The sequence below is a fragment of the Aquibacillus sediminis genome (genome assembly GCF_005870085.1).
In the GTDB taxonomy this organism is placed as follows: Bacteria; Bacillota; Bacilli; order Bacillales; family Amphibacillaceae; genus Aquibacillus_E; species Aquibacillus_E sediminis.
Genome location: NZ_SZNM01000001.1, coordinates 1 through 115,343, shown reverse-complemented (window position 1 = coordinate 115,343; position 115,343 = coordinate 1). Strand labels below are relative to the sequence as shown.

104 protein-coding genes and 1 other annotated feature (1 of these 105 running past the window's edge) are annotated in these 115,343 nt (G+C 36.5%); of the genes, 86 read left to right on the top strand and 18 right to left on the bottom strand.

Annotation, left to right across the window (positions count from 1 at the left end):
- The 38 genes from FCI53_RS00520 to FCI53_RS00335 form a co-directional block, all read left to right on the top strand.
- A protein-coding gene (locus FCI53_RS00520) for a polysaccharide deacetylase family protein (protein WP_138414749.1) crosses the window boundary here: on the top strand, positions 1-565 show its 3' portion. Its footprint begins 383 nt before the window's first position; only the last 565 of its 948 coding nucleotides appear in the window; its start codon lies beyond the left edge, outside the window; the stop codon is at positions 563-565.
- Between the two features lie 34 nt (positions 566-599).
- The gene (locus tag FCI53_RS00515; RefSeq protein WP_138414747.1) at positions 600-1,814 is read left to right on the top strand and encodes a M16 family metallopeptidase; all 1,215 of its coding nucleotides are present in this window, start codon (positions 600-602) and stop codon (positions 1,812-1,814) included.
- Between the two features lie 116 nt (positions 1,815-1,930).
- Positions 1,931-2,161, top strand: coding sequence for a YlmC/YmxH family sporulation protein (locus tag FCI53_RS00510; protein ID WP_138414745.1), 231 nt, complete (start codon positions 1,931-1,933; stop codon positions 2,159-2,161).
- A 477-nt stretch (positions 2,162-2,638) separates the two neighbouring features.
- Positions 2,639-3,535: a dipicolinic acid synthetase subunit A gene (gene dpaA / locus FCI53_RS00505; protein ID WP_138414743.1), complete on the top strand. Its 897-nt coding sequence runs from the start codon at positions 2,639-2,641 to the stop codon at positions 3,533-3,535.
- 1 nt (position 3,536) lies between these two features.
- Positions 3,537-4,124: a dipicolinate synthase subunit B gene (locus tag FCI53_RS00500; protein WP_138414741.1), complete on the top strand. Its 588-nt coding sequence runs from the start codon at positions 3,537-3,539 to the stop codon at positions 4,122-4,124.
- A 108-nt stretch (positions 4,125-4,232) separates the two neighbouring features.
- The gene (asd, locus tag FCI53_RS00495; protein ID WP_425457151.1) at positions 4,233-5,282 is read left to right on the top strand and encodes an aspartate-semialdehyde dehydrogenase; all 1,050 of its coding nucleotides are present in this window, start codon (positions 4,233-4,235) and stop codon (positions 5,280-5,282) included.
- An 18-nt stretch (positions 5,283-5,300) separates the two neighbouring features.
- A complete protein-coding gene (gene dapG, locus FCI53_RS00490) occupies positions 5,301-6,581 on the top strand; it encodes an aspartate kinase (RefSeq protein ID WP_138414737.1) in 1,281 nt (426 codons plus the stop codon).
- 54 nt (positions 6,582-6,635) lie between these two features.
- On the top strand, positions 6,636-7,505 hold the full coding sequence (dapA, locus tag FCI53_RS00485; RefSeq protein WP_138414735.1) for a 4-hydroxy-tetrahydrodipicolinate synthase: 870 nt from the start codon (positions 6,636-6,638) through the stop codon (positions 7,503-7,505).
- A gap of 109 nt (positions 7,506-7,614) precedes the next feature.
- Entirely contained in the window at positions 7,615-8,349 is a 735-nt protein-coding gene (locus tag FCI53_RS00480) for a ClpP family protease (protein WP_138414733.1), read from the top strand.
- Positions 8,346-8,552 carry a YlzJ-like family protein gene (locus FCI53_RS00475; protein ID WP_138414731.1) on the top strand — a complete coding sequence of 69 codons (207 nt, stop codon included), beginning with the start codon at positions 8,346-8,348 and terminating at the stop codon, positions 8,550-8,552. Before FCI53_RS00480 ends, FCI53_RS00475 begins: the two co-directional genes overlap by 4 nt.
- Before the next feature lie 158 nt (positions 8,553-8,710).
- Positions 8,711-11,032 (top strand): FtsK/SpoIIIE family DNA translocase, encoded by a 2,322-nt coding sequence (locus FCI53_RS00470; RefSeq protein WP_138414729.1) that lies wholly within the window; start codon positions 8,711-8,713, stop codon positions 11,030-11,032.
- A 146-nt stretch (positions 11,033-11,178) separates the two neighbouring features.
- A complete protein-coding gene (yfmF, locus tag FCI53_RS00465) occupies positions 11,179-12,468 on the top strand; it encodes an EF-P 5-aminopentanol modification-associated protein YfmF (protein ID WP_138414727.1) in 1,290 nt (429 codons plus the stop codon).
- Positions 12,461-13,750, top strand: a complete 1,290-nt coding sequence (gene yfmH / locus FCI53_RS00460; protein WP_138414725.1) for an EF-P 5-aminopentanol modification-associated protein YfmH — start codon at positions 12,461-12,463, stop codon at positions 13,748-13,750. Before yfmF ends, yfmH begins: the two co-directional genes overlap by 8 nt.
- A 4-nt stretch (positions 13,751-13,754) precedes the next feature.
- On the top strand, positions 13,755-14,471 hold the full coding sequence (ymfI, locus tag FCI53_RS00455; RefSeq protein WP_138414723.1) for an elongation factor P 5-aminopentanone reductase: 717 nt from the start codon (positions 13,755-13,757) through the stop codon (positions 14,469-14,471).
- 85 nt (positions 14,472-14,556) lie between these two features.
- Positions 14,557-14,817 carry a DUF3243 domain-containing protein gene (locus FCI53_RS00450; protein WP_138414721.1) on the top strand — a complete coding sequence of 87 codons (261 nt, stop codon included), beginning with the start codon at positions 14,557-14,559 and terminating at the stop codon, positions 14,815-14,817.
- A 326-nt stretch (positions 14,818-15,143) separates the two neighbouring features.
- Complete coding sequence (locus FCI53_RS00445) at positions 15,144-15,935, top strand: YmfK family protein (protein ID WP_138414719.1); 792 nt, start codon at positions 15,144-15,146, stop codon at positions 15,933-15,935.
- Positions 15,936-15,953: 18 nt separating this feature from the next.
- On the top strand, positions 15,954-16,916 hold the full coding sequence (locus FCI53_RS00440; RefSeq protein ID WP_171038020.1) for a RodZ domain-containing protein: 963 nt from the start codon (positions 15,954-15,956) through the stop codon (positions 16,914-16,916).
- A gap of 175 nt (positions 16,917-17,091) precedes the next feature.
- Positions 17,092-17,670 carry a CDP-diacylglycerol--glycerol-3-phosphate 3-phosphatidyltransferase gene (pgsA, locus tag FCI53_RS00435; RefSeq protein WP_138414715.1) on the top strand — a complete coding sequence of 193 codons (579 nt, stop codon included), beginning with the start codon at positions 17,092-17,094 and terminating at the stop codon, positions 17,668-17,670.
- Positions 17,670-18,932, top strand: coding sequence for a competence/damage-inducible protein A (locus FCI53_RS00430; protein ID WP_138414713.1), 1,263 nt, complete (start codon positions 17,670-17,672; stop codon positions 18,930-18,932). The genes pgsA and FCI53_RS00430 overlap by 1 nt, the downstream gene beginning before the upstream one ends.
- Before the next feature lie 296 nt (positions 18,933-19,228).
- Positions 19,229-20,275 carry a recombinase RecA gene (recA, locus tag FCI53_RS00425; protein WP_138414711.1) on the top strand — a complete coding sequence of 349 codons (1,047 nt, stop codon included), beginning with the start codon at positions 19,229-19,231 and terminating at the stop codon, positions 20,273-20,275.
- Between the two features lie 291 nt (positions 20,276-20,566).
- Positions 20,567-22,129: a ribonuclease Y gene (gene rny / locus FCI53_RS00420; RefSeq protein ID WP_138414709.1), complete on the top strand. Its 1,563-nt coding sequence runs from the start codon at positions 20,567-20,569 to the stop codon at positions 22,127-22,129.
- A 785-nt stretch (positions 22,130-22,914) separates the two neighbouring features.
- Positions 22,915-23,712 carry a TIGR00282 family metallophosphoesterase gene (locus tag FCI53_RS00415; RefSeq protein WP_138414707.1) on the top strand — a complete coding sequence of 266 codons (798 nt, stop codon included), beginning with the start codon at positions 22,915-22,917 and terminating at the stop codon, positions 23,710-23,712.
- A 107-nt stretch (positions 23,713-23,819) separates the two neighbouring features.
- On the top strand, positions 23,820-24,080 hold the full coding sequence (locus tag FCI53_RS00410) for a stage V sporulation protein S (RefSeq protein WP_138414705.1): 261 nt from the start codon (positions 23,820-23,822) through the stop codon (positions 24,078-24,080).
- 38 nt (positions 24,081-24,118) lie between these two features.
- Positions 24,119-25,093 carry a dipeptidase gene (locus tag FCI53_RS00405; protein ID WP_342774151.1) on the top strand — a complete coding sequence of 325 codons (975 nt, stop codon included), beginning with the start codon at positions 24,119-24,121 and terminating at the stop codon, positions 25,091-25,093.
- Between the two features lie 192 nt (positions 25,094-25,285).
- The gene (miaB, locus tag FCI53_RS00400) at positions 25,286-26,863 is read left to right on the top strand and encodes a tRNA (N6-isopentenyl adenosine(37)-C2)-methylthiotransferase MiaB (protein WP_138414703.1); all 1,578 of its coding nucleotides are present in this window, start codon (positions 25,286-25,288) and stop codon (positions 26,861-26,863) included.
- A gap of 1 nt (position 26,864) precedes the next feature.
- Positions 26,865-27,290, top strand: a complete 426-nt coding sequence (locus FCI53_RS00395) for a YlbF/YmcA family competence regulator (RefSeq protein WP_138414701.1) — start codon at positions 26,865-26,867, stop codon at positions 27,288-27,290.
- Positions 27,291-27,522: 232 nt separating this feature from the next.
- The gene (gene cotE, locus FCI53_RS00390) at positions 27,523-28,086 is read left to right on the top strand and encodes an outer spore coat protein CotE (protein ID WP_138414699.1); all 564 of its coding nucleotides are present in this window, start codon (positions 27,523-27,525) and stop codon (positions 28,084-28,086) included.
- Positions 28,087-28,517: 431 nt separating this feature from the next.
- Positions 28,518-31,136: a DNA mismatch repair protein MutS gene (mutS, locus tag FCI53_RS00385; RefSeq protein WP_138414697.1), complete on the top strand. Its 2,619-nt coding sequence runs from the start codon at positions 28,518-28,520 to the stop codon at positions 31,134-31,136.
- A gap of 12 nt (positions 31,137-31,148) precedes the next feature.
- Entirely contained in the window at positions 31,149-33,011 is a 1,863-nt protein-coding gene (gene mutL, locus FCI53_RS00380) for a DNA mismatch repair endonuclease MutL (protein ID WP_138414695.1), read from the top strand.
- Between the two features lie 876 nt (positions 33,012-33,887).
- Complete coding sequence (locus tag FCI53_RS00375) at positions 33,888-34,340, top strand: Dps family protein (RefSeq protein ID WP_138414693.1); 453 nt, start codon at positions 33,888-33,890, stop codon at positions 34,338-34,340.
- Positions 34,341-34,549: 209 nt separating this feature from the next.
- Complete coding sequence (gene miaA / locus FCI53_RS00370) at positions 34,550-35,476, top strand: tRNA (adenosine(37)-N6)-dimethylallyltransferase MiaA (protein ID WP_138414691.1); 927 nt, start codon at positions 34,550-34,552, stop codon at positions 35,474-35,476.
- Positions 35,477-35,523: 47 nt separating this feature from the next.
- The gene (gene hfq / locus FCI53_RS00365; protein ID WP_138414689.1) at positions 35,524-35,748 is read left to right on the top strand and encodes an RNA chaperone Hfq; all 225 of its coding nucleotides are present in this window, start codon (positions 35,524-35,526) and stop codon (positions 35,746-35,748) included.
- A gap of 705 nt (positions 35,749-36,453) precedes the next feature.
- Positions 36,454-37,371, top strand: a complete 918-nt coding sequence (spoVK, locus tag FCI53_RS00360; RefSeq protein WP_246049975.1) for a stage V sporulation protein K — start codon at positions 36,454-36,456, stop codon at positions 37,369-37,371.
- 304 nt (positions 37,372-37,675) lie between these two features.
- Positions 37,676-38,911, top strand: a complete 1,236-nt coding sequence (gene hflX, locus FCI53_RS00355) for a GTPase HflX (protein ID WP_138414686.1) — start codon at positions 37,676-37,678, stop codon at positions 38,909-38,911.
- Positions 38,912-38,919: 8 nt separating this feature from the next.
- On the top strand, positions 38,920-40,167 hold the full coding sequence (locus FCI53_RS00350) for a methionine gamma-lyase family protein (RefSeq protein ID WP_138414683.1): 1,248 nt from the start codon (positions 38,920-38,922) through the stop codon (positions 40,165-40,167).
- A 160-nt stretch (positions 40,168-40,327) separates the two neighbouring features.
- Positions 40,328-40,723 (top strand): MerR family transcriptional regulator, encoded by a 396-nt coding sequence (locus tag FCI53_RS00345; RefSeq protein WP_138414681.1) that lies wholly within the window; start codon positions 40,328-40,330, stop codon positions 40,721-40,723.
- Between the two features lie 24 nt (positions 40,724-40,747).
- The gene (gene glnA, locus FCI53_RS00340; protein ID WP_138414679.1) at positions 40,748-42,085 is read left to right on the top strand and encodes a type I glutamate--ammonia ligase; all 1,338 of its coding nucleotides are present in this window, start codon (positions 40,748-40,750) and stop codon (positions 42,083-42,085) included.
- A 184-nt stretch (positions 42,086-42,269) separates the two neighbouring features.
- On the top strand, positions 42,270-42,962 hold the full coding sequence (locus FCI53_RS00335; protein ID WP_138414677.1) for an abortive infection system antitoxin AbiGi family protein: 693 nt from the start codon (positions 42,270-42,272) through the stop codon (positions 42,960-42,962).
- 31 nt (positions 42,963-42,993) lie between these two features.
- Here the strand turns inward: FCI53_RS00335 and lexA are convergent, their stop codons facing one another.
- Positions 42,994-43,617, bottom strand: coding sequence for a transcriptional repressor LexA (gene lexA / locus FCI53_RS00330; protein ID WP_138415238.1), 624 nt, complete (start codon positions 43,615-43,617; stop codon positions 42,994-42,996).
- Positions 43,618-43,910: 293 nt separating this feature from the next.
- Between lexA and FCI53_RS00325 the strand changes: the two genes are divergently transcribed.
- The 6 genes from FCI53_RS00325 (at position 43,911) to FCI53_RS00300 (ending at position 48,943) form a co-directional block, all read left to right on the top strand.
- A complete protein-coding gene (locus FCI53_RS00325; RefSeq protein WP_138414675.1) occupies positions 43,911-44,558 on the top strand; it encodes a YneB family resolvase-like protein in 648 nt (215 codons plus the stop codon).
- A gap of 259 nt (positions 44,559-44,817) precedes the next feature.
- Positions 44,818-45,051 (top strand): DUF896 domain-containing protein, encoded by a 234-nt coding sequence (locus tag FCI53_RS00320; protein WP_138414673.1) that lies wholly within the window; start codon positions 44,818-44,820, stop codon positions 45,049-45,051.
- Between the two features lie 157 nt (positions 45,052-45,208).
- On the top strand, positions 45,209-47,212 hold the full coding sequence (gene tkt / locus FCI53_RS00315) for a transketolase (RefSeq protein WP_138414671.1): 2,004 nt from the start codon (positions 45,209-45,211) through the stop codon (positions 47,210-47,212).
- Between the two features lie 207 nt (positions 47,213-47,419).
- On the top strand, positions 47,420-47,851 hold the full coding sequence (sirA, locus tag FCI53_RS00310) for a sporulation inhibitor of replication protein SirA (RefSeq protein ID WP_138414669.1): 432 nt from the start codon (positions 47,420-47,422) through the stop codon (positions 47,849-47,851).
- A 70-nt stretch (positions 47,852-47,921) separates the two neighbouring features.
- Complete coding sequence (locus FCI53_RS00305; protein ID WP_138414667.1) at positions 47,922-48,143, top strand: YneF family protein; 222 nt, start codon at positions 47,922-47,924, stop codon at positions 48,141-48,143.
- A 308-nt stretch (positions 48,144-48,451) separates the two neighbouring features.
- Entirely contained in the window at positions 48,452-48,943 is a 492-nt protein-coding gene (locus FCI53_RS00300) for a CcdC family protein (protein WP_138414665.1), read from the top strand.
- Positions 48,944-49,026: 83 nt separating this feature from the next.
- On the opposite strand, the gene FCI53_RS00295 is transcribed toward FCI53_RS00300, so the two are convergent.
- The gene (locus tag FCI53_RS00295) at positions 49,027-49,494 is read right to left on the bottom strand and encodes a DUF2621 family protein (protein WP_138414663.1); all 468 of its coding nucleotides are present in this window, start codon (positions 49,492-49,494) and stop codon (positions 49,027-49,029) included.
- A gap of 293 nt (positions 49,495-49,787) precedes the next feature.
- Positions 49,788-49,901, bottom strand: a complete 114-nt coding sequence (locus FCI53_RS00290) for a small acid-soluble spore protein P (protein ID WP_138414661.1) — start codon at positions 49,899-49,901, stop codon at positions 49,788-49,790.
- Positions 49,902-50,003: 102 nt separating this feature from the next.
- On the opposite strand from FCI53_RS00290, the gene FCI53_RS00285 reads away from it, so the two are divergent.
- The 10 genes from FCI53_RS00285 (at position 50,004) to FCI53_RS00240 (ending at position 60,428) form a co-directional block, all read left to right on the top strand.
- Positions 50,004-50,198 (top strand): hypothetical protein, encoded by a 195-nt coding sequence (locus tag FCI53_RS00285; protein WP_138414660.1) that lies wholly within the window; start codon positions 50,004-50,006, stop codon positions 50,196-50,198.
- 216 nt (positions 50,199-50,414) lie between these two features.
- Positions 50,415-53,132, top strand: a complete 2,718-nt coding sequence (gene acnA / locus FCI53_RS00280; protein ID WP_138414658.1) for an aconitate hydratase AcnA — start codon at positions 50,415-50,417, stop codon at positions 53,130-53,132.
- A gap of 147 nt (positions 53,133-53,279) precedes the next feature.
- Complete coding sequence (locus FCI53_RS21985; protein ID WP_342774154.1) at positions 53,280-53,426, top strand: FbpB family small basic protein; 147 nt, start codon at positions 53,280-53,282, stop codon at positions 53,424-53,426.
- Positions 53,427-53,634: 208 nt separating this feature from the next.
- Positions 53,635-53,778, top strand: a complete 144-nt coding sequence (locus tag FCI53_RS00270) for an acid-soluble spore protein N (protein WP_138414656.1) — start codon at positions 53,635-53,637, stop codon at positions 53,776-53,778.
- Positions 53,779-53,791: 13 nt separating this feature from the next.
- Complete coding sequence (gene tlp, locus FCI53_RS00265) at positions 53,792-54,028, top strand: small acid-soluble spore protein Tlp (protein ID WP_138414654.1); 237 nt, start codon at positions 53,792-53,794, stop codon at positions 54,026-54,028.
- Positions 54,029-54,355: 327 nt separating this feature from the next.
- Entirely contained in the window at positions 54,356-56,650 is a 2,295-nt protein-coding gene (locus FCI53_RS00260) for an AAA family ATPase (protein WP_138414652.1), read from the top strand.
- A 1-nt stretch (position 56,651) separates the two neighbouring features.
- A complete protein-coding gene (locus FCI53_RS00255) occupies positions 56,652-57,071 on the top strand; it encodes an acyl-CoA thioesterase (RefSeq protein WP_138414651.1) in 420 nt (139 codons plus the stop codon).
- A 2-nt stretch (positions 57,072-57,073) separates the two neighbouring features.
- Positions 57,074-57,379, top strand: a complete 306-nt coding sequence (locus tag FCI53_RS00250; RefSeq protein ID WP_138414649.1) for a hypothetical protein — start codon at positions 57,074-57,076, stop codon at positions 57,377-57,379.
- 399 nt (positions 57,380-57,778) lie between these two features.
- On the top strand, positions 57,779-58,900 hold the full coding sequence (locus FCI53_RS00245) for a 5-methyltetrahydropteroyltriglutamate--homocysteine S-methyltransferase (RefSeq protein ID WP_138414647.1): 1,122 nt from the start codon (positions 57,779-57,781) through the stop codon (positions 58,898-58,900).
- Between the two features lie 61 nt (positions 58,901-58,961).
- Positions 58,962-60,428: an MFS transporter gene (locus FCI53_RS00240; RefSeq protein WP_246049973.1), complete on the top strand. Its 1,467-nt coding sequence runs from the start codon at positions 58,962-58,964 to the stop codon at positions 60,426-60,428.
- Positions 60,429-60,589: 161 nt separating this feature from the next.
- Here FCI53_RS00240 and yidD read toward each other — a convergent pair whose 3' ends face one another.
- The 3 genes from yidD to plsY all read right to left on the bottom strand — a co-directional run bounded on the left by yidD (position 60,590) and on the right by plsY (position 62,476).
- Positions 60,590-60,829 (bottom strand): membrane protein insertion efficiency factor YidD, encoded by a 240-nt coding sequence (yidD, locus tag FCI53_RS00235; RefSeq protein ID WP_138414645.1) that lies wholly within the window; start codon positions 60,827-60,829, stop codon positions 60,590-60,592.
- Between the two features lie 11 nt (positions 60,830-60,840).
- On the bottom strand, positions 60,841-61,770 hold the full coding sequence (gene folE2, locus FCI53_RS00230) for a GTP cyclohydrolase FolE2 (RefSeq protein WP_138414643.1): 930 nt from the start codon (positions 61,768-61,770) through the stop codon (positions 60,841-60,843).
- A gap of 121 nt (positions 61,771-61,891) precedes the next feature.
- Positions 61,892-62,476 carry a glycerol-3-phosphate 1-O-acyltransferase PlsY gene (plsY, locus tag FCI53_RS00225; protein WP_138414641.1) on the bottom strand — a complete coding sequence of 195 codons (585 nt, stop codon included), beginning with the start codon at positions 62,474-62,476 and terminating at the stop codon, positions 61,892-61,894.
- A 152-nt stretch (positions 62,477-62,628) separates the two neighbouring features.
- Here plsY and FCI53_RS00220 point away from each other — a divergent pair, with 152 nt between their 5' ends.
- The 5 genes from FCI53_RS00220 to FCI53_RS00200 all read left to right on the top strand — a co-directional run bounded on the left by FCI53_RS00220 (position 62,629) and on the right by FCI53_RS00200 (position 72,230).
- Complete coding sequence (locus FCI53_RS00220) at positions 62,629-63,048, top strand: CoA-binding protein (RefSeq protein ID WP_138414639.1); 420 nt, start codon at positions 62,629-62,631, stop codon at positions 63,046-63,048.
- A 267-nt stretch (positions 63,049-63,315) separates the two neighbouring features.
- Positions 63,316-65,274 (top strand): DNA topoisomerase IV subunit B, encoded by a 1,959-nt coding sequence (gene parE, locus FCI53_RS00215; RefSeq protein WP_138414637.1) that lies wholly within the window; start codon positions 63,316-63,318, stop codon positions 65,272-65,274.
- A 63-nt stretch (positions 65,275-65,337) separates the two neighbouring features.
- Complete coding sequence (gene parC, locus FCI53_RS00210) at positions 65,338-67,791, top strand: DNA topoisomerase IV subunit A (RefSeq protein WP_138414635.1); 2,454 nt, start codon at positions 65,338-65,340, stop codon at positions 67,789-67,791.
- A 181-nt stretch (positions 67,792-67,972) separates the two neighbouring features.
- Positions 67,973-68,434, top strand: coding sequence for a flavin reductase family protein (locus tag FCI53_RS00205; RefSeq protein WP_138414633.1), 462 nt, complete (start codon positions 67,973-67,975; stop codon positions 68,432-68,434).
- A 184-nt stretch (positions 68,435-68,618) separates the two neighbouring features.
- A complete protein-coding gene (locus FCI53_RS00200; protein ID WP_138414631.1) occupies positions 68,619-72,230 on the top strand; it encodes a dynamin family protein in 3,612 nt (1,203 codons plus the stop codon).
- A 121-nt stretch (positions 72,231-72,351) separates the two neighbouring features.
- On the opposite strand, the gene hisJ is transcribed toward FCI53_RS00200, so the two are convergent.
- The gene (hisJ, locus tag FCI53_RS00195; protein WP_138415232.1) at positions 72,352-73,191 is read right to left on the bottom strand and encodes a histidinol-phosphatase HisJ; all 840 of its coding nucleotides are present in this window, start codon (positions 73,189-73,191) and stop codon (positions 72,352-72,354) included.
- Positions 73,192-73,354: 163 nt separating this feature from the next.
- On the opposite strand from hisJ, the gene FCI53_RS00190 reads away from it, so the two are divergent.
- From FCI53_RS00190 to FCI53_RS00150, 9 genes are all read left to right on the top strand, one after another.
- Complete coding sequence (locus FCI53_RS00190; RefSeq protein ID WP_138414629.1) at positions 73,355-74,476, top strand: ATP phosphoribosyltransferase regulatory subunit; 1,122 nt, start codon at positions 73,355-73,357, stop codon at positions 74,474-74,476.
- Positions 74,473-75,093 carry an ATP phosphoribosyltransferase gene (gene hisG, locus FCI53_RS00185; RefSeq protein WP_138414627.1) on the top strand — a complete coding sequence of 207 codons (621 nt, stop codon included), beginning with the start codon at positions 74,473-74,475 and terminating at the stop codon, positions 75,091-75,093. The genes FCI53_RS00190 and hisG overlap by 4 nt, the downstream gene beginning before the upstream one ends.
- A complete protein-coding gene (gene hisD / locus FCI53_RS00180) occupies positions 75,090-76,370 on the top strand; it encodes a histidinol dehydrogenase (protein WP_138414625.1) in 1,281 nt (426 codons plus the stop codon). The genes hisG and hisD overlap by 4 nt, the downstream gene beginning before the upstream one ends.
- Positions 76,371-76,388: 18 nt before the next feature.
- Complete coding sequence (gene hisB, locus FCI53_RS00175) at positions 76,389-76,976, top strand: imidazoleglycerol-phosphate dehydratase HisB (protein WP_138414623.1); 588 nt, start codon at positions 76,389-76,391, stop codon at positions 76,974-76,976.
- Positions 76,973-77,569, top strand: coding sequence for an imidazole glycerol phosphate synthase subunit HisH (hisH, locus tag FCI53_RS00170; protein ID WP_138414621.1), 597 nt, complete (start codon positions 76,973-76,975; stop codon positions 77,567-77,569). Before hisB ends, hisH begins: the two co-directional genes overlap by 4 nt.
- A 32-nt stretch (positions 77,570-77,601) precedes the next feature.
- Entirely contained in the window at positions 77,602-78,306 is a 705-nt protein-coding gene (gene hisA / locus FCI53_RS00165) for a 1-(5-phosphoribosyl)-5-[(5-phosphoribosylamino)methylideneamino]imidazole-4-carboxamide isomerase (protein ID WP_138414619.1), read from the top strand.
- Positions 78,303-79,070, top strand: coding sequence for an imidazole glycerol phosphate synthase subunit HisF (gene hisF / locus FCI53_RS00160; protein WP_138414617.1), 768 nt, complete (start codon positions 78,303-78,305; stop codon positions 79,068-79,070). The genes hisA and hisF overlap by 4 nt, the downstream gene beginning before the upstream one ends.
- A complete protein-coding gene (gene hisIE / locus FCI53_RS00155) occupies positions 79,054-79,722 on the top strand; it encodes a bifunctional phosphoribosyl-AMP cyclohydrolase/phosphoribosyl-ATP diphosphatase HisIE (RefSeq protein ID WP_138415230.1) in 669 nt (222 codons plus the stop codon). Before hisF ends, hisIE begins: the two co-directional genes overlap by 17 nt.
- 657 nt (positions 79,723-80,379) lie before the next feature.
- Positions 80,380-81,384 carry an LLM class flavin-dependent oxidoreductase gene (locus FCI53_RS00150; protein ID WP_138414615.1) on the top strand — a complete coding sequence of 335 codons (1,005 nt, stop codon included), beginning with the start codon at positions 80,380-80,382 and terminating at the stop codon, positions 81,382-81,384.
- A 48-nt stretch (positions 81,385-81,432) separates the two neighbouring features.
- Here the strand turns inward: FCI53_RS00150 and msrA are convergent, their stop codons facing one another.
- Positions 81,433-81,957 carry a peptide-methionine (S)-S-oxide reductase MsrA gene (gene msrA, locus FCI53_RS00145; protein WP_138414613.1) on the bottom strand — a complete coding sequence of 175 codons (525 nt, stop codon included), beginning with the start codon at positions 81,955-81,957 and terminating at the stop codon, positions 81,433-81,435.
- Between the two features lie 145 nt (positions 81,958-82,102).
- On the opposite strand from msrA, the gene FCI53_RS00140 reads away from it, so the two are divergent.
- The 3 genes from FCI53_RS00140 (at position 82,103) to sspL (ending at position 84,702) form a co-directional block, all read left to right on the top strand.
- A complete protein-coding gene (locus FCI53_RS00140) occupies positions 82,103-83,509 on the top strand; it encodes a PAS domain S-box protein (RefSeq protein ID WP_138414611.1) in 1,407 nt (468 codons plus the stop codon).
- A gap of 73 nt (positions 83,510-83,582) precedes the next feature.
- Positions 83,583-84,461 carry a 5'-3' exonuclease gene (locus FCI53_RS00135; protein WP_138414609.1) on the top strand — a complete coding sequence of 293 codons (879 nt, stop codon included), beginning with the start codon at positions 83,583-83,585 and terminating at the stop codon, positions 84,459-84,461.
- A gap of 100 nt (positions 84,462-84,561) precedes the next feature.
- Positions 84,562-84,702 (top strand): small, acid-soluble spore protein L, encoded by a 141-nt coding sequence (gene sspL / locus FCI53_RS00130; RefSeq protein ID WP_138414607.1) that lies wholly within the window; start codon positions 84,562-84,564, stop codon positions 84,700-84,702.
- 103 nt (positions 84,703-84,805) lie between these two features.
- Here the strand turns inward: sspL and gltC are convergent, their stop codons facing one another.
- A complete protein-coding gene (gene gltC / locus FCI53_RS00125) occupies positions 84,806-85,708 on the bottom strand; it encodes a glutamate biosynthesis transcriptional regulator GltC (protein WP_138414605.1) in 903 nt (300 codons plus the stop codon).
- A gap of 144 nt (positions 85,709-85,852) precedes the next feature.
- On the opposite strand from gltC, the gene gltB reads away from it, so the two are divergent.
- From gltB to FCI53_RS00075, 10 genes are all read left to right on the top strand, one after another.
- Entirely contained in the window at positions 85,853-90,406 is a 4,554-nt protein-coding gene (gene gltB / locus FCI53_RS00120) for a glutamate synthase large subunit (protein WP_138414603.1), read from the top strand.
- 15 nt (positions 90,407-90,421) lie between these two features.
- Positions 90,422-91,918 (top strand): glutamate synthase small subunit, encoded by a 1,497-nt coding sequence (gene gltD / locus FCI53_RS00115; protein ID WP_138414601.1) that lies wholly within the window; start codon positions 90,422-90,424, stop codon positions 91,916-91,918.
- Between the two features lie 487 nt (positions 91,919-92,405).
- Entirely contained in the window at positions 92,406-93,476 is a 1,071-nt protein-coding gene (locus tag FCI53_RS00110; RefSeq protein ID WP_138414600.1) for a branched-chain amino acid aminotransferase, read from the top strand.
- Positions 93,477-94,078: 602 nt separating this feature from the next.
- Entirely contained in the window at positions 94,079-95,071 is a 993-nt protein-coding gene (locus FCI53_RS00105) for an LLM class flavin-dependent oxidoreductase (RefSeq protein WP_138414598.1), read from the top strand.
- Between the two features lie 175 nt (positions 95,072-95,246).
- Entirely contained in the window at positions 95,247-96,443 is a 1,197-nt protein-coding gene (locus tag FCI53_RS00100) for an MFS transporter (protein WP_246049982.1), read from the top strand.
- Between the two features lie 21 nt (positions 96,444-96,464).
- Positions 96,465-96,743, top strand: a complete 279-nt coding sequence (locus FCI53_RS00095) for a hypothetical protein (protein WP_138414594.1) — start codon at positions 96,465-96,467, stop codon at positions 96,741-96,743.
- Between the two features lie 58 nt (positions 96,744-96,801).
- Positions 96,802-98,766: a tripartite tricarboxylate transporter permease gene (locus tag FCI53_RS00090; protein WP_138414592.1), complete on the top strand. Its 1,965-nt coding sequence runs from the start codon at positions 96,802-96,804 to the stop codon at positions 98,764-98,766.
- A 731-nt stretch (positions 98,767-99,497) separates the two neighbouring features.
- Complete coding sequence (locus tag FCI53_RS00085; protein WP_138414590.1) at positions 99,498-100,148, top strand: LITAF-like zinc ribbon domain-containing protein; 651 nt, start codon at positions 99,498-99,500, stop codon at positions 100,146-100,148.
- Positions 100,149-100,336: 188 nt separating this feature from the next.
- Positions 100,337-100,531 (top strand): DUF6366 family protein, encoded by a 195-nt coding sequence (locus tag FCI53_RS00080; RefSeq protein ID WP_138414588.1) that lies wholly within the window; start codon positions 100,337-100,339, stop codon positions 100,529-100,531.
- 95 nt (positions 100,532-100,626) lie between these two features.
- Positions 100,627-100,806 carry a hypothetical protein gene (locus FCI53_RS00075; RefSeq protein WP_138414586.1) on the top strand — a complete coding sequence of 60 codons (180 nt, stop codon included), beginning with the start codon at positions 100,627-100,629 and terminating at the stop codon, positions 100,804-100,806.
- 111 nt (positions 100,807-100,917) lie between these two features.
- On the opposite strand, the gene FCI53_RS00070 is transcribed toward FCI53_RS00075, so the two are convergent.
- Together FCI53_RS00070 and FCI53_RS00065 are read right to left on the bottom strand one after the other, a co-directional pair.
- Positions 100,918-101,889 carry a tripartite tricarboxylate transporter substrate binding protein gene (locus FCI53_RS00070; RefSeq protein ID WP_138414584.1) on the bottom strand — a complete coding sequence of 324 codons (972 nt, stop codon included), beginning with the start codon at positions 101,887-101,889 and terminating at the stop codon, positions 100,918-100,920.
- A 111-nt stretch (positions 101,890-102,000) separates the two neighbouring features.
- Positions 102,001-102,615, bottom strand: a complete 615-nt coding sequence (locus tag FCI53_RS00065) for a YitT family protein (protein ID WP_138414582.1) — start codon at positions 102,613-102,615, stop codon at positions 102,001-102,003.
- A 215-nt stretch (positions 102,616-102,830) separates the two neighbouring features.
- Positions 102,831-103,052, top strand: a binding site (T-box leader).
- Positions 103,053-103,123: 71 nt separating this feature from the next.
- Between FCI53_RS00065 and proB the strand changes: the two genes are divergently transcribed.
- From proB to FCI53_RS22115, 4 genes are all read left to right on the top strand, one after another.
- The gene (proB, locus tag FCI53_RS00060) at positions 103,124-104,251 is read left to right on the top strand and encodes a glutamate 5-kinase (protein ID WP_138414580.1); all 1,128 of its coding nucleotides are present in this window, start codon (positions 103,124-103,126) and stop codon (positions 104,249-104,251) included.
- Positions 104,248-105,501: a glutamate-5-semialdehyde dehydrogenase gene (locus FCI53_RS00055; protein ID WP_138414578.1), complete on the top strand. Its 1,254-nt coding sequence runs from the start codon at positions 104,248-104,250 to the stop codon at positions 105,499-105,501. Before proB ends, FCI53_RS00055 begins: the two co-directional genes overlap by 4 nt.
- Before the next feature lie 190 nt (positions 105,502-105,691).
- Positions 105,692-106,951, top strand: coding sequence for a threonine ammonia-lyase IlvA (ilvA, locus tag FCI53_RS00050; RefSeq protein ID WP_138414576.1), 1,260 nt, complete (start codon positions 105,692-105,694; stop codon positions 106,949-106,951).
- Positions 106,952-107,147: 196 nt separating this feature from the next.
- Positions 107,148-107,351 (top strand): hypothetical protein, encoded by a 204-nt coding sequence (locus tag FCI53_RS22115; protein ID WP_342774149.1) that lies wholly within the window; start codon positions 107,148-107,150, stop codon positions 107,349-107,351.
- A gap of 508 nt (positions 107,352-107,859) precedes the next feature.
- Here the strand turns inward: FCI53_RS22115 and FCI53_RS00040 are convergent.
- The 7 genes from FCI53_RS00040 to FCI53_RS00010 all read right to left on the bottom strand — a co-directional run bounded on the left by FCI53_RS00040 (position 107,860) and on the right by FCI53_RS00010 (position 113,662).
- Positions 107,860-108,225 carry a cupredoxin domain-containing protein gene (locus FCI53_RS00040; protein ID WP_138414575.1) on the bottom strand — a complete coding sequence of 122 codons (366 nt, stop codon included), beginning with the start codon at positions 108,223-108,225 and terminating at the stop codon, positions 107,860-107,862.
- A 121-nt stretch (positions 108,226-108,346) separates the two neighbouring features.
- Entirely contained in the window at positions 108,347-108,904 is a 558-nt protein-coding gene (locus FCI53_RS00035) for a hypothetical protein (RefSeq protein WP_138414573.1), read from the bottom strand.
- On the bottom strand, positions 108,901-109,539 hold the full coding sequence (locus tag FCI53_RS00030; RefSeq protein WP_138414571.1) for an SCO family protein: 639 nt from the start codon (positions 109,537-109,539) through the stop codon (positions 108,901-108,903). Before FCI53_RS00030 ends, FCI53_RS00035 begins: the two co-directional genes overlap by 4 nt.
- Positions 109,540-109,634: 95 nt before the next feature.
- The gene (locus FCI53_RS00025; RefSeq protein WP_138414569.1) at positions 109,635-111,314 is read right to left on the bottom strand and encodes a cbb3-type cytochrome c oxidase subunit I; all 1,680 of its coding nucleotides are present in this window, start codon (positions 111,312-111,314) and stop codon (positions 109,635-109,637) included.
- A 15-nt stretch (positions 111,315-111,329) separates the two neighbouring features.
- Positions 111,330-111,791 carry a cytochrome c oxidase subunit II gene (locus FCI53_RS00020; protein WP_138414568.1) on the bottom strand — a complete coding sequence of 154 codons (462 nt, stop codon included), beginning with the start codon at positions 111,789-111,791 and terminating at the stop codon, positions 111,330-111,332.
- Positions 111,792-111,803: 12 nt separating this feature from the next.
- Positions 111,804-111,929: a cytochrome c oxidase subunit 2A gene (locus tag FCI53_RS00015; RefSeq protein ID WP_138414566.1), complete on the bottom strand. Its 126-nt coding sequence runs from the start codon at positions 111,927-111,929 to the stop codon at positions 111,804-111,806.
- Positions 111,930-112,735: 806 nt separating this feature from the next.
- A complete protein-coding gene (locus FCI53_RS00010) occupies positions 112,736-113,662 on the bottom strand; it encodes a 3'-5' exonuclease (RefSeq protein WP_138414564.1) in 927 nt (308 codons plus the stop codon).
- 466 nt (positions 113,663-114,128) lie between these two features.
- Here FCI53_RS00010 and uvsE point away from each other — a divergent pair, with 466 nt between their 5' ends.
- A complete protein-coding gene (gene uvsE / locus FCI53_RS00005) occupies positions 114,129-115,097 on the top strand; it encodes a UV DNA damage repair endonuclease UvsE (protein WP_138414562.1) in 969 nt (322 codons plus the stop codon).
- Positions 115,098-115,343: the final 246 nt, after the last annotated feature.

Genomic DNA, 115,343 nt, shown 5'->3' with positions numbered 1-115,343 from the left:
ACAAATGGTAGCTTTTCTAATTAATGTTGCATGGGGAACAGATAACATTCCAAGTATGTTAAATACCTTAAAAAAGCATGATGTAAAAGCTAATTTCTTTATCGAAGGAAAATGGGCAAGTAATAACACAAAATTAGTGAAAATGATTCAAGAAGAAGGGCATACAATTGGAAATCATGCCTATAATCATCCAGACATGAAACGTTTGTCAACTGCTCAAAATACAGAACAGATCGAAAGAACCAATGATATATTAGAAGCGATTACAGATGAACAGCCTAAATGGTTTGCACCACCGAGTGGAAGTTTTAATCAACAAGTAGTTGAAACGGCTTCTCAACTTGAAATGGAAACAATTTTATGGTCTGTTGATACGATAGATTGGCAAAAACCTTCCACTTCTGTTATGGTTAACCGAGTTATGGATAATCTACATCCAGGTGCGATGATCCTCATGCATCCAACAAATGTGGTCGAACAAGGGCTTGAGGAATTAATTTTAAACATCCAACAAAAAGGGTATAAAATTGTATCATTAGAAAAACTATTAAGTGAGAAAAGATAAACTGAATGATTGACGTTAATTAGGAGGAAGTGCTTTGTTAAAAAAACATACATGTCAAAATGGCCTACGTATTGTACTTGAAGACATTCCAGCGGTTAGATCAGTAACGATGGGTATTTGGATTCGTACAGGTTCTCGTAATGAAGATAGTAAAAACAATGGAATATCACACTTTTTGGAACATATGTTTTTTAAGGGGACAGAAAAGCGAACAGCACGAGATATTGCAGAAGCATTTGATGCAATTGGTGGTCAAGTAAATGCCTTTACTTCAAAAGAGTATACTTGTTTCTATGCAAAAGTGTTGGATACACATAAGGAATATGCATTAGAGATTCTTGCAGATATGTTTTTTCATTCAGCGTTTGATAAACAAGAGATGGAAAGAGAAAAGAATGTTGTACTAGAAGAAATAAAAATGTCTGAGGATACACCAGATGACATTGTGCATGATTTATTGTCAGAGGCTACTTATGGAAACCATCCATTAGCATTTCCGATACTTGGAACAGAGGAGATATTACGGTCGTTCACACCAGATGATTTACGAAACTATATGAACAAAAATTATACACCTAATAATATCGTAATATCAGTAGCTGGTAATGTGGAGGACACTTTTATTAGCGAAATAGAACAATATTTTGGAGAATTTGAAACAAATCAAGAAGGGTATCGTTATGAAAAACCAACGTTTGTAGCAGATCATATTCAACGTAAGAAAGAAACAGAACAGGCTCATCTTTGTATTGGATATAATGGGCTTTCCATCGATGATCAGGATGTTTATAGTTTAGTTGTGATGAACAATATTCTCGGTGGTAGTATGAGTTCACGATTATTTCAAGAAGTTCGCGAACAGCGTGGATTAGCGTATTCTGTGTTTTCTTATCATAGCTCATTTTTAGATAATGGACTGTTAACAATTTATGCTGGTACAGGCAAAAGCCAGTTGCCATTGTTAAAAGAAACGATTGAGCAAACCGTTGATGATCTAATGAAAAACGGTTTAACTGATAAGGAATTGACAAATAGTAAAGAACAATTAAAGGGTAGTTTAATGCTAAGTCTCGAGAGCACCAATAGTAGAATGAGCAGAAATGGTAAAAATGAACTGTTATTACAACGACATCGCACTTTGGATGAGATGATAGAAGCAATAGATGCTGTAAGTCACAGTTCCACATATAAAGTAATTCAACAAATGTTTAATGGCTCTTATTCCAGTGCATTAATATCACCGAAATAGGGCAACCGATGAGTTTTACTCATAGGTTGTTTTATGAGTGCATAATATACTAGTAGAATCTGATTGCGTTTTTGGCGGGTAGATAATGATAAATATTTCCTAATGGAGGGGTTGGATTGCGATATAAAGATCTTAGTGGAAAAGAAATTGTTAATGTCAAAAGCGGGACACGATTAGGTGTATTAGGGCAAACGGATCTTGAACTAAACGAAAAAACTGGACAAATTGAATCGTTTATTGTCCCAAATTATAGTTGGTTTGGAATGAAACGTGAAGGGGATAGCACCAGAATTAATTGGAAGGATATAAAAACAATTGGTGATGATATGATAATCATCGAATCATAGCTGGAATTGCCTTTATGATCTACTACAAGGTTGTACACAGTAGCTATATGATGTGCAATAACCTGTATTAGTTTTATGCTTTTAACAGTCCAGGGCACGTTTAGCACGTATTCGTGTACTGATTTCACACTTCAGAGTAAATCCAGGGCACATTTAGCTCATAAATATGTGCTGATTACCACTTCACAGCAGATCTAGAGGCTGATGATAACTTCGTCTATATGAAACGGAGTATTCTGCTGAAGCAATGAATCTGGTTTCAATTAGAGTTAGAAAGCAAAGTGTGTTCTTTTGCACTAACTTTTTCGTAGGATTTTGAAAAGGGTGTTTTGTAACTATGCCCTTTTAAAAAACAAGAAATATAACTCTAAAAAAATCTGCCATTCGTGGCAGATTTTTTTCATGCAAATAATCACTAACTAGTGAATGTATCATAAAATAACAAAGAAAAGTGATTACACCAGGTGAGGTGAAAAAATGGTACGAACGAAAAATATAGCTGTATTAGGCGGTGATGCTAGGTATTTAGAGATGATCAAAAATTTATCTAGATCATCCGATTTAACTATTCAGTTAGTAGGATTTAATCAATTAAATCAAGGATTTACGGACGTTAAACAAGTGGAATTAGAAGATTTACAAGTTACCGACCTTGATGCAGTCATCTTGCCTATTCCAGGTATTAATAAAGATGGGTATATTGAAACAGTCTTTTCTGATAAAAATATAAAATTAACTGTTGATTGGTTTAAAAAATTACCAAGTCATTGTCTTGTATTTAGCGGGATCGCAACCGAGTATTTAACAAACTGTGTGAAAGAAGCAAATCTTCAATTAGTGCCCCTTATGAACCGAAATGATGTGGCAATCTATAATTCGATTCCAACTGTTGAAGGGACAATAATGATTGCAATTCAAAATACAGACTTTACTATCCACTCATCTAAAGTTATTGTTCTCGGGTTAGGAAGAGTTGGATTAAGTGTCGCAAGTAAATTCTCTGGACTAGGGGCAGAGGTCATTGTTGGAGCAAGAAAAAAAGAGGATATCGCGAGAGCAAATGAAATGGGATTAAAGGCATTTCACATTAGTGAGTTAACTGCATATACTCCAAACTGTGACATCTTAATCAATACTGTTCCATCATTAGTAGTCGATGATGAGGCGATTAAACCGATGCAATCACACACATTAATTATTGATTTAGCTTCCAAACCTGGTGGTGTTGATTTTGACTATGCAAAGAAAAGAGGGATAAACGCATTACATTCTCTCGGTTTACCAGGGATGGTAGCACCAAAAACTGCTGGCGAAATTCTAGGCATTGTTATTGAACAAATTTTAAGAGAAGCGTTTCAGGGGAGGAAAAAATAACATGTCTTTAAAAGGTAAAAAAATCGGATTTGGAATAACAGGGTCACACTGCACCTATGATGATGTTTTTCCGCAAATTGAAAAGTTGATTGAATTGGGAGCAGAAGTCGTTCCTGTTGTTTCTTATACCGTACAAACAACAGATACCAAATTTGGTAAAGCAAAAGATCACCTGCAAAAAATAAAGGATATAACTGGTAGAGAGCCAATCACTACCATCGTTGATGCAGAACCTCTTGGTCCAATAGAGCCACTAGATTGTATGGTGCTTGCACCACTTACAGGTAATTCGATGAGTCGGTTGGCGAATGCGATTTCTGATAGCCCGGTGTTAATGGCAACGAAGGCAACGATGCGTAATGGTAATCCGATTGTGTTAGCTATTTCGACGAATGACGCATTAGGATTAAATGGCACGAACTTAATGCGGTTAATGTCAACCAAGCTCATGTACTTTGTGCCATATGGCCAGGACGATCCAATAAAAAAACCAAATTCTCTCGTATCAGATATGACGCTAATCCCAAAAACAATTGAACATGCATTAGAGTTTAAACAACTACAACCAGTCTTAATTGAACGAAACTAACATGTTAGATCCTTTCAATATCTTACTAGTATGTTAAAATATAGATTGATAATCTTTTTAAGCTAGTATAGGATGTTAACTAGTAAGAAAATTTTGAGAGGAGAAATAATGATGGCAAATCAACAAGGGTATAATGTAGCAGTAGTCGGTGCAACAGGTGCAGTAGGTCAAAAAATGTTAGAAACTTTAGAAAATAAGAATTTTCCAATCAAGCAATTAAGCTTACTTTCCTCAAGTCGTTCTGCAGGTACAAAACTAAATTTCAAAGGGGAAACATATACCGTACAAGAAGCAACGCCTGAAAGTTTTGAAGGTATCCAAGTTGCATTGTTTTCCGCAGGAGGATCTGTCTCTAAAAAACTAGCAGATGAGGCAGTGAAACGTGGAGCAGTTGTGGTTGATAATACGAGCGCTTTTCGTATGGATGAAAATGTCCCACTAGTCGTTCCTGAGGTAAACGAAGAAGATATAAAAGAACATAATGGGATAATCGCAAATCCAAACTGCTCCACAATTCAAATGGTTGCAGCTCTTAAGCCAATTCAAGAACAATATGGACTTTCTAAGGTGATTGTGTCCACTTATCAAGCTGTATCTGGAGCAGGGAATGCTGCAACAGAGGAATTAAGAAGCCAAACACAGGATTTCTTAGATGGGGAAGAATTAAAACCTGAATTATTGCCTGTTGCAGGTGATAAAAATCATTATCCAATTGCTTTTAACGCATTGCCTCAAATCGATGTATTCCAAGATAATGGCTATACGTTTGAGGAAATGAAAATGATAAATGAAACGAAGAAAATCATGCATGCTCCTACACTACCAGTAGCAGCAACTTGTGTACGATTACCTTTCTTCACATCTCATGCGGAAAGTGTGTATGTGGAAATTGATAAGGACGACGTACAAGTGGCAGACATTCAACAAGCATTAAGCAATGCAGATGGTATCGTATTAGAGGATGACCCATCTACACAAACCTATCCAACACCATTAAGCGCTGCTGGAAAAAGTGATGTATTTGTTGGTAGAGTAAGAAAGGATCTTGATAATCCAAAAGGTTTCCACTTATGGGTTGTTTCTGATAACCTTCTAAAAGGAGCAGCATGGAATTCTGTTCAAATTGCAGAGGCACTTGTTAAAAATAAATTGATCTAACTTCGAGGTGTCAACAACATGAAGATTTTAGTTCAGAAATTTGGTGGAACATCTGTAAAAGATAAAAGCTCAAGACAACACGCGATAAACCATATAAGTCAGGCAATTAGTGAGGGCTATAAAGTGGTGGTTGTTGTATCAGCCATGGGAAGGTACCCTGCCCCTTATGCAACAGACTCCCTACTAGAGTTGATTGAGTATCCTGAAGGTAAGGTTAGTCCAAGGGAACAAGATTTACTACTATCATGTGGAGAAACCATTTCATCCGTTGTTCTCTCCCATGAATTAAATAGGGATGGGATTTCTGCTTTAGGATTAACAGGGGCACAAGCTGGCCTGATCACGAATGAAGACTTTACTGAAGCTAAAATCAAAACTATCAAAGTAGATCGTATCTATCAAGAATTAGAACAACACGATGTTGTCGTTGTTGCTGGATTTCAAGGGAAGACAACTAGTGGCGAGATCACAACAATCGGTCGAGGAGGCAGTGACACATCAGCAGCTGCACTTGGTGTGGCATTATCTGCTGATTTCATCGATGTGTTTACGGATGTTGATGGTATAATGACCGCAGATCCACGTCTAGTTCAGTCTGCGCAAGCCTTAAAAACCGTTACCTATGCAGAAATGTGTCATCTTGCTTACCAAGGTGCAAAGGTGATCCATCCAAGAGCAGTTGAGATTGCACAAGGTGCAAAGGTTCCTATACGCGTTCGCTCAACAGAAACTAAAGATGAAGGAACGCTTGTAACGGATCAAGCATCATCCGAACTGAAAGGACCACTTCAACCAATGTCGGACCGTCTTGTGACGGGAATTGCGCATATGTCTGGTATCACACAAATCAAGGTAAATGATAATCAAAAAGCATATCAGCTACATTCAAAAGTATTTAAAGCAATGGCCGAAGCAGGTATTTCTATCGACTTTATTAACATTTCTCCAACTGGGGTTATCTATACGATTCCTGAAACATTTACTAACCAAGCAGTAGCGTTACTCCAAGCACTTGGATTACAACCAGAATTAACAAAACAATGTGCAAAAGTTTCCGTTATTGGTGCAGGTATGACAGGAATACCAGGTGTAACTGCTAAAATAGTGCAAACACTAACAGATGCTGGTATTCAAATTTTACAGTCAGCTGACAGTCATACAACCATTTGGGTGCTTATTCATGAACAAGATGTTGAAAAAGCTGTAAATGATCTTCATCGAGCCTTTCAATTAGGTGGAATGGCAAATCATCTAAGTTTGAAGGAGGATGATGAGCCGTTCAATCATCTTAACGTGTAACCTATTGTTTGTATGTGATGTTTAAAGTTGCAGATGAAAGGAGACTACTTCATCATGAATTTTGGGAAAGTACTAACAGCTATGGTAACCCCATTTGATCAAGACCAACATATCGATTTTAATAGAACAACTGAGTTGGTCAACTATTTAATCGATCATGGATCTGATGGTTTGGTCATATCTGGTACAACTGGGGAATCTCCTACACTTTCGCTTAAAGAAAGATTGCAGTTGTTTGAGCATGTTGTTAAAGTCGTAGATAAACGGGTACCTGTTATTGCTGGTACTGGAGATAACAACACAAAAGATTCGATTGCTTTTACAAAAGAGGCGGAAAAAACAGGGGTAGATGCATCCTTATTAGTAAATCCGTATTATAATAAACCTAGTCAGCAAGGGTTGCTTGAACATTTTACAGCGATCGCTAATGAAACTAAACTTCCAATTATGTTATATAACATACCAAGTCGAACCGCCGTACAAATGTCAGTAGATACCGTTGTACAGTTATCACAAGTTTCGAACATTGTTTCTATTAAAGAATCTAGTGGTGACCTAGATGCTGTATCGGAAATCATTGAACGAACAGATGAAGGATTTACGGTTTATAGTGGGGACGATAGTTTGACACTACCGATTCTGTCTGTCGGTGGCGATGGCGTTGTTTCAGTTGCTGCCCATGTAATTGGTGACGAAATGAAGCAAATGATTGAAGCCTTTGAAGTAGGGGATGTAAAAACAGCAGCAAAAATACATCGAGAACTTTTACCTATTATGAATGCAATGTTTTTGTCACCCTCACCTACTCCTGTTAAGGAAGCATTACAATTGAAAGGGATTAATGTTGGTGATGTTCGATTGCCACTTGTTCCCCTTTCATTTGAACAACGAAAGACTTTAGAGCAAATATTGGAAAATCGATAAAACGATGGCCATTAGGTCATCGTTTTTTTTTACATACTTTACTATCACCTGTATGTATCTTTATTCTTTGTTCATACTAGTAATATGGATAAGAAAGGAGTTTTGAACGATGTCAGATAAACAGTTACCAAATAAAGATGATCAAAATCAGGATCAATCAGGATCATCATCAATAGTACAAAAAATTCAACAATTAGGGCAGTCATCTGTACCAACAGCACCTGATTCAAATATTCATGTGTTATCGGTTATTGGTCAAATTGAAGGGCATGTCCAATTACCCCCTCAAAATAAGACAACGAAATACGAACATTTGATACCTCAAATCATTGCAATTGAACAAAATCCAAAAATTGAAGGCGTTATAGTTTTACTTAATACAGTAGGTGGCGATGTGGAAGCAGGGTTAGCTTTATCAGAAATGTTAGCATCGCTATCCAAACCAACTGTTTCAATCGTTTTAGGGGGAGGCCATTCGATAGGTGTGCCGATCGCTACATCAGCTAATTATTCGTTTATTGCTCCCACTGCAACAATGACCATTCACCCAGTACGATTAACAGGCTTAGTGATTGGTGTACCACAAACATTTGAATATATTGATAAAATGCAGGAAAGAGTTATTCAATTCGTTACCGAGCATTCCGATATTAAAGAAGAAAAATTTAAGGAGTTAATGTTTGATAAAGGAAACTTAACACGTGATATTGGGACGAATGTAATCGGTACGGATGCTGTTGAATATGGATTGATTGATGCAATAGGTGGGGTAAAGGAAGCAATGGAAAAATTAAATGATCTAATCAAAGAAAATAAAGACGGTGAGGAGACGATGCTTCAATGATCCTTTATACACCTCTTAGTGAACAAGATATTTTCCCAACCGAACAAACAAGCTATGATAGTTGTCAAACCATTCAAGTGAACGGGCGAATGGTTCAAGCTGAACGGTTGGATGATGGCAGTTACCGGGTTGTACAATTACTCTCGACAGATCCACAGGATTATTTAAATTCGGCTTTTACACCTGGTGAGATCATTAAATGATATTAGGCACACGGTAATCATTTGCCAATTCTTGTTAACTCTGTGATATACTAAAGAAAATGGGTATGATTACGTTAATGATAAACCCTTGTCAACATATGACGAGGGTTTATCTAATCAAGTTAACCTTCTTCTGATCTTTCACAGAGGTGATACAAATGGCAAAAAAACGAAAAAGGAAAAAGAAACAACAACAACTAAAATCACAGGTGAGATATGAGCTGCTCGGTTTATTATTTATCTTTCTTGCTGTATTTGGAAGCGGGGCAAGTGCAATAAGTGAAGGAGCGATACCAAGTATACTAGAAAATCTGTTTCGGCTATTATTTGGTATATGGTATTTTGTCGCTTCTATTTTTTTATTTGTGTTAGGAATTTATTTAATGATAAAAAGGCAAGTTCCTCTATTATTTAATAAACGTTTAATAGGTGTTTATATCATTTTTGTTGGAATATTGCTTTACACACATATACAAACATTTGAAGGAATTCTACTAAATTCGCTAAATCCATCGATTATTAAAACGACTTGGAGTCATTTAATGGCCTTTTATGATGGTGATGTTTCCTCTGTCACTATTGGTGGCGGTATGTCGGGAGCAATTTTGTTTGCATTTAGTTACTATTTATTTTCATCTGCGGGAGCGAAATTTGTTTCATTATTTACCGTTATCATTGGTCTAATATTTGTTACGGAGTTGTCCATTGGGGATTTAATAGAAAAAGTAGCCAAAAACATTAAAACAACATTAAAAGATCAGAAAGAACGCTGGAAGCAACATCGAGACATGAAAAAACAACAAAAACAAGAGGAAGCAAATACACCAATCATTCACACATCAGAAAAAGAAACAAGTAATATAGAACAAGTGATAGAAGAACCTGAAATTAATGATTTTCCTGATATTGCTTATTCAGTTGATAATACCGAGCCAAACAATGAAACACCTCCAACAACACAAGAAAGTACGAATAACAAAACAGAGGATGAAGGAGAGCAACACGAAGAAACAGAACTCTCCGAATCATTACCGATGACAGAAACAGAAAATGTCGATTATCAACTACCTTCTATGGATTTGTTAATCGAACCACAACAAAATGCGCAACATCAAGAAAAGGGTCAGATTCAGGCTATCGTACGGAAGCTTGAACGAACCTTTCATAGCTTTGGCGTGAAAGCTAGGGTTACCAAGGTACATGTAGGACCAGCTGTTACGAAATATGAAGTATATCCTGATGTTGGGGTGAAAGTTAGTAAAATTGTTAATTTACATGATGATTTAGCATTAGCATTAGCTGCCAAGGATATTCGGATCGAAGCACCGATCCCTGGCAAATCTGCGGTAGGTATAGAAGTGCCAAATCAAGAGATTGCAACGGTTTCCTTAAGGGAAGTGTTAGATACGAAACAAGCACAAAAAGGTTCAAAACTATCCTTTGTTTTGGGAAGGGATATTTCTGGTGAAGCAGTAATGGCAGAGTTGAACAAAATGCCACACTTATTAGTTGCAGGGGCAACTGGTAGTGGTAAAAGTGTTTGTGTCAATGGAATTATTACAAGTATTTTGATGCGTGCCAAACCACATGAGGTAAAAATGATGATGATTGACCCAAAAAAGGTAGAACTGAATATCTATAATGGCATTCCACATCTGTTAGCCCCTGTGGTAACAGATCCTAAGAAAGCTTCTAGAGCTCTGAAGAAAGTGGTATCAGAAATGGAACGTCGCTATGATTTATTTTCAGATACTGGGACAAGGAATATTGAGGGATACAATGAACATGTTAAACGGGTGAATGCTACAGAAGGAGAAAATCACGCATTATTACCATATGTCGTCGTGCTTGTTGATGAATTAGCAGATCTTATGATGGTTGCTTCTAACGAAGTGGAAGATGCGATTACCCGGTTAGCACAAATGGCAAGAGCGGCAGGTATACATTTAATTATTGCAACCCAACGTCCTTCAGTAGATGTTATTACTGGTGTCATCAAAGCTAATATTCCTTCTCGTATAGCATTTAGTGTTTCATCTGCTACAGACTCAAGAACGATTTTAGATTCTGGTGGTGCGGAGAAACTTTTAGGTCGAGGAGATATGTTATTTATTCCAGTAGGATCCTCTAAGCCAACGAGAATTCAAGGGGCATTTTTATCGGATGATGAGGTTGAACGTATTGTTGATCATTGTGTGGAACAACAAAAAGCACAATATCAAGATGAAATGATACCAGAAGAAGAAACAGAGGTTAAGAGTGAAGTCGATGACGATCTATTTGATGATGCAGTACAAATGATTATTGAAATGCAAAGTGCAAGTGTTTCCATGTTACAAAGAAGATTCCGAATTGGATACACACGCGCAGCTAGATTAATTGACGCCATGGAAGAACGTGGGATTGTAGGCCCATATGAAGGTAGTAAGCCAAGAACTGTATTAGTCTCGGAAACTACCACCGAAGAAAAAACTTCATAAGGAAATTTAATTAAACCTGGTAATTGTTACCAGGTTTAATTTTGCGTTATACTATGCATTAAGTCCTTTCATGTAAATGAGGTGGATAGTACAAGGTTAACTTAGAAATGCTAATGTTACATAAAACAAATATAGGGAGGATGTCCATGCAATCAATTAATGAGGACACTATGTCTGCAGGCGGATATAATTTACATGTTATTCCAAGTAAAAAATATAAAACAATTAATATTGTGGCTAAATTTAAAGCGCCATTACAGCGGGAAACGATCACCCAACGCGCCTTAATACCATATGTATTACAAAAAGGCACAAGGAAATATCCAAGTGAAAGAGAACTTAGGACAGCTTTAGACGATTTATATGGTGCCGTACTTAATATCAATAGTTCAAAAAAGGGTGACAACCATATCATAACTGTACGTATGGAAGTCGCTAATGAAAATTATTTGTCATCCAAACAACCAGTAATCGCGGAGGCTTTTGCCTTACTGAATGAACTATTATTCCATCCGAAATCAGATAATAATGCATTTGATCAAAAGATAGTAGGTCGAGAAAAACAAACATTAAAACAAAAAATGGATTCGATTATTGATGATAAGATGAGTTATGCGAATATGCGATTAATCGATGAAATGTGTAGTGATGAACCATATCGTCTTCATGTTCATGGCTATCCAGAAGATTTAGATAAGATCGACGAACAAAATTTGTTTACTTATTATCAACGCTTATTAGTCGAAGATCAATTAGATATCTATGTGCTTGGTGACGTTGACTCATCAGATATTCAACAACAAGTAACCAAAAATTTATCAAGAGAACATACACCAGTTTCGGTCGATACGACAGAACAACCAGTTAAAAATATAAATGAAGTAAACCAAGTTACGGATGAACAAAATGTCCAACAAGCTAAATTACACCTTGGATTTAGAACGAATATTCGTTTTAGTGATCCAGATTATTTTGCCTTGCAAGTATTTAACGGGATCTTTGGTGGCTTCCCTAGTTCAAAATTATTTATGAATGTGCGCGAGAAACATAGCCTTGCTTATTATGCGGCATCTCGATTTGAAAGTCATAAGGGGTTACTGTTTGTCTTTAGTGGTATTGCTCCAAGTGATTATAAGCAAGCAAAAGACATTATCTTAGAACAAATGGAAGCAATGAAAAAAGGTGACTTTACCGACGAACAAATAGATGAAACGAAAAATATGGTTGTCAACCAATTACAAGAAACAACCGATCATCCACAAGGGTTAATTGAGGTGTTATACCACCAAATTTTAACCGATCATCCATTACCACCAGACGACTTAATGGAAGGTGTTAAAAAAGTAACCAAGAAGGATGTTCTAAAAGTTGCCAATAAAATTGCATTAGATACGATTTACTTTTTAACGGAAAAAGGAGGAAGTAGTGATGAATAAAAAAGTATATGAACAATTGAAAGAAACCCTTTATTCCGAAACACTTGATAATGGGCTACGTGTATTTCTACTTCCAAAACCTGAAATGGCAAAAACATTTGGAATTTTTTCTACTGATTATGGTTCGATTGATAACCATTTTGTACCGATTGGGGAGAATGATTTTACTCAAGTTCCAGATGGAATTGCCCACTTTTTAGAGCATAAGTTATTTGAAAAAGAAGATCGTGATGTGTTTCAAGACTTTACCAAACGTGGTGCTTCTGCAAATGCCTTTACATCATTCACGAAAACAGCTTATTTATTTTCGTCCACGAGTGAAATAAAAGAAAATGTCAAAACATTGTTAGATTTTGTCCAAGATCCATATTTTTCGGAACAATCAGTTGAGAAAGAAAAAGGAATTATTGGGCAAGAAATTCGCATGTATGATGATCAACCTGACTGGAGATCTTTCTTTGGTACAATTGGTAGTTTGTATCAAAACCATCCAGTTCAAATTGATATTGCAGGAACAGTTGAATCAATTGATAAAATCACCAAAGATGACTTGTACACATGCTATAACACGTTTTATCACCCATCTAATATGACGTTGTTTGTGGCTGGGAATTTTGATGTAGAGGAAATGATGGCACTGGTTAAAGAGAATCAAGCAGGTAAACAGTTTCCAGAAATGTCTACGATCGAGCGTTCTTTTCCTGAAGAACCGAATCATGTAGCTAAAAAGAAACATGTAATTGAAATGCCTGTGTCTATTTCTAAATGTATGGTTGGATTAAAAGAGTCAATGGACCACCGCGATAAGGAAGAGTTTTTACGAAAGGATTTGTTATCTGATATGATATTAGATCATTTCTTTTCAAAAAGTGGTGAATTTTATCAAAAATTATATGAACAAGATTTAATCGATACTAGTTTCCAATCAGAGACACATTTGGAGAAAAATTTTGGTTTTTCCATATTAGGTGGTAATACATCAGAACCAGACCGTTTAGCTGATGAAATAACAGCGATGTTATTGAAACTAAAAGATAATCCGCTTAGTGAACAGGATTTTGAAAGGATGAAACGAAAAAAAATTGGAGAGTTTCTGCGTGCATTAAATTCTTTAGAGTTTATTTCCAATCAATTTATTCATTACAATTTACTTGGAATAGACCTTTTTGACATACTACCTACGATTGAAGCACTAACAACCGAACAAGCAAACCAGTTTATTGAAAATTGGATTGATGAAGACAGAATTGCTGTTTGTCAAGTGCTTCCATCTAATGAGTGAATCGATGCGAACAAGTTGTTTAATTATTGGAGCAAGCGGTGAAATAGGTCAAGCGATTGCTCATCGACTAGTTACAGAAGGTTATGATGTATTACTTCATTATCATCGTAATGAAGCGGAAATAAAGAAGCTTGTCTCCCAATTACCAGAAGAGTCTCTATTAGGTGTTGTGAAAGGTGATCTAAGTACTAATGAGGGTATTCACACATTCATTAATCAATTTAATTTTCCAATAGAAAATATTGTTTTTACGAGCGGACAAAGTGATTATGGTTTGTTTCAGGATACTAGTGAAACCTTGATGGATGAGATGATTGCTTTACATGTGAAGGCACCATGGATGATTACCAAACATGTTATTCCAGATATGGTTCGTAATCAAAGTGGGAATATCATCTTAGTTACATCGATTTGGGGAGAAGTTGGGGCAAGTTGTGAAGTGGTCTATTCGTCTGTAAAAGGCGCACAAAACACATTTGTTAAAGCTTTGGCAAAAGAATTAGCAGGTAGTGGTATTTCTGTTAATGCAGTTAGTCCCGGCTTCATTGATACAAAGATGAATCATAATTTGTCAGAGATAGAAAAGAATGACATCATCTCACAAATACCGATTAACAGAGCAGGAAAACCTAATGAAGTAGCGCATGTTGTGGCCTTTCTTTTAGATGAACGATCCAAATATATTCAAGGTGAAATAGTCAATGTAACTGGCTCTTGGTAGTGAGAAACATTCATTTTCCTCCATGTATAAACTTTTAGTTTATTTCAAATGCTACAACTGTAAGTTAAATGAAGGAGGAATAGATATGTCAGTTCTTGATAATTTTGAATCATGGAAAGACTTTCTTGGGGATCGCTTACATCAAGCTCAAGGCCAAGGAATGAGTCAACAAGCTATCTCTGAATTGGCTTATGAAATCGGTGGTTACCTTTCTAATCAAGTAGAAGCTAAAAACGATCAAGAGGCTGTATTACGTGAGATGTGGAATGCTGCCAGTGAACAAGAACAACATGCTATAGCAAATATTATGGTAAAACTTGTTCAAAACGAAGGTATAGGTCGCTAAACCACAGCCGTTCAAAGCCCCAAACCCTTGCTTTTTTATTATCAAAAGCAAGGGTTTGTTTATGTAACATATTAATGAGATCCACCAATGCACCGGAAAGCGTAGTTTATTTCGATAGCGATGTCCTCCTCTCAACCTAAAACAATGATGAGTTTAATTCGAATCATATAATATGCATTAAAGAAATGAAAAAGGTTGCAAAAAGCAAACAAAAATGTAAATTTATGGTTAGAATGGAAATATTGTCCTTTTCTATTCGAACAAAATCATTTATGATGAAACTAGGAGATTTGTTAAACCGATGTCTTTTTTTGGGGGAGATTGTGATGCAAAAGACAGAATGGTATCTTGAATATGAAATCCAATATAACCGACCAGGTTTACTAGGGGATATATCCTCATTACTTGGAATGTTATCGATAAATATCATCACAATAAACGGTGTCGAACATTCGCGCCGCGGCATGCTTTTGTTATCAAGAACGGAAGAGCAGATTACACGTTTGAAATCAATTTTAAATACAATGGATACAATAAAAATTACAAAAATGAGAAAACCTAAATTACGGGATCGGTTAGCCGTCCGTCATGGTAGGTATATACATAGTGATGTAGATGATAAAAAAACGTTTCGCTTCGTCCGACAAGAATTAGGCCTATTAGTTGATTTTATGGCCGAATTATTTAAGACAGATGGGCACAAACTAATTGGTATTAGAGGGATGCCACGTGTGGGAAAAACGGAATCAATTGTTGCAGCTAGTGTTTGTGCAAATAAACGATGGTTATTCGTTTCTAGTACATTGTTGAAACAGACAGTAAGAAATCAACTTATCCAAGATGAGTATAATGAAGACAATCTATACATTATTGATGGGATTGTCTCAACAAGACGAGCAAGTGAAAAACATTGGGAACTAGTTCGAGAAATAATGCGTTTACCCGCGACTAAAGTTGTGGAACATCCAGATATATTCGTACAACAAACGGAATATACCATGGATGACTTTGATTATATTATTGAACTTCGTCGTGAAGAGGATGAAGAAATTAAATATGATCCAATTGAAAAACCAAATTTGTCGCAGGATAACGGTTTTTCCATGTTTGATTTTTAAAAATGGATGGTGTTGAAGATGGAAATCGGAGCAAAACTTAAAGAAGCTAGAGAAGCCAAAAATTTAACTTTAGAAGATATACAAAAGATAACTAAAATTCAGACTAGGTATTTACAAGCAATTGAAAAAGGTAAAATGGATATCATGCCGGGGAATTTCTATGTTCGTGCTTTTATAAAAGAATATGCCCTGGCTGTTGACTTGGATCCTGATGAATTATTTGAAGAGCATAAGGATGAACTTCCAGCCATTCAAGACGAAAGTGCGATAAGTTATTCAAGAGTACAACGCAGTCGAAAAGAATCGGCAACAACACGAAGTCCAGCAATCTTATCCTTTTTACCAACTGTCATTGTTATTCTACTGATTATAGGCATTTTATTTATGGTTTGGTATTTTAAACAGGATACGAATATCTTTAATGATGATGGTCAAACACAATCAATTGAAGAAGAAACTGAGAATGGAACTGATCAAGTAAAATTACCTGATGAGGAAGATGCTGAAGGAAATAATAACGAAGATGAAAATGATCCTGCTCTTGAAGAAGAAGAAAATATAACTTCGGATCAAGATCAAGATGAGGATAACTCTGAAGCACCAAATGAGCAAATTGACTCTGATCAAGTAGAATCAGATGATCCAGCTGAACCTGGATTAGAACTTGTAGAGTACGAAAACGAGGAATCCACTTATGAATTTTATAATACAGACGAAGAACTTACACTTGAGTTAACTACTACTGGTGAAAATTGGTTAGAAATTGAAAATGGAAAAGGTAAAAGTTTTTACTACAATTTGTTAACAGGGGATAACTCACCAGAAGAAATTGATATGACAGGAGAAGATCAAATTTATCTTAAATTCGGAAATCCTTCTTCGATTACAATTAAGATTAATGATCAACCATTAGAACTCTCAGATGAAATAACACCTACTGAAGTTCAAAATGTTTGGATAAATATAAAAACTGATGCATAATAACATCAGAGTCATAAAAGGCCCTTTTCATCGTTGGATGGGAAGGGTTTATCTTTTTAGCACGTTGCTTCTGTTTTCGCATGAAGGCTTGCCTGTCGAGAAGTTTTCTTTACTATTTAGATTGAATTTTGTATTATTTTGATGTTGAAAATCATAACATCTAGGGAGGAACAGTATGAATATTCCAAATCGAATTACTATATCACGCATTTTATTAATTCCAATTTTCATTGTATTATTAAGTATTCCATTTGATTGGGGAGTATGGGAGATTGGACACCAACAGCTACCGGTGTCACATTTTGTGGCGGCATTATTGTTTATTATCGCTTCTGCAACAGATTGGGTGGATGGTTATTATGCTAGAAAATATAACCTTGTCACAAACTTAGGGAAGTTTCTCGATCCCATGGCAGATAAACTCCTTGTTTCAGCTGCATTTATTTTATTGGTTGAAATGGACTTAGCACCAGCATGGGTAGTTATTGTTATTATAAGTCGAGAGTTTGCTGTTACAGGACTGCGGCTTGTGGCTGCTGGTGAGGGGATAGTTCTTGCTGCTGGCCAGTTGGGGAAATTAAAAACCGTATTCCAAATTGTTGCGATTGCTGCATTGTTATTACATAACTTCCCGTTTTCTTATTTTGATTTTCCGTTTGCAACGATCATGCTATATCTAGCATTAACTTTTACTGTCATTTCTGGATATGAGTATTTTGTGAAAAATTGGCATGTAATGAGGGATTCCAAATAATGAGTAAATATAAAGCCGAGATTATTGCTGTTGGTACAGAATTATTACTTGGTCAAATAGCAAATACGAATGCACAGTGGTTATCCAAGCGTCTAGCAGACTATGGTATGAATACTTATTATCATGTTGTTGTTGGAGATAATCTTGAACGAGTTACAGCCACACTTGAACAAGCCGGAAAACGGTCAGATATTGTATTTATTACTGGTGGATTAGGACCTACAGATGATGATTTAACCCGTGAAGCGTTTCAACGATTATCACAACAACAATTAGTAGAACATCAAGGATCATTGGATAAAATTACAGAATACTTTACAAAGAATAACCGTCATATGACACCTAATAATCGAAAACAATCCCTTGTGTTTCAAGATGCCCATGTTCTAGCAAATGATGTGGGTATGGCACCGGGAATGATTGTGGAATATAATCAAGTGCTTTGGGTGTTTATGCCAGGTGTTCCAAGAGAGATGAAAGCTATCACTGACCATCAAGTACTACCCTATCTAGATAAAAAATTACAATTAAATGCAGTTATCCAATCGCGAATGTTACGTTTTATTGGAATTGGAGAATCACAATTGGAGCACCACTTAAAACCACTTATTGATGCACAACACAACCCAACGATTGCACCATTAGCATCAGAAGGTGAAGTTGCCATTCGATTAACTGCAAAAGCCAATACAAAAACTGAAGCACTACAATTGTTGGATCAAGCAGAATCAAAAGTGCAAAATCATGTAGGAGATTATTTTTATGGATATGATGAAGAAGTAATTCAAGAAAAGGTCGTACAAATGCTTGAACATAATTCCATGACAATTGCGGCAGCAGAAAGTCTAACTGGAGGAAAATTCACGGATACACTTGTTTCTGTTAGTGGAGCTTCTAATGTATGTAAAGGTGGAATTGTTAGTTATACTACGGACGTCAAACAGAATATTCTAAATATCCCCAAAGAAATTATTATACAAGATGGAACGATCAGTGAAGCTTGTGCAACACTTATGGCACAAAATGTTCAAAAAACGTTAAATACTGATATTGGTATAAGCTTTACAGGTGTTGCTGGTCCAAGTGAAGTGGAACAACAACCTGTAGGTACTGTATTTATTGGACTTTATCATCAATCAGGAAAACTCATAGTTAAAAAGTTTAACTTCCAAGGTGATCGCGAAGCAATTCGCAATCGAGCAGTCAAAAAAGGCTTAGAATTAATCTACCAATTTTGTCAAATGGATAATAAATGGGTCTAACAGTTTAAATAAAAGTTATAAAATGATTATTTACGAAGTACGATTGTATACTAAATCGTAATGATAAATGATTGTATTGATGAACACTTCAAACGTACTAGTGAAAAAATATGAAAAAGAAGTTTCGGTGCGCAAAATGTCATAAAAATGATTTTTTTAAATCATTTTTATGTTGAAATGTAATTTTCTGAAGCGAATATCATTCCAAATAAAGGGAACGGATATTCGCTTTTTAGCTTGTTAAATCTCAAAAAACAAGTTATGATAGTAGTAGTTTAATATAGGGAGGTAATTGAGTGAGCGATCGAAAACAAGCTTTAGATATGGCGTTAAAACAAATAGAAAAACAATTTGGTAAAGGTTCGATTATGAAATTAGGGGAACAAGCAGAGCAAAAAATTGCGACAGTTCCTAGCGGTTCATTAGCATTGGATGTAGCATTAGGTGTAGGTGGTTATCCAAGAGGACGTGTGGTAGAGATATACGGACCAGAATCTTCTGGTAAAACGACTGTTTCATTACATGCAATTGCAGAAGCACAAAAGCAGGGCGGACAAGCAGCTTTTATTGATGCAGAGCATGCACTTGATCCTGTTTACGCACGTAAATTGGGAGTGAATGTAGATGAACTATTACTTTCACAACCTGATACAGGGGAACAGGCATTAGAGATCGCAGAGGCATTAGTACGCAGTGGGGCTGTCGATATGATCGTAGTCGATTCTGTAGCAGCACTTGTACCAAAAGCAGAAATTGAAGGTGAAATGGGAGATGCCCATGTTGGTTTACAAGCGCGTCTTATGTCACAAGCATTAAGAAAATTATCAGGTGCGATTAACAAGTCAAAGACAACAGCTATTTTTATTAACCAAATTCGTGAAAAAGTTGGAGTTATGTTTGGTAACCCAGAAACAACTCCTGGTGGTAGAGCGCTTAAGTTCTACTCATCTGTAAGATTGGAAGTGCGTCGTGCAGAAACATTGAAACAAGGCAATGAAATGGTCGGTAACAAAACAAGAATTAAAATAGTTAAAAATAAAGTTGCCCCTCCATTTAAACAAGCAGAAGTTGATATTATGTATGGGGAAGGGATATCTAAACAAGGTGAATTGATTGATATCGGCTCCGATTTAGATATTGTTCAAAAAAGTGGTGCTTGGTATTCTTATAATAGTGAACGACTTGGTCAAGGCCGTGAAAATGCGAAACAATTTTTACTAGAAAATGAAGATATGGCTGAAGAAATTCACACCGCAATAAGACAACATTATGATTTGGATCAAACAGAAGCCCAACAATCTGATGAAGAAAAAAAAGATAATCAAGAAGCACTAGATGTATAAGTTGATAAAATCCTTGCTAACGATGTTGGCAAGGATTTTTGTGTATGTAACAATTATTTTCGACAAAACCAACTGGATTATTACTCTGTTACAGTATTTTTCGAAGGGATTTTTAAAAAAACTACATAATTTTGACGTTTCCTTGACATTAGCTATGCACAAGATTAAAATTAATGTTGTATAATTTTATATTCTTTATTATACAATTTTATCTATTTAAAATTATTTTATGAAACTGTACATGCCGACTTTATATGATTGTACAAGTTTATAGCAAGAGGAGGTGAAACCATGAATCTAGTTACAGTAATCATCTCCAGTTTGCTTACCCTAATCGTCGGTATTGTTGTTGGTTATCTGATTCGTAAATCTATTGCTGAAGCAAAAATCTCTAGCGCAGAGCAATTAGCTCAGCAAATAGTGGAAGAAGGTCATCGTAATGCAGATGCTGCCAAGAAAGAAGCACTTCTTGAAGCTAAGGATGAGAACCACAAACTTCGTCAACAGGTAGATGAAGAACTTCGTGAGAGACGAGTAGAAATCCAAAAACAAGAAACCCGCTTGATGCAGAAAGAAGAAAATTTAGACAGAAAAGATGAAACACTGGACAAGCGTGAGCTCATGTTAGATAAGAAAGACAGTTCGCTAACAGAAAAACAACAACAAATTGAAGAAATGGAAAGCAAAGTGGAAGCGATGTTAGACGAGCAGCAAGCTGAGCTACAACGTATTTCTGGATACACTACTGACCAAGCTAGACAAATTATTTTAGAACGTGTAGAAAAAGAGGTAAGCCATGAATCTGCTATTATGATTAAGGATGCGGAAAATCGTGCGAAAGAAGAAGCAGATAAAAAGGCTAAAAACATTCTTTCTCTTGCCCTTCAACGTTGTGCAGCAGATCATGTTGCTGAAACAACTGTGTCTGTAGTAAATCTTCCTAATGACGAAATGAAAGGTAGAATCATTGGTCGTGAGGGTAGAAATATCCGTACCCTTGAGACGTTAACAGGAATAGATTTAATTATCGATGACACACCTGAAGCTGTTATTTTGTCAGGATTTGATCCGATAAGAAGAGAAACAGCGCGTATTGCTTTGGAAAAATTAGTTCAAGACGGACGTATTCATCCAGCACGTATCGAAGAAATGGTTGACAAATCAAGACGCGAAGTTGATGAATATATTCGTGAAGTTGGGGAACAAACAACGTTTGAAGTTGGTGTGCATGGTCTACATCCAGATCTAGTCAAAATACTAGGTCGATTAAAATATCGTACAAGTTATGGTCAAAATGTGTTAAAGCATTCCATGGAAGTTGCGTATTTATCAGGCTTACTTGCTGCAGAGTTAGGTGAGGATCAGAACCTTGCCAAGAGAGCTGGCTTGCTTCACGATATCGGAAAAGCAATTGACCATGAGGTAGAAGGTAGCCATGTTGAAATCGGTAAAGAGTTGGCAACCAAGTATAAAGAAAATGCGATTGTCATCAATGCTATTGCTTCTCATCATGGGGACGAAGAGGCTACCTCTGTTATAGCAGTACTTGTCGCAGCGGCTGATGCTCTATCGGCAGCAAGACCAGGTGCTAGAAGTGAAACATTAGAAAACTATATTAAACGCCTTGAGAAACTAGAGGAAATCTCTGAATCCTATGATGGGGTTGAGAAATCGTTTGCGATCCAAGCTGGTCGCGAGGTAAGAATTATGGTCAAACCAGACGAAATTGATGATCTCTCATCTGCTAAAATTGCTAGGGATATACGAAAACGAATTGAAGATGAGTTAGACTATCCTGGTCATATTAAAGTAACGGTTATTCGTGAAACAAGATCAGTTGAATATGCGAAATAAAGCGGCGTAAACGCCGCTTTATTTTTGTTTGAGTCTGCTTTCTTATAACTTGTAGATCATGCATATAAGCTATATTATACGACATAACTGCTCAAGATTTCCGGCCGTTCTTAATAAGGTGAGCGAAGAGTGGCGCTGCGGAAATACACTACGCTTTCCTGTGGGGGGGCTGGTGAGCCTCCTCGTTCGTACCTCACTGCGGGGTCTCACCGATGCCACTAGTCCCACGGGAGTCTCCGTGTATTTCCTCCGCTTTTTCTAGTACTATGAAGTTTAATAGTGCTTTTATAAAACCATATAATAATATACTTTTTCTATGTTATTGGCATGTTGTTACATAACCTTGCAGTAAATTCGCTATTTTAAATTTATAGAGTATTACAACTATCACTAATCAGAAAATTATATCAGTGAAGGCAGAATACGGAGACTCCTCGAAAATATAAACCGATTTTCTTCGTGCGATGTTTCGCTGTCGAAGCGTTCCTTGTCCTATGGGAACAGCACGAGCCGAAGATCCACTTGGTAAAGGGCTTTTCTTTACCCAGTTAGCTGAGGCTGTGCCCATGGAAAGCGTAGTATTCTGCCGGAACGATATATTCGCACTTATTACAATCAGAATGTAAGAAAGTAAGAGGTTAGTTATGTCGTATAATATAGCGTATGTGTAATAAACAATAATTTTACATAAAGAGCCTGGTCTTATCAGGCTTTGGCGTATTTTGACTTTTTATAGTAAATATGTAAAACTGAACGTAATTTGAATAGTAGAGAGGATAAACGAGATGAAAATATTATTTATAGGCGATGTTGTTGGTTCTCCAGGAAGAAGTATGGTTCAAAATTATTTGAAAAAATTGAAACAAAAATACCAACCACATGTAACCATTATAAATGGAGAAAATGCAGCATCGGGTAAAGGGATAAATGAAAAAATTTATAAAAATTTTTTGGAATGGGGTGCACAAGCAGTAACATTAGGGAATCATGCTTGGGATAAAAAAGAAATATTTGAATTTATTGATGATGCAAATTCTATGATTCGGCCAGCTAACTTTCCTGAAGGGACACCTGGTAGAGGATTGATGTTTGTGAAATCTAATGGAATCGAACTCGCAGTTATCAATATGCAAGGCCGAACTTTTATGCCTGCGTTAGATGATCCATTCAGAAAAATGGATGAATTGTTAGAACAAGCGAAAAAAAGAACCAACTTAATATTTGTAGATTTTCATGCAGAAACAACTAGTGAAAAGCAAGCAATGGGATGGTATCTTGATGGAAGAGTTAGTGCGGTTGTTGGAACACATACCCATACACAAACAGCAGATGAACGTATTTTGCCACAAGGAACAGCATACATTACAGATGTTGGAATGACAGGGCCATATGATGGTATTTTAGGAGTGGATCGAGAGGCGGTTATTAAACGATTTTTAACTAATTTACCTGTGCGATTTGAAGTAACTAAAAATGGAAGAACACAACTTAATGGCGTTGTTGTTGACCTTGATCATAAAACAGGTATTGCAAAAAAAGTCGAACGAATTTTAATTAACGATGATCACCCGTTTTTCGGCTGATTATTTGAATTTTTAGAAAAATTACTTCATAATAAAAGGGAATAACTATCATCTCCAAGAATATAGTTAAAGTGGAACTACTTTAGTAAACTAAGGAGGTACTAGGAATGGACATATTAAAAGTTTCAGCTAACTCAAATCCTAATTCAGTAGCAGGGGCACTTGCGAATGTATTAAGAGAACGTGGCTCAGCAGAAATTCAGGCTATTGGTGCTGGTGCATTAAACCAGGGCGTAAAAGCAGTAGCCATTGCCAGAGGATTTGTCGCACCAAGTGGAGTTGATTTAGTTTGCATCCCAGCTTTCACAGATATTATGATTGATAATGAAGAACGAACAGCTATTAAACTAATTGTCGAACCAAGGTAAACGACTGCCTCCTGTTTGCATTTGCAAGCAGGTTTTTTTTGCTGATTAATAGATTACTAGTAAACGGAAGTAAGGTGACGAACATGATTATTGATGCACACTGCGATGCACTATTAAAAATGTGGGCAAATGATGCTTCTTTTGAATCAAGTCCAGAGTTACAAGTGAATTACAAAAAATGGAAGTCTAGTTCTGTTAAAGTACAATGTTTTGCAATCTTTGTCCCAGATGATGTACCAGAGGAAAGCCAATTTCGTGCAGCACTCGAGATGGTTGACTTATTTTTTGAACAAATCATTAAACCGTATGATGATATTAAATTTATCTCATCCAAACAGGATTTATTAGAGTTAGATGAACATGAAAAGGGGGCAATTCTAACATTAGAAGGATGCCATCCAATTGGACATGACCTCACCAAACTTAAAACATTAATTCGACTAGGAGTTAGGGCCGTCGGACTTACATGGAATCAAGCAAATGCAGTTTGTGATGGTATTGGTGAGAAAAGGGGTGCTGGATTAAGTGCTTTCGGTGAAGAAGTCATCCATTTATTAAATGACGAACAGATTTGGACAGATGTTTCCCATTTATCTTATCAAGGATTCTTTGATGTCATGAAACTAGCAAAATACCCAATTGCCTCCCATTCAAATGCAGTAGCAATTGCGCCCCATCATCGAAATTTAGATGACAAACAAATTGAAGCAATGATTCAAAAAGATGGTTGGATCGGAGTTACGTTTGTTCCATACTTTTTAACGGATGCAGATCAAGCAACCATTTCAGATGTACTTAGACATGTGAACTATTTTATAGCAAGAGGTGCTGAAAATTGTTTAGGTTTAGGTTCTGATTTTGATGGTACGGACACATTTGTTAAAGCGTTATATGACCATATGGATTACAATCACTTTATCCAACAATTGAGAAGTGTATTGACTGATGAGATTGTTTCCAAAATAAGTTATCAAAACTTTGTAAATAAGTTTCCTAGACAAAGATCGTCATAATGTTTTTTATTGTCGTCTCAAACAAACAGAAATCTTTTGTGTTTATAGACAATCTCCCATATAATTATGTATAAGTTCTTTATTTTTATAGGGAATAGTTGGTATAATGTTTTAATGGAATGCTATGGTCAGGTTTCAATGAACTTGGCTCGGGACATACCTATGAAATGAACAGAGGAAGGAGATTTCGTTATGAATGAACAACAGCGAAAACAAGCCAATCAGATAAAACAAATGGATCCATCAGACATAAAATCTGAGACGGATTCAAATCTAGAACGAATTCAGAACACAGACTCAGAAGCATTAATTAACAAGTATTTTCAAACAACTTATGAACCTCCAAACTTAAAAAAAGCGAAAAAACGCAGAAGAGAAGATGTGGAAATTCATTATGATTATGCTGTCCCTGACAATATGAAAGGAATTGGCAAAGGGAAGAAATTTTTAATTCGTACATATGGCTGTCAAATGAATGAACACGATACAGAGGTCATGGCTGGCCTGTTAACGGATTTAGGTTATGAATCGACAGATGATACCAATGAAGCAGATGTCATCTTACTGAACACATGTGCTATTCGAGAAAATGCAGAGAATAAAGTGTTTGGAGAAATTGGTCACTTAAAACCTTTAAAACTAGAAAACCCAGATTTAGTCATCGGTGTATGTGGGTGTATGTCACAAGAAGAATCGGTTGTTAACCGTATCTTGAAAAAGCATCCATTTATTGACTTGATTTTTGGAACCCATAATATCCACCGTCTACCGAAATTACTTCAAGAAGCAATGTTTGGCAAAGAAATGGTTGTTGAGGTATGGTCTAAAGAAGGAGATATTATTGAAAACCTTCCGAAACAACGTAAAGGAAAGATCAAAGCTTGGGTGAATATTATGTATGGTTGTGACAAGTTCTGCACCTACTGTATTGTTCCATATACACGTGGGAAAGAGCGTAGTCGTAAGCCAGAAGATATTATCCAAGAAGTTCGTCACTTGGCTGCACAAGGCTATAAAGAAGTAACATTACTAGGTCAAAACGTGAATGCTTATGGAAAAGATTTAGATATCGATTATGGATTAGGTGATTTGATGGATGAAATCCGTAAAATTGATATTCCAAGAGTTCGTTTCACAACTTCTCATCCAAAAGATTTCGATGAACGATTGGTAGAAGTATTAGCTAAAGGCGGAAACTTACTGGATCACATTCACTTGCCAGTACAATCGGGTAGTTCAGAGGTATTAAGAGTGATGGCCAGAAGATATACACGAGAAAGATATTTAGATCTTGTTCGTCAAATTAGAACCGCAATGCCAAATGCAACATTAACAACTGATATTATTGTTGGTTTCCCTAATGAAACAGATGAGCAGTTTGAAGAAACACTTTCATTAGTGGAAGAAGTTGGATTTGAAAGTGCGTTTACCTTTATTTATTCTCCAAGAGAAGGAACACCTGCAGCGCGGTGGGAAGACAATGTTCCGATGGAAGTGAAGAAAGAACGCTTGCAACGATTAAATAAATTAATTAATAAGCAATCTGCAGAAGCAATGGCAAAATACGAAGGACAAACAGTCAAGGTTTTAGTTGAAGGCGAAAGTAAGAAAAATCCAGATGTTTTATCCGGCTACACAGAAAGAAATAAATTAGTAAACTTTAGAGGTCCAAAATCAATAATTGGTGAAATTGTTGATGTTAAAATAACAAATGCAAAAACCTGGTCACTTGATGGTGAAATGGTGGAGCATGCTGCAGAGGTGAAATAAGATGGCGGAATATACGCGTAAACAAGTAATCGATGAAGCACACAAACTGGCAAATATGGTGGCGAACATCGAAGAAATCGATCGTTTTAAACAATTAGAGGCCAAGTTAAATAAGAACCAAAAAATTCAAAGTTTGATCACGAAGATTAAAACACTACAAAAGCAGGCCGTTAATTTTCAAGCTTATGGCAAAAAAGAAGCACAAAAAAAGGTTGATGCTGAAATTGACCGTTTGCAACAAGAAATTGATGAAATTCCAATTGTTCAAGAATTTAAGGATTCACAAGTGGAAATTAATGACTTATTACAACTTGTTTCCAATACAATTGCTAGGGAAGTAACAAATGAAGTGATTCGTTCGACAGATGGTGATGTTTTAGCTGGTCAAACAGGTTCAAAAGTAAGTGGAAGTTCCTGTGGGCATTAACGTCTATAAAAAACTGGTGTATGAGGTTAGCAACCTTATCACCAGTTTTTTTGTCTTGCCATACTCTTTTTAAAATTAATTTTTGTGATATTCGTACATTTTGATAGGCTGTTGCATAGGATGAACTAGAACCTTAGCTGGTCTAAGCTATAAAACAGAGAAACTTCATATTCACTTTAGGTAGATATCCTGCATAAAATGACTATGAAAAAAAGAGGAGGTTTTAGTTGTTATGTCTTTTCTTGATCAAGAATATCGTGAAATTATTACAAAAGCAGTTATTGGTAAAGGGCGGAAATTCACTCAGGACACAAATACGATTACACCATCACATAGACCATCAAGCATTCTAGGTTGCTGGGTCATCAACCACTTATACAATGCTAAGAAAAAAGGTGATGACATCGTTGAAGTAAATGGTAGCTATGATGTGAATATTTGGTATTCATACAACGATAATACAAAAACAGAAGTAGTGACCGAACGTGTTCATTACACGGATTATATTAAGCTTTCTGTTAAAGATGAGCAAACACTAGGTGATGATGTAGAGGTATTTGCTAAGGTAATTCAACAGCCGAATTGCTTGGAGTGCAACATCTCCAGCCATGGCCACAAAATCCAAGTAGAGGTAGAAAGAGAATTCCTTGTAGAAGTAATTGGTGAAACAAAAGTAACGGTTAAGGTTGATCCACACGGCACAGTAGCAGATGACGATGATTGGGATTTTGAACTATCTGATGATGAATTTGATGATGTAGATCCTGATTTTCTTGCAAAAGTGGAAGAAGAGTAACTGATAGGCGAGTGCGAATTTTAATTCGTACTCGTTTTTTATTAGCACTTTACCTTCTTAACCTTCTTATTTAGTTTAGTGTAGCTCAATTAAAGAACGTATGCTACATACGCTATGGACACGCGACAACGCTTGCGTGACCAACATCGTGTGTGCCCGTGGAAATCGGTGTATTCTACTGAAGCGATAGTCGATATTCAATTCTAATCGAAAAGGGTCATTGTACATAAAAATCACGTCGGGGTCGGGTAGTTATTATTGTGACAAACCACTCTATAAGAGTAATTGTTGGAATTATCCAGCACTGTTGGTTATAAAAGAAAAATGTTCCACCACAACTCTGCAATTTTTAACGGTATTCGATTAATATTGACAGGTTTCCTATGATATAATAGGTAAATAGATTATGGAACGTGTTGGAGGAAATGAATATGGCAAAATACACACCTATGATGGAGCAATACTTGAAGATAAAAGCAGTCTACCAAGATTGTTTTTTGTTTTTTCGCTTAGGAGATTTTTATGAAATGTTTTTTGATGATGCAATTGCTGCATCAAGAGAATTAGAGATTACATTAACAAGTCGTGATGGAGGTGATAAAGAACGGATACCAATGTGTGGGATTCCTTATCATTCATCCGAAAATTATATTAAAACATTAGTGGAAAAAGGCTATAAAGTCGCAATTTGTGAACAAGTAGAGGATCCAAAGCAAGCAAAAGGGGTTGTGAAACGAGAAGTTGTACAATTGATTACACCTGGAACTGTAATGGAAGGTGGTATGCTTGATGAAAAGGAAAATAATTATCTAGCAAGCATAACAGACTTTTCCGAACAGATATTTGTGATCACCTATACAGATTTATCAACCGGAGAAACAAGTATCGCGATGATAGAGAATGGGTGGGGAGCTGTTTTAAGTGAACTATTTAATCGCCCCGTAAAAGAAATTGTCATTTCACCCGAATTACCCGAGCATTACCAGCTGGAGTTGCAAGAAAGATTACAAGTTACTTTATCATTTCAAAATGAAACAGAGATAACCGATGAATTTCACTATCTGATAGCAGATTTGCCAGAACAGAAATTAGTTACTGCTTTTGGAAGAATGCTTAATTATATTCAGGCAACACAAAAACGATCACTCGATCACTTGAAACCGGCACAAAAGATTGAGTTACATCAATTCATGTCATTAGATATGTACTCCAAACGTAACTTAGAATTAACAGAAACGATTTTGAGAAAAGGAAAGCAAGGAAGTCTGTTGTGGGTAATTGATCAAACAGTTACGGCTATGGGAGCACGGAAATTAAAAAAATGGCTTGAACGTCCATTATTAAATAGAAGATCAATTGAACAACGTTATAAAGTTGTTGATGGTTTTATAGAACAATTTTTTGAGCGTGAAAATTTAAGAGAACAATTAAAAGCCATCTATGATTTGGAACGTTTATCTGGACGAGTTGCTTTTGGGAATGTGAATGCAAGGGATTTAATCCAATTGAAACATTCACTTGATAAAATTCCAGCGGTTATACAATTATTAACTGAATTTACTAGTGAACATGTACGGGAGCTAAGTGATGGGATCGATCCTTTAACGAATTTATACGATTTATTGGATAATAGTTTAGTAGAAGAACCTCCACTTACGATTAAAGAAGGAGGCATCATCAAAGACGGTTTTCATGGTCAACTTGATGACTACCGTGATGCATCTAGAAATGGAAAACAATGGATTGCCGAACTGGAACAAAAAGAGAAACAAGAAACAAATATTAAATCATTAAAAATTGGATATAATCGAGTGTTTGGCTATTATATTGAAGTAACAAAAGCAAACTTACACTTGCTACCAGAAGGGAAATATGAACGGAAACAAACCTTAACCAATGCGGAACGGTATATTACGCCGGAGTTAAAAGAAAAGGAATCATTAATCCTTGAAGCGGAAGAAAAAAGTGTGGAGTTGGAATACGATCTATTCGTTGAGTTAAGAGAGCAAGTAAAAGCGTTTATTCCTCAGTTACAACAGTTAGCTGATAAAATAAGTGAAATTGATGTTCTGCAAGGATTTGCTACTGTAAGTGAAGCGAATGATTATACACGCCCAAGTTTAAATGATAATCGATCAGTTTCGGTCTTCAAGGGGCGACACCCTGTAGTGGAACAAGTAATGAAAGACGGTTCGTTTGTTCCTAATGATGTTGTCATGAACGAGGATTCAGACATTTTATTGATTACGGGCCCAAATATGTCTGGTAAAAGTACGTATATGAGGCAGGTAGCATTAACCGCGATAATGGCACAAATCGGCTGTTTTGTTCCGTGTGAACAAGCAGAATTACCGGTGTTTGATCAAATATTTACAAGAATCGGTGCTGCCGATGATCTTGTTTCAGGGCAGAGTACGTTTATGGTAGAAATGTTAGAGGCAAAACATGCGATTACGAATGCTACAGATAAGAGTTTAATCTTGTTAGATGAAATTGGTCGTGGTACAAGCACGTATGATGGGATGGCTTTGGCGCAAGCAATTATTGAATACATTCATGAACACGTGCATGCTAAAACATTATTTTCTACCCATTATCATGAATTAACAAGTCTTGATGAATCATTAGCCAAATTAAAAAATGTCCATGTGCGTGCAGAGGAATACCAAGGGAATGTTGTCTTTTTACACCAAATCCAAGATGGAGCTGCAGATGAAAGTTATGGGATTCATGTTGCTAAGTTAGCTGAGTTGCCAGAAGAACTAATCGAACGGGCAACGAAAATCTTGGCACAATTTGAAGGAACACAAACCAAACATACACAAACAGCAGGAAACCAGCAGATAGTTGAAGGAAACAAAACAGAAGAACAACAACAAGCAGACCAGCAGTTGTCCCTTTTTGTAACTGAAACAAGTGATAAAAAAGCAACATCTAAAAATGAAGATAAACTTGTTTGTGAATTACAAAAATTGAACTTGATGGAAATGACACCAATGGAAGCGATGAATCAATTATATAAACTACAGAAAAAAGCAAGTCGCAACTAGGGGGAGTAGTAGATGAAGATTTTTCAGATGCCAGACTCGCTCGCGAATAAAATTGCTGCAGGTGAGGTGGTTGAACGTCCAGCATCTGTAGTCAAAGAGTTGGTGGAGAACAGCATTGATGCGAATAGTACATGGGTAAAAGTTGAAGTGGAAGAAGCGGGACTTCAACAAATAAAAATTGTCGATAATGGAGACGGCATGACAGAGGACGACTGCGAACGGTCTTTCTTACGTCATGCTACAAGTAAAATTAAAAATGAAAATGACTTATTTCATGTACAAACGTTAGGATTTAGAGGAGAAGCTTTGGCGAGTATTGCTGCTGTTAGTCGTCTAACACTAAAGACATCTACAGGAGATGAAGCAGGCACTTTAATGGAGCTTGAAGGTGGTAAAGTAAAAGCTAAGACTAAAAGTGATGCAAGACAAGGAACAGAAATAGTTGTCGAGGATTTATTTTTTAATACCCCTGCTCGGCTAAAGTATATGAAAACTATTCATACAGAATTGGGTCATATTACAGATGTATTAAACCGTATGGCGTTATCACATCCAATGGTTCGGTTTGAGGTGTATCATAATGGAAAACAACTGTTTAAATCATCAGGTCGGGGCGACTTATTGCAAATAATTGCGCAAGTATACGGGATGAATATTGCTAAAAAAATGGTTCCTGTTGAATACGAAACCTTGGATTTCTCTATAAAAGGCTATATTGCAAAGCCTGAAGTAACAAGGGCTTCAAGAAATTATATTTCAACTATTATTAATGGACGATTTATTAAAAGCATTGCCCTAAATAAGGCGATTCAGAATGGTTACCATACACTTCTTCCAATCGGTCGTAGTCCAATTGTGGTGTTATCGATCGAAATGGATCCAATCCTGGTTGATGTAAATGTACATCCATCTAAACTAGAAGTTCGCTTTAGTAAAGAGAAAGAGTTGTTTGAAGCAGTAGAAACAACGATCCGAAATGCTTTTCGGAAAGAAACACTAATACCCTCAGGAGCAGAAACAAAAGCTCCGAGTCGTCCTAAAGAACAATCCGAACAAGCAGCAATAGAATTTTATCAAACGGAACCAAAGAAGAATCCAGTTTTTCATACATCAATAAATGATGGTTTTCAAACGCATGAGGATAAACAAATGGAAGAAGATGCTTTTGTCTCAGCGCAAAATGCTGTCTTAGAGTCTAATTATTCAAATCAAGCACTTGTTGAAGATCCTGAACCTGTCAATCAAGCTAGCGCTAATATTCCAGACGAAAAGGAACAAGTAGATTCGGTGAATCGTATTCCTGTTATGTATCCTATAGGACAACACCATGGGACTTATATCTTAGCGCAAAATGAAAATGGCTTGTATATCATAGACCAACATGCTGCTCAGGAGCGAATTAAATATGAATTTTTTAGAGATAAAATAGGGGAAGTACCGAATGAGGTACAGGAATTATTATTACCAATAACCTTTGACTTTTCAAAACAGGAAGCTTTAATGATTGAGCAATATCTTGAACAATTACAAAAAATAGGTTTGTTTTTTGAGGCATTTGGTGAACAGACCTTTGTTATTCGTTCCCACCCGCAATGGTTTCCTAAAGGATTTGAAGAGGAAGTTATTCGAGAAATTGTCGAACAAGTTATTATGGAAGGAAAAGTGGATCTTTATAAACTACGTGAAGATGCTGCAATTCTCATGTCATGTAAACGATCGATCAAAGCTAATCATTATTTAAATCATGATGATATGTTCCGTCTATTAGAAGATTTAAGAAAATCGACTGATCCGTTCACATGTCCACACGGTCGACCAATTATAATTCATTTTTCAGAATATGAAATGGAAAAACTGTTTAAGCGAGTGATGTAGATGAACGTCCGCTTTTGCTATATGCGAAAGTGGACGTTTTTTTTACCCTTCTGTTAATAGCATTATCGGATATTATTGCGTATTTGCTATATTATACGACATAACCTTGTAGTTTGCTTTCTATTATTCTGGTTGGAATAAGTGTTATACCATCGCTACGGCAGAATACTACGCTTTCCGCGGGCACGGCTTCAGCCTCCTCGCGAAAACCACGCTGCGGGGTCTTCAGACTCGTGCTTTTCCCGCAGGAGTCTCCGTATTCTGCCTTCGCTGATATAAGTTTTCTGATTAGTGATAGATGCAATCTATAAATTAAAAAATAAAGAATTTACTGTAAGGTTATGTTATAACATGCTAATTATCATAAAAAAGATATAGCATATGATTTTTATAATGCAAAGCACTATAAAACTTCAGAGTACTTGAAAAAGCGGAGGAAATACACAGGAGACTCCTGAGGCCCGACGAGGGTCATGCAGGCGTTGTCCGACAAGGACGGTTTTAGCCTGTTGTCCTTAATTTATCATCGGTGAGACCCCGCAGTGAGGAACGAACGAGGACAAGGAAGGCTACGGCAGCGTTACATCGCACGCAGAAAATTGTTCTTTATTTTCAAGGAGACTCATCAGCCACCCACGGAAAGTGTAGGTGTATTTCCGTAGCGACATTCAAGTACTCACATTATTAAGAGTGAGCAAAAGAAAGCAAGGTTTTGTCGTATAATATAGCTTATATGTAGTTACAAGCATCTTTTATTAAAGAGTTTTGTTTACATAACTATTCCTGGATACATATTTTTAAAAGTAATTATGAATGTATAATTCACCATTAACAACAAAATATAGAAAGGAGAGTTAAGGAAAGGATTGGTGCTTGATGCCGGATAATCAGAAACTTGTTAATTTTTTAAATCAAGAATTATCAAATTTTGCAGTTCTTTATATTAAATTACATCGATACCACTGGTTTATTCAAGGTAGACATTTCTTTAAATTACATGAAAAATTTGAAGAGTTGTATGACGAAGCGGCAGAAGATCTTGATGAAGTGGCAGAACGAATTCTAGCTATTGATGGAAAGCCACTGGCGACGATGCACAAGTACATTAAAGAAGCAACGATTCATGAAGCGCAGGCGGATGACAAAGAAAATGAAATGATTCATCAGCTTTCTGAAGATTATGTGACAATGATTAAGGAAATGAAGGAAACAGGAATTCCATTAGCGGAAGAATTGAATGACCAACCTACTGCTGATATGCTAACAGAAATACGAGGACGATTAGAAAAACATGTTTGGATGTTGCGTGCTTACATTGCTTATGAATAAAAAAGTGCAACCCCTCAAGCTAATGAGCTTACATTTGTGATCTGCGAAAGTGATGGATTCAGTAGTTAGTATATAATGATAATTTGCAAATTATTAATTCAAAACATATGGAAAAAGGCTGTTTTTACAAACAGCCTTTTCGTCATTCATTGCTTATTTTACTGGTTAATGTATAATAGAACCAGAATTTGACATAATGGGGAATTAGAATGAAACAAACTGTTGTTGCTGTAGTTGGACCTACAGCAGTAGGTAAAACAAGTTTAAGTGTTGAAATTGCGAAGCGTTTCAATGGTGAGGTAATTAGTGGAGATTCGATGCAAATATACAAAGGGATGGATATTGGTACAGCTAAGATTACATATAAAGAACAACAAGGGATTATCCATCATATGCTCGATATTCTGGAACCGGATCAACCGTTTTCGGTTGCTGATTTTCAATCTCATGTTCGCCAAGCTGTGACTTCGATTTCAAATAAAAATCGTTTGCCGATTATTGCAGGTGGAACAGGACTTTATATTCAATCGGTGTTATATGATTACAATTTTACCGATAAAAAAAGGGATGACTTTTATCAAAATCAAATAGAAAAGGAAATAGAGCAAAAAGGAATTGAGCATGTCTTTAAAAGGCTAGAACAAATAGATCCATATCAAGCAAAGAGAATTCATCCAAATAATATTCGTCGTGTAATTCGAGCATTAGAGGTATATGACCGTACAGGAATTACGATGACAGAGCTTCATGAGCAACAACAGCAAGAGTCTATCTATCAACCTGTTTTGATAGGGCTAGAAATGAATAGAGCGTTGCTATATGAACGAATAAATCAACGTGTAGATCTCATGTTAGAACATGGCTTGTTAGAAGAAGTGAAAGCATTGTATGACCAAGGATTAGAACATGCTCAATCAATGAAGGCGATTGGATATAAGGAATTACTCCCTTATATTAAAGGAGAGCAATCGTTAAGTGAATGTGTAGAATTGCTTAAGAGAAACTCAAGAAGGTATGCGAAAAGACAGTATACATGGTTTAAAAATAAAATGGATGTTGACTGGTACTCCATCACACCCGAAACAAAGAATCAGAAGTTTGAAATTATTTTACAGGATCTTGCAGGAAAGCTATAAGAAATCTAGAATTTATTAATTATAGATAGAAAAGAGGAGGAAAGAGCATGTCTCAATCGGTAAATATTCAAGATCAATATTTAAATCAACTTCGTAAGGAACGTATTCAAACGACGATATTTTTAACGAATGGTTTTCAATTAAGAGGAACTGTTAAAGCGTTCGATAACTTTACGGTCTTATTTGATGTAGATGGGAAACAACAACTAATATTTAAACATGCTATCTCAACATTTGCACCGGTTAAGAACGTTACATTAGAAAAGGAATAATTGTATAAGTTTTAAAAGCGCAGCTACCAGAGTTGCGTTTTTTTTATTGTAAGGAAATTATAAAAATGTGACGTTGTAGATTACTAATAGCATTGTAAGCCGCGTCCGTGAAGCGCTAAAGCTATAGCGCAACTTCCCTCGCCTCGTACCTGCAGGACAAGGAAAACTACGACAGCGGAACTTCGCACGAAGAAAAAACGATTTTCTTTTTCGAGAAAGTAGGTCAGTTCGACGTTGTCACAGGACGTGACGTTCTTAGTCGAACATCTTTGTATAAGTCAATATCAATTCAAGCATAGAGGAAGGTCGACTAAAAGCGGATTTTGCGCCAACTCACGTCTCCACCTTTTGCAGGGCCATGGCCTTAATCTACTGCGGAATGGATGTTCGGTCAAATCCGCCGCTCCTGCGAGGCTGAACCACCTGCGATGCGAAGGCGCATTACGTACGTCGCTAACCGGGCGCCCCGCCCCTATGTTCATAGCTAACAAAGTATCCTTGGATAGGTCTACTTTGTTAAATGTGAAAATGGTTGCAAGCATAACCTCCACCTTCTAAGTCATAAAATTGAAATACATGACAAATCAAGGAACAGTAATTACTAATCAATGCCCCGATCTTTTTCTTTTTTCAGCAGAAATAGCTAGGCATATGTCACGAAATGATGATCTCATGCGTATACTGAGATGTGTAAGGGGTGGTGACGTGAGTTCTCATGTATCTTTAAATAAAAACGGTCAAATTAATATTGTACTACATGAACGAGAGAATCTAGTTATTGAAAATAATGAACAATTTACCAATAGCAATGATCCATTTAAACGTATTGATCGAGAGTTTTCCTCGTTTATTGGAATGAACCGCCTGAAAGAAACGGTTAGAGAAATTTATGCGAACATTGAGATAAATCAAAGAAGAGAGCAAGTTGGACTGAAAACACAAAATCAAGTTTTGCACATGTTATTTAAAGGGAATCCAGGAACAGGTAAGACAACGGTTGCTAGAAAACTTGCTGATTTATTTTATGACATGAATGTACTTTCCAAGGGTCATTTTATCGAGGCAGAACGTGCAGATCTTGTAGGAGAGTATATTGGCCACACCGCACAAAAAACACGTGAATTGATCGAGAAAGCGATGGGTGGTGTTTTGTTTGTTGATGAAGCCTATTCATTAGCTCGTGGTGGAGAGAAAGACTTTGGGAAGGAAGCAATAGATACATTGGTTAAACACATGGAGGATAAACATGGCGATTTTATTCTGATTCTGGCGGGTTATCCTAATGAAATGGATCATTTTCTATCCTTGAACCCAGGTTTGGCTTCGCGCTTTCCGATTGTGATGGACTTTGAAGACTACTCAGTAGAACAATTGATTCAAATAGCAAATCAGATGGCTTTGGAACGGGAATATCAATTGACTAAAGACGCAGAAGCAAAATTACGGGATTACTTAGTACGAAAAAAGCAAAAGTATCATGATCGAAATTTTTCAAACGCTCGATTTATTAGAAATACGATTGAAAAATCGATTCGCAAACATGCTGTTCGTTTAATTAAAAAGAATAGCTATACTACGGAAGAACTGATGTTAATAACCAAAAATGATCTGACATTTAAATAGCAAATCCATTATTTCAGAAATTAGGTGCATGTGGTGTAAGCTTCATGTACCCTTTTTGTTTTATTTCCCCAATCTAGTCAAAATTTCCGTTTTTTAATAGCTTCTGATAAAATGAAATTATTAGTTACACTTAACCTTTGTATAAATTAATGTCCCGAGAAAATGATAATGTTTAGAAGTGCTAAAGAAATGGATACACTTAGTGAAAATCAAATAAAAAAGTTATAATTATTACATAGCGTTTACGCAAAAAATAACAACACAGGTAAAAATATACTAGATCTATAATGAAAGAAGGTTAAGTATGGAAGAAAAAGTATTGTTAATTGTTGTTCAGCATCAAGATCAGGATGATGAGCGGTTTCATTATTCCTTAGATGAACTTCAATCATTAACAGAAACAGCTAAAGGAAATGTAATGAAAATCATTACGCAAAAAAGAGACCGGATCCATTCAGCTTTATACTTAGGGGACGGGAAGTTACAAGAAATAGAACAATATGTAGAAGAACTAGATATAGATTTGGTTATATCAAATGATGAATTGACAGCCAGTCAATTAAGAAATATTGCTGATCGTCTACAGGTAAGAACGATTGACCGGAGTCAGTTAATCCTTGATATTTTTGCCCAAAGAGCAAATACCAAAGAAGGGAAATTACAAGTTGAGCTAGCGCAGTTACAATATATGTTACCAAGATTACATGGACAAGGTCATGGGTTATCAAGGCTTGGTGGTGGTATTGGAACGCGTGGTCCAGGGGAAACAAAGCTCGAATCAGACCGGAGGCATATAAGGCGAAGAATAGATGACATTAAGAAAAAGCTAGAAACGGTTGTAAATCAACGTAATCAATACAGAAAAAGACGCAAAGCGAACAAAGCATTTCAAATAGCGATTGTCGGTTATACCAATGCAGGAAAATCTACCTTCTTTAATCGAATCACAAAAAGTCAATCATTAGAAGAAAATCAACTTTTTGCTACGTTAGATCCGATGTCAAGAAGCATACAACTTCCATGTGGATTGGATGCTATTATTACGGATACAGTTGGATTTATCCAAGATCTACCAACAACTTTAATAGCAGCATTCCGTTCTACCTTAGAAGAAGTAACAGAGGCAGACTTCATTCTTCATGTGGTAGATGCTTCACATCCGGATCACCAACAACATCAAGCAACAGTTAATCAATTGTTAACTGAATTAGAAGCAGACAAACTGCCGATATTAACTGTTTATAATAAAAAAGATTTATTATCAGAAGATTTCATTCCAAGTGCTTACCCTTCTCTAACAATAAGTGCTTATGATCCGATTGACCATAGAAGGGTTTTAGCGAAAATGGAGGATATTATAACGGAAGAATGGGAGGGATATCAAACGTTTGTGCCAGCATCTAATGGGAAATTATTACAGCAACTAAATCATAATACGATTATTGAAGAACAAACATTCAACGAAGGTATGGAAGGATATGACATTCAAGGACATATTGCTCCTGAACATCCTCTTAAATACCAAATGAAGGAGCAGTAAATAGATAGATGATGGAACAATTAGTGGAACAAGTAGAAAAAGAAATTGAAACGCAAATTAAACAGATTGAAAATGTAGCTCAACTAAATCAAAAAAGGGTTCTAGATGCATTTCGGAATAACAAAGTTAGTGACAGTCACTTTAACTCTACCACTGGATATGGGTATGATGATTATGGACGGGAAACCTTAGAAGCAGTTTATGCAGAGGTGTTTGGGGCTGAAGATGCACTTGTTCGACCACAAATCGTCTCGGGGACACACGCTATCACGATTAGTTTATTTGGACTATTACGACCTCATGATGAATTAATGTATATAACTGGAAAACCGTATGACACACTTGAAGAAGTGGTAGGTACTCGTGGTGATAACAATGGTTCATTAAAAGACTACCATATTGATTTTACTGCGGTTGATCTAACTGAAAAAGGTGAAATTAACTGGAATGAAATAACTCGTAAAATAACTAAAAAAACGAAAGTGATTGGAATTCAACGTTCCAAAGGCTATGATGATCGCCCATCTTTTACTGTAGAAGAAATTGCGGATATGATTCGATTTGTTAAAGAGATTGATCCGAATATGATTGTTTTTGTAGATAATTGTTATGGTGAATTTGTGGAAACAATAGAACCGACTCATGTAGGGGCGGACCTAATAGCAGGCTCGTTGATTAAAAACCCAGGTGGTGGCATCGCTCGTACGGGAGGATATATTGTTGGTAGACAACAATATATCCGGCAAGCAGCTAATCGGTTAACTGCACCTGGTTTGGAAAAAGAAACAGGTGCAACGCTTGGGATGTTGCAGGAAATGTTTCAAGGGTTATTTTTGGCACCACATACAGTTAGTGAGGCATTACGGGGGTCCGTCTTTACGTCGCGTTTGTTAGCTTTACTTGGTTTTAAAACATCACCGTCCTATCAAGATAAGCGCACAGACTTAATCCAATCCGTTAATTTTAATACAGCTGAACAAATGGTTGCTTTTTGCCAAGCTGTGCAAAAGGCATCCCCCGTAAACGCTCATGTGACGCCATACCCAGCACCAATGCCAGGTTATGAGAATGATGTGATTATGGCTGCTGGTACCTTTATTCAAGGTGCTAGTTTGGAATTAACTGCAGATGGACCGATTCGCCCACCATTTACAGCTTTTGTACAAGGCGGATTAATATACGTGCATGTAAAAATCGCAATAATAGAAGCTATTACTCATTTACAGGAACAAGGATACATTAAGTTAAATGAATAAGTGTGACTTATTGGAGTTGTTTACTAGGATGACAACTCCATATTTTTCGCTAAAATTTTTTGAATTTTTTGATGTGAACTAACCTCACATCTGTTGACAATTATATTTCCGTGTGTATAATAGAATTATGGAAACATTGAAAAAGAAAGGGGTGGAACACATGGACGATTTAGAAAGACGTTCAATGCCCTTATTTTCCATTGGTATTGTAAAATCATTAACTGAACTAACAGCAAGACAAATTCGCTACTATGAAGAGCACAATCTGATACATCCAACTAGAACAAACGGTAATCAGCGATTATTTTCTTTTAACGACGTAGATCGTTTACTAGAAATTAAGGAACTGATCGACAAAGGGGTTAATTTAGCTGGAATTAAGCAAGTTCTGGACATAAAAGAATTGCCTACAACGAAAGAGTTGGATGAAGGGGAAAAGAAACCTGAATTAACAGACAAAGAGTTAAGAAAATTGCTACACAAAGAATTGGTTCATTCGGGCCGATTAGGCAAAACTTCGTTAAGACAGGGAGAATTATCACGATTCTTCCGTTAATATAATAAAAAGGGAGAGAAAATCATGGGGACAAAATTTACACAAGAAGAAATTAAAAAGAGAATTGAGGAAGAAAACGTAAAGTTTATCCGTCTACAGTTTACGGATATGTTAGGAACGATCAAAAACGTGGAAATTCCTCTAAGCCAGCTTGATAAAGCATTAAACAATGAAATGGCATTTGACGGTTCATCGATTGAAGGTTTTGTTCGTATCGAGGAGTCAGACATGATCTTATATCCAGATCTTGATACTTTCTTAGTATTCCCTTGGACATCAGAAAAAGGGAAGGTTGCTAGATTCATTTGCGATATCTATAATCCAGATGGTACACCGTTTGAAGGTTGCCCTCGTTATAACTTGAAACGTAACCTTAAGAAAATGGAAGAACTTGGATTTACAGCATTTAATCTTGGTACAGAACCAGAATTCTTCTTATTCAAATTAGATGAAAAAGGTGAACCTTCATTAGAATTGAATGATAAAGGTGGCTACTTTGACCTTGCACCAACAGATCTTGGTGAAAACTGCCGTCGTGATATTGTATTAGAATTAGAAGAAATGGGCTTTGAAGTAGAAGCGTCCCACCACGAGGTTGCGCCAGGTCAGCATGAAATCGACTTTAAATACGCTGATGCCGTCAAGCATGCAGATGACATCCAAACATTTAAACTAGTAGTTAAAACAATTGCTAGACAACATGGCTTGCACGCTACTTTCATGCCAAAACCACTGTTTGGTGTAAATGGTTCTGGAATGCACTGTAACATGTCTCTATTTAAAGGGAAAGAAAATACTTTCCTTGACGAAAGTGGAGAATTACAATTAAGTCAAACAGCTTATCAATTTATCGCAGGTATCATTAAGCACGCTTTAAGCTTTACTGCAGTTACCAATCCAACTGTAAACTCCTTTAAGCGTCTGGTACCAGGGTATGAAGCACCATGTTATGTTGCTTGGTCTGGTTCAAACAGAAGTCCATTAATCCGTGTACCTTCTTCTAGAGGTTTAAGTACTAGAATTGAAGTGCGTAGTGTCGATCCAGCTGCAAATCCATACATGGCTATGTCTGTATTACTTGCTGCTGGTCTTGACGGAATTGAAAACAAACTAGAAGCACCTACTGCTGTTGACCGTAACATTTATGTAATGGATAAGGAAGAAAGAGAAGCTAATGGTGTGCAAGATTTACCTGCAACATTAGCAGATGCATTGGAATATTTAAAAACTGACCCAGTGATTGTAAATGCGTTAGGAGAACACTTATTTGAGCATTTTATCGAAGCAAAAGAAATTGAGTGGGATATGTTCCGCAGTCAGGTCCATCCTTGGGAACGTGAACAATATATTCAGCAATACTAAATCTTTTAGAAAAACAAAAACACTGTCCGTTATATAACGGACAGTGTTTTTGTTTTGTAAGTGCTAATGATCTATCGAAGCATAAACTTCTCAATATAAGGAAATACTAACAGAATCATGGTTGTGTTCGTATATTTTACCAATCCATGTGGTTGCAAATTATGTAAGACTAGGGGAGTTTAGCATGAGTAAACCTAGATATTATTCAAATATATATTGGCATTTCACTGGTGGACCAGTTTCCATTGGACGTGATATTATATGGCACCATTATCGTTGTCTGAAAGATGTGAAAAACAACACTACATTAAAACAACCACAACAAGCTATGGAAAATTTACAAAGCATCATTTCATCAAAAGTACTGAAAGCAACATGTACGGAAAAAATTTCAGAATCGATCGAAACGGAAATGTTTTGTTCTGTTTGTGATATTCCTCTGAATGATTTGGTGTACCATCGACAATATTATGGCGATTACGCAATTGGTTTTAATGCTGATATTATTCATAAGCACTTCCATCCCGTTTTATATATTGATCCATATTATGCAAGTCTTAACCGACCAGAAATTAGAAGCAGGCTTAGTGAAACTGATGGTGATCGCAACAAACCAATGTTATGGGAATTAATTGGAATCAAAAAAGAAAATCCATTGTTAAACTTTTTAAAAATTACGAGTTTTGCTTCTAACTATGAGCAATCCTTTTACGGTGAAAGAGAATGGCGGTGTTTACAAGACTTTGCGTTTAATCCATCTGAAGTAGAGGCTATTATAGTTCCGAAACAAGAGGTGCAAGCGATAAATTATCACTTGCGAGCAAGTGGGTATCAAAACATTAGTGTGCTTAGCTGGGATTTAATTGAGAATGTATAATCGCAACCCGACGCTAAGGTCGGGTTGTGTGTTAATGAATATGTCTATAAAGTCCTACTACTTTTCCTAAAATAGAAACATTTTGATAGATTAGTGGATCCATAGTTGAATTTTCTGGTTGTAATCTTATGTGATCTTTTTCTTTGAAGAATCGTTTTACCGTTGCTTCATCATCTTCCGTCATTGCAACTACTATTTCACCATTTTGTGCTGTTTGTTGTTGTTTAACAATGACCATATCGCCATCTAGTATTCCTGCTTCTATCATACTTTCTCCGTCAATTACTAAGACAAATAAAGTCTCGTCAGGTTGTGCTATGGTGTTCGGTAACGGAATATATTCCTCGATATTCTCAACTGCAGTTATAGGTAAGCCAGCCGTTACTTTACCGATTACAGGTGCATAGGTAGCTTCTCCCATAGGAATCGAATTATCCTCTTCTAAGTTTAACACTTCAATTGCTCTGGGTTTAGTTGGATCGCGTCTAATATATCCTTTTTTTTCTAGTCTGGATAGGTGACCATGTACGGTAGAGCTGGAAGCTAAACCTACAGCTTCTCCAATTTCTCTTACGGATGGTGGGTAACCTTTATCGATTACTTGTTCCTTAATATAATCTAAAATTGCTTGTTGCCTTTTTGATAGTTTTGTCATCATTGGCACACCTCGTACATATTTATTTATTAACAACATTATAGCATGCTTACCATAATTATACAAACATTCGTTCGAAAAAAACTATTGACAAGAACCTTTGTTCGTATATTATAATAGAGTTAACTAGACGGGAACAATAGTTCTTATTTTGGAGGAGGGTATATATGTTTCAAAAATTATCAAAAGTGGATGTCTTTTATGTTGTAGCTTTTATTTTTTCATTGGGATTCATGTACTTTTCACTAGTTAATAGTTAAGATAGAGCTGAGAATATAAGGAAGGAACTAGTTATGAAAGCCATTATATATTGTCGTGTCAGCACGAATAAACAAGAACAATATTCATCATTGAAACGTCAGAGAAATGAGTTGCTTGAACTTGCAGATCGAAATTCTATGACTGTTATCGATATCATTGAAGAACGAGAAAGTGGTTATGATGTTGAACGTGAGGGCATTTTTCAAATGTTGGATACTTTTTCTTTAAAAAAAGCAGATTGTTTATTGATTCAAGATGAAACAAGACTTGGGAGAGGGAATGCCAAAATCGCCTTGTTACATCAATTGAATAAACTAAATGTCTACATATATACCCATTCCCATAGTGGTCAACTTCAATTGTCTGAATCGGACTCGATGGTTTTGCAAATTGTTAGTATCGTGGAAGAATATCAGAGGAAACTTCATAACGCAAAAATTAAGAGGGGTATGAAAAAAGCGGTGCAAAATGGATTTGATCCAAGTAAAAATCTAAGTAACCAGGACCAAGCATCAGGTAGAGAAAGGATTACATTTCCGATTGAAGAAGTTGTTCGACTACGAGCCAACAATTTAACATTTGCTGAAATAGCTGCCACATTGAGAGGTATGGGGTATTCCGTTTCAAAGGCAACTGTTCATCGTCGATATAAAGAATATACATCACTTGAATCTAACTGATGAATTCATATAAAATGAGTAGACAAGTATCCAATGGATAGTTGTCTTTTTATTATGGAACAATAAGGAGAAAACGTCACTCAGTGGGTGTGTTTTTGGTTTTGGTCGCTCGATTGTTGGCCAACCGTGATGATCGTTAATATACCCCCACTTAAACATCACCGTTTCTTTTTATTTTTTGTAGTTGGCGTCTTACGAACAGGTGTACTGGGATAGTGCCTAAAGTTTGTTACTTATTTTTTATAGAAGGAGAATTATAATGTTAAGCAAAGATAAACTTGACCGTATTAATACACTAGCTAATAAAGCTAAACAAGAAGGATTAACAAATGAGGAAAAAGAAGAACAGCAAAAGCTACGACAAGAATATTTGAAAAATGTTCGTAAATCTTTTAAAAATCAGTTTAAGGGTATGAAAATTGTCGATCCAAATGGCCAGGATGTAACACCAGAGAAAGTTAAACAATTACAGAAGAAAAATAAATTACATTGATCGTATTTTCTATAACACCGGGTGATAAATTGTAAAATTTGTGAAAAATTTGTTTGATAGCTAAACTTTTGTATAAATTTACTTGTTTAATATTGATTTTCATTATAGGATAGAATATGTACATATTCTATTGTGGAACAAAAGAAAGGGGATACAGATGTCGAATCAAACAACACAGATGTCAATCAATGCAATTAGAACATTGTCAATCGATGCGATTGAGAATGCAAACTCAGGTCACCCAGGATTACCAATGGGTGCAGCTCCAATGGCTTATACATTATGGACAGAATTCATGAACCATAATCCGAAAAACTCAAAATGGTTCAATAGAGACCGTTTTGTATTATCTGCAGGTCATGGCTCTATGTTGCTTTACAGTTTGTTACATCTTTCTGGTTACAATGTAACAATGGATGATTTAAAAGGATTCCGTCAGTGGGGTTCTAAAACTCCAGGGCATCCTGAAGTACACCATACTGATGGAGTAGAAGCTACTACAGGTCCATTAGGTCAAGGGATTGCGATGTCCGTTGGTATGGCAATGGCAGAAAAACATTTAGAAGGTAAATATAATAAAGAGAACTTTCCTGTTGTCGACCACTTTACGTATGCACTAGTGAGTGATGGTGATTTAATGGAAGGGATTTCTCATGAAGCTGCCTCTTTAGCAGGTCATCTAGGCCTAGGTAAACTTATTGCTTTATATGATTCTAATGACATTTCATTAGATGGTGAACTTGACCAATCATTCTCAGAAAATGTTGAAGATCGTTTTAAAGCTTATGGATGGCAAGTGATTCGAGTTGAAGATGGAAATGACACGGCTGAAATTGCGAAGGCTTTAGAACAAGCGAAAGCTAATGTAGATCAACCAACATTAATTGAAGTAAAAACTGTAATTGGTTTCGGGTCTCCTAATAAAGCTGGATCTTCCGCGTCGCACGGTGCACCGCTTGGAGCGGATGAAATTAAGTTAACTAAAGAATCTTATGAATGGGAACATGACGACTTCCATGTGCCTGAAGAAGTGTATCAGGACTTTAATGCGAAAATTGTTGAACGCGGACAAAAAACAGAAGCTGAGTGGAATTCACTATATGAAAAATACCAAGCAGAACATGCAGAACTAGCTGCAGAATTAACTAAAGCGATTAATGGTGAGCTTCCTGAAAATTGGGATAATGACTTACCAGTGTATGAAGCGGGTAAAGATACATTAGCAACTCGTGCTTCATCAGGAGAAGTACTAAATGCACTTGCTAAGTCTGTGCCAAATCTATTTGGTGGAAGTGCCGATTTAGCTGGATCCAATAAGACACTGTTAAAAGATGCTGGAGACTTCTCGAAAACAAATTCAGCTGGAAGAAATATCTGGTTTGGTGTACGTGAATTTGCAATGGCAGCTGCACTAAACGGAATGGCTCTACATGGTGGTCTTAAAGTATTTGGCGGTACATTCTTCGTGTTTAGTGACTATCTACGTCCTGCTGTAAGATTGTCAGCAATACAGAATGCACCAGTAACTTATGTATTAACACATGACTCTATAGCAGTTGGGGAAGATGGTCCAACACACGAACCAGTAGAACAACTAGCAGCATTTAGAGCAATGCCGAACCTATCTGTGATCAGACCTGGTGATGCTAATGAAGTACAAGCAGCATGGCGTTTGGCACTAGAATCAACTCAAACACCTACTGCACTTGTATTAACAAGACAAGGATTACCTACACTTGAAGGTACGGCTAAAAATGCTTATGAAGGCGTTAAGAAAGGTGCTTATGTTGTAAGCCCAGCTTCTAAAGAAACTGCGGACGCTTTATTACTAGCAACCGGATCTGAAGTTCAATTAGCTGTAAAAGCACAAGAACAATTAAAAGATCAAGGCATTGACGTAAGTGTTGTCAGCATGCCTTCATGGGATCGTTTTGCACAGCAAGATGATGCTTATAAAGAACAAGTACTACCATCTGCTGTTAAGAAACGTTTAGCGATTGAAATGGCTTCTCCATTTGGTTGGGAACGTTTTGTAGGTGATGAAGGAAAAGTTCTAGGTATTGATACTTTCGGTGCATCTGCTGACGGGAATAAAGTAATGGCAGAATACGGATTCACAGTAGAAAACGTTGTAAACCATGTACAATCACTAGTAAAATAATATAGTTTATAGTAGAACCCTTGGGAATTTTCCAAGGGTTCTTTTTTTGGCTTTTTAATGATCATTGCTTTTGTCTGATTTAGTTACTTTTACAACTGGTATATTTTAATGATAGGACAAAACTTGAGGTTATTTTCAACGTATTGTGACAACAAATTCAAAGGTACTTATGTATAATGTTTGTCAAAGTCAAAGGAGGACAAGCATATGCATCAATATTCTACCTTTTGGATTAAAGATGAGTTTCACTATCATTATTTTTATAAATCAGACATTCTTCGTAGGTTTTTAACGGAGTGTTTAACCTTTAGTTACACCAATAAACAACTAAAAGATCAATTTGACTTTATTACACAAGAAATTCCATATAAATTACTATTGCAACATGTGAAAAGCTTTCATAAACAACAATTGGATGTTATTATAAAGGGGGAAATATTGGAAATGATTAAAGGAAATAGAGCGGTTACGATTTCGTTTCATAAGAGATTTTTTACTATACACGCTCATTCTCTAGAAGAGGCGGATGACCTTATTTTTCAACCGTTAAAAAGTCTTCATCCTAGTTTTTTTATTATTGAAAAAGACTCTACTAATTCTGGATGGGTAAGTCCAGTGAAAAATGAAGTTCTATTGTAATCCCCCTATTGTAATATTTTCCGTGTTTTACTATACTGTATGAGAGACAACATGAAGGAGGAAAGCTCACATGGGCACGATTTGGGTAGTTTTAATTGCTATTTTAGCATTAATTGCTGGTGTCGCATTAGGATTCTTCATTGCTAGAAAGTATATGATGAATTATCTAAAAAAGAACCCACCAATTAATGAGCAAATGTTAAGAACGATGATGATGCAAATGGGTCAAAAACCATCGCAAAAGAAAATCAATCAAATGATGCGTGCAATGAATAACCAGCAGGATAAATAATTATAGACATATAGGACAAGCTAGTCTCAAAAATGAATCTTTAGCATTGCACAACGAAAATCCCTTGTTTCTTACTAAGTACAAGGGATTTATATGTTATATCTAATTTTTAAATAGAATGCCATATTAGTTCATTTACTTGTCATCTTTTTAATTCACATATTGCTTGTAATTTTGATAAAAAATTTTTTAACTATACTTGTCTTGACTATTTCAAAAGATCAGCCAATGGAACAAAACGAATGTTAGTGAAGGACAAGGGTCATGTATTAATCGAAGCTCTATTAGTATAAGAAAGAGTTGATACCATGTTTTGGGCAATAGCAACAACGATTGTTGGTTTTATAATGGCTACTATCATGATCATTATTCGTCTTAAAGCATCCAGAAAGCCAACAAGTGTTTCTAGGATCATCTTACCACCACTTTTTATGAGTACTGGTGCATTCATGTTTTTATTTCCTATGTTTCAAATTACATGGTTTCAAGTAATAGAAGCGTTTGGGCTAGGGGTTTTATTCTCTGTCTTATTAATTAAAACTTCTAAATTTGAAATTAAACATGGGAATATTTATTTAATCCCCTCTAAGCTTTTTATCTTTGTATTGTTTGGCCTACTAATTTTTCGGCTTGGGTTGAAATTAATTTTGAGTCAATCGATCGCGTTAGGTGAAACAAGTGGAATGTTTTTTGTACTAGCATTTGGTATGATTGGATCTTGGAGATTAGCAATGCTTCTGAAGTTTAAAAAGCTTGAGAGACAATTAAAAAACCATCCAAAGTCAACGCCAGCCTATTAAAAAAACCCTTTTTAAAGGGTTTTTTCTACGTGCGCTAGTTTCTTAGGTGTACGCTCTATTAATCACTTGTGTACAACATAGTACTAGAATTTTTGGTTCATTTGTTTTGTTGGACCCTTAGTTTCATCGTCAAAAAGGGATATGTATGGTGTGATGTCGATTTTCTTTTCTTCCAACTTCTTCTTTAAAAACTTATGATCTCGTTTCGGTGTAGCTAAGATGTACCCTTCAATTAATACATCCTCGGTTATTTTTTCTTGCTTCTTTTCTAATGCTAATTGTCCAATTTTACTTGCTATTTTTTGTCTTGCAACATCTCGAAAAAGTTCTGGTACTGGAGAAATTAATTCTTCTAACAGAATCTTTTCATACTCTCCCCACATAGATCGTGTTTTATCAATGTAATATTCTTCCCAATCCATAATCGACTTGCCATCTTCTTTTGGTAGTTTTTTTAGAAATTTTCGAAACATAAAAAAGCCGCCAATACCAAGGAGAGTAATTAATATAAATGTCCATATTATAATAAAAACAGAAAATTCTAATGACATTTGATCACCTATTCATTCTTCTACTATCTTTTATCCATATTTTACATTAGGGTGACAAAAAAAGAAATATTTCTGTTTTTTTAATTTGAAAGTAGGCTAAAGAGTCGTGTGTAAACTGTTTGCTATTACGATCAACCACCAATGAGTGAATCGAAGTTATAGCTAGTCATCGTCTTAATGAAAACGGCGATTGCGATTACAAAAAATAAAAAGAGAAATCCGAACGAATGCTTTGTAGCGTGGAAAACCATCGTTCGAATTTCTCTGTACTTAAACACTTTCGGTTTAGCTTTTTACATATCGTGTGATGCACCTTTTTTCTGTCGGCTGTGATTTCTATTTTTTACTTTTTTAGACCCGCTTAATGGTTGGTTTGGTTTGTTTTCTTTATTTTTTTTATTAGCCATTGTCATTCCTCCTTTGTTCTATTTTTTAACTAAAACAACGGTTTATGCATGAATGGAGATTGGTCATACGTAAAGACTAATAACCGTGAAAGGAGGATCCAAATGGGTAAAGATATAGAGATAGCGAAAATGAATGAACTTGACTTTAATGGTGAATTATCTCATCTTAATAATGAGATAATCGAAACCGAACGACAAATTGAACAGGCATTGCAAACTGCGAACCAACATCAATCTGAACAATTACATGATTATAAAGCTAAAATAGAAGAAATAAAATCATTCATGTATAAATAATTGAAACACAACATAAATATGCTCTTGGCCCATTTATCCCGTAAGGCTATATTTTTTGCAAGGGAATATTTAGATAAATATGAAAATTCGTTTAAGACCTGTCGAAATATTTTACTTATAAATCGATTTCATATAAAATAAATAAGTGTTGGAACTCGTAACTAACGGGGATGGAGGATCGGAGACGATCTTAAATTAAAAAAGGGGGTAACGTTCATGGTAAACAATGATACTTTCAAGGCAAAAAAACAATTTGAATTGAATGGTAAAAAGTACAATTATTACCAACTTAAAGCGTTAGAAGAATCGGGGATAGGTGACATTTCACGTTTACCTTTTTCCATCCGTGTTCTACTGGAATCATTAATTCGTCAATATGATGGAAAAGTAATTAAAGATGAGCATGTTGAAGGCCTTGCGAAATGGGGACAAGCAGAAAGTAAAGATGTTCCGTTTAAGCCATCTCGAGTTATTTTGCAAGACTTTACCGGTGTACCTGCCGTAGTAGACTTAGCTTCCTTGCGTAAGGCTATGGTAGATATGGGCGGTTCACCAGATTCAATTAATCCAGAAGTTCCAGTTGACTTGGTTATTGACCATTCTGTCCAAGTGGATAAATATGGAACAAGTGATGCATTTAGAGCGAATATGGAATTGGAATTCGAACGTAATGCTGAACGTTATGAGTTTCTACACTGGGCACAAAAGGCATTTGATAATTACCGTGCAGTACCACCTGCAACGGGGATTGTGCACCAAGTAAACTTAGAATATATTGCAAATGTCGTGCATGCGAAAGAAAATGACAATGGTGAATATGATGCATATCCTGATACATTATTCGGTACTGACTCCCACACCACAATGATTAACGGTTTAGGTGTACTAGGTTGGGGTGTTGGTGGTATTGAAGCAGAAGCTGGAATGCTTGGACAGCCATCTTATTTCCCTGCACCAGATGTAATCGGTGTTAAATTTACTGGAAGTTTCCCTAATGGGACGACAGCTACAGACTTAGCACTAAAAGTTACACAAGTACTACGTGAGAAAAAAGTGGTAGGTAAGTTTGTTGAATACTTTGGTCCTGGGTTACAGGATATGCCACTAGCTGACCGTGCTACGATCTCAAATATGGCTCCAGAATATGGTGCGACATGTGGTTTCTTCCCAGTTGATGAAGAAGCACTTAACTACTTGCGTTTGACTGGACGTAGTGAAGATCACATTGCACTTGTTGAAAAGTATTGTAAAGAAAATAATCTTTGGTATTCACCAGATCAAAAAGATCCAGAATTCACCGAATTAGTGGAAATTGATCTCTCTGAATTAGAGCCGAACTTATCTGGTCCTAAGCGTCCGCAAGATCTTATTCCTTTATCTAAGATGAAAGAATCTTTTAATAAGTCGGTAACTGCTCCAGCAGGTAACCAAGGCTTTGGTTTAGATGAGAGTGAGTTTGATAAGGAAGTAAAAGTTGAGCATCCAAGTGGTAAAACATCTGTCATGAAAACAGGTGCACTTGCAATCGCAGCGATTACTTCTTGTACAAACACATCTAACCCTTACGTAATGTTAGGTGCTGGTCTTCTTGCTAAAAAAGCAGTGGAAAAAGGGTTAGAAGTACCTGCTTATGTTAAAACGTCATTAGCTCCAGGGTCTAAAGTAGTTACGCGTTACTTGGATGATTCAGGGTTAATGCCTTATCTAAATAAATTAGGATTTAACCTTGTTGGTTATGGATGTACAACATGTATCGGTAACTCTGGACCACTTTCTGAAGAAATTGAAAAAGCAATTGCAGACAATGACTTAACAGTTTCTTCTGTATTATCTGGTAACCGTAACTTTGAAGGTCGTATTCACCCATTAGTGAAAGCAAACTACTTGGCTTCTCCACCATTAGTTGTCGCTTATGCGCTAGCAGGTAGTGTAGATGTTGACCTGAAAACAGAACCAATTGGTCAAGATAAAGATGGAAATGCGATTTACTTTGATGATATTTGGCCTACAATGGATGAAATCAGAGAACAAGTAGCCAAAGTTGTTACACCAGAAATTTACCGTAAAGAGTATGAAGAAGTATTCAAATCTAATGAGAAGTGGAATGAAATTGAGACAACAGATGAACCATTATACAAATGGGACAGTGAGTCTACTTATATTCAAAACCCACCATTCTTTGAAGGGTTGTCAAAAGATGCAGGAAAAGTCGAATCATTATCAGGACTTCGTGCAATTGGTAAATTCGGTGATTCGGTAACGACTGACCATATTTCACCAGCTGGTGCAATTGCAAAAGACATGCCTGCAGGTAAGTATTTACAGGAGAAAAATGTTTCACCACGAAACTTTAACTCTTATGGTTCCCGACGTGGTAATCATGAAGTGATGATGCGCGGTACATTTGGAAACATCCGTATTAAAAATAAATTAGCACCTGGTACAGAAGGTGGCTATACAACGTACTGGCCAACAGAAGAAGTTATGCCAATTTATGATGCTGCAATGAAGTATCAAGAAGATGGTACAGGTACATTAGTAGTAGCTGGTAAAGATTACGGGATGGGAAGTTCTCGTGACTGGGCTGCTAAAGGAACAAACTTACTCGGAATTAAAACAGTAATTGCTGAAAGTTTTGAACGTATTCACCGTTCTAACTTAGTAATGATGGGTGTATTACCTTTACAGTTCCAAGACGGAGACAGTGCTGAATCGCTTGGTTTAACAGGTCAAGAAACATTTGATGTAGAGATTACGGAAGATGTTAAACCACACGATTTAATTAACGTAACGGCTACCGATGAAGAAGGAAACAAAACACAATTTAAAGTAATTGCTCGTTTTGATAGTGAAGTCGAAATTGACTACTATCGTCATGGTGGTATTTTACAAATGGTACTACGTAATAAATTAGATAGTAAAGTTGCGAACTAAGAGAAAAAAAGGACAGCTGTCATCAGCTGTCCTTTTAATTATGCAATTGTGAGACATTTCGATTTTTATTTTGATTTTAATACTAACACTTATACTTTTCTGAAAAGTGGTAATCCTTAAAATAAGCAACTTTTATTAAAGGAGAGGATTATCATCGGATTAAGAAGAAAGCCAACATTCGAAGAACTTGTTCAAGAAAATAGAAATGAAATACTTAAAGATGATCAAATTATGAGTGAAATTGAAGAAAAAATTGATCAAAAATACAACCAATCCTTCCAACAAGAAACATGATCATCCTAACATTTTTATGTATTGGTCACTATATCGGTGCAAAAAATAGGGATATGAAAAATCGACATTCATTAGAAATGATGTCGGTTTTTTTATTCCAATAGCATTGGAAACGATGAATTCTCTCGCAATATGTGATCAAGGGTATAAGGTGTTCAAGGTAGCAAATAATAAACTTGTCATCCACTATAGAAAGGGGATGTTTGTCTTGGGTAATCCAAAAAAAGATTCGCAACATTTTCGACCTAGTCATTTAGGTACGCAACCGTTAGAAGCCGGCGGTAATAAAGGTAAAAAAATGTCGATGAAATCAAATGAACAGCCTAAGGTTATTCAAACAAAAGGGAAATAGGGAGGTTTATCGCATGAGTCATCAGCAAAATCAACGTCCAAATCCGGATGATCGTTCTGATAACGTAGAAAAGTTACAAAACATGGTACAAGATACTATTCAAAATATTGAAGCTTCACACGAAACGATGCAATTTGCTTCAGAAGACGAAAAACAAAAAATTAAAGCTAAAAATGCACGACGTGAAGAATCGATTCAAGCAATGCGTCAAGAAATTAAAGATGAATATCATGATCAACAGGATCGATAATAATTTTAAAAGCCCTCTGAGTAAGAGGGCTTTTTAATATTTAGTCTCGCCCGGTGCAACAGTCCGCAAGACTCCCCATGAAAGGAAACAGAGATGTTTAAGTGGGAGTGAACTTTCATTTGTTTTCATCTAAGTGGTTCAAGGTACTTTATTTACATACATTTTTCATTTTAGATTTAACAAGGGCAACAAGGGGCGAGAATTGTTATCTATAAGGTCTCTTCATCACCTTACCAATCAAGCTTGTACCAATTGTTCAAATGCAATTTAATAAACTTAGGTATTTAACTATGGTAAAATGTAAAAGGCACAGAAGGGATGATTGCAATGAAAAATATAAAAAAGCTTAAAGAATTAGAAAAAGAAATAGTGGAGTGGGATTCCATCCATGATATACCACCACTTAAAGAGATAGAAATTCTTAGGCTTTTAGATAAAAGTAAACAAGACATCATCGAGATAGATTCATCTACAATCTCTATACTATATACCATGTTAGCTTATTATCGATTACAAAGAAACTTTAATGATAATAAAATAACTGATACGTTATTACAAGAGGCTGCTTTTCATGATTCTACATCCGTTGTTTTAAATGAATTAAAAAATTTAAAGTCATATTTTAACTTTTATTCCAGCATGCAAATTGATGTATTTGCCGAGTGGTCGATAAGAGAAACTGACTTTGATCAAGTAAAGCTAAAAAAGAGTAAAGAATTACTTGAAGAAATCGAAGTCGTATTAGAAAAGAAAAGTGAAACAGGTGTCATTGCGGAGAAAAATACGGAAAGCGAACTTTATTTGCTGTTTCAAAAAATTGAAAAACAATTACAATCTTTAGCCGAAACACTAGAGGAAACTATTGAGGCGATTACGAATCGTAAATCAAATACACCTGTTCAAACACTAAATCAGCAAGTTAAAAATATGGAAGCATTGATGATTGAATTTTATCAAGCTTTACCTGACGCATTTACGGTTCATGATAACAAGAGTCCGTTAGAACAATTGGACGAAATGATCGGATTAAAAGAAGTGAAGCAATATATCCGACAATATTATCATTATTTAAAGTATCAGACAGAACGAAAAAAGCTAGGTTTTCATATGGTGGATGAGCCAGGAATTCACATGATTATTACGGGAAATCCAGGAACAGGTAAAACAACGATAGCGAGATTACTTACTTCCATTTATCACGAGTTAGGTTTACTAAGTACCAATCACGTAACAGAGGTAAATAGATCTCATTTGGTTGGTTCTTATATGGGGCAGAGTGAAGAAAATACCCTTAATTATGTAAGACAATCAGTTGGAGGGGTACTGTTTATTGATGAAGCTTACAGTTTGAAACGAGAAGGGCAAACGGCAAATGATTATGGTCAAGCTGTTATTGATACATTGGTAACCAGTATGACAAGTAAGGAATATGCAAATCAATTCGCTGTCATGTTAGCCGGGTATCCCGAGGAAATGCGACAGTTTTTATGGGCTAATCCAGGATTGCGGAGTCGTTTTCCTGAGCAAAATCATATTGCTTTACCAGATTTCCAAATGGATGAGTTGTTGCAAATTGCCGAAAAAACTGCATTAGAAAATGATTATTTCTTTACCGATGAGGCATTAAATAAATTTGAAGGCTTAATTGAAAAATCGCGAGTAGATGAATCATTTGGTAATGCAAGAACAGTAAGAGATCTTGTTCTTAAAGCCATTTTCAAGAAAGGTGCCAAGGAAACAATTAACCCAAATGAAAATTGGCTACAACACATGAAGATCGATACAAATGACCTTGATTTTATGGAGCAGCAAGAAAATGATGTGCAACCATTGCAACAGCTCGATCAACTAATAGGATTAGCCAATATTAAGCAAGAAGTTAAAAAATTATCCTCTTTTGTTAGGGTTCAACAACAACGTAAACAAAAAGGTTTACCTCCAGTTCCTGTACAATTACATGCTGTATTTTCAGGAAACCCAGGAACAGGGAAGACAACGGTGGCAAAGATTTACTCGCAAATTTTAAAAGAATGCGGGCTACTAAAAAGAGGCCACTTCGTACTGGCATCTCGCAGTGATTTAGTAGCAGGTTATGTGGGACAAACTGCTATTAAAACGAAACAAAAAGTTCGAGAGGCATTAGGTGGTGTCCTGTTTATTGATGAGGCTTATTCGTTATATCGTGGTGAAAAAGACTTTGGAAAAGAAGCAATCGATACACTTGTTGATGAAATGACCAAACATAACGAAAATTTAGTGGTCATTCTTGCTGGGTATGAGGATGAAATGGAACAATTTATTCATAGTAATCCTGGGTTGGAATCTAGATTTAAGAAATATTTCACTTTTGAAAATTATCGTTCAGATGAATTGCTGGAAATTACGAAGTTCCATATCGAATCCTATCAATATCAACTCGAAGATGAAGCAACCGATTATTTAACCGAACAATTTAATAAGAATCGTATTGATGGTAATGCTCGTTTTGTAGTCAACTTAGTTGATGAAGCGGTCCAATTTCAAGCACTACGGATCGATGAAAGTACTAGTAATGAAATTAGTAATAGCTTAAATAAAGAGGACTTTCAAAAAGCGTGGGAAGCTACAAGGGGGAGCAAATAAAATGAAAGTTAGAACACCAATTAAAGTCAGGTACCAGGAAACAGATCAAATGGGCGTTGTGTACCATGCCAATTATCTTGTGTGGTTTGAGATTGGTCGCACAGCTTTTATAGAGGAACTAGGATTTAAGTATCAAGATATGGAGCAAGACGGAATTGTTTCTCCTGTGGTCGATGCTCATATGTATTTTAAGCAACCAATTCGTTATGGAGAAGATGCTTATGTTGAAACGTGGATTGAGGAGTATGATGGACTAAGAACGACTTATGGCTATCAAATCATTGGTGAAAATGAAAAAGTAGCCGTTACTGGTACAAGTAAACACGTTGTTGTTAAAAAGGATAGTTTCCGACCTGTCTCTTTAAGAAGGTCGTTTCCTGATTGGCATGAAGCATATACAAATGCTATGAAAGAGGGGTAGTCATGGCATTTGGCTTGAAACGACGTGAGTTAATCTCGTGGAAACAAAAAGTAGCCAATGGAGAAATTGCTTTTTTAACTCACTATTGGTTAGATCCAAGGTTCCCGGACTGTAAAACTGTAACAAAAGTCGGATGTGCAGATATTGATAAATTAATGGAATGGGGAAACAGATATCATTTAGATCCGAAATGGATTCACCATGATCCGAATTATCCGCATTTTGATTTATTAGGGGAGAAGCAGAAGGAGATATTAAGAGCTGAAGCACAATGGGATCAACTTGATAGATTCCATCTATATGAATAGTGAAGAGGTTATCTATTGATTAGTGGTAGAGAAAATTGAATGAATAAGTTAACTAGCATACCAAACTAATTATTGTTTGGTATGCTAATTTGTGTACATAAACCGTAACACTCTTAGTTATAACGAACAAACTTATCGTTTTGTTGATAAAACATCTCATTCTTGATATAGCTTAAGACTATATCAAGTGATAGATTATATATACTATGCTATGGCTGCTTTTCAATGATACACTTACTTTACATTAAAAAGGTGAAAACTTAATAACCATACTGGTATTGTCTTAGGAAAATAAATGTTTGTTGAGTTTTCCTAATATTCGGAAATTATTTCGTGGGCGGATTATTTTGAGTGGCCGTCTGATTAGCTGTTTTTCATCAATTAAAACAAATGGGGGGAATGGAAATGATTAAGTCTCAAGATCACACAAACGTATTGGCACCGTTTAGGGCTGAACATGTAGGGAGTTTTTTGCGTCCTGAACGTTTGAAAAAAGCGCGTGCACAGAAAGAAACAGGAGCTATTACAACAGAGCAATTACGTCAAATCGAGAATGAGGAAATTACCCAGCTCGTAGTAAGACAAAAGGAAGCAGGACTAAAAGTAGTGACAGATGGAGAATTTCGTCGTAGTTGGTGGCATTTTGATTTTTGGGAAGGCTTTGATGGAGTTGAGGGTTACACTCCAGAAAAAGGACTACAGTTTACTGGAGTAGAAACAAGAAAACGCGGACTTAAAGTAACAGATAAGATTTCATTTAGTGACCATTACATGATCGAGCATTTTAAATTTCTGCAAAGCATTGCGGGAGATGCGGTTGTGAAATTCGCTATTCCAAGTCCTAATATGCTTTACTTTAGAGGAGATTTTCAGAAGGGGATTTACCAAAGTGATGAAGAAATAATGGATGATCTAATTATAGCTTATCAAGGTGTTATTCAATCCCTTTATGAAGAAGGGTGCCGGTATCTACAAATTGATGATACTTCTTGGGCGATTTTCTTTTCTAAACAAGGAAGGGAACTAATGAAAGGTAAAGGTCAAGACCCTGAAAAAATTGCTAACTTGTGTGCGCGAGCCATTAACGAATCTATTGCCAATAAACCGAATGATTTGCTTGTGACCATGCACATTTGTCGAGGAAACTACAAATCCACCTATATGGCTAGCGGAAGTTATGAAGCATTATCTGAAATAATTTTTAATGGATTAAATGTTGACGGGTTATTTCTAGAGTTTGATGATGAACGCTCTGGAGGGTTCGAACCGTTACGTAAAATTAAACGCAAGGATTTATACGTCGTATTAGGTTTAATCACCTCGAAATTTGGAGAATTGGAGGACAAAGATCTTATTAAATCAAGAATTAAGGAAGCGAGCAAGTATGTGCCACTGGAGCAACTTTGTTTGAGTCCACAGTGCGGATTTGCTTCCACGGAGGATGGAAATGACCTAACAGAAGAACAACAATGGGAAAAAATACGTCATGTGGTGAAAATTGCTGAAGATGTTTGGAGGTAAAACAATTAAGTTTTTCCTAAAATTGTGAGAAAAGATGTTCATGGAAAGGAATGGTATAGTTATGACAAAAGTGAAAGAAAAATGGCAGAGATATCATACGATTTGGGGATTACTACTATTGGGGTGGGTTATTTCTTATATTGACCGAACAGCAGCTGGACCAATTATCACATTCATGATTGAAAATGAGGTGTCTTTTTTTGCAGATGTAGATAATCCTCATGTTATTGGTGGTTTAATCGGTAGCTTATTTTTTGCTGGATTTATGCTTATGCAGTTTCCGGGTGGTTATTTTGGAGACAAATTTGGATATCGAGCTGTAATTGTATGCAGTATTTTCTGGGCAGGTATTGCAACATTGTTTACTGGATTGGTTGGCGGATTGATCGCATTCATTATATTTCGTGTGCTGTTAGGACTTGGAGAAGGTGTATTTTATTCAAATGATCGATCCTATATCGCTTACCATTCACCGGCGAACAAAGTTGGTACTGGAATGGGGGTTGTTTTGACTGGTGTATCGATTGGATTAACGGCAGGATTATTGGGAATACCATATTTGTTAACGATTGCCGAACCCTTCATGGGTGTTGAAGCATGGCGTTTTCCTTTCTATGTAACAGGTTTGCTGACGTTGATTATAGGATTGATTTTATACTTATTCCTAAAGCCGAAAACAGACTCAGTTAAAGAGGCAGACAAGTCCTCACCTGGTATCAAAGCTAATTTTGGAAAGACGTTAGGGTATATGTCCGGTTATTCTGTAGTTTTTTTAATTATTATAATGGGAATTTATTTTGTTTCTGTCCGTCTGGATTTATCTGAAGTGGCCATTGCATGTATCCTTGTCATGCTATGTCCATTGTTAATTCTGTATTTATACGTAACGAAGAAATCCGAAATCAAACCGCTACTGGCAAATAAAAATCTCCTATTTCTTTATATATTTTTTATTCCGGTAATGTGGCATTTATGGTTTTATGGATTCTGGTCAGTATCCATTGTTCAAGATTTTGGAGGCGGTGCCTTAATGTCAGCTGCATTGGTTGCTTCCTTTAATGGGGTTGCCGGGATTATCGGTTTTCCAATTGGTGGTAAAATTTCGGACTTAATGGCTAACCGTGTCAATGGTCGTCGCAATGTGCTCGTTGTATTAACAGCAGTATTAACCGTGCTGATTTTTGTTTTTGCTGCATACGTAATGATGGGTTATAGTCATCCAGTTGTTATGTCTGTTATTTTATTTGTATCAGGATTATTTTTCTTTGCGTTACAGCCGGTAGCCCATGCATTAGCATCTGATCTGACACCGGAAGAAAGCAAAGGATCCATGTTCGGTATGTTAAATTTAATTGCAGAAATTGGGGCTGTACTAGCACCTGTTATTTCAGGTGCCATCCGTGATCAAACTGGTAATTGGGGCATGGCGCTATTACTAGATGGTGCCATAATGGCTGTCGGTTTAGTCTTGGTGATCGCTATAACGAGTAAATCCACCGTAACTGCTGTTGTTGGCAAAAGTGCGTAGGAGGTTGAAACAGATGGTGGAAAGGATTCTTTGGGAAAATCATCGTTTTCAATAGTATATAGAAAAACCGCTTGAATTTATATAATTCAAGCGGTTTTTCGTGGTAAAAGTCTGATTTGTTATGAGATAGGATGTTTTCTCCATGATAAGCGGATTAGTTATCATTTGACAGTCTCTCCATTTTCTTTCTTGTCTGGAACTGGATCAAACCCTCCAGAGTGAAATGGGTGGCATTTTAAGATTCGTTTTGTTGTAAGGTAAAATCCCTTTAAAAAACCAAAACGTTGAAAGGATTCCAACCCGTACTGAGAACATGTTGGGTAAAATCTACATGTAGGCGGTTTGATCGGGCTTATCCATTTCCGGTAGAATTTGATAATGAAGATAAATAGATGTTTCATAGACGATCAACCTAATCCTCTTCACGTTTGTCATAAGTAATCGATGCAACTGCATCATGTAGATGAATCGATTCTTCATTTTGACAGGAAACGGAAAACTTATCGACGAATGGTAGTTCATACAGATCAGCAGAAACTAAACGTACGATATCTTCAACAAATCGAGGATTTTCATATGCTTGTTCCGTGACCATTTTTTCATCAGGTCGTTTAAGAACTGGATGTATTCTAGCACTAGCATTACTTTCGGCAGCTTCTAATAATGCTACTTTCCAATCAACTTGATCCTCATCAAAATCATCATTTAATTTTACGGTCATCGAGACATTACCGCGTTGATTGTGTGCGCTATATTCACTAATTTCTTTTGAACAAGGACATAATGTAGTAATTGTACCTGTTAATGATACGTCGATATCGAACCCATTGTTGATATCATAGGCTACTTTAATGGAGGCATCTGCATGGTTCATGCCTGCCAAATCAGATGACGGTCCTCTTCTTTCAAAGAACCATGGATAAGTTACTTTAATCGTGGCATCTGACTGTTTCACACGATCAGCTAACTCTTTCACAAAAATCTTAAGTGACTGTATATTTATAATAAAATCAGAATTATGATAATGATTCAGTTGTTCAGTAAAACGGCTCATATTGGTACCTTTACTATCTTTATTAATAGAAGATGTGAATTCAAAGGTAGCAATCGTTGTTTGTTTGGTTGGTTTCATATCACTTTCTATTTGAATTGGATGTTTCACATTGGTGATCCCAACCGCATCAATATCAAATAAAAAATCTTTTCTAGTATTTTGTAAATCTGCCATCCCTTCTTTTTCGATGGGTTTTGTTTTTGGTCCAGGTTCAACAGATCCAAATAGCTTATGACGTTCTGCTTTTGTTGGTAATTGTTTTTTATTTGAAACGATTGTTTTATCCATTTTGACTTACTCCTTCCATCCCTTTCAATTATTCAAAGTATACTTAAGTTTCACAAATCTTTCAATTTATTCAACTTAAGTAACCAAGAAGCAAAACAAGAATCAAAAAATTGATTCTAGTTTACATCCATTTTATCTTAGGTTCTGTTTTGTTCATAATCCGTTTTATATTTGCCCTATGCCTATAAAATACAAAAATCGTTAGTAGCGACGTAACAATGACTAGTCCCATTTGTTGTTGAATAAGACTTACAATAACCGCTACAACACCTGTTATCATGGAAGATAATGATACATATTTTGATACATATAACATGATAAAAAAGGTAACGAGCATAATGATAAATAGTAATGGGCTAACACCTAAAATGACGCCGCCGGAAGTTGCAACAGCTTTCCCGCCCTTAAATTTGGCGAATATAGGATACATGTGCCCAACCACTGCAAACAACCCGATCACCAACGGGTTTACATGATTCCAAACTAACATCAGTGGTAAGGTTGTTGCTAGTGTTCCTTTAAGGATATCAGCGATTGTAACAATTAAGCCTGCTTTAATCCCAAGAACACGAAATGTATTCGTTCCACCAAGGTTTCCGCTACCATGTTCTCTAATATCTGTTTGGTATCCAATCTTACCAACAATTAAACCTGATGGTATAGATCCTAGTAAATATGATATAATTGCCAGTATAAGGTAATCCATAATGTAACTCCTTTTTAAAAAACTTGTATTTTTATTCTATCACGAACTTTACACAGATAGTATACTAACTTTGTTTTTTGTATATTTTTAAATGATTATGTTAATGCGTCGTAGTGGATGTCGCATATTGAAAAATGTAAAGGAGCGATTCAATGACTTATCAGCATCCAGCAAAACAAGTAATCAAAGATGTTTTGGAAAGTAGTAAAACAATTGCAGTAGTAGGGTTGTCAGATAATCCTGATCGAACTTCTTATCAGATTGCCAAGATCATGCAACAAGTAGGTTACCGCATTATTCCAATTAATCCTACGGTTGACGAAGTACTAGGTGAAAAAGCTTATCCTTCATTAGTTGATGTAAAAGAACCATTTGATATTATTAATGTGTTCAGACGATCAGAACACTTACCAAACATCGCAGAACAAGCAGTAAAAACAGATGCAAGAGTCTTTTGGGCCCAGCAAGGTATCGTAAATGATGAAGCGAATGATTTTTTAATTGATCACGATTTTACCGTCATCATGGATACCTGCATTAAAGTAGCGCATTCGGTTATGATAGGAAAATAGCTGAAGTATAAAGAAAAATCTCTGTTTTTGCAGGGATTTTTTTGTTTGGGCTATAATATATAGTTACATTATACAAAAATCAACCATTGTGATTTATCGTAAACAAGCTACAATAGAACAGGAGCATAAGCATCTTTACATAAACAAACGTTTGTTCTACTATGAATGATAGATCTTATTTATTCTTTTTTAAACTTAATCAAAAATGATTGTAAAAAATGTACGGTGAACTAGATAGGCTTTCAATTAGAAAGGGGCAGGTATCGATTGGTTAAACAGACAACAAACTATTCAGATGATTCGATTCAGGTATTAGAAGGGTTAGAAGCAGTAAGAAAAAGGCCTGGGATGTATATTGGTAGTACAGATGCTCGCGGGTTGCATCACCTTGTTTTTGAAATTGTAGATAATGCGGTGGATGAAGTGCTGGCAGGTTTTGGTGATGTGATCACGGTTACGATTCATAAAGACAATAGCATCTCCGTTGAGGATAAAGGGAGAGGGATGCCAACGGGAATGCATAAAACAGGACGCCCAACGCCAGAAGTCATCTTCACTGTATTGCATGCTGGAGGTAAATTTGGTCAAGGTGGATACAAAACGAGTGGAGGTTTGCACGGTGTAGGTGCGTCGGTAGTAAATGCTTTATCGGAATGGTTAGAAGTAACCATTTACCGTGATGGAAATAAATATGTGCAACGATTTGAAAATGGCGGGGTTCCAGTAACGACATTAGAACATAAGGGAAACACAAGAAAGACTGGTACTGTTATACATTTTAAACCAGATAGCAATATCTTTTCGACAACGCATTATCAATATGAAACATTATCAGAACGGTTAAGAGAATCGGCATTTCTGTTGAAGGGATTACAAATAGACATACTCGATAAACGCGATGACAATCATGATACTTTTCAATTTCCTGACGGTTTAAAATCGTTTGTTGCATATTTAAATGAAGAAAAGGATACGATGCATCCAGTTGTTTCATTTGAAGGAGAACACCAAGAAATTGAAATTGATTTCGCCTTTCAATTTAATGATGGATATGCGGAAAGCATGTTGTCGTTTGTTAATAATGTGCGAACAAAAGATGGAGGGACACATGAATCCGGTGCGCGAACCGCCATCACACGTGTATTCAATGATTATGCAAGAAAAACAAGTCTGTTAAAAGAAAAAGATAAAAATTTAGAAGGTAATGATATTCGGGAAGGTTTTACTGCTATCGTTTCAGTAAGGATTCCAGAAGCAGTGTTACAATTTGAAGGACAAACAAAAGGGAAATTAGGAACATCTGAGGCGCGTTCAGCAGTTGATTCTGTTGTTTCAGAACAATTATCTTATTTCTTAGAAGAAAATCCAGATATTGCTAGTATGTTAGTAAAAAAGGCAATCCGTGCAAAAGAAGCCCGTGAAGCGGCTCGGAAAGCTCGTGAAGATGCTAGGTCAGGTAAAAAGAAAAAACGAAAAGATGCCTTGCTCAGTGGAAAATTAACCCCTGCTCAGTCAAGAAATGCAGAGAAGAATGAATTGTATTTGGTAGAGGGTGACTCTGCTGGTGGTTCAGCTAAACAGGGAAGAGATCGAAAATTCCAAGCTGTATTACCACTGAGAGGTAAAGTTATTAATACAGAGAAAGCAAAACTAACAGATGTATTTAAAAACGAGGAAATTTCAACAATTATTCATACCATTGGAGCAGGTGTCGGCGGTGATTTCAACTTAGATGATGTTCAATATGATAAAGTCATCATTATGACCGATGCCGATACCGATGGTGCCCATATCCAAGTACTATTACTTACTTTCTTTTATCGATATATGCGACCACTTGTTGAAGCTGGAAAAGTCTATATCGCACTTCCACCTTTATATAAAATTTCTAAAGGAAAAGGGAAAAAGGAAAACATTAAGTATGCTTGGAATGAAGAGGAAATGAAAGAAGCGATCAAAGAACTCAAAAGCGGCTATGTGTTGCAACGGTATAAAGGGCTTGGTGAAATGAATGCCGATCAACTATGGGAAACAACGATGAGTCCTGATAGTAGAACGTTAATTCGAGTGAAGATCGATGATATCGCAAGAGCGGATCGAAGGATCACGACATTAATGGGAGATAAAGTTGAACCACGAAGAAAATGGATCGAATCCCATGTCGAGTTTGGTTTAGATGAGGAAACCAATATAATCGACAATGAGAATATACAGTCAGATGATTAATACTTAGTCATCTAAAAGAAATGAAAATGGAGATTTCTCTAAGTAGAAAAAGGGGGACGTGTTTTGTCACAGCAAAATTTCTTAGATTTACCTTTAGAAGACGTGATTGGTGATCGTTTTGGAAGGTACAGTAAATATATCATTCAGGACCGGGCTTTACCTGATGTCCGTGATGGCTTAAAGCCGGTACAACGACGCATTTTATATGCGATGCATGAAGAAAGAAATACGCATGATAAACCCTTTCGTAAATCAGCTAAAACAGTTGGTACCGTTATCGGTAATTATCACCCGCATGGGGACTCCTCTGTTTATGAGGCAATGGTTCGACTTAGTCAGGATTGGAAAGTACGGAATGTGTTGGTTGAAATGCATGGTAATAATGGTAGTGTAGATGGGGACCCCCCAGCTGCAATGCGTTACACGGAAGCTCGATTATCCAGTATTTCATCTGAATTGATTCGCGATATTGAAAAGCAAACTGTCGATTTCATCCCTAACTTTGATGATACAATTGACGAACCTGTTGTATTACCAGCAAAATTCCCAAACTTGTTAGTGAATGGATCAACAGGTATATCTGCGGGATATGCAACCGATATACCACCTCACAACTTAGGAGAAGTCATTGATGCGGTAATAAAGAAGATTGATAATCCTGATGTTACGGTCGATCAATTATTAGATGTCATTAAAGGCCCTGATTTTCCCACGGGTGGGATTATTCAAGGAATTGATGGTCTTAAAAAAGCATATAAAACTGGTAAAGGAAAAGTTGTTGTAAGGGGGAAGGCAAAAATTGAATCGGTCCGCGGCAATCGCGAACAAATTGTGATTGATGAGATCCCCTTTGATGTAAATAAAGCGAATTTAGTAAAGCGAATGGATGAACTGCGGATTGACCGTAAAGTAGAAGGAATTGCAGAAGTGCGTGATGAAACAGACCGTACAGGGCTTCGTGTTGTGCTAGAGTTAAAAAAAGAAGCAGATAGTGAAGGGATTCTGAATTATTTATATAAGAATACCGATTTGCAAATTACGTATCACTTCAATATGGTTGCAATAAAGGATAAAACCCCACAGTTATTGAGTTTGTCCTCTATTCTTGAAGCCTACATCGCACACCAAAAAGAAGTTGTAACAAGACAAGCCCGTTATGATTTGAACAAAGCTAAAGAACGTGCCCATATTGTCGAAGGGCTTATGAAAGCTATTTCCATTTTAGATGAACTAATTGCAACGATTCGTGCATCTAAAGATAAAGCAGACGCAAAGAAACGAATCAAAGAAGCGTATGGCTTTACGGAAGAACAAGCAGAAGCAATTGTGAATTTGCAATTATATCGACTAACCAATACCGATATTACGTCATTAGAACAAGAAGCAAAACAATTACAAGAAAAGATAAGTGAATTAGAAGAAATTTTAAACAATGAAAGTAAACTATCCCATGTTATAAAAACGGATCTAAAAGCATTGAAAAGGAAATATGCAGATGAACGTAAAACAGTCGTCGAAGAAAAAATAGAAGAACTTAAGATTAATTTAGAAGTAATGGTAGCTAGTGAAGATGTCCTTGTCTCTGTTACGAAGGATGGCTATATAAAAAGAACTAGTCTTCGCTCTTATGCAGCATCTAATGGGGAAGATTTTGCTATTAAGGATGAAGATCATTTAATTGCTCTTCATGAAATAAATACAACAGATAAATTGTTATTATTTACGAACAAGGGTCGGTATATTTTTGCGCCAGTTCACGAATTGCCTGATATAAGGTGGAAGGACTTAGGTCAACATATATCAAATATTGTAACGATTGATAAAGATGAAACGTTTGTAAAAGCTATCCCTGTTCGAGAATTTGAAGATGACAAATATCTAATCTTTTTTACCAAAAACGGCATGGTAAAACGAAGTGAGTTGAAATTATATGAAGCGCAACGTTACTCGAAAGCATTAATTGCGATTAATTTAAAAAATGATGACGAGGTACAAAATGTACATGTAACCGACGGCCATCGGGATATATTTATTGCCTCAAATAAGGGGTATGGTTTGTGGTATAGTGAATCAGAAGTCTCAACAGTAGGGCAACGGGCTGCAGGCTTAAAAGCGATTAAGTTAAAAGATGGCGAATATGTTGTTAATGGAGTTGTATTTGATGAATTAATGGATAATCCTGATCTAGTGTTACTAACACAACGTGGTGCTTGTAAACGGATGAAACTGAATGAATTTGAAAAATCATCACGAGCAAATCGTGGCTTAGTTATGTTACGTGAATTAAAACGCAAACCACACCGGGTGGTTGGTTTCTCATTAGTAAACGAAGATGATACCCTTCAGTTTAAAACAACAACAGGAGATATTCACACGGTATACCCATTAGAGTTAGCAAAGAGCGATCGCTATAGCAATGGATCCTATCTAGTTGATTCTGACCAGCAAGGTGAGGTTGTTGAAGTTTGGGAGACTGCAAATTATCAAAAAGTATTTGATTTGAAAGAAAATAAATAATTTAAAAAAAGAGATGGGGGTATCCATCTCTTTTTTTAAATAGCCTTTGTATTGACTGGTATTTGTGTAGTTAGCGCAATTTAAGAGGTCACTTGTGGATCATTGAGGCATGTTAGTACAATAAAATAATAAATAATGATATTGTAAAAGAAAGTTTAACAAGAAGGAGACATTACGATTTATGGATAGTCGTCGTTTTAGAGATGCAATGGGGAAATTTGCAACAGGCATAACAGTTGTGACAACGGATTATAATAAGGAAACATATGGAATGACGGTGAATGCATTTATGTCTGTTTCACTAGACCCCAAATTAATTGCGGTTTCAATCGATAAAAAAGCTACTATGTATACTATATTACAGAAGACGAAACAATTTGGTGTTAGCATCTTGTCATCGAAGCAAAAAGTACATTCCATGCTGTTTGCAAAACAGCTAGAAAAAAACCAAGATATTGCTTATACCCATTTAAATGGGGTCCCGGTATTACAAGATTCGTTAGTAACTATATCTTGTAGTTTATACAATAAAGTCGAGGCTGGAGATCATATGGTTTTCTTCGGTAAAGTAACTGGTATAGAAGTGAATGAAGGAGATCCGTTGTTATATTATGGCGGTAGCTATCAAGAACTGAATGATTGATAGGCAACTATCGAATAAGCAGCTAAAAGTGTCTGTTTCATCAAACTTGTTTTTAGATAGATAATAAATTATATTGTTTATATAATTAAAAAAGGCTGTTTTCTAAGAGTTGTTGTTATTTGCATGCATAAAACATCAACATAACTTACGTAAACAGCCAAAAGATAAAGGGGTAACTAAATTCATGCAATCTTCGGTATCAGTTCAGGTAGATCCAGATAATTTGGCAGCAATATATAATGAATTTATTGAAGATTCTAATTATTCTGGTGCGCAAAAAGTATTAGATCTTTTGGCTAAAATGGATCAGGATGAATTTGTGGTTTGTTTTTCAGGTCATTTTTCAGCGGGAAAATCAACGATGATTAATGCACTAATAGGGGAGGAGATTTTACCGCAAAGTCCGATACCAACAAGTGCTAATGTAGTTAAATTAAAAGCTGGCGAAGGCTATGCCCGGATATTTTTTAAAGAAGAGGTTCCTCTCGAACTAAAAGAACCATATCAAATTGATCAAATTCAATCATACTGCAAAGATGGGGATGCCATTCAATCTGTTGAGATTAGCAAAAAAACAACCATGATTCCCAAGAATGTTACGATTATGGATACACCAGGGATTGATTCTGTGGATGATGCTGATCGTGTCATGACAGAATCTTCCTTACATTTAGTAGATGTGTTGTTTTATGTGATGGATTATAATCACGTCCAATCAGAAGTGAATTTAAAATTTATTAAAAAAATGCAAGACCAAGGTAAGCCTATTTATATTATTATTAATATGATTGATAAACATAATGAACAAGAATTACCATTTGATAGTTTCAAAGCAAGTATTGGTCAAACATTTTCTAATTGGGATATTTTGCCAAACCAGATCTATTTCACAAGTTTAATTGAGAAACGTCATCGTCTGAACCAATTTAATCGTGTGCAACAAGATTTAACAACGATAATGGCTAATAAACAGGAGAGGCTTGATCAGACAATTTACGATTCACTTGGTGTATTACTGGAGCAACATATAAGTGGGGTTCAACAACAAAATCAAGAAAAGGTAGAGCGATTACAAGAAGAATTAAATCGATTAGAAGCAAAAACTGATCAGTCATCAGATCATGACTTGGAATACCAATTACAATTTTATGAAAATATAAATAATGAGGCAGAACAAGTGTTCACGTCCATGATCAATACGACGTTAAAAAATGCTTATATTATGCCGTTTGAGATAAGGGAAAAGGCAGAACAATATTTAGAATCGCAGGCAAAAGGTTTCAGAGTAGGATTGCTTTCAACCAAGAAAAAAATTCAGCAAGAACGATTAAACAGACTTGATGCGTTCTATCATGCTTTAATGCAAAAAGTGAAAGCAACCATTGAATGGAAGTTGCGTGAAAAAGCATTAGCATTTTTAGAAACTTTTTATATTAACCATTCCGAACATGTGCAACGTTTGCAATCATTCAATGTGGAGTATCCTAAGGAAAGAATAGAGGCGTTAATAAAGCCTGGAGCTAAACAATCAGGTGAATATCTCCTAGTTTATACGGAAGATATTGCCAATGACATTAAACAATTTTACAAACAAGAAATGCGTACGATTTGGGATGCGTTACAGCCATCTATTTTAGCTGAGAAAGAACGACAAGTAAGATTATTATCTGAACAATTAGAACAAAACAATGCAGGTGAAAGAATTAAAAAAGAGTTGGCTGAACTTGATTCATTCATTCAAAATAAACATCGTGATTTAATGATGTTACGATCGTCTACAGTTGATGCTTCCAATCAAGTTACCGAATTAAGAGAGCGGATACACCAATCAACACCTGTATTCCGTACAGAAGTAACTGCAACTGAATCGATACCAACACAGTCAAAAACTTCTTCACAAGATAAGGAAACAATAGAACCAAAACAAACACAAGTGACCAAGAAGCAATACCATGTAGAAGATATCACCAAACGTCTAGACCAAACGGCTGGCTTGTTACAGCAGTTAATAGGTTTTCATTCCATATATGATGATCTAAAACAAAAAAAGGATAGAATAAAAAATCGTTCGTTTACTGTGGCATTGTTCGGGGCCTTTAGTGCAGGAAAATCATCTTTTGCTAATGCATTAATTGGCAAAAGCGTTCTTCCTGTTTCGCCAAATCCTACAACCGCTGCTATTAATAAAATATGTCCACCAAATGACGAGCATCATCATGAGCAAGTGGTTGTGACATTTAAAAGCGAAGAACGTATTTTGGAGGATATACATGCATTGATTGAGGATAAACAATTTCAGTCGTTGCAGCAGTGTTTGCATACATTCCAAGCTGATAAAAAACAGTTTGATCGGAAACAGCAATTATTTATTAGTTCACTTGAGCAAGGGTATGAGCAATTGTCCGAACACCTAGGAAAACAACTAACCATTCATTTAGATCAATTAGCAGATTATGTAGCAAATGAAGCGCTAGCAAGTTACGTAGAATCGACTGAATTGTATTATGCTTGTCCAATAACCGATCAAGGGATAACGTTAGTAGATACACCTGGAGCTGATTCGATTAATGCTAGACATACAGAAGTGACCTTTCAATACATCAAACAAGCGGATGCGATTTTATTTGTGACCTATTATAATCACGCTTTTTCTAAGGCTGATCGCGATTTTCTAATTCAATTAGGACGAGTGAAGGATGCATTCCAGTTGGATAAAATGTTCTTCCTTGTCAATGCGGCAGATTTGGCAAAAGATCAAACAGAAGTTGATCTAGTCACCAATTATGTTGCAGACCAGCTGCAAAACTTTGGAATACGTAATCCAAGAATGTACCCGATCTCAAGTAAATTAGCCTTAAAGAATAAAATGGAAGCCACCAATTACGCATCAGGAATACAATCGTTTGAAAAGGATTTCTATTCCTTTATCAATCAAGAACTATTGGATATCTTGGTTAAAGCATCTCTTCATGATATCGATCGTGCGAAACAGCAGTTAAAACGTTATATTGATACAGCTTCGATGAGTAATGATGACAAACAAAAACAACAAGAGGTTTATCAATCGAGATTAGAGCAAGTAAGACATGAGATCAATCAGTATAATAGTGAAAAATTCCAAAATGATATCAAACAAAAAACGGAAAAACAACTTTATTACGTGGATCAAAGAATATTTATGCAGTTTCAAGATTATTTCAAAGAAACCTTTAACCCATCCACCATTAAAAATAATGGAAAACAAGGGAAAACCGAGATAGAACAAGCTTTAAAACAATTGATCAAAAATATAGGATACCAACTGGAACAAGAATTGCGAGCTGTTTCTTTACGATTGGAAGCATTTTTAGATCAAAAACAAATCGACCTAAACAAGGTTTGGGAACAGCAATCTTCAAAAATTGAGTCTGATTTGTCATTACCGGATGTTGAGCATGACGAATATGACACACCTATATTCGAGGAAGCGTTAAAATCTGTATCTATGAGAGAGTTTGATCCTGCAATACAGGTATTCAAAAACACGAAAGCATTTTTTGAGAAAGATGAAAAGAAACAAATGATGGAAAAAATAAAAGAAATTGCTGCTCCACATATCCAAGCCTACTTATCAATGAATACCGACTATTTGATTTCGTATTACTTGGAACAATGGGAGCAAGCTGTTACACGGAACTGTAACAAAACAATCCGGTCTGTTGAACAGTATTATGAAGGACTCATGTATTCGCTAACGGAACAAACTGATGTTGGGGAATTGGAAGCGATACTGGCGGAAATAGAGAGTGTTAATTAGATAGAAACTAGCACGAAAAGAGAAAAGAGGATGTTTCTCAAGTAATGCTTAAGCATTACTTGATGGAACATCCTCTTTTTCTGTTTTTTATAAAGAATGGTTGTTTTTTGTCAAAGTAACTTTAGATTAATTGTCTTATAGAACGAGGTAAAGACGTTTCAATGTCTGGAAGTAGTTCTGATCCTCTTGCAATATCTTTTGCTTGGTGACTATCAGATCCAAACACGAGCGGTATGTTCATCTGATAGGCTTTTTGTAGAATGGTTGCATTTGGATAACAAGTACCACAATACGGTTTAAAGAATCCTGCAGTATTTGCATCAAGTTCAAATCCTTTAGCTTGTATCGTTTCTAATAAATTAATAATTTCAGTAGTATACGCTTGTTTTGCCGTATAGAGCTTGGAAAATTTCTCGATTAAGGTAAGATGTCCAATTCGATCTGGTCGATAGTTTCCAAAGTCAGTATTCAATAATTTCTCCATTGTCAAGTAGTAAGTTTGATAGACTGCATCTACTGAACCAAATAATTCAGTTATCCGTTTGAATTCATCTGCACTGTAATCAATACACACATATTCTCCATTTGGTGCTTTTAACATATGGATCGACAAAATGGAATAGTAAGCAGTTTCTCCGATTGAGTCAATAAAAGCAGTTAGTTCCTTTTCAAACCCTTCAATATAATCTAGTTCAAAACCAGCATTAATCGTGATTAAATCCTCATATTTTTCTTTTAGTCGCGTTGCTTCATGTAAGTACACCTCCACATCTTCCCAACTCATCGCACTGTCTTGCTCTGGTGTCGGATCTATGAACCCTTTCGGTAACGGCGCGTGTTCCGTAAAGGTTATATACTCCAATCCTTGCTTGATTGCAGCTTGCACGTAAGCTTCCATGTTGTCACTTGCTCCATGCGGGCAGAAATTTGTATGTACGTGAAAATCCCCTTGTAATTGCATCAATAGATATTCTCCTCTCTGTCTACTATAATAGTCTTAATATTACTAATTTTAAAGAAAAAAGTTGACTTAAATGTTTCGTGTGTGTTAAATTTTAACAAAGGTAAATACTTTAGTACAGTAGAGTGGTAACGTAATAAAGAGAAGGTGGGGAATTGAATCTATGTTTTTGCCCTCGGGAAGCCAAGATGAGATCGGACAAAAGATTACCAACCGATCCAAAGCCTATGAAATTTTCAAGAATGTAACATTAAGTCGAAATTATAAACAAATTACAACACCAGTCGTGGAGTATGCCACAACCTTTACAAATAAATATGCTGGTATGGAACTGCGGAATATGTTGAAATGGTTTAACCATGAAGGGGATATCGAAGTATTAAGACCTGATTGGACGACTGCTGTTGCAAGAGCTGTAGGTAACCAAAATAATTCGCAATCTAAATGGGCGTATCAAGGTTCTGTGTTTCGTCGTGACAAAGATGGAATGGAAAGTAGACAAGCAGGTATTGAAATTGTTCATATGCCAACCTTTTTGGGTGAAAGCGAATGTTTATTAACTGCTGCAGCTTATTTAAATGAACTAAATATAAACGATTATCTAGTTGAACTAGGTCATATAGGTATTTTTAATGAATTAATAGCTCCATTAAATTTAACAGAACAACAAATAGATCAATTAAGAAATGCAATGCATGATAAACGAAGAGACGATGTTTATCAAATTGTTGCAAATGCAGGACGGAAAGATATTGCAGAGGAGTTAACTTCATTGGTGGATGCCTATGGAACATCTGCTATGATCGAAGAATATGAAGAAAAATGGCAACATAATCAGCAGTTACTATCGATTATTCAACACCTTAAACGCTTAGCAAACTTGTTAGAACAATTGAATGTAGAAGTAATTGTGGACCTAGGTCGTGTTAAGAATCTACCTTATTATGATGGCACGATGTTTAGAGGATATATTAAGAGCAATGGTGCTACATGTTTTTCTGGTGGACGTTATAATCGTTTATATGAACAGTTTGAGCAGAATATTTCTGCAGTTGGCTTAGCTTTTGATGTAGACGTATTAGCCGAACATATAGAGGAAGCAGATGACCGAATCAAAGTTTGTATTTTAGCTTCAGAAGACACGCATGCATTTGCTGAAAAACATCGAAATAACTATCCAAACGCAATTGTTGACATCCAATATCAACGGATAAATCTGGATCGTTTTGACAAAGTTATTGAAGTGGTGGAAGAAAACGCACAATTAAAGGTGGTGGAAAAATGAAACCTTGTATTGCCCTAACAAAAGGAAGAGTTGAAAAACAATTTCTTGATTATTTTAAGGCGCTTGATTATGATGTGGAACCGCTAATTAACAAAGGCAGAAAGTTACGTGTAGAAACAGAAGAATTTCAGTTTGTCTTTGCAAAAGGGGTTGACGTAACTACCTATGTGGAACATGGGATTGCAGATTTAGGCATTGTTGGGGAGGATATCCTAGCGGAATTTAAACCTGATGTCTATAGTCTCTTGCCATTACCATTTGGTCATTGTCGTATGGCAGTGGCAGTAGAAAAGGGGAAAGAGTGGCCGAACCGAAAAAGACGTATTGCTAGTAAGTATACGAATATTACGAAAGAATATTTTCGTCAAAAAGGAGAATCTGTCGATATTTTCAAACTTGAAGGATCGGTCGAATTAGCGCCAATCTTAGGTTTGGCTGATGGTATTGTCGATATTGTAGAAACTGGAACAACATTGAAAGAAAACGGATTGGTCGTAAAGGAAGAGTTCCATCAGTACAGTGCACGTTTGATTGCCAATCGATCTTCATTAAAGATAAAGCGTGATGTGTTAGCACCAGTAATTGAGAAGTTTCAGAAAGGAGAAACAGTATCATGATGCCTGAAATGTCTAAGGAAACATTTACAGAGACCGTCCTTTCGAAAAAAACAGGATCACAACTTGATTCAGAAATTTTAGATGTGGCCAAACAAGTCATTGCCGATATACGATCAAATGGTGATGCGTCGTTAAATAAATATATTGAGAAGTTTGATGGTGTAGTTCCCAAACAATTACAGGTGACTAATGAAGAACGAAAGCAAGCTTGGGAGGACGTTGCGGACGAAACGATCGATTCTTTACAGAAGGCAGCAGAAAACATTCGATCTTTTCATCAACAACAAGTCCAGTCTTCTAGGTTTATGAACACAGAAGGGGATATTGTATCTGGCCAACTTTATCGACCGATCGAACGTGTCGGAATTTATGTTCCAGGAGGCACGGCATGTTATCCATCTTCCGTATTAATGAATGCAATTCCTGCTGTTTTAGCAGGGGTAGAAGAGGTCGTGATGGTAACACCTGCGCGCAATGGGGAAGCAATCGCACCAATTTTGTCTGTTGCTGCTGATATTGCTGGGGTCGACAAAATTTATAAAATTGGTGGAATACAAGCAGTTGCAGCATTAGCTTACGGTACAGAAACCATTCCTGCCGTGGATAAAATTGTTGGACCAGGTAACGCGTATGTAGCAGCTGCTAAATCGTTAGTGTTCGGTGATGTTGGTATTGATATGATTGCTGGACCTTCAGAAGTAGCCATCATTGCAGATGAATCGGCAAATCCTTCCTTTGTTGCTGCTGATTTAATTGCTCAAGCAGAACATGATACCAATGCTCGAGCATTTTTGTTTACTACGTCCCAGCAGTTACTAAAACAAACAATTGAGCAATTAGAGATACAATGTGCAAATTTACCTAGAAGAGAAATTGCGGAAGCTGCATTAACAGAGAAGAGCGCCACTGTTCTTGTTAAAGATCTTGAGGAAGCTTTTTATCTAGTAAACCAGTTAGCACCAGAACATTTAGAAATTCAACTTACAGATCCATTATCTTATCTCGGAAAAATTAAAAATGCAGGATCGGTATTCTTAGGCCACTATACACCTGAGGCCCTTGGTGACTATTACGCCGGACCAAATCACGTACTACCAACTTCTGGTACTGCTCGATTTTCGTCTGGTTTATCAGTTGATGACTTTGTAAAGAAAACAACCTTTTTGTATTACTCAAATCAAGCTTTGGAGCAAGCATCACAGCATGTGATCAATATTGCGACAGAAGAACAATTAGCAGGGCATGCTCGAGCTGTTGAAAAACGTCTAGATAAATAGAAAGTGGAGTGATGAAGAATGCGAACGGCTAGTAAAACTAGAAAAACGAATGAAACGATCATTGAAGTTGCTTGCAATTTAGATGAAGCCAAAGAAGTAAGAATTGATACTGGTGTCGGTTTTTTCGACCATATGCTAGAATTACTTGCCAGACATGGCCGCTTTGGGCTAGAGGTAAAGGCTGATGGAGATTTATACATTGATAGTCACCATACGGTCGAAGATGTGGGAATTGTATTAGGACAAGTACTAAAGGAAGCTTTAGGTGATAAACAACAAATTAACCGCTATGGGCACGCGTATGTACCTATGGATGAATCATTAGGATTTATCGCACTTGATATTAGTGGTCGACCGTTTTTAGTTTTTGATGCTGAATTTCCCAATCAAAAATTAGGTAACTTTGACACGGAACTTGTGAAAGAATTTTTTCAAGCATTTGCATTTCAGTCAGGGATCACGTTACACGCAAAAGTGTTTTATGGAGAAAACACACACCACAAAATCGAAGCATTATTTAAGGCGTTAGGTCGTGCCTTATCCGAAGCAATACGTATCAATGTCGAGATTGATGGTGTAAATTCAACAAAGGGGTTAATTGAATGATTGCAATTGTAGATTATGGGATGGGTAATGTTGCAAGTGTGTCAACTGCATTCAAACGATTGGGTTATGAGGTCTTGTTAACGGATAAAGAAGAAGAGTTAGAACGTGCCTCACACATTATTCTACCTGGGGTTGGTTCCTTTCAGGCAGCGGTACAAGAGATAAATGACCGAAATTTGAAACAACCTTTGCAACGTCTTGCAAAACAAAAACCTTTTTTAGGGATTTGTTTAGGGATGCAACTGTTGTTTACCGAAGGATATGAAGGGGCTACTTCGAAAGGACTGAACCTCATACCGGGGACAATAGAGAAGATAGAAACGGATTTACTTTTACCACATATTGGTTGGAATGCATTACATATTAACGAAACACATCAACCTTTTACAGCCTTCCAAGATAAACATGTTTACTTCGTTCATTCTTTTGCAGCCAACACTACCGATGATTATATCGTCGCCACTGCTGAATATGGAACAAATATTCCAGCTATTGTCCAGAATGGCCATGTGTTTGGCATTCAATTTCACCCTGAAAAGAGTGGAGAAGTCGGCGTTGACATTTTAAAAACATTTTTACAATTAACAGAATAAATCAATCGGACCGATTGAGAGGGGGACTAGTTATGAAAATTTTACCAGCAATTGATTTAATTGATGGAAAATGTGTTCGTTTATATCAAGGTGATTTTAATCAAACAACAAATGTTGGAGCTGATCCAGAAACACAACTACAAACCTTTATTAAGGATGGTGCAGAAATTGTCCATATTGTTGATTTAGATGGTGCGCGTAATGGCGAAGCGAGACAATATGAATTAATAAGCAAATTATGCGCACAATCAACTGTTCCGATTCAGGTTGGTGGCGGTATTCGCAGTTTGGAAACAATTGAAAACTTAATCCAAGCAGGTGCGGATAGACTTGTGCTAGGTACAGCTGCTTTAGAAGATGAAGCCTTTTTACGAGAGGCAATCAACCAATATCAAGAACATATTGTTGTTGGTATTGATGCAAAGAATGGCAAAGTTGCAACACAAGGTTGGGAAACAGTTTCCGAAATCGACTATATTGATTTTGCAAAGAAAATAGAAACGTTAGGTGTTCAAACGATTGTATTCACGGATATTTCAAGAGACGGTACCATGTCAGGCCCCAATGTAGAGGCATTAAAGACATTACTAGAAGCTGTAACGTGTAAAATTGTGGCGTCTGGCGGTATTAAAGACAATGCAGATATAGAAGCATTGGAAGAAATAGGCATTGAAGAAGCAATTGTTGGAAAAGCGATTTATGAAGGCAAGGTGACATTGAAGGGGGCCACTACATGATCGTCAAACGTATCATTCCCTGTCTTGACGTAAAAGAAGGGAAAGTTGTCAAAGGAACAAACTTCGTATCATTACGTGAGCTTGGTAATCCGGTAGAAATGGCTTCTTCTTATTCGAAAGAAGGAGCAGATGAAATCATTTTCCTAGATATATCAGCTACCAATGAAGGTAGACAAACAATGGTTGATATTGTAAGGGAAACAGCAGAGAATGTGTTCGTTCCGTTTACGGTTGGTGGCGGTGTTCGTACGATTGATGATGTGACTCGGTTATTACAAGCAGGAGCAGATAAAGTTGGCATGAACTCAGCAGCAGTAGCAAATCCAGATTTAATTGAAGTAGCTTCTGCGCGGTTTGGAGCACAATGTATCGTGGTTGCGATCGATGCCAAACGCTTTGATGATGGCTGGCATGTGATGACGCATGGTGGTAGCAAAGATACAGGAATCGATGCAATTACATGGGCAAAAACAGCAGAGCAACATGGAGCAGGTGAAATTTTACTAACGAGTGTTGATACCGATGGAGTGAAAGATGGTTTTGATATCGAATTAACCGAGGCTATTGTCTCTTCTGTTCGCATCCCTGTCATTGCTTCTGGTGGTTGTGGTGCACCGGAACATTTTTCAGAGGTATTCAAAAAAACAGATGTTTCCGCAGCCTTAGCAGCATCAATTTTCCATGAGAACACGTTTTCGATCAAAGAAGTAAAACAAAGTTGTAATCAACAAGGAGTGGATATACGTGATGCCGGACTTCTCTAAAGGGTTAATTCCAGCAATCGTTGTCGATGATCAAACAGGGCAAGTACTAATGCTAGCTTATATGAATGAAGCAGCCTATCACAAAACAATTGAAACAAAGCAAACGTGGTTTTATTCTCGTTCTCGTCAAGAACTTTGGAACAAGGGAGCAACATCGGGTAACTATCAAAAGGTAACATCGATAAAACTAGACTGTGATAGTGATACCTTGTTAATCCGTGTCATCCCGCAAGGACCAGCTTGTCATACTGGTGAAACGTCCTGTTTTTATCAAACAGTTGACCTTACGAATGGTGAGGTTGCGACGCAAGCTACGAATTCATATACAACTAATATATTCGATGAGGTTATGAGCGAAGTAAAAGAACGCCAAACAGTACCAAAGGAAAATTCCTATACTAATTATTTATTTGATAAAGGCATTGATAAGATTGGGAAAAAGGTAATAGAAGAAGCTGGTGAAGTCGTTATTGCAGCAAAAAATCAGGATAAACAAGAAATCATTAATGAAGTGAGTGACTTAATTTATCATAGTTTTGTGTTAATGGCAAACCAGCATGTCTCACTTGATGATGTAAAAGGAGAACTAACGAATCGTTTTGCTAAAAAAGGTAACCATAAAGGAGAGCGACCTGAAATAAAAGAGTGGTAACGCTCTTTTATTTTGCGATCATTTAGATTTGCAATAAAGCACTTTTATAAATAATGTACTAGATGCATATAAGCTGAATTATACGACATGTCCCTCATAAATTTGCTGTCTACGATTCTGATTGAAATAAGTGTTATACCATCGCTACGGCAGAATACTCCGCTTTCCATGGGCACGGCCTCAGCTAACTTGGTAAAGAACCCCACTTTACCAAGTGGATCTTCGACTCGTGCTGTTCCCATAGGAGTCTCCGTATTCTGCCTTCGCTGGGATAAGTTCTCTAATTAATGGTAAATGTAATACGATATAAAAAATAGCGAGTTTACTGCAATGTTGCGTGAACTTGACTTTAACAAAGCAATGCTCTATAAAACTTCAGATCACTGAAATAAGCGGAGGCAATACACGGAGACTCCCGTGGGACTAGTGGCATCGGTGAGACCCCGCAGTGAGGTACGAACGAGGAGGCTCACCAGCCCCCCACAGGAAAGCGTAGTGTATTGCCGCAGCGTTAGTTTAGCACTCATAATTAATAGGAGGAGAAGGAAATAATTATTCGTATAATTCAGCTTATATGTAATGGATTGCTGTAAGGTTTTTAATTAAGTTTTAAATCAACATAAAATTCTGAATATTTAATGTGAAGAAGGGTTATATATGAAACTTAGTGTGTTAGATCAAGCGCCAATTTCAAGGGGATCTAATCCAGTTGATGCGTTACAACATTCCATTGAACTGGCTAAAGTGACAGAAAAGTTAGGGTATACGAGATATTGGGTTGCAGAACACCATAGCACAAATGGCTTAGCTAGTTCGTCGCCGGAGATCCTGATTACACGGATTGCTTCGGAGACAAGTCGTATACGTGTTGGATCTGGAGGTGTACTATTACCTCAATATGCACCATATAAGGTTGCGGAAAATTTTAAAATGTTAGAAGCTCTTTTTCCGAATCGAATCGATTTAGGACTTGGTCGGTCGCCAGGTGGTTCGCAGCAAACAAGGCTTGCTCTGACAGATGGCGTTAAGAAGAATTTAAATGCTTTTCCACGTCAATTACAAGAATTGCAAGGATTTTTATATAATGCTTTACCAAAAGATCATCCTTATAGAACAGTTAAAGCGACACCTCGTGTTGACACTTATCCTGAAGTGTGGGTGTTAGGACTATCAGAGCGTGGGGCGACAAATGCTGCAAAACTTGGCGTTGGTTTCTGTTATGGACACTTTATCAATCCCGTTAACGGGGAGTTAGCTATACGTACATATCGTGAAAAGTTTGAACCGTCGATAAGCCTGCAAAAACCTCATGTACTCGCTTGTATATTTGTTGTATGTGCAGAAACAGAGGAAAAAGCGGAAGAGTTGGCATTGAGCCAGGATAAATGGCTTTTAAGTGTAGAGAAGGGTGGAGATACTAAGGTTCCGTCTTTGCAAGAAGTGAAAAATAAGACGTACAGTGATGAGGAGCGGCGAATCATTACCAAAAATCGTAAACGTACAATTATCGGTACACCAATCAAAGTCAAGGAAGCGCTAGAGAACTATAGTGAACTGTATGGCATTGATGAATTTATGATTATTACCAATATTTATGAGTTTGATGCGAAGGTTAGATCCTATGAATTGCTGGCAAATACTTTCGGTTTAGCGAAAAGTTGATAAAATTATAAAAAGGACGTTTCCTAATAGAGACGTCCTTTTTTATGTCTATTTCCAATGGTGGTGAATAAATTCGTCACGTCCAGACTTTTCTCGGTCTTCTAAGTATTCTTGTTCGTTTTTTTGATAGAAGTCTTGATGGTATTCTTCTGCAGGATAGAAAGCAACTGCAGGTAAGATTTCTGTTACAATTGGTAGACGAAATTTATTACTATTTTCCAATTTTCGTTTAGAATCCTCTGCTTTTTCTTTTTGCTCTGTGGTATGATAAAAAATAGCTGTTCGATATTGGGGACCACGATCATGGAACTGACCACCATCATCAGTTGGATCTATTTGTGGCCAATAAAGATCTAGAATTTGATCATAACTAACCTTTTGTGGATTAAATGTGATTTCAACTGCTTCATAATGACCAGTTTCCCCTGTTTTCACTTGTTCATAAGTAGGGTTGATGATAGAACCACCAGTATAACCAGAGATTACCTTTTCGACACCGTCCCACTGATCAAAAGGCTTTACCATACACCAAAAGCATCCACCAGCAAAAGTTGCTTTTTGTAATTTTTCCATGATGTTCACTCCAATTTAAAATAATAGATTGATAATATCATGTTTTTTTGACATTTCACAACTTATTGTTACATATAATTTATTAAAGACATAATGATTTACAATTTTTGTAATTCATGTTTAATTTTATAAGGGGAGGGATTTTTTGGCTACTATAAGCAACTCAATAGATTATTCACAACTAATCGAAAATGCGTTAATTGGTTATGTTGTTTTAAATAAACGTGAAATTGTATATGCCAATCCCTATATATATCAATTATTAGGTTATCAAGCTAATGAAAGATTGGAACTGGATAAACTATTGCATCCAGATTATCATTTAGTTTGCAACGATCGATTAAAAGTTGTATATGAACAACACAAATCAGTTGCACCTATGGAACAGAAAATGATCAGAAAAGATGGATCGATTGTACACGTTGAGGTTTTTGCTACACCATATTTTAAAGAAAATGAGATCTATGCACAAGTTCAAATTGTTGATATAACGGATCGAAAAAGCTATGAGAAAGTATACGAAGATACGGAGTTAAGTCGCCAATTAATGAATGATCATATTTCTGATATTATAACAGAATTAAATGTGGAGGGGGATGTACAATATGTATCTCCGTCAATCAGTAATTCCCTTGGGTATCAACCTGAAGAAATAGTCGGCATGAATTTATTCCAGCTTATACACCCAGAAGAAAAAGAGAAACTGTATAAGCATTACCAGCGTCTACTTACAGCTAGGAAATCAACGATGGTTCGTTACAGAGCACTATCTAAAAGTGGAAACTTTGTATGGTTAGAATCACGTGGGAATGTGTTCTTTCGCGGAAATGAACTTCGTGTGATCGCGGATTCTAGAAATATAACAGAGCAAATTGAATCTGAAAAACGATTAAGACAAACCGAAAAAATGGCTATTATAGGTGAATTAAGTGCTGGTATTGTTCATGAAATAAAAAACCCCTTAACATCAATTAAAGGTTTTTTACAATTAATGAAAGCGGGTACCATTAAAACGAAGGATTATATATCCATACTGAATACAGAAGTCGAGCGAATTGAGCGAATTGCACAAGACTTGTTAAATTTTGCAAAACCAAGTAACACAATGAAAAAACAAGATCTTGTTGAACTTGTTGATGATGTAATCGTATTAATAGACGTTCATTCAAAAAAGAAAAATATAGAACTTATTTGGAGAAGGCCCAAAAGCCCAATTTATATTAAAGCGGATGCTTCTCAAATAAAACAAGTAATCATTAATTTAATAAAAAATGCAATCGAAGCGTCCGAAGAAGATCATCAAGTAGAAGTATATCTAGAAACAACTGAACATCATGTGTTTATAAAAGTAAAAGATGATGGATGCGGAATACCAAAGGAACAATTATCTAAAATCGGAGAAAGCTTTTTTACTACTAAGGAAAAAGGGACAGGCCTTGGTTTAATGATTACACAGAAAATTATTAAACATCATCATGGAACGATGAAAATTGATAGTGTGGAGGGTGAAGGGACGCTTTTCACCATCCAATTACCTTTAATTAACATGTAAGTATGAATTGCTATTTAAAGCAAAACGGTATTATAATTATATTTTTAAACCACGTAGAGAAAGGTATTTCATAATGACGTATAAATCAAAGATCTTACTTGTTGATGGTATGGCGCTATTGTTTAGAGGTTTTTATGCTACAGCATATACTGGTAACTTTATGTTGAATAGTAGCGGCGTACCAACGAATGGAATTTTTGGGTATTTAAATTATTTTAGTGATGCAATCAAAGCTTTTTCACCAACACATGTTGTGTGTTGTTGGGATATGGGAAGTAAGACGTTTCGAACAGAAATGTATAATGCTTATAAAGGAAACCGAGGAGAACCTCCAGTTGAATTAATTCCACAATTTGATTTAGCCAAGGAAGTGATGGATGCTTTTCGTGTTCCGAATATTGGTTTGAGTGGCTATGAAGCAGATGACTGTATTGGAACACTTGCAAAACAATATAGTCAGGAAAATGAAGTTATTATTCTTACAGGTGACCAAGATATTTTACAATTAGTGGATGACCATATATCTGTAGCAATTATGAAAAAAGGTCGAGAAAATTATGAGGTCTACCAGATCGATCGTTTTCATGAACAAAAAGGGATCACACCAAAACAAATTATCGATTTGAAAGGCTTAATGGGCGACACTTCCGATAATTATCCAGGCGTTAAAGGGGTTGGGGAAAAGACTGCCCTAAAATTATTAACAGAATATGGATCAATTGATCAAATTATAAATAATATACCTTTGTTAACAAAAGGATTACGAAAGAAAATTGAGGATAATTTAGAAATGCTACATTTATCAAGAAAGTTAGCGGCCATTTATTGTGATGTTCCGATAACGTGTCCTTTAGATGAAGCAGTGTGGAATGTTGATCGCCAGAAGGTACAACAAAAGTACCGTGAATTGGAACTAAAAGGTGCGATTAGTTGGTTGGATGATGTTAGTTAACGGAGGATAAAGTTTTCATAAACATATACAGTATCGTTGCTATTTTATGATGGATAATTCCTATTTTGTTAGAAACACTAAGCATTATGGAGGTGTTTCAATGAGTGAAAAACACAATAATCGAAGTCAGTCAAAACCTGATTCTTCTGTAAATCCTCAAGGGCTGTCAGAGGACCGAGCAAACCAGCGACCAAAATCACAACTTGAAGACCGAGCAAAAAAAAGAAACACGAAAATATAAGGTTATGGGGGATCCCATAACCTTTTTTCATGTTTTGTCGCTAGCTCATGCCATATGTGATACCATTTATCTCCGACAAAGTTAAGTGCAATTGCTTAAGCTCTTATTGAAATTGTTCGAGCTTCGTGAAAAATTCTTTTACAAACTTATAAAACACTTGTTCAGATGGCGCTAATTCACGATGTTTAGGAATGATAATCCCAACTGTTCTTATAATTTCAGGACTTTCAATTCGTATTTTCCTCGTTAATCTTGGTGTCGCATCATAAAACGTACTTTCAGGTAGTAATGTTACGCCTATACCAGCGGATACTAACCCTTTAATGGCATCTAAGTCTGCTCCTTCTGAGGACACTTTTGGTGAGAATCCCGCTTGGCGACATCCATCAACGACAAGTTTATGAAGGATAAATTCTTTAGGAAACACTACAAACGCATCATTTCTTAGATCATTCAAATGAATGGTTGATTTATCTGCAAGTCGATGCTTTTCAGGTAATAAGGCATAAAATTGTTCAGTGAATAATATGTTCGTTACAATATTCCGTTGATCGGAAGGAACCGGTCCTAAAAAAGCTAAATCAATTTCGCGATTAACTACCGCATCAATCAAAAATCGATAGGAACCTTGTCGTAGTTGAAAAGCGATGTTTGGATATGTTTCATTAAACTCGGAAATAACTGTAGGCAACAGATGACTAGCTAAACTGGTTGGAAAACCGATCTTAATAGAACCACGTTCTGGGTCTAAATATTCATCCACCTGTTTTTTCGCATGGTCAATGGCCTTCAAAGCTGTTTTCGTATGGGATAAAAAAACTTTCCCTATTTGTGTAAGTTTTATATTTCTGCCTTCTCGTTCAAATAATGTAACCCCTAACTCATCTTCTAAATTAGCGATTTGTCGACTAATTGCTGATTGTGCAACATGAAGATTCAAAGCAGCCTCCGAAACATGTTCCCGTTCAGCAACTTCCATAAAATAACGTAATTGTCGTAATTCCAATATCAAATCCCCCTATCCATACTCAATTTATATCAATGTGAGATTGTTTCTATCTATATTATATATTGTTTGCATAAATAGTAAAACCTATAATAATAATCAAGACACAAAAAATGAAGAGAGAATATACGGGGGGCGAGAAACATGAGTTATAATCAAATGCCTGATGCACAAGGGCTTTATCGCCCAGAATTGGAACATGATGCATGTGGAATTGGGCTTTACGCTCATATGAAAGGATTAGCTACACATGACATTGTTAAAAAGGGCTTAAACATGCTTTGTCAATTAGATCACCGTGGTGGTCAAGGAAGTGATCCAAATACTGGAGACGGTGCCGGATTGATGGTCCAAATTCCAGATAGTTACTTTCGCAAAGTATGTCCAGAATTGAACTTGCCTCAAAAAGGGCGTTACGGAGTTGGCATGGTGTTCTTTTCTGATGATGAAGAACAGCGAAAAAAGATTGAAAATTATGTAAATGAATTAATTAAACAAGAAGGACAAACGCTTATTGGTTGGAGAACTGTACCAGTAGATCCCACCAAAGTAGGTGAAGCCGCAAAGGATACTTGTCCAGTTGTTCGCCAAGTATTTATTGGTGCTAATGAAAATATAACCGATGAATTAGCATTTGAAAGAAAATTATATGTCATTCGTAAGCAAGCAGAACATTGGGCGGAATCAGAAGACTATCGTTTTTACTTTGCTAGTCTTTCTAACAGAACAATTGTCTATAAAGGGTTACTAACTCCAAGTCAAGTTGATCAATTTTATTTAGATTTACAGGATAAAGATTTTGTGTCGGCATTCTCACTAGTACACTCTCGTTTTAGTACAAACACTTTCCCAAGTTGGGAACGCGCACATCCAAATCGTTACCTTATCCACAATGGAGAAATTAATACGATGCGAGGAAATGTTAACTGGATGCGAGCAAGAGAACAACAATTTGTATCTGAAGCATTTGGTGATGATTTGCCAAAACTTTTACCAATATTAAATGATAACGGAAGTGATTCTTCTGTTTTAGATAATGCATTAGAATTTTTTACTTTAGCAGGTAGGTCGCCTGCACATGCAGCCATGATGTTAATTCCAGAACCATGGAAAAACAATCCGCATATTTCAGCAGAAAAAAGAGCGTTTTATCAGTATCATAGTTCATTAATGGAACAATGGGATGGACCAACATCGATCACGTTTACGGATGGCAAACAAATTGGTGCTATTTTAGACCGTAATGGTTTACGTCCTGCTCGTTATTATGTAACAAAAGATGATTATATTATTTATTCCTCTGAAGTAGGCGTTGTTGATGTGGAAGAGGAAAACGTCTTATATAAAGATCGTTTAAGTCCAGGTAAAATGTTGTTAATTGATCTAGAAGAGGGACGTATTATCTCAGATGAAGAAATAAAATCAGAAATAGCAAGTGCACATCCTTATCAACAATGGTTGGATGAGCAATTAGTACCACTAGAAGAAGCACTAGCGGGAGAAAACGAACAACCTATTGATAATACGTTTACCAAACAAAAAGCCTTTGGCTATACAACAGAAGACATTGAAAAATATTTAAAACCAATTGTGATAGGTGGGAAGGATCCAATTGGGGCAATGGGGAACGATACACCCCTTGCAGTTTTATCTGATCGGCCACAATCGCTGTTTAATTATTTTAAACAATTGTTCGCTCAAGTAACTAACCCACCGATTGATGCCTATCGAGAGCAAATTGTAACATCAACTATGACGTTACTAGGTTCGGAAGGGAATATACTGCATCCGGATCAAACGAATTGCCATCGAATTCAATTAGAATCGCCAGTATTATCAAATAATCAGTTAGCAGGTATCAAGTCTAATCGGTACGCTGGTTTTAAAAGCGAAACAATCCCCACATTTTTTGAAGACGATCTACAAGTAGGCCTTGATCACCTTTTTGCGAAAGCAGATGAGGCAATCCAAAATGGGGCAAACTTATTAGTATTATCTGACAAAAATATTAATTGCAATGATGTACCTATTCCAGTACTACTCGCAGTGAGTGCCTTGCATCAATACCTCGTTCGCCAAGGGACAAGAACCAAGGTAAGTTTGATTGCTGAAACTGGTGAGACGAGAGAAGTACATCATTTTGCAGCACTACTAGGATACGGAGTTGACGCTATTAATCCATATCTAGTATTTGAAACGTACAAACGTGAGATATTCAATGGAAACATAGAACTTTCCTATACGGAAGTAGTCAAAACCTATATCACTAGTATTACAGAGGGCGTCATCAAGGTCATGTCCAAAATGGGGATTTCAACTGTTCAAAGTTATCGAGGTGCACAAATCTTTGAAGCAGTTGGAATTAGTAAAGAAGTTATAGATCAACACTTTACTGGCACAGCATCACAAATTGATGGTATTGGATTAGAGACTATTGCAAAAGAAGCAATCCAACGTCATCAACAAGGGTATGGGAGAACAATTGATAACACATTGGAACCAGGTAGTGATTTCCAATGGAGAAAAACTGGGGAACATCACTCATTTAATCCGAAAACCATTCACACTTTACAATGGGCATGCCGAAGAGGAGATTACAGCCTATTTAAAGAATTCTCTAAATCAGCTGATGAGGATCGACTTACTACTTTACGTAATTTGTTTGATTTCAATTCCGATCACTCGATTCCAATCGAAGAAGTCGAATCAGTTGACTCGATTGTAAAACGATTTAAGACTGGTGCCATGTCGTTTGGATCGTTAAGTAAGGAAGCACATGAAGCACTTGCTATTGCCATGAACCGTTTAGGTGGTAAAAGTAATAGCGGGGAAGGTGGAGAAGATCCTAATCGATTCATTCCTGACGAAAACGGAGATAATCGAAAAAGTGCCATAAAACAAATCGCTTCAGGACGTTTTGGCGTAAAAAGTCATTATTTAGTGAATGCAGATGAATTGCAAATTAAAATGGCACAAGGTGCAAAACCAGGTGAAGGTGGACAATTACCAGGTAAAAAAGTGTATCCATGGGTTGCGGATGTACGTGGATCTACACCAGGAGTGGACTTAATTTCACCGCCACCACACCACGACATTTATTCAATTGAAGATTTAGCGCAACTTATTCATGATTTAAAAAATGCTAATCGTGGGGCTAGAATTAGTGTTAAGTTAGTCGCAAAAGCTGGAGTCGGTACGATTGCTGCAGGTGTCGCTAAAGGGAATGCCGATGTGATCAGTGTTGTTGGTTATGATGGTGGTACTGGTGCTTCACCAAAAACAAGTATTAAACATACTGGTTTGCCTTGGGAGTTAGGGTTAGCAGAAGCACATCAAACGCTAATGCTTAACGGTTTGCGTGATCGTGTCGTTTTAGAAACTGACGGAAAATTATTAACTGGTAAAGATGTCGCAATGGCAGCCCTTTTAGGTGCTGAAGAATATGGCTTTGCAACTGCACCACTAACGGTACTTGGTTGTGTGATGATGCGTGTTTGTCACATGGATACTTGTCCAGTTGGCGTTGCAACACAAGACCCTGAATTACGTAAAAAGTTTACGGGTGACCCAGACCATATTGTCAATTACATGCGTTTTGTTGCTCAGGAATTGCGTGAAATTATGGCAGAACTTGGATTTAAAACAGTTGAGGAGATGGTTGGCCGTACAGATGTGTTGAAAGTAAGTAACAAGGCAAAGACTCACTGGAAAGCGAAAGACCTAGATCTTTCCACCATTCTTTATCAAGTTAATGGAACGCGCACTTGTAAAACTTCCCAGGATCACAAACTTGATCACTCATTGGATGTTACGCAAATCTTGCCAATTGTTGAGTCAGCATTGGAATCGAAAGAAAAAGTAGAGGCATCTTTCCCAATTCGAAACATTGATCGTGTTGCTGGAACCATAGTTGGAAGTGAAATCACAAAGCGATATGGTGAAGAAGGATTACCAGAAGATACTATCACACTTCGTTTTAATGGATCAGCAGGTCAAAGCTTGGGCGCTTATATACCAAAAGGAATGACATTATTACTTTCAGGGGATGCCAATGATTACGTTGGTAAAGGATTATCAGGAGGAAAAATTGTTGTTTCATCTCCAAAAGAGTCAACAGTTGATCCAAGTAATAATGTGATTGCTGGTAATGTATCCTTTTATGGTGCAACAAGTGGAGAAGCATATATCAACGGTGTTGCAGGTGAGCGTTTTGCTGTCCGTAATAGTGGAGCTAATGTTGTAGTAGAAGGAATTGGGGATCATGGTTGTGAATACATGACAGGTGGTCGCGTTGTCGTACTAGGTAATGTAGGTAAGAACTTTGCTGCTGGTATGTCGGGTGGTGTTGCCTATGTTTATACAGAAGATAAAGCAGAATTTGAACACTTAACAAATAATGCTATGATAGAATTTGAAACGTTAAATAATGATGATGAGATTCATGTAAAACAAATGGTACAAAAACACTTTGATTACACCAACAGTAGTAAAGCAGCATTTGTATTACAAGAATGGGATCAAGCAGTCAATAAGTTTGTTAAAGTTATTCCGAAAGATTACAAGCATATGTTGAACATGATCAATAGCTATATTGCATCAGGTCAATCCGAACAAGAAGCACAAATGAGTGCTTTCCAAGATAAAAAAGACAACAAAGTAGTAGCAGAAAAACAACCTGAAAAAGTGATCGTTAACTAGAAAGGGGAGAGGAATATGGGAAAAGCAACTGGCTTTATGGAAATTAAGCGTGAAGAAGCCCAAGAACGGGATCCAATCACACGCTTGAACGACTGGAAAGAATATTCTGCTCCTTTCTCAGATGAAATGATGAGCAGACAAGGGGCCCGCTGTATGGATTGCGGTACCCCGTTCTGCCACATTGGGATGGAGATAGGGGCAGCTACATCTGGATGTCCGGTTTATAATCTTATTCCAGAGTGGAATGATCTAGTATATAAAGGGATGTGGAAAGAGGCTTTAGAGCGTCTATTAAAAACAAACAATTTCCCGGAATTTACAGGGCGTGTATGTCCTGCTCCATGTGAAGGATCTTGTACCGTTGCGATTTCAGATCCAGCGGTAGCAATTAAAAATATCGAACAAGCAATAATTGATAAAGGTTTTGAAAATGGCTGGATTACGCCCCGTATTCCAAAAGAACGTTCAGGTAAGACAGTTGCAATTATTGGTTCTGGCCCTGCTGGTATGGCAAGTGCAGACCAATTAAATCAAGCAGGGCATACCGTCACCGTTTATGAACGATCTGACCGTGCAGGTGGTTTATTAACTTACGGTATTCCAAATATGAAACTGGAAAAACATGTGGTACAACGTCGAATTGATTTATTGGAAAAAGAAGGCGTTACGTTCAAAACCAATACAGAAGTCGGCGTAGATGTTTCGCCACAGGAATTAAAGGAACAGTATGACGCTGTCATTCTTTGTACCGGTGCTCAGAAACAACGCGACCTAGTCATTGAAGGGCGCAATTCTGAAGGGGTTCATTATGCAATGGACTATTTAACCACATCGACTAAAAGTTTACTAGATTCAAACTTTGAAGATGGGAACTATATTGATGCTAAGGATAAGGATGTTATTGTGATTGGTGGTGGTGATACAGGGGCGGACTGTATTGCTACGGCATTACGTCAAGGCTGTAACAGCGTCGTGCAGTTCGGTAAGCACCCACAACTGCCACTAGCACGTACATCTGAAAATATGTGGCCAGAATATCCATTTGTGTTTGGGCTTGAGTATGCACATAAAGAGGCAAAAGCTAAGTTTGGGGAAGATATTCGTCAATATTCGATCCAAACAAAGAAATTCGTTGCAGATGAAAAAGGGAAATTAAAAGAATTGCATACCGTTGAAATGAAAAAAGTAAGAGATGAAAATGGTATGTTTGTCTACGAGGAAATTCCAGGCACTGAAAAAGTATGGCCTGCACAACTCGTCTTCATTGCGATTGGTTTTGAAGGACCAGAACAGCCATTATTAAAACAATTCGGTGTTCATACATCGAATCGTAAAGTAGAAGCTGAATATGGTGATTTCGCAACCAATGTCGATGGCGTGTTTGCTGCTGGAGATGCAAGAAGAGGACAAAGTCTAATTGTATGGGCAATTAATGAGGGACGTGAAGTTGCCTACGCCGTTGATGGTTATTTAATGGGGACTTCTAGCTTGCCAACTTATCAGGCGATGTAAATAGGGCAGAAAACATTTATAAAATATTGTATAGGGATGCATATCGCTTCGCGTTTAGCATCCCTATTTTTGTTGACATAATACATATAGCTTTTATCACAACACTTAGCATCATAATTAATTCTCTCATTATTAAACGAACTCCTTTTTTAAAATTTCCTTATAATTTTAACAGAACAACAACCAACTATTTTCTAGAGTACTCTATTAGTAACTGATACCCACCTTTATAAAGAGAATAAATAATATTTTCACAAATTCTAGAAACTGATCTTATTTTTAATGGTTTATAGATAGGTATACATCACTTAGACGTTAAAGCTCCTTTCTAAAATAGTAGTTACAACAACAGAAACAATAGAAACAACAGATTACATTTAAATTAAAAGTTTTTCGACATTAATTGGTTGTTTCATTTTATTATAAGTAATAGAATAGATCTATGGTATAGTAAAATTCCGAAAATTAAAATAAGGGGAAACGCAAAATGGAAAATCAAATCACAGTAGAAAAAGCGACTACGAAAAAGCCAAAACCAGAAGCAGATCAATTAGAGTTTGGTAGAAGTTTTACAGATCATATGTTTATTTTAGACTATGATGTGGAACAAGGATGGCATAATCCAAGAATCGTTCCATATCAACCGATTATACTTGATCCTGCAGCTATTGTATTTCATTATGGTCAGACCGTTTTTGAAGGGTTAAAAGCCTATATTACGAACGGTGGGGAAACACAATTATTTCGACCTCAAAAAAATATGCAACGACTTAATCGCTCGAACGAACGGATGTGTATACCGTCTATTGATGAAGAGCTAGCACTTGAAGCAATTAAAGAACTTGTGCGTATAGATAGGGAGTGGATTCCGACTGCTCCTGGAACGTCTCTTTATATACGTCCATTTGTCATTTCAACCGAACCATACTTAGGTGTTGCACCTTCCAAGAAGTATCAGTTTATCGTTATTTTATCTCCTGTAGGAGCTTATTATAAAGAAGGAATTAATCCAGTAAAAATTGCTGTAGAGACAGAATTTGCTCGTACGGTCAAAGGTGGAACAGGTGAAGCGAAAACAGCTGGGAATTATGCATCAAGTTTAAAAGCACAAGAATTGGTTGCAAAAGAAGGTTATGCGCAAGTCCTTTGGTTAGATGGATTAGAAAAGAAATATATTGAAGAAGTAGGAAGCATGAATGTATTTTTTAAAATAAATGGAGAAGTAGTTACACCAGAGCTTAATGGCAGTATTTTAGAAGGGGTAACTCGAAACTCGGTAATTCGATTATTGGACCATTGGGGAATCCCACATAGTGAACGAAAAATTTCGATGGACGAAATTTATCAAGCGTATCAGAATGGAGAGTTAGAAGAAGCATTTGGGGCTGGAACGGCAGCTGTTATTTCACCAATTGGAGAATTAGCATGGAAAGGTGAAAAGCTAGAAATTAATCAAGGTGAAACAGGTCCAATATCAAAAAAAATATATGACACATTAACAGGAATACAATATGGAACAGAAGACGATCCATTTGGATGGACAGTGACCGTGTCATAATAGTAACATTTTAGGAATGAAGCACTCTACTAGTAGAGTGCTTCATTTACGTTTAATCTCTTCTATTTTTTTAAATGTCGCATTTGATAGAAACTCCGACGTAACTTTTATGTGAGTTATCCTTTTCCTGATTTTAATTAAATGCTGTACAACCGCTTCGGTAGAATACTCCGCTTTCCATGGGCACGGCCTCAGCTAACTTGGTAAAGAAACCCACTTTACCAAGTGGATCTTCGGCTCGCGCTGTTCCCATAGGAGTCTACGTATTCTACCTACGCTATTTGTGTTTTTCTGATTAATGATAGTTATTCAACATAAAAATTTGATATATGATTTTTATTACGAAATTCAAAAAGCATACGTTCAGCGAGGGAATACACGGAGACTCCTGTGGGAGGAATGGCCTAGATGAGACCCCACAGTGAGGGACGAACGAGGAGGCTCATCAGCCACCCACGGAAAGCGGAGTGTATTTTCGTAGCGGCTGACTAGCACTCATCTTTTAAAGGATGATTAGGAAATCATTTAAAAGTTACATCGGAGTCTATATTTTTTGTGTCAAAAATGTAAAAAAACTATTACGATAAAGGTGGGAAATATACATGAGATTAAGTATTCTTGATCAATCACCCATCACATATGGGCAAACGCCACAACAAGCACTTCAGTCATCCTTGGCTTTAGCGCAATTAGGAGAAGCACTCGGCTATACACGATATTGGATTGCTGAGCATCATGGAATGGATGGGTTGGCTAGCTCAGTACCAGAGGTCATGCTCAGTTATATTGGAGCCAATACGTCACAAATCAGAATTGGTGCGGGTGCTGTGTTGCTACCACACTATAAACCATATAAAGTTGCAGAAATTTATAATATGTTGGCAACCCTTTTTCCTGAACGAATTGATGTAGGCATAGGTAGAGCGCCGGGAGGTTCTGCGGAAGCATCCATTGCATTATCAGGTAATTTCTTAGAAAATGTGAAAAAATATCCTGATTTAATCGAAGAATTACTGCACTTTATTCATCATAATTTTCCTAAAGACCATTTTTATTCAAAGACAAAGGCTGCTCCAATACCAACGGAAGCCCCATCAGCTTGGATACTCGGTACGAGTGAAAAAAGTACGAAACTTGCTTCAAAAAATGGATTGGGGTATGTATTTGGCCATTTTATGAGTGATGAAGAGTCATCGACGATCACACAAACCTATGTGGATGATTTTGTTCCGAGTAACTCATTTGACAAACCATATGTGATTGTCACGGTTTCGGTTATATGTACCGAGACAAATCAAACTGCTGAAAAATTAGCACGCTATCATGAATATTGGAAATTACGAGGACAGAACAATAAGCCACTACCTAGTCTTAATGAATTGAAAAAGATGGACTATACAACAGAAGAAAAACAAGAAATAAGCAAAATTAGGGAGAAGATGGTTGTCGGTGACCCTAAGCTGGTGAGTGAAAAGCTAAATGAAATAAAACGGAACTACAGGGCAGATGAAATGATGATCGTTACAATCACCCATAATGACGAATATCGTAGACAATCCTACCAATTAATAGCAGATGAAATGTTGGCAAATTAATACAAAGTTCTGTACTGTCTAATACTTCCAACGTATGATTTATTCCTTTTATCAAATTATATGAAAGGAGAGTTTTCCATAAGAGAGCCTAAGTAAAAAGGGAGTGTTAAATAAGTTGGCAAAAAAACAGAAGCAGGGGCTTGTTATTTTGGCGATAGGTTCGATTCCATTAATCATGACCCTTGGCAACTCCATGTTAATACCAATTTTGCCGAAAATGGAATCTGAACTTGATCTAAGTTCGTTTCAAGTTAGTTTAACGATCACGATCTTTTCTGTTATTGCTGCCATATTTATTCCCATTTTAGGTTACTTCTCTGATCGCTTTTCTAGAAAAGTAATCATTGTCCCTTGCCTTGTGCTATATGGACTTGGGGGATTGTTGGCAGGAATGGCGTCCGCATGGTTTAGTGCTGCCTATGGTTGGATTCTAGTTGGCAGAGCTTTACAAGGGCTAGGTGCGGCTGGAACAGCACCAATAGCGATGGCTTTAACAGGTGATTTGTTCAAGGGCGGCGAGCGTAGCAAAGTGTTAGGTTTAGTCGAGGCATCCAATGGGTTTGGTAAAGTATTGTCCCCAGTAGTTGGTTCGTTATTGGCACTATTAGTCTGGCACGGTCCGTTTTGGGGGTTTCCAGTTTTTTGTCTGGTATCCGTTTTGTTAACAGCTATATACGTAAAAGAGAAAAAGAAGAAAAAATCGCCACCACCTGTCGGTCAATACATCAAAGGATTGTTTTCCGTTTTTAAACATGAGGGAAGATGGCTTTTTACTGCCTACTTGGCAGGTGCTACGTGTTTATTTACTTTATTTGGTGTGTTGTTTTATATATCCGATGAATTGGAAAAAGAGCATGGCTTTGATGGGGTGGTGAAGGGACTTATTTTAGCAATCCCATTACTTTTTATGATGTCTACGTCGTTAACAACTGGAAGTAAGATTGGAAAAAATTTAAAAAGAATGAAGCGACTTATTGTTCTTGGATTATTTATGATGACGGCTTCGTTTGCCTCATTGGTATTTTTTGAGAATTTGATTCCGTTTTTCTCAGTGTTAGTGGTTAGCAGTATTGGGACTGGTCTCGTACTTCCTTGTTTAAATAGTCTTATTACCGGGTCTGTCGGTAAGGCGCGAAGAGGGTTCGTGACATCACTGTACGGTTCTGTTCGCTTCCTTGGTGTTGCTGCTGGACCACCAATATATGGTTGGTTGATGGGGGTGTCACGGGCATGGATGTTTTTTAGTACAGCTGGTCTAACGTTGTTAGTTGCCTTGTTATGTTTAATGTTAATCCAAGTAAAACAGGCACAAGCACAATCAGATCAAGCAGCAAATACATTATTTAAAAAACTACAAACAACATCAGAATAAGTAGGAGGCTTTAAGATTACCATGCAAATTTATTTTTCACCAGAATTTCTAAAAGAAGATGCGCAAGTACTTAATATTGTCGATGATAAAGATAACGCGGTCGGTTACATGGCATTTTTAATGGAAAAAGAAAAAATGTATGTGTATGGTCAACTGCAAGAAGAAGGTGTTTTGGAAGACTTTAAAGATTTGGTCAAACCATATTTAAAAGGATTAACGAAATTAAAGCCAGATTTGGAAGTGTATTCTTACTTATCAACTGGTGGACAGAAAGTAGAAATTGACACAGAAAGTGAGTAACACATTTTATTATATAGGTGAATATCATATCCTAGCTCGGTAAATGGGAGGTTAGGATATGGAACTATTTTGGCAGCTATTTGAGTTTCATCATCTCATCGTATTGTTCTTTGGGTTGTTATTAGGAATTATTGTAGGTGCTATGCCTGGCTTAACACCTACAATGGGTGTGGCGTTAACAATCCCTTTTACCTTTTCGATGGGGCCAACAGAAGGCTTAGTTATATTAGGTGGTATTTATTGTGGAAGTGTTTATGGAGGTTCCATACCAGCCATCTTATTTAATGTTCCAGGGGCACCAGCTTCTGTGGCAACAACGTTTGATGGTTATCCAATGACGCAAAAAGGGGAGGCAAGGAAGGCGCTTGAAGTTAGTACGATTGCATCTGTTATTGGCGGTTTAATAGGAATGAGTTTATTGCTTTTTTTTGCACCAATTGTTGCCGATTTTTCTTTGCGCTTTGGACCTTCGCAAAGTTTTTGGATCGCCATTTTTGGGTTAACCGTCATTGCTGCAATCTCTGAAGGATCGATTATGAAAAATTTGATTGGTGGTTGTATCGGTCTATCCTTAGCTTTTATCGGGATCCATACTGTTACTGGAACAGCTCGCTTTACTTTTGGCATGGAAAGCCTTGTCGGGGGATTGCATGTTGTTTCTGTCTTGATCGGACTTTTTGCATTTCCGCAGGCATTAAAGCTAATTGAAAGTCTTTCATCCGTCAAGGATCGTCGCCCGCTGTTGTATAAGATTAAAAAGTCATCCATTCAATCATCTTTTTCTGATATTGTAAAAAAGCCAAAGGCAATTACGATTGGTAGTGCGATGGGATCTTTTATTGGTATGATTCCAGGTGCTGGAGGTAATATTGCAAGCATTCTATCGTATAACGAAGTAAAAAGATTTAGTGAAAATAAAAAAGACTTTGGTAAAGGCAACAAATATGGTGTGATTGCATCAGAAAGTGCTAATAATTCAATGGTTGGTGGCTCACTAATTCCATTGTTAACGCTAGGTATTCCAGGTTCACCGACAGCTGCCATTTTTTTAGGTGGATTACTTATTCATGGGATTTGGCCTGGTAAAACCTTATTTGTTGATAATGCACCAGTAGCATATACGTTCATCTATAGCATGATAGCCGCACAAGTTTTGTTGCTTTTTCTAGGTTTAGTATTAATAAAATATTTTACGAAGTTAACACAAATTCCTGCTTACATTATGGCACCTGTAATCCTTTCATTTTCCATCATTGGTGCGTATACGATGCAGAATAATGTGTTTGATATTTATACAGTTGTTATACTTGGTATTTTCATGTTTATCATGGATAAATTTAAATTTGCTCCTGCACCAATTGCATTGGGTTTTATTCTAGGTCCGATCGCAGAAGAAGGATTGCTACATGGTTTGCAAGTAGGGGCATCCCAAGGGTCAATTGTATCTTATTTTTTCACTGGCGGGATCAACATCATCCTTTATGGTCTCGTTATTGTGACGGTGCTCCTATCCGTTTTCCAAGCATTAAAAGACAAACGAGAAACAAAGACACCAATCCTAAAAAGGGTTGCTATCTCTAATTTTATTAAATTACAGGCAGTCGTTTATTTGGTTGCAACAATTGTTTGCTTAACTGTAATTGTCTGGATACAAGGTTCACCTTTGGAACATAGAATCTTTCCCCAAATTACCTTTGGCATTTTAGCCTTGTTAACGATGATGGAATGGTGTAAAGCAATGACATCGGGGACCGATGAAAGGCGACAATTAGTCAAGAAACAAACACTTCCATTGATTATCTTTGTTTCGCTAATCAGTTTATTAACCAATGTGATTGGCTTTTATTCTCAAGTGTTTCTATTAATGCTAGCGGTTCCTTTTTATGTCGTGTATGTACAAAAAAATACCGACATCAAGTTATTGAAAGTAATTGCAGTGTCGATTTGCTTCACCTTATTTTTATACATTGTCTTTTCATTAATTGTAAAAGTACCTCTGCCATTAACGACATTGATTTTTTAAAAGGGGTTATAGGTTTAGTTTTTCATTTTGGAAAACATTCATTAGCAAATACTAAAGGAGTGCAAACCGATTTTTGGTTTTGAACACTCCTTTTTTGTGTATAACATTCTAATGAGTTTGATAAACAGTATGGGCAATTTTTTACAGAAGACTGTGATTATTCCATGGTCCCAAGGCACAATATGTTATTATTAAACTATATAAGAAGTGGATGTAAATGAAGTCTTCGCGTGTTAAATAAGAATAGAGCGGAGGGGGAAGATTGATTTATGTTATTATTTCGGTTTCGTTATTGATTTCAACACTTGTATCGGTCCTAATATTAAAGAAAAGTGGACATAAAATGGTCAGTATGCTATCTGCTTTTTGTCTAAATACACTAATGTTAATAATAGCAACTTTGGGCCTATACAGCATCAATGATGAAGCAAGAGCTATTGGTTTTGGGCATTCAGGTCTTTATATGTTGATAGTTACTATTCCTATAGTAACTTGGATAAATTTTATCATTCTTCAATTTGTGAAACGTATAAGTTAGCTAGTATGGCAGTTGTCTTTTGTTGAACAATTGTGATATTAAAAAATTTTAAAACGAAAAAATAAGATAATTGTCTAATAGGATGATAAAGAAAAGGTATAAAATCTTATATAAAAATACAAACATAGTTTTAAATAACTGAATTTTTTGTTAAGTTAGTGCTATGTGAATAAAGATCACGAGGAGGATGTTTATGGATATCTGTCCAATATGTAAAAGTGATGATGTAGAAAAAACATATTCCATTGGCTTACGCGTCCTAGTCTGTGTCATTCTTTTATTCGTACCATTTGGTATTTTCTTTTGTTGGATACCTTTTGTATTCCCTTATAGGCATGTTTGTCATGTGTGCGGAACTGATCTATCATCAGATCAGTTGTTACGAATGGATTGGCGTGAAAAAGAAGAATTATTAAAAGAACATCAACATTTAGAAGAAATGGTATCCCCATTTTTAGGAAAATGGGTAAAAGATCAAGAAGAGGGAATTTTTAAAGTAGCGAAAGGAAAAGGTCAAATTTTTCTTGTTGAGATTCAAGGTGTTAGGAAAGTGACGACCTACAGAGTGGTTGCATATAACGAGCAAAACAACGTTCCAGAGATAAAGGTTTCTCCTAAGGTGGGAGCGAAATTTCGGCATGTCATCAAAGAAGCCGGTGATTTTATTTCATTTGATGATGAAACCGAATATACAAACGAACCATCTCTCACTGAGTTAGGGAAAGAACTTCTGACAGAAGATGAATTTAACCATATCATAGACAGCGATCTTGATATCGATGACTGGTTGAAGAACCTTTGTATGGACCAACAAAAAATAAAGATTGATATTTTAGCTGAATAATAAATTGGAAGAGTCGTCCATTTTGTAAATTAGATAAACGTGTTATTACATTTATATGAGATTTGCTTTGGTGTTGTAACGGTACAACGTTTCCTAAGAATGTGGAGATAGTCGAAAATTCAGCAAGTATGGTGAAACGTTTGGTTATCCTTGTTCGTAAAAATATAATGAAAGAGGAGGGGTAATAGATGAGTCAAAATCAAGAACCTGCTGAAAGAAAGCGGGAAAGAATTAGACAAGAAGAACGGAAAGGAAATCCTTCAAGTAGTATTCATGGCGGAGGTTTGCCAGATTTAGTAGGTGGTATAGGCTGGAAAGGTACTGGAATACTTGTTCTTTTCTTAATAGTAGGATTTATCGTCTATGCCGTATTCTTTAACTAAAAACAGGGCTGATTTTTCACTATAGGTATATCCACTCTTTGGTTAAAACGGTTTCTTATGTACTAAAGGGGTAGGAGAGGATAGGGTGGGGTGATATGGACATATTGGAGTATTTCGTATTATTTGTATTTATTATTACATTGTTTATCGAATCAAATAAATTCGTAAAAAATATTAAGAGATCAGAAGGAGAAGAAGAAATAAGACAAGTAGTTGTTCCTTATTTTCTTTTCATCATACTATTTGTGTCATTTATTTTTGTGCTTTTTAATTAGGATAAAGAAAAGAGTACCAGGTGTTATAAGATTTGAAAAAAGAGCCATCCTATAATGACTCCGATTGACCAAACACTGTTATAGGAAAGAGCACTAGATAGCGCTCTCCCCCTATTCATTTTCAATCACATCTATTGATTTTAACAGTTCGGTGTACAGTTCACTTCTTGATTGGAACTCATCAAGCACTTCCTGTCTGTTCATCACTAACATATCTGCTCCTGCCTGTTCCATTTCATCAAGAAAGTCTTCGTCTGCTAACAGCTTGGAAAATGCTTCCTGTAATTTCTCGATAATTTCATCTGGTGTACCTTCTCTTGCAGCAATCCCTCGGTCTGTGCTCATGATTACTTCGGGATAACCTAGCTCAGTAAATGTAGGGATGTCTGGTGCAAAAGAATGACGTTCTTCTGTTGCGATGGCGAGTGGCTTCACTTCATCACCTAAGCGGTAAACGTCTGATAAATTGCCTGCTAATACATCCGTGTGCCCTCCTAACATGGATGCTATTGCCTCGGATGATCCTTGAAATGCAACATCTTCCACATCGATATCTGCTGCATTTTCTAATAATAATATGGCAAGGTGTTGCCCGACGTATTTTCCTGCATTGCCAATCGTTAAGCCATCTGGATTTTGTCTCGCTTCATCAATAAGATCATCTAAACTCTCAATTGAACTATCTTGATTTACAGCAAAAACAGTAGGATCCCCTCCCCAGTTGACAATAGGTTCAAATGTGTCGAGCGAATAGGACGTATCGTTCACAAGTGGTTGTGTGATGATATGCGGAAGGTTATATGCTGCTAATGTATATCCATCCGGATTAGCTGTTGCAAATTGATTCCAACCAACCTGCCCTCCACCACCAGGTTTATTGACAATTACTAGTTCTTGATCCAAATATTCATTTGCATACTTGGAGATGATCCGAGCTTGTGTATCAGTTGCTGCACCTGGCGAAAATGCCACGATTAGTTCAATGCTTTTGCTCGGATATGAGTCAGTATCAGAATTGGAACAACTAACTAGTAATAATAAACTACACATGGTGAAAAAAGCTAGTTGTAAAGTATTTTTCAATTCTTCTTCACACACCTTTCGACAAAATAGTGAGACAATATGCGCGTTGTCTCCATTTCCTTACAGTGAAGAATATGCACGGGTAACATGTTTTAAATGTTGTCCTACCAATTATTTTTTTCGACCTAAAAGTGGAAAACTATGGATTTGTAGTTTCAGTCGGTAGACGATGTCAACAAGTCTAGTTGATATCGATTGGGAAATAAGTGCTTGAATCACAATTTGCCAATTGATAATTGATGCCGTTAAGATGAAAATCGTGCCATTTAATAGGAATAGTGGTTTGCCTGGTGCAATTTGTTTGTAATTAGCAATAATTAATGCTAGTACCCCCATACCACCGTTTGAGACTTGTTGCCGCAATAAAATGCCTACTCCAATACCAAGTGTTACTGAGCCAAACAATAGATCAAGCCACACATTCGAATAATGGCGGAAAAGGTCATCACTAAATAAATGGACGCTCACCGATGTCATGGTGATGGCATACATCGTCCCGATCGCACTAGAATTTCCTAACCAAAAAATAGCAGCAACCAGTAGGGAAAAGTTAACTGCCCAAAGTGCGATACTTAACGGTATATGAAACCAGAAATTTAAAAGTACAGCTATTCCAGCTGCACCACCAGAAGGGATGGAGTGAGGAAATAAAAAAATAGCCATCGCCATCCCTTGAATAAAAGCACCGCATGTTATGAAACTATACGAAATGATGTAATTTTTCATGTGCGTACTCCAGTTCAGTTATTTTTTTTATGAATGTAATGACTTTCATATAACTTTTCTCCTCTAGATAGTTAATTATGTATGCCTTGTCCATTCATTTTATTTATTAAATGTGGGATTTATGTATAAGTAAAGATTGGTGATTGATTTTTCAGAATTTTGCAGTTGACATGAAAGGGATTCTAAAGCATAATTATGTTAATCAAATGTATATGTGTATAGTTATGATAAGGGCCAGTAAATTGTGGAGTGCGATAGAGAGGGGAATTCATCGGCTGAAAGATTCCCTCGTTATGAACCAATTGAACCTACCCTTTGAACTTGTTAGGCGAACAACCTAACCGTTAACCACGTTACGGTTCTGAGAGGGTATTGGATCATATACCAATACTAATCAAGGTGGTACCGCGGAAGTTAGACTCTTTTCCGTCCTTTGTTTTAAAGGACGGGAAGGGTCTTTTTTGTATACAAAGAACACAAATTTTATTTGGCAGAAGGCGTGAGTGAAGTGGCAAAAAAAAGAATTGTCGTCAAAATAGGTAGTAGTTCATTAACAAACCGAAAAGGGGGGCTCAGTAAAGAAAAATTAAATGCGCATGCCGCATCTCTAGCACATTTAAAACAGAAGGGCTATGAAGTAATCTTAATTTCATCTGGGGCAGTTTCAGCTGGTTTTGGCCAATTAGGATATCCGACGCGTCCAGTAACAGTAGCCGGTAAGCAAGCAGCAGCAGCTGTTGGGCAAGGACTTTTAATTCAAGCGTATACCGATTTCTTTGCGTCAAAACAGATTGCTACTTCTCAACTGTTACTAACAAGAGACAATTTTGCGAATAAAGAACAGTATAGTAATGTTTATTCCACCTTAACAGAGTTGCTTAAACGTAATGTGGTCCCAATTATTAATGAAAATGATACAGTTGCAGTAAATGAATTAACTTTCGGCGATAATGATATGTTATCCGCATTAGTAAGTGGATTAGTCAATGCGGATTTTTTAATTATTTTAACTGATGTTAATGGACTCTATGAATACAACCCTCATACAAAGGAATTTGGAGACCGGTTTGATTATGTATCTACCATAACAAATAAACTATTTGAACAAACTAATGGGGAGACGAAGTCCAAGTTTGGAACTGGTGGTATGAAGTCCAAATTATTAGCAGCACAAACAGCACAATCGTTAGGGATAAACGTTTTTATTGGTACTGGAAAAGGGGAAGAAAAATTACTCTCTATCGTGAATGGTCAAGGGGATGGAACATATATAGGTGAAATGAATCATAAAAGTGTTCGCAAACAAAGGCAATGGATTGCTTTTCATTCAAAAATCACTGGAAAGATCATGATTGATGATGGAGCAGAGAAAGCTCTTCTATTGGAAGGGAGAAGTTTACTCCCTGCTGGTGTGATCGCAATTAAAGGAAACTTTGATGCAGGTGATGTTGTAGAAATTTATAATAAGAAACGGCAAGTGATCGCCAAAGGTCAAGTAAGTTATTCATCGAAAGAATTACATGACATTAAAGGAATGTCTAGTGACCTTGCGATGCCGATGACGAATCGTACTAAACCTGAAGTTATTCATCGAGATAATTTAGTTCTATCATTTAAGGAGGTTTATTATTCATGAATGAATTGTTAATAAAAGGAAAAAAGGTAAAAGATGCTTCCATTAAAATGGGAAAATTGACAACAGAACAAAAAAATCAAGCATTGCTAGCAATTGCTACACAATTAACAGAGCAAATTCCATTTATTGAAGAAAACAATCAATTAGACATTGAAAATGCCAAGCAAAAAGGATTTCATGATTCGCTTATCGATCGATTGGTTTTAAATGAACAACGGATTCATGATATGGCAGATGCACTTAGACAGTTAACAGAGCTAGCCGACCCTGTTGGTGAAAAACTAGAAAGTTGGCAACGCCCTAACGGCATAAATATCGAAAAAGTCAGAGTGCCAATTGGTGTTGTGGGAATGATTTATGAAGCACGACCAAATGTCACGATTGACGCAGCAAGTCTTTGTTTAAAAACAGGGAATGCGGTTTTGTTACGAGGAAGTTCTTCTGCTTTAGAAACGAACAAGGCATTAGTTGAAGTTATCCATCAAGCATTAGAAAAGACGGATTTACCAGTAGATGCGGTACAACTTGTTGAAGATACAAGTCGTGAAACAGCAGCTAAAATGTTTAAATTAAATGACTACTTGGATGTTTTAATTCCAAGAGGTGGAAAAAAATTAATTGAAACCGTTGTTGCCCAATCTTCAGTTCCTGTTTTGGAAACTGGTGCAGGTAATTGCCACGTCTATATCGATGAAACAGCAGATCCAAATATGGCAATTGAGATCGCGGTTAATGCCAAAACACAACGTCCATCAGTCTGTAATGCTGCGGAAACAATTGTTGTTAACCAAACATGGGCGAATGATCATTTGCAACAATTGGTACAACAGCTACAAGAAAACGATGTTGAAATACGTGCAGATGAAGCTGCAAGGTCCTTGTTGGAAGAAAATACAGAAATTAAGACAGCGACAGAAGAGGACTGGGAAACGGAATTCCTAGATAAAATTGTTGCGCTAAAAACGGTTAATAGTTTACAAGGGGCAATTGATCATATTCGCAATTATAGTTCCAAACACTCTGAAGCGATTATTTCCGAAAACGATGAAAGTGTCACCGAGTTTTTTAACTCGATCGATGCTGCAGCGCTTTACCATAATGCTTCCACACGATTTACTGATGGATTTGAATTTGGATTTGGAGCTGAAATTGGCATTAGTACGCAAAAACTACATGCAAGAGGTCCAATGGGATTACCAGCACTTACCTCAACAAAATATATTGTACATGGTACTGGTCAAATTAAATAAACAAGTAAGAGGGCGATGGTTACTGCTTCCGATGTGAGAAAGCAAGGAAGTGTAAGAACCGTCGCTTATGGCTTCCATGATTTCATTAATTTATTGATAATTATAAATTTTTTATCATTAAATGTTTTCTAATAGGAATGATTGTGGTAATATGAGTCTAATCATTTTATAAGTAGGAAGGAAATGCGTAATGAGTACTAAGTTAAGTCCGATCGAAATCAAAGACATCATCATTGCCAATCAAATGTTGAAAGACGTTGTGATCCGAACGCCTATTCAAAAAGATACGATCTTATCAGAAAAATATAATTGTAATGTTTATTTAAAAAGAGAAGATTTACAAGTTGTTCGATCGTTTAAAATTAGAGGTGCTTACAACTTGATGCAAAGTCTCTCAAAAGAAGAATTAGAAAATGGTGTTGTTTGTGCGAGTGCAGGAAATCATGCTCAAGGTGTTGCATATTCGTGTAAGGCATTAGGTGTAAAAGGTACGATTTTCATGCCGACAACAACACCACGACAAAAAGTATCACGCGTTGAATTTTTTGGTGGACCGTTTGTTGACATCGTCTTAACAGGTGATACATTTGATGATTCTTTCTATGCGGCGAAGGCATTTTGTGATGAACATGATGCAGAGTTTATTCATCCATTTGATGATTATCGAACGATCACAGGGCAAGGAACAATTGGGGTTGAAATTATTGATGGTATGGAAGAACCGATTTCCCATATTTTCATGAGTGTTGGTGGTGGTGGATTAATTTCAGGTGTAGGATCCTACATTAAAAATATTAGTCCCGATACGAAAGTGGTCGGAGTGGAGCCAGCTGGTGCAGCATCCATGCAAGCATCGCTTAATAAAGAGGAAGTTGTTCCATTAGATCATGTGGACAAATTTGTCGATGGGGCTAGTGTGAAAAGAGTAGGGGATTTAACGTTTGAAATTGCAAATGAGGTTATCGATGATATGGTAGCTGTCCCTGAAGGTAAAGTATGTACCACCATGTTAGACTTATATAATGAAAATGCGATTGTAGCTGAACCAGCAGGAGCTTTACCTGTTTCTGCGCTAGATTATTATAAAGATGAGATTAAAGGAAAAAATGTTGTTTGCGTAGTTAGTGGTGGAAACAACGATATTGATCGCATGCAGGACATTAAAGAACGTTCCATGATTTTTGAAGGGTATAAGCATTATTTCATTGTTAATTTTCCGCAAAGGGCTGGTGCTTTAAGAGAGTTTATGGATAAAGTACTCGGAAAGACAGATGATATCACACGGTTTGAATACACAAAGAAAAATAACCGTGACAAAGGCCCCGTGTTAGTTGGAATTGAATTAAAGCATAAGCAGGATTACGAACCATTAATTGAACGAATGGAGCAGAATGGCTTTACCTATACGGAAATCAACAAAGATCAAAAATTATTTAATTTATTAATCTGATTAAAAAAACCGGTATCACTTTTTGGTGGTGATACCGGTTTTTTGATACGTTTACTATTTATTATTTCTCACTTTGCATGAAATTCTTCGAAAGCTGTATGGAAAAGGAGAGTGAAATGTTTTTGTAGAATACTACATGTTTCTTATGTAATAGGGGAAATTAGGAATGTAGAAGTTACATAAAGGGGCGTCATGTATGTTGTCTAAAAGGCACTTACTATTTAATATCGTGTTAATTACTCTTCCGTGGATTTCCACATTATTTATTGATAAACGTTCTTTTAAACGGTATTCACTGGCTGCAACTAGTATTGTGCTTTTAGAATTAGTCTATCAAGTAATTGGGCAAAAGCGTAATTGGTGGATATTTTACGATCGTCCAAAATCATTTATTTTATGAAACATGTTTTTCCGTTTGCGGTCGGACCATATATGCCAATGTCTATGTGGTTACTTAAATTATCCTACGGGAATTTTATTAAATTTTTACTATTAAACGCAATTGGAAACTTCTTATTCGCATTTCCAGGAATGCAATTTCTAAAAAAAATAAACATAGCAAAATTGGGGCGATTGAGTGCCATACAATTTTTTCTTTACCTCTTTCATAAAGCATTTTTTCTCTACGGCATACAATACTTACTTGAGAAAAAGAAACAAACTGAGTAGAGGTGACACAACGATTACGGGTAGGATTGGATTCGAGTTGTTTTTCACGGTGCAAACGACCGTTAGCCTACCACTTCTAAACATGAAATGAAACGGAGAGGATTAAGTGGGAGCAAATTTTAATTGGTTTAGACTAACACTGAAGCGAAGTCTCATTTTATTACAGAAACAAAAAGGATTAGAGAAGTTATCTCTAATCCTTTCATAATAGGGTATTACCTATGTTGCTATAAGGTTATTTATTCTACTACAAGTGTTGATACCATTTCTGAGTGTCCATCTCCACATGGAATGGAACAACGAATGGTATATTCACCAGCTTCTAAACTTGCTGTTGTAGAGCCATCACCTTCTACTGTAACATCTGTATCATCGATTTGAATCCCATGATACCCTTCTTCATTAGTTAAGTTAAAGGTAATATCACCTGCAGAAGTCGTGTATGTTTCCTGATCAAATTCCCAGTTTGTTGCATCAATATCAACAGTATTAGCAGCTGCATCGCCACCAGTACTTTCATCGCTAGTATTATCTTCTCCGCCACCACAAGCAGCTAATACAAGCATTAACATCGATAACACTGTTACAAATAGAATTTTTTTCATTTTATATTCCTCCTAAAAATGTTTTAAAAATTTGTACTATATTTAGTATACCAACTTTATAAATCTTTTGGTTTGATAAATATCACACTTAACCAACAATTATTATTTTTTTAATGATCCATTATTGATACTCTGATTGATCGGTAAAAAGTAACTGTAATAAATAAAGAAGCACACATGCAGCAAGGGCTAAAGAACCCCAACCAAGTGTTTTTTGCTCTACAATTAAGTAATTGTTACATATTTGATCATCTGCACCAATATAAATCCATGCCATTAATATTAACATAGAGATAAAGTAAATAAAAAGAATATCCTTTCCGATCGCATGTAGTTTTTTCCAACTATCACGCAAAGGAATACCTGCTAAGAAAGGTAAGCTGATAAACTTAAACATCTCGACGCTTTGAAGGGTTAGTGCTTCATCCATAGCCCGAGGAACCATCCAATAACTCCAAATAATCACAAAAAGTAGGATACCCGGTATACCATTACTATTCCATTTCTCAAAAAAAGAAGAGAATCGAGTAATGACATAGCGCCCCATCAAAAAACCAGAAAATACGAGCAATGGCATTTGCATATGCATATGAATAATCATAATCGATTCTAATAAATTAGCAACAGGAGGAAGGATTAAAAAAATATAGAGGATTAATCCATAAATTGCTTGTTTCATTTGGTATCCTCCGTTTCTCCAAGATAGTCTAGAACCGTTTCGGATGCTTCTTGAATCTTCGTATAATCCATTACTTCCAATAGACGACCATTTTGGCCAATTAAATAGAAGGCACTATTATGTTGGAAATTACCGTTATTATCTGGGATGACGACGACACCGAGTGTATCTAACATTCTATTTAATTCATCTTGCTGATTTACCCGAGCCATTCGCCATGTTTCGCCATCACTGTCAAAGTATGTTCTATATTTTGCAAGTACCTCCGGTGTATCTCTAGTTGGATCAAAACTAATACTTAAAAAAACAATGTCTTCTCCAATATATTTTTCTGGGATACTTTGGTAAACATCTGCCATATTAAATTCTAATTGGGGACAGACTGTACCGCAGTTTGTATACATAAAGGTAATAAATACATATTTTCCATCTGCAAATTCGTTAAAAGAGTAGGTTCGTTCATTACTATCTTCAAGTGTTACAGGAGGAAAACTAGGTTGGTTCTGCATGAGTTGATAAGATCTAGCGCTTTCGGTTGTAAATGCTTGAAACCCATCGGTTCCAATAAAGAAAATCACAACTCCAAACAGAAGCACAAGACTTATAGCGATTAAATTTTGTTTGTTTTGTATCATCTTGCACACTTCCTTAACAGGTATACAAATTTAGTTGATAGATAATGTTCAATGGAAAGGTAACTGATATGGCAAATGTTACCTTTCCAATAATTTTACCATGTTTTAATTGGTGGTGATCCTGGGGGGGCATTCATGATCATATCAGCGATCGGCACCACATAGGCCATTGCGACAACTGCAAGCAATAGAACGATCCATAATCCCCAACGTTCTGTCCACATTGGTGCTGGTTCTTCTCCTTCTTCAGGTTCAGCAACAGGAAATTCTGTGTGTCCCTTTGGTGCGAAGAACATCATGTTGAACACGGCATAAACTTGGATGATTACCGCAATCATTAGGAATGTTGCTCCAATCCCAAAGATTAATTCATACGACATCCAGCTAGCTGCAATTTCGTGACCTCCATAGGAAGTATCGGAAGTTCGTCTTGGATCACCGAAAAGTCCAGCAATATGCATGGAACCTGCCATGATTGTCATACCAATTGTCCAGATGATTGTTTGAATTACTCCAATTTTACTCATTTTTGGTGTTAGTACACGTTTTGCTAGATAAGGAATTAACCAATAACAAATACCGAAAAAGGTCATTACAACCGACATACCTACGGTTACGTGGAAGTGTCCAACAACCCACATCGTATTATGAATAACTTGGTTTAATTGGTTACTAGTATTAACAATACCACCAGCACCACCAGGGATAAAGCTGATCATTGCTATCATCGGTGCTAAGAAACGGACATCTCCCCATGGTAATTTTTTCAACCAACCAAATAGACCTTTACCGCCAAGTTTTCTACCAGTACGTTCAAACACTGCAAACATAGCGAATGCTGTCATCAAGGAAGGTACTGCAATAGCTAAACTCATAAACACGTGTAAATATTTGATTGGGATCGAAATCGCCGGGTCAATAATTTGATGGTGGAATCCACCAGGGATATTCAAGATAACGAGTAAAATGACAACAAGTCGAATTAATTTTTCTTTAAAGTGATGGCCTCCAATAATTTTCGGTACAATCACATACCATGCTGACGTTGCAACCAAATACCAAATATTTACTAATGTATGGCCAAACCACCAGAACAACGTACGTCCAACCATGACATTCGTTGTTTCAATTATGCCCATCGACCAAGGGATTAGCGTTAATACTTCAATTGTTACACCAACGCTGGCGAATAACCATAGTACAAACACACCCATAGCGAAGAAAGCTAAGATTGGTGTTGGTTGGCCAGGATGATTTTTTCTCCAGTGACGATAGTTAATGAATACCCCAAAGCAACATGACCAAATGCCCAATACGACAAAAACTAAACCAATATAAAAGACAGGGTGTGCTGCAAGTGGTGGGTAAAATGTATATAAGACCGATGCTTCATTTAATATAATCATTGTTGCAACCATCACAACACCGATAATCATTAAGCCAAAACCAATCCATGCTAGCTTACGAACTTTAGCTAACAGCCCACCAAATGAATGGGAAAGGTTCGCGTATTGATAGCCGATCGTAAACGTTGCTGTAAATACTAACAATAATAATACACCGTGTGCGGTTAAAACTTGATAGTAATTTAACCATGATGGTAGCTGCATTAACCCCGCACGCTCTAAACCTTGTAATAAACCTAAAATGCCGCCAATTAATAAAGAGACAAATGAGACGGATAAATAGGCAAGTGCTACTTTTGCATCGTCAGGATTAACCCCTAAAATCTTTTTAGGATTTTGACGAATCGTTTCTTTTAATGGTTGTTCCATTTAACTTTACCTCCTTTACTTAACCGTAATTGTCGTACTCATGGCTTGATGACCTACACCACAGTACTCATTACAGATAATTAGATATTCACCGGGCTCATCAAAAGTATGTGAGATCTTTTGAATATGTCCTGGCATTACCATTGCATTAATATTGGTACCAGGTAATTGAAAACCATGCGTTACATCCATAGCTGTCATAGTAAATGTTACTTTTGCTCCTGCTGGCACCTCAATATTTGAAGGATTGAAGGCGAATGATTGTAATGTCATCACAACTTCATATTCGTTATCTCCGATTTTTTTTACACCAGGGTCATCGAATGGTGCTGTTTCTTCTACTTTTTGCGGATCAATCGTTTCTGCATGACTGGGAGGTCCCATACCAAGTGAGAATGTTTGATACCCAACAATTGCCATAAAAATAATTAAAATACCCACGCTTACTGTCATCCAAATTTCTTCTAATCGATGCATCGTTTTCCCTCCTTAAATTCTATCCATATATAGCCAAAATACGCCTACCCACATTACGACAATGACCGCTGCCACAACACCAACGGAAAACATTGTACCTTTTAATGACTTTTCTTCTTTATTTTGGGTTGGTTGCATACAATTTTTACCTCCTTTAGTTATCTTAGGTTCATTTTATCCATAAAAAAAAGACATGGTAGTGAGACATATCACATACTGAAATGACTTATATCACTACCATGTTGAGAAAGTATATTTAATTGAATGTTTAATTAAAAATAAAGTGGCCCCTTCGTATAAACTGTATTATACGACATAACTTTTTTAAGTTTTCCTTACATTCTGATTGAAATGACTGTTATACCATCGCTGCGGCAGAATACTCCGCTTTCCATGGGCACGGCTTCAGCTAACTTGGTAAAGAAGACCACTTTACCAAGTGGATCTTCAGCTCGTGCTGTTCCCATAGGACAAGGAAGGCTTCGTCAGCGATACATCGCACGAAGAAAATCGGTCTTTATTTTCGAGGAGTCTCCGTATTCTGCCTTCGCTGTTATAGTTTTCTGATTAGTGATAGATGTATACTAAATAATCTCAAAGACTACAAATTTACTACAGGTTTGTATTACAACATAGCAATTAATAAGAAATGCACAACAAAACTTCAAAGTACTGGAAAAAGCGTAGTGTATTTCCGCAGCACTGTTCAGCACTAACTGACTTTATTAAGAATGGACGGAAATCATGTGCAGTTATGTCGTATAATACGGCAAATGCGACAAAATTTTGAGATACAATTACATGAGGCACAGTATTAAAACATGTTAACTGATGCACAAGTTTATCGGGGCTGCGATGGTTATGAAGTGGGTGGTAAACGGAGGAGTGGGATCGGGACTTAGGTCGGAGGGGGTTATGTATGAAGGAAGACATGTGTCCTCACTTCAGCTTGCGATTTGTTTCATTGGTTCGACAAGATGGGCATCTAGAATCATTATTTTTGATGCATGTCTGAAATGTTCTCGGTAGGTCGTGACTAGATCATGATAAAATCCTTTAAGCAGATTAACATAATCGATCATTTCTTGAGAAAAAATACCTGAGCGGTTGTATAAGATATTTTCATATTTTTTAACTAACTGTTTTGCCTTTTTTATCACTTTCTGCGCTTGTCGGATTTTATATATTTCATCCAACTCTTGCAAAAAATTTACAATATCCTGTTTTAATGCCTGTTTTAGTTTGGCGTTAATATGTTCGTGGCTTATTAGTGTTCCATGAAAAATAAATTGATTTAACATAATGATATCTGAATGAACTGGTTTATTTAAGAAATAAAAATAGATTCGTAGTGTGTTAAACGCATCATACATTGGATTGTGTGGCTCTCCTGCAAACTCCAAGTCGTATAGTTTTAACGCATTTTCAACAGACATATTTTGTTTTGATACTCTTGTTGAGAAAACGTGTTGAAAATCAACGTATCTAGATTGGATCTTTGTAATCGTAGCAGGTGCTACCTGATTTATTTTTGCATCATGAATTAATCTAGTCATGTCACTTTTCGACCATGAAAAGAACCGAGATTTTTTTACGCCACCAATCCATGTTAAAAAGTCAGAAAATACTTGTTTGAAATTTTTGGCCTCTTTAAGGTCTTCATCGGTAATACCAGTTAATTGTTTACAAAAGTTGCTTAATGGTTGTTTGTTTTGTGGGCGTATAAATGCATCAAAATAACTGATTTGTTTCGTTTTTAAATCGTATTTAACTGCCCCGAGTCGGATTGCTTCCATTTCTTCAAAAGCCATACCTCGATTGGAGCATAGCATTTCAAAGTCAAAGAATATAAAATATTTCAATTCTGCCAAGATTTCACCTCCTTAAACAGAACTATTATAAAATATTTCTATTGATAAGAGAACAAGTAATCATTTCCAATACGTCTGTGTAATTTATCCTCATATATCAATCTCGTAGAAGGATCTATATTTGGTCATAGGAAATAAAGGATGAAACTATTTCCTGGGCAAGCGCAATAATAGACACAAAATATTCTGAAAATGTCGATTTGTGTAAAGTGTTGTAGTAGATTTAGGGTGAACGTAAAATGCGAATAAAGCACTATTTTTTGCTCATAATATCACTATGTTGTTAGGTGTATTTTTATCCCGGTGAATCATCCGTAAGACTCTCGTTTCAAAACATGATAGGAAAGAAAATATTTAAGTGGGAGTAAACGTTCGCTTACATCCGATTGGTTCTGACTAACACTTATCGGTGGAGGAACAAAAATCCCGACTGAATGAAGTTTCACTTTATAAGGAAGGGTTAAATATGACAATATTTAGACTTGGGTATGTAGCGATGAGCGTCCATGTACAAAATAGCTCACCATCTAAAACGATGACATATAAAACATTTCAACAACATGATGATCGAGAGGCGGCTATTAGGAAATTAGAAAGAATTGCCCAAACAAATATACAAAACTGTCTGCGACTATTGAAACATAATAAAGCTAATGATATTTCATTTTTTCGATTGAGTTCCAGATTGATACCTTTAGCAACCCATGAAGAATTAAACGACTGGGATTATATCAGTCCACTTCAAAACGATTTATTAGCTTTAGGTACATATGCCGCTAGCCACCAGATGAGAGTTGATTTCCATCCAGATCACTTTGTTGTGTTAAATTCACCTAAAACGGATGTTGTGAAAAGTGCTGTCCATAATTTGAAATACCACTATCAGTTACTAAAAGCGATGGGAATCAACCCGCAACATCGATGTGTATTACATGTTGGAGGAAGTTATGGCAATAAGTCTGAAGCATTGGAACGGTTTGTAGAAAATTGGGGGAGAGTTCCTAGAGCGATACAAGATATGATCATTCTTGAAAATGATGATAAAACATACAATATGGAGGATGTGCTCTACTTATCAGAAAAATTAAATGTACCACATGTTTTTGATATCCATCATCATCAAGCAAATCATGTGGATGCTAATTGGAGTACGAACTGGGATCGAGTTGTTCAGACATGGGAAAATTCGCCCTTACCGATTAAAGTCCACTTTTCCAGTCCGAAAAGTGACAAGCAATTTCGTCATCATGCAGATTTAGTGGAACCACAGATGTTTTTAGATTTTGCTGAACATGTTAATGGAAGCGTGGAGCAAGTCGATTGTATGATTGAAGCAAAAAAGAAAGACGAAGCATTATTTCAATTAGTAAATGATTTAAAAGATCATCCAGCAATCGAGTGGGTGAATCAAAGTGCATTTCGATTAAAAAGTTGAAATACATCATTATTTATGTTACATGCTTGTGTTCAAAATGAAATAACGCCAACTTTAGTGCACGTTAGAGAAAGAAATGGATCGTCAAATTATTGATGGCGGTCCTTTTCTTCTTATATTTTAATTTCCAAATGCGTGGTCTAACTCCACCGTCTTTAGACGGTATCAGCTTTTAGCCCTATCTTTTGATGTCCATACTTAAGTTATGAGGTGAATAAAAGTATGGACGGATATAAGAAGAACAGT

Coding starts and splice junctions, on each gene's coding strand:
- dpaA (WP_138414743.1), top strand. CDS start 2,639: ATGGTACGAACGAAAAATATAGCTGTATTAGGCGGTGATGCTAGGTAT.
- FCI53_RS00500 (WP_138414741.1), top strand. CDS start 3,537: ATGTCTTTAAAAGGTAAAAAAATCGGATTTGGAATAACAGGGTCACAC.
- asd (WP_425457151.1), top strand. CDS start 4,233: ATGATGGCAAATCAACAAGGGTATAATGTAGCAGTAGTCGGTGCAACA.
- dapG (WP_138414737.1), top strand. CDS start 5,301: ATGAAGATTTTAGTTCAGAAATTTGGTGGAACATCTGTAAAAGATAAA.
- dapA (WP_138414735.1), top strand. CDS start 6,636: ATGAATTTTGGGAAAGTACTAACAGCTATGGTAACCCCATTTGATCAA.
- FCI53_RS00480 (WP_138414733.1), top strand. CDS start 7,615: ATGTCAGATAAACAGTTACCAAATAAAGATGATCAAAATCAGGATCAA.
- FCI53_RS00475 (WP_138414731.1), top strand. CDS start 8,346: ATGATCCTTTATACACCTCTTAGTGAACAAGATATTTTCCCAACCGAA.
- FCI53_RS00470 (WP_138414729.1), top strand. CDS start 8,711: ATGGCAAAAAAACGAAAAAGGAAAAAGAAACAACAACAACTAAAATCA.
- yfmF (WP_138414727.1), top strand. CDS start 11,179: ATGCAATCAATTAATGAGGACACTATGTCTGCAGGCGGATATAATTTA.
- yfmH (WP_138414725.1), top strand. CDS start 12,461: ATGAATAAAAAAGTATATGAACAATTGAAAGAAACCCTTTATTCCGAA.
- ymfI (WP_138414723.1), top strand. CDS start 13,755: ATGCGAACAAGTTGTTTAATTATTGGAGCAAGCGGTGAAATAGGTCAA.
- FCI53_RS00450 (WP_138414721.1), top strand. CDS start 14,557: ATGTCAGTTCTTGATAATTTTGAATCATGGAAAGACTTTCTTGGGGAT.
- FCI53_RS00445 (WP_138414719.1), top strand. CDS start 15,144: ATGCAAAAGACAGAATGGTATCTTGAATATGAAATCCAATATAACCGA.
- FCI53_RS00440 (WP_171038020.1), top strand. CDS start 15,954: ATGGAAATCGGAGCAAAACTTAAAGAAGCTAGAGAAGCCAAAAATTTA.
- pgsA (WP_138414715.1), top strand. CDS start 17,092: ATGAATATTCCAAATCGAATTACTATATCACGCATTTTATTAATTCCA.
- FCI53_RS00430 (WP_138414713.1), top strand. CDS start 17,670: ATGAGTAAATATAAAGCCGAGATTATTGCTGTTGGTACAGAATTATTA.
- rny (WP_138414709.1), top strand. CDS start 20,567: ATGAATCTAGTTACAGTAATCATCTCCAGTTTGCTTACCCTAATCGTC.
- FCI53_RS00415 (WP_138414707.1), top strand. CDS start 22,915: ATGAAAATATTATTTATAGGCGATGTTGTTGGTTCTCCAGGAAGAAGT.
- FCI53_RS00410 (WP_138414705.1), top strand. CDS start 23,820: ATGGACATATTAAAAGTTTCAGCTAACTCAAATCCTAATTCAGTAGCA.
- miaB (WP_138414703.1), top strand. CDS start 25,286: ATGAATGAACAACAGCGAAAACAAGCCAATCAGATAAAACAAATGGAT.
- FCI53_RS00395 (WP_138414701.1), top strand. CDS start 26,865: ATGGCGGAATATACGCGTAAACAAGTAATCGATGAAGCACACAAACTG.
- cotE (WP_138414699.1), top strand. CDS start 27,523: ATGTCTTTTCTTGATCAAGAATATCGTGAAATTATTACAAAAGCAGTT.
- mutS (WP_138414697.1), top strand. CDS start 28,518: ATGGCAAAATACACACCTATGATGGAGCAATACTTGAAGATAAAAGCA.
- mutL (WP_138414695.1), top strand. CDS start 31,149: ATGAAGATTTTTCAGATGCCAGACTCGCTCGCGAATAAAATTGCTGCA.
- FCI53_RS00375 (WP_138414693.1), top strand. CDS start 33,888: ATGCCGGATAATCAGAAACTTGTTAATTTTTTAAATCAAGAATTATCA.
- miaA (WP_138414691.1), top strand. CDS start 34,550: ATGAAACAAACTGTTGTTGCTGTAGTTGGACCTACAGCAGTAGGTAAA.
- hfq (WP_138414689.1), top strand. CDS start 35,524: ATGTCTCAATCGGTAAATATTCAAGATCAATATTTAAATCAACTTCGT.
- hflX (WP_138414686.1), top strand. CDS start 37,676: ATGGAAGAAAAAGTATTGTTAATTGTTGTTCAGCATCAAGATCAGGAT.
- FCI53_RS00350 (WP_138414683.1), top strand. CDS start 38,920: ATGATGGAACAATTAGTGGAACAAGTAGAAAAAGAAATTGAAACGCAA.
- FCI53_RS00345 (WP_138414681.1), top strand. CDS start 40,328: ATGGACGATTTAGAAAGACGTTCAATGCCCTTATTTTCCATTGGTATT.
- glnA (WP_138414679.1), top strand. CDS start 40,748: ATGGGGACAAAATTTACACAAGAAGAAATTAAAAAGAGAATTGAGGAA.
- FCI53_RS00335 (WP_138414677.1), top strand. CDS start 42,270: ATGAGTAAACCTAGATATTATTCAAATATATATTGGCATTTCACTGGT.
- lexA (WP_138415238.1), bottom strand. CDS start 43,617: ATGACAAAACTATCAAAAAGGCAACAAGCAATTTTAGATTATATTAAG.
- FCI53_RS00325 (WP_138414675.1), top strand. CDS start 43,911: ATGAAAGCCATTATATATTGTCGTGTCAGCACGAATAAACAAGAACAA.
- FCI53_RS00320 (WP_138414673.1), top strand. CDS start 44,818: ATGTTAAGCAAAGATAAACTTGACCGTATTAATACACTAGCTAATAAA.
- tkt (WP_138414671.1), top strand. CDS start 45,209: ATGTCGAATCAAACAACACAGATGTCAATCAATGCAATTAGAACATTG.
- sirA (WP_138414669.1), top strand. CDS start 47,420: ATGCATCAATATTCTACCTTTTGGATTAAAGATGAGTTTCACTATCAT.
- FCI53_RS00305 (WP_138414667.1), top strand. CDS start 47,922: ATGGGCACGATTTGGGTAGTTTTAATTGCTATTTTAGCATTAATTGCT.
- FCI53_RS00300 (WP_138414665.1), top strand. CDS start 48,452: ATGTTTTGGGCAATAGCAACAACGATTGTTGGTTTTATAATGGCTACT.
- FCI53_RS00295 (WP_138414663.1), bottom strand. CDS start 49,494: ATGTCATTAGAATTTTCTGTTTTTATTATAATATGGACATTTATATTA.
- FCI53_RS00290 (WP_138414661.1), bottom strand. CDS start 49,901: ATGGCTAATAAAAAAAATAAAGAAAACAAACCAAACCAACCATTAAGC.
- FCI53_RS00285 (WP_138414660.1), top strand. CDS start 50,004: ATGGGTAAAGATATAGAGATAGCGAAAATGAATGAACTTGACTTTAAT.
- acnA (WP_138414658.1), top strand. CDS start 50,415: ATGGTAAACAATGATACTTTCAAGGCAAAAAAACAATTTGAATTGAAT.
- tlp (WP_138414654.1), top strand. CDS start 53,792: ATGAGTCATCAGCAAAATCAACGTCCAAATCCGGATGATCGTTCTGAT.
- FCI53_RS00260 (WP_138414652.1), top strand. CDS start 54,356: ATGAAAAATATAAAAAAGCTTAAAGAATTAGAAAAAGAAATAGTGGAG.
- FCI53_RS00255 (WP_138414651.1), top strand. CDS start 56,652: ATGAAAGTTAGAACACCAATTAAAGTCAGGTACCAGGAAACAGATCAA.
- FCI53_RS00250 (WP_138414649.1), top strand. CDS start 57,074: ATGGCATTTGGCTTGAAACGACGTGAGTTAATCTCGTGGAAACAAAAA.
- FCI53_RS00245 (WP_138414647.1), top strand. CDS start 57,779: ATGGAAATGATTAAGTCTCAAGATCACACAAACGTATTGGCACCGTTT.
- FCI53_RS00240 (WP_246049973.1), top strand. CDS start 58,962: ATGACAAAAGTGAAAGAAAAATGGCAGAGATATCATACGATTTGGGGA.
- yidD (WP_138414645.1), bottom strand. CDS start 60,829: ATGAAACATCTATTTATCTTCATTATCAAATTCTACCGGAAATGGATA.
- folE2 (WP_138414643.1), bottom strand. CDS start 61,770: ATGGATAAAACAATCGTTTCAAATAAAAAACAATTACCAACAAAAGCA.
- plsY (WP_138414641.1), bottom strand. CDS start 62,476: ATGGATTACCTTATACTGGCAATTATATCATATTTACTAGGATCTATA.
- FCI53_RS00220 (WP_138414639.1), top strand. CDS start 62,629: ATGACTTATCAGCATCCAGCAAAACAAGTAATCAAAGATGTTTTGGAA.
- FCI53_RS00205 (WP_138414633.1), top strand. CDS start 67,973: ATGGATAGTCGTCGTTTTAGAGATGCAATGGGGAAATTTGCAACAGGC.
- FCI53_RS00200 (WP_138414631.1), top strand. CDS start 68,619: ATGCAATCTTCGGTATCAGTTCAGGTAGATCCAGATAATTTGGCAGCA.
- hisJ (WP_138415232.1), bottom strand. CDS start 73,191: ATGCAATTACAAGGGGATTTTCACGTACATACAAATTTCTGCCCGCAT.
- FCI53_RS00190 (WP_138414629.1), top strand. CDS start 73,355: ATGTTTTTGCCCTCGGGAAGCCAAGATGAGATCGGACAAAAGATTACC.
- hisG (WP_138414627.1), top strand. CDS start 74,473: ATGAAACCTTGTATTGCCCTAACAAAAGGAAGAGTTGAAAAACAATTT.
- hisD (WP_138414625.1), top strand. CDS start 75,090: ATGATGCCTGAAATGTCTAAGGAAACATTTACAGAGACCGTCCTTTCG.
- hisB (WP_138414623.1), top strand. CDS start 76,389: ATGCGAACGGCTAGTAAAACTAGAAAAACGAATGAAACGATCATTGAA.
- hisH (WP_138414621.1), top strand. CDS start 76,973: ATGATTGCAATTGTAGATTATGGGATGGGTAATGTTGCAAGTGTGTCA.
- hisA (WP_138414619.1), top strand. CDS start 77,602: ATGAAAATTTTACCAGCAATTGATTTAATTGATGGAAAATGTGTTCGT.
- hisF (WP_138414617.1), top strand. CDS start 78,303: ATGATCGTCAAACGTATCATTCCCTGTCTTGACGTAAAAGAAGGGAAA.
- hisIE (WP_138415230.1), top strand. CDS start 79,054: ATGCCGGACTTCTCTAAAGGGTTAATTCCAGCAATCGTTGTCGATGAT.
- FCI53_RS00150 (WP_138414615.1), top strand. CDS start 80,380: ATGAAACTTAGTGTGTTAGATCAAGCGCCAATTTCAAGGGGATCTAAT.
- msrA (WP_138414613.1), bottom strand. CDS start 81,957: ATGGAAAAATTACAAAAAGCAACTTTTGCTGGTGGATGCTTTTGGTGT.
- FCI53_RS00135 (WP_138414609.1), top strand. CDS start 83,583: ATGACGTATAAATCAAAGATCTTACTTGTTGATGGTATGGCGCTATTG.
- sspL (WP_138414607.1), top strand. CDS start 84,562: ATGAGTGAAAAACACAATAATCGAAGTCAGTCAAAACCTGATTCTTCT.
- gltB (WP_138414603.1), top strand. CDS start 85,853: ATGAGTTATAATCAAATGCCTGATGCACAAGGGCTTTATCGCCCAGAA.
- gltD (WP_138414601.1), top strand. CDS start 90,422: ATGGGAAAAGCAACTGGCTTTATGGAAATTAAGCGTGAAGAAGCCCAA.
- FCI53_RS00110 (WP_138414600.1), top strand. CDS start 92,406: ATGGAAAATCAAATCACAGTAGAAAAAGCGACTACGAAAAAGCCAAAA.
- FCI53_RS00105 (WP_138414598.1), top strand. CDS start 94,079: ATGAGATTAAGTATTCTTGATCAATCACCCATCACATATGGGCAAACG.
- FCI53_RS00100 (WP_246049982.1), top strand. CDS start 95,247: ATGACCCTTGGCAACTCCATGTTAATACCAATTTTGCCGAAAATGGAA.
- FCI53_RS00095 (WP_138414594.1), top strand. CDS start 96,465: ATGCAAATTTATTTTTCACCAGAATTTCTAAAAGAAGATGCGCAAGTA.
- FCI53_RS00090 (WP_138414592.1), top strand. CDS start 96,802: ATGGAACTATTTTGGCAGCTATTTGAGTTTCATCATCTCATCGTATTG.
- FCI53_RS00085 (WP_138414590.1), top strand. CDS start 99,498: ATGGATATCTGTCCAATATGTAAAAGTGATGATGTAGAAAAAACATAT.
- FCI53_RS00080 (WP_138414588.1), top strand. CDS start 100,337: ATGAGTCAAAATCAAGAACCTGCTGAAAGAAAGCGGGAAAGAATTAGA.
- FCI53_RS00075 (WP_138414586.1), top strand. CDS start 100,627: ATGGACATATTGGAGTATTTCGTATTATTTGTATTTATTATTACATTG.
- FCI53_RS00065 (WP_138414582.1), bottom strand. CDS start 102,615: ATGAAAAATTACATCATTTCGTATAGTTTCATAACATGCGGTGCTTTT.
- FCI53_RS00055 (WP_138414578.1), top strand. CDS start 104,248: ATGAATGAATTGTTAATAAAAGGAAAAAAGGTAAAAGATGCTTCCATT.
- ilvA (WP_138414576.1), top strand. CDS start 105,692: ATGAGTACTAAGTTAAGTCCGATCGAAATCAAAGACATCATCATTGCC.
- FCI53_RS22115 (WP_342774149.1), top strand. CDS start 107,148: ATGTTGTCTAAAAGGCACTTACTATTTAATATCGTGTTAATTACTCTT.
- FCI53_RS00040 (WP_138414575.1), bottom strand. CDS start 108,225: ATGAAAAAAATTCTATTTGTAACAGTGTTATCGATGTTAATGCTTGTA.
- FCI53_RS00035 (WP_138414573.1), bottom strand. CDS start 108,904: ATGAAACAAGCAATTTATGGATTAATCCTCTATATTTTTTTAATCCTT.
- FCI53_RS00030 (WP_138414571.1), bottom strand. CDS start 109,539: ATGATACAAAACAAACAAAATTTAATCGCTATAAGTCTTGTGCTTCTG.
- FCI53_RS00025 (WP_138414569.1), bottom strand. CDS start 111,314: ATGGAACAACCATTAAAAGAAACGATTCGTCAAAATCCTAAAAAGATT.
- FCI53_RS00020 (WP_138414568.1), bottom strand. CDS start 111,791: ATGCATCGATTAGAAGAAATTTGGATGACAGTAAGCGTGGGTATTTTA.
- FCI53_RS00015 (WP_138414566.1), bottom strand. CDS start 111,929: ATGCAACCAACCCAAAATAAAGAAGAAAAGTCATTAAAAGGTACAATG.
- uvsE (WP_138414562.1), top strand. CDS start 114,129: ATGACAATATTTAGACTTGGGTATGTAGCGATGAGCGTCCATGTACAA.